General features: G+C 64.5%; 104 protein-coding genes and 6 pseudogenes (1 of these 110 running past the window's edge). 59 read left to right on the plus strand and 51 right to left on the minus strand.

Annotated features, from left to right (window positions below; all coding sequences use genetic code 11):
- Positions 1 to 2,660 (minus strand): hypothetical protein (locus A7A09_RS03170; protein WP_106690063.1); only part of this gene is annotated, 2,660 nt, incomplete at its 3' end.
- Between the two features lie 191 nt (positions 2,661 to 2,851).
- On the opposite strand from A7A09_RS03170, the gene A7A09_RS03175 reads away from it, so the two are divergent.
- Positions 2,852 to 3,748, plus strand: coding sequence for an SIMPL domain-containing protein (locus tag A7A09_RS03175; RefSeq protein WP_106690064.1), 897 nt, complete (start codon positions 2,852 to 2,854; stop codon positions 3,746 to 3,748).
- A gap of 125 nt (positions 3,749 to 3,873) precedes the next feature.
- On the opposite strand, the gene A7A09_RS03180 is transcribed toward A7A09_RS03175, so the two are convergent.
- Positions 3,874 to 4,713 (minus strand): AAA family ATPase, encoded by an 840-nt coding sequence (locus A7A09_RS03180; RefSeq protein WP_106690065.1) that lies wholly within the window; start codon positions 4,711 to 4,713, stop codon positions 3,874 to 3,876.
- 183 nt (positions 4,714 to 4,896) lie between these two features.
- Between A7A09_RS03180 and dksA the strand changes: the two genes are divergently transcribed.
- The 3 genes from dksA to A7A09_RS03195 are packed head-to-tail and all read left to right on the plus strand — an operon-like array spanning position 4,897 to position 7,067.
- Positions 4,897 to 5,319 (plus strand): RNA polymerase-binding protein DksA, encoded by a 423-nt coding sequence (gene dksA / locus A7A09_RS03185; protein WP_106690066.1) that lies wholly within the window; start codon positions 4,897 to 4,899, stop codon positions 5,317 to 5,319.
- A 42-nt stretch (positions 5,320 to 5,361) separates the two neighbouring features.
- Complete coding sequence (locus A7A09_RS03190; RefSeq protein ID WP_106690067.1) at positions 5,362 to 5,940, plus strand: DJ-1/PfpI family protein; 579 nt, start codon at positions 5,362 to 5,364, stop codon at positions 5,938 to 5,940.
- Positions 5,937 to 7,067 carry an FAD-dependent monooxygenase gene (locus A7A09_RS03195; protein ID WP_106690068.1) on the plus strand — a complete coding sequence of 377 codons (1,131 nt, stop codon included), beginning with the start codon at positions 5,937 to 5,939 and terminating at the stop codon, positions 7,065 to 7,067. Before A7A09_RS03190 ends, A7A09_RS03195 begins: the two co-directional genes overlap by 4 nt.
- Before the next feature lie 125 nt (positions 7,068 to 7,192).
- On the opposite strand, the gene glmM is transcribed toward A7A09_RS03195, so the two are convergent.
- The 7 genes and pseudogenes from glmM to A7A09_RS03230 form a co-directional block, all read right to left on the minus strand.
- A complete protein-coding gene (glmM, locus tag A7A09_RS03200) occupies positions 7,193 to 8,536 on the minus strand; it encodes a phosphoglucosamine mutase (protein ID WP_106690069.1) in 1,344 nt (447 codons plus the stop codon).
- Positions 8,533 to 9,527, minus strand: a pseudogene (gene folP, locus A7A09_RS03205) (dihydropteroate synthase). The gene glmM and the pseudogene folP overlap by 4 nt, the downstream one beginning before the upstream one ends.
- Before the next feature lie 10 nt (positions 9,528 to 9,537).
- The gene (locus A7A09_RS03210) at positions 9,538 to 10,335 is read right to left on the minus strand and encodes a dihydroneopterin aldolase (protein WP_106690070.1); all 798 of its coding nucleotides are present in this window, start codon (positions 10,333 to 10,335) and stop codon (positions 9,538 to 9,540) included.
- A 63-nt stretch (positions 10,336 to 10,398) separates the two neighbouring features.
- Positions 10,399 to 11,028, minus strand: a complete 630-nt coding sequence (locus A7A09_RS03215; protein WP_245999113.1) for a cell wall hydrolase — start codon at positions 11,026 to 11,028, stop codon at positions 10,399 to 10,401.
- A gap of 238 nt (positions 11,029 to 11,266) precedes the next feature.
- Positions 11,267 to 13,852: a putative PEP-binding protein gene (locus A7A09_RS03220; protein WP_245999150.1), complete on the minus strand. Its 2,586-nt coding sequence runs from the start codon at positions 13,850 to 13,852 to the stop codon at positions 11,267 to 11,269.
- A gap of 202 nt (positions 13,853 to 14,054) precedes the next feature.
- Entirely contained in the window at positions 14,055 to 14,651 is a 597-nt protein-coding gene (locus A7A09_RS03225; RefSeq protein WP_106690072.1) for a peptidylprolyl isomerase, read from the minus strand.
- Entirely contained in the window at positions 14,644 to 15,150 is a 507-nt protein-coding gene (locus A7A09_RS03230; protein WP_106690073.1) for a peptidylprolyl isomerase, read from the minus strand. The genes A7A09_RS03225 and A7A09_RS03230 overlap by 8 nt, the downstream gene beginning before the upstream one ends.
- 163 nt (positions 15,151 to 15,313) lie before the next feature.
- Between A7A09_RS03230 and A7A09_RS03235 the strand changes: the two genes are divergently transcribed.
- Both A7A09_RS03235 and A7A09_RS03240 read left to right on the plus strand, forming a co-directional pair.
- Positions 15,314 to 16,516: a phosphoglycerate kinase gene (locus A7A09_RS03235; RefSeq protein ID WP_106690074.1), complete on the plus strand. Its 1,203-nt coding sequence runs from the start codon at positions 15,314 to 15,316 to the stop codon at positions 16,514 to 16,516.
- Between the two features lie 266 nt (positions 16,517 to 16,782).
- Positions 16,783 to 17,709, plus strand: a complete 927-nt coding sequence (locus tag A7A09_RS03240; protein WP_106690075.1) for a class I fructose-bisphosphate aldolase — start codon at positions 16,783 to 16,785, stop codon at positions 17,707 to 17,709.
- Between the two features lie 98 nt (positions 17,710 to 17,807).
- Here A7A09_RS03240 and A7A09_RS03245 read toward each other — a convergent pair whose 3' ends face one another.
- From A7A09_RS03245 to mdh, 12 genes and pseudogenes are all read right to left on the minus strand, one after another.
- Positions 17,808 to 18,326, minus strand: coding sequence for a transglycosylase SLT domain-containing protein (locus A7A09_RS03245; protein ID WP_106690076.1), 519 nt, complete (start codon positions 18,324 to 18,326; stop codon positions 17,808 to 17,810).
- Positions 18,319 to 19,713 (minus strand): dihydrolipoyl dehydrogenase, encoded by a 1,395-nt coding sequence (gene lpdA, locus A7A09_RS03250; protein WP_106690077.1) that lies wholly within the window; start codon positions 19,711 to 19,713, stop codon positions 18,319 to 18,321. The genes A7A09_RS03245 and lpdA overlap by 8 nt, the downstream gene beginning before the upstream one ends.
- A gap of 69 nt (positions 19,714 to 19,782) precedes the next feature.
- The gene (locus A7A09_RS03255) at positions 19,783 to 20,172 is read right to left on the minus strand and encodes an MAPEG family protein (RefSeq protein ID WP_106690078.1); all 390 of its coding nucleotides are present in this window, start codon (positions 20,170 to 20,172) and stop codon (positions 19,783 to 19,785) included.
- Position 20,173: 1 nt separating this feature from the next.
- Positions 20,174 to 20,428 carry a hypothetical protein gene (locus tag A7A09_RS03260; RefSeq protein WP_106690079.1) on the minus strand — a complete coding sequence of 85 codons (255 nt, stop codon included), beginning with the start codon at positions 20,426 to 20,428 and terminating at the stop codon, positions 20,174 to 20,176.
- Between the two features lie 3 nt (positions 20,429 to 20,431).
- Positions 20,432 to 20,914, minus strand: coding sequence for an EVE domain-containing protein (locus A7A09_RS03265; protein ID WP_106690080.1), 483 nt, complete (start codon positions 20,912 to 20,914; stop codon positions 20,432 to 20,434).
- Positions 20,915 to 20,967: 53 nt separating this feature from the next.
- A pseudogene (gene odhB / locus A7A09_RS03270) lies at positions 20,968 to 22,484 on the minus strand (2-oxoglutarate dehydrogenase complex dihydrolipoyllysine-residue succinyltransferase).
- Positions 22,485 to 22,488: 4 nt separating this feature from the next.
- The gene (locus A7A09_RS03275) at positions 22,489 to 25,455 is read right to left on the minus strand and encodes a 2-oxoglutarate dehydrogenase E1 component (RefSeq protein ID WP_106690081.1); all 2,967 of its coding nucleotides are present in this window, start codon (positions 25,453 to 25,455) and stop codon (positions 22,489 to 22,491) included.
- 35 nt (positions 25,456 to 25,490) lie between these two features.
- The gene (locus tag A7A09_RS03280; protein WP_106690082.1) at positions 25,491 to 25,847 is read right to left on the minus strand and encodes a hypothetical protein; all 357 of its coding nucleotides are present in this window, start codon (positions 25,845 to 25,847) and stop codon (positions 25,491 to 25,493) included.
- 114 nt (positions 25,848 to 25,961) lie between these two features.
- Positions 25,962 to 26,846: a succinate--CoA ligase subunit alpha gene (gene sucD, locus A7A09_RS03285; RefSeq protein ID WP_106690083.1), complete on the minus strand. Its 885-nt coding sequence runs from the start codon at positions 26,844 to 26,846 to the stop codon at positions 25,962 to 25,964.
- A gap of 54 nt (positions 26,847 to 26,900) precedes the next feature.
- Positions 26,901 to 28,094 (minus strand): ADP-forming succinate--CoA ligase subunit beta, encoded by a 1,194-nt coding sequence (sucC, locus tag A7A09_RS03290; RefSeq protein WP_106690084.1) that lies wholly within the window; start codon positions 28,092 to 28,094, stop codon positions 26,901 to 26,903.
- Between the two features lie 193 nt (positions 28,095 to 28,287).
- The gene (locus tag A7A09_RS03295; RefSeq protein ID WP_123225471.1) at positions 28,288 to 29,466 is read right to left on the minus strand and encodes a hypothetical protein; all 1,179 of its coding nucleotides are present in this window, start codon (positions 29,464 to 29,466) and stop codon (positions 28,288 to 28,290) included.
- Positions 29,467 to 29,539: 73 nt separating this feature from the next.
- On the minus strand, positions 29,540 to 30,502 hold the full coding sequence (gene mdh, locus A7A09_RS03300; protein WP_106690086.1) for a malate dehydrogenase: 963 nt from the start codon (positions 30,500 to 30,502) through the stop codon (positions 29,540 to 29,542).
- A 147-nt stretch (positions 30,503 to 30,649) separates the two neighbouring features.
- On the opposite strand from mdh, the gene A7A09_RS03305 reads away from it, so the two are divergent.
- The 14 genes from A7A09_RS03305 to A7A09_RS03370 all read left to right on the plus strand — a co-directional run bounded on the left by A7A09_RS03305 (position 30,650) and on the right by A7A09_RS03370 (position 40,633).
- Positions 30,650 to 31,399 carry a sulfite exporter TauE/SafE family protein gene (locus A7A09_RS03305; RefSeq protein WP_106690087.1) on the plus strand — a complete coding sequence of 250 codons (750 nt, stop codon included), beginning with the start codon at positions 30,650 to 30,652 and terminating at the stop codon, positions 31,397 to 31,399.
- A gap of 81 nt (positions 31,400 to 31,480) precedes the next feature.
- A complete protein-coding gene (locus tag A7A09_RS03310) occupies positions 31,481 to 32,335 on the plus strand; it encodes an HpcH/HpaI aldolase/citrate lyase family protein (RefSeq protein ID WP_106690088.1) in 855 nt (284 codons plus the stop codon).
- Positions 32,336 to 32,377: 42 nt separating this feature from the next.
- On the plus strand, positions 32,378 to 32,926 hold the full coding sequence (locus A7A09_RS03315) for an NnrU family protein (protein WP_106690089.1): 549 nt from the start codon (positions 32,378 to 32,380) through the stop codon (positions 32,924 to 32,926).
- A gap of 1 nt (position 32,927) precedes the next feature.
- The gene (locus A7A09_RS03320; protein WP_106690090.1) at positions 32,928 to 33,134 is read left to right on the plus strand and encodes a DUF1737 domain-containing protein; all 207 of its coding nucleotides are present in this window, start codon (positions 32,928 to 32,930) and stop codon (positions 33,132 to 33,134) included.
- The gene (locus A7A09_RS03325) at positions 33,131 to 34,165 is read left to right on the plus strand and encodes a MaoC family dehydratase (RefSeq protein ID WP_106690091.1); all 1,035 of its coding nucleotides are present in this window, start codon (positions 33,131 to 33,133) and stop codon (positions 34,163 to 34,165) included. The genes A7A09_RS03320 and A7A09_RS03325 overlap by 4 nt, the downstream gene beginning before the upstream one ends.
- A gap of 258 nt (positions 34,166 to 34,423) precedes the next feature.
- The gene (sdhC, locus tag A7A09_RS03330) at positions 34,424 to 34,816 is read left to right on the plus strand and encodes a succinate dehydrogenase, cytochrome b556 subunit (protein ID WP_106690413.1); all 393 of its coding nucleotides are present in this window, start codon (positions 34,424 to 34,426) and stop codon (positions 34,814 to 34,816) included.
- A 13-nt stretch (positions 34,817 to 34,829) separates the two neighbouring features.
- Complete coding sequence (locus A7A09_RS03335; protein WP_106690092.1) at positions 34,830 to 35,216, plus strand: succinate dehydrogenase, hydrophobic membrane anchor protein; 387 nt, start codon at positions 34,830 to 34,832, stop codon at positions 35,214 to 35,216.
- Positions 35,217 to 35,223: 7 nt separating this feature from the next.
- Entirely contained in the window at positions 35,224 to 37,026 is a 1,803-nt protein-coding gene (sdhA, locus tag A7A09_RS03340) for a succinate dehydrogenase flavoprotein subunit (protein WP_106690093.1), read from the plus strand.
- Positions 37,026 to 37,397: a hypothetical protein gene (locus A7A09_RS03345; protein ID WP_106690094.1), complete on the plus strand. Its 372-nt coding sequence runs from the start codon at positions 37,026 to 37,028 to the stop codon at positions 37,395 to 37,397. Before sdhA ends, A7A09_RS03345 begins: the two co-directional genes overlap by 1 nt.
- On the plus strand, positions 37,364 to 37,717 hold the full coding sequence (locus A7A09_RS03350; protein ID WP_245999114.1) for a hypothetical protein: 354 nt from the start codon (positions 37,364 to 37,366) through the stop codon (positions 37,715 to 37,717). The genes A7A09_RS03345 and A7A09_RS03350 overlap by 34 nt, the downstream gene beginning before the upstream one ends.
- 5 nt (positions 37,718 to 37,722) lie before the next feature.
- On the plus strand, positions 37,723 to 38,580 hold the full coding sequence (locus tag A7A09_RS03355; protein ID WP_106690095.1) for a hypothetical protein: 858 nt from the start codon (positions 37,723 to 37,725) through the stop codon (positions 38,578 to 38,580).
- Between the two features lie 12 nt (positions 38,581 to 38,592).
- Complete coding sequence (locus A7A09_RS03360; RefSeq protein WP_106690096.1) at positions 38,593 to 39,372, plus strand: succinate dehydrogenase iron-sulfur subunit; 780 nt, start codon at positions 38,593 to 38,595, stop codon at positions 39,370 to 39,372.
- 388 nt (positions 39,373 to 39,760) lie between these two features.
- Positions 39,761 to 40,204, plus strand: a complete 444-nt coding sequence (locus A7A09_RS03365) for an SRPBCC family protein (RefSeq protein ID WP_106690415.1) — start codon at positions 39,761 to 39,763, stop codon at positions 40,202 to 40,204.
- Between the two features lie 183 nt (positions 40,205 to 40,387).
- Positions 40,388 to 40,633, plus strand: a complete 246-nt coding sequence (locus A7A09_RS03370; RefSeq protein WP_106690097.1) for a hypothetical protein — start codon at positions 40,388 to 40,390, stop codon at positions 40,631 to 40,633.
- A gap of 137 nt (positions 40,634 to 40,770) precedes the next feature.
- On the opposite strand, the gene A7A09_RS03375 is transcribed toward A7A09_RS03370, so the two are convergent.
- On the minus strand, positions 40,771 to 41,286 hold the full coding sequence (locus tag A7A09_RS03375; protein WP_106690098.1) for an Lrp/AsnC family transcriptional regulator: 516 nt from the start codon (positions 41,284 to 41,286) through the stop codon (positions 40,771 to 40,773).
- A 99-nt stretch (positions 41,287 to 41,385) separates the two neighbouring features.
- Here A7A09_RS03375 and A7A09_RS03380 point away from each other — a divergent pair, with 99 nt between their 5' ends.
- The 5 genes from A7A09_RS03380 to A7A09_RS03400 are packed head-to-tail and all read left to right on the plus strand — an operon-like array spanning position 41,386 to position 45,355.
- Complete coding sequence (locus A7A09_RS03380; RefSeq protein ID WP_106690099.1) at positions 41,386 to 41,718, plus strand: DUF2849 domain-containing protein; 333 nt, start codon at positions 41,386 to 41,388, stop codon at positions 41,716 to 41,718.
- On the plus strand, positions 41,711 to 43,369 hold the full coding sequence (locus tag A7A09_RS03385) for a nitrite/sulfite reductase (protein WP_106690100.1): 1,659 nt from the start codon (positions 41,711 to 41,713) through the stop codon (positions 43,367 to 43,369). The genes A7A09_RS03380 and A7A09_RS03385 overlap by 8 nt, the downstream gene beginning before the upstream one ends.
- Positions 43,362 to 44,093 (plus strand): phosphoadenylyl-sulfate reductase, encoded by a 732-nt coding sequence (locus tag A7A09_RS03390; RefSeq protein ID WP_106690101.1) that lies wholly within the window; start codon positions 43,362 to 43,364, stop codon positions 44,091 to 44,093. Before A7A09_RS03385 ends, A7A09_RS03390 begins: the two co-directional genes overlap by 8 nt.
- Positions 44,090 to 44,461, plus strand: coding sequence for a DUF934 domain-containing protein (locus tag A7A09_RS03395; RefSeq protein WP_106690102.1), 372 nt, complete (start codon positions 44,090 to 44,092; stop codon positions 44,459 to 44,461). The genes A7A09_RS03390 and A7A09_RS03395 overlap by 4 nt, the downstream gene beginning before the upstream one ends.
- A gap of 51 nt (positions 44,462 to 44,512) precedes the next feature.
- Positions 44,513 to 45,355: a ferredoxin--NADP reductase gene (locus A7A09_RS03400; protein ID WP_106690103.1), complete on the plus strand. Its 843-nt coding sequence runs from the start codon at positions 44,513 to 44,515 to the stop codon at positions 45,353 to 45,355.
- A 52-nt stretch (positions 45,356 to 45,407) separates the two neighbouring features.
- Here the strand turns inward: A7A09_RS03400 and A7A09_RS03405 are convergent, their stop codons facing one another.
- From A7A09_RS03405 to A7A09_RS03430, 6 genes and pseudogenes are all read right to left on the minus strand, one after another.
- Positions 45,408 to 46,352, minus strand: coding sequence for an AEC family transporter (locus A7A09_RS03405; protein WP_106690104.1), 945 nt, complete (start codon positions 46,350 to 46,352; stop codon positions 45,408 to 45,410).
- Positions 46,349 to 47,026 carry an MBL fold metallo-hydrolase gene (locus tag A7A09_RS03410; RefSeq protein ID WP_170167005.1) on the minus strand — a complete coding sequence of 226 codons (678 nt, stop codon included), beginning with the start codon at positions 47,024 to 47,026 and terminating at the stop codon, positions 46,349 to 46,351. Before A7A09_RS03410 ends, A7A09_RS03405 begins: the two co-directional genes overlap by 4 nt.
- Before the next feature lie 148 nt (positions 47,027 to 47,174).
- Positions 47,175 to 47,984, minus strand: a complete 810-nt coding sequence (locus A7A09_RS03415) for a TatD family hydrolase (protein WP_106690106.1) — start codon at positions 47,982 to 47,984, stop codon at positions 47,175 to 47,177.
- A gap of 4 nt (positions 47,985 to 47,988) precedes the next feature.
- Positions 47,989 to 49,036 (minus strand): annotated as a pseudogene (locus A7A09_RS03420) (DNA polymerase III subunit delta').
- Between the two features lie 59 nt (positions 49,037 to 49,095).
- Positions 49,096 to 49,692, minus strand: a complete 597-nt coding sequence (gene tmk, locus A7A09_RS03425; protein ID WP_106690107.1) for a dTMP kinase — start codon at positions 49,690 to 49,692, stop codon at positions 49,096 to 49,098.
- Positions 49,692 to 50,837, minus strand: coding sequence for a D-alanyl-D-alanine carboxypeptidase family protein (locus A7A09_RS03430; protein WP_106690108.1), 1,146 nt, complete (start codon positions 50,835 to 50,837; stop codon positions 49,692 to 49,694). Before A7A09_RS03430 ends, tmk begins: the two co-directional genes overlap by 1 nt.
- A gap of 114 nt (positions 50,838 to 50,951) precedes the next feature.
- Between A7A09_RS03430 and A7A09_RS03435 the strand changes: the two genes are divergently transcribed.
- Positions 50,952 to 51,410, plus strand: coding sequence for an SRPBCC domain-containing protein (locus A7A09_RS03435; RefSeq protein WP_211341027.1), 459 nt, complete (start codon positions 50,952 to 50,954; stop codon positions 51,408 to 51,410).
- A gap of 273 nt (positions 51,411 to 51,683) precedes the next feature.
- Here the strand turns inward: A7A09_RS03435 and A7A09_RS03440 are convergent, their stop codons facing one another.
- The 7 genes from A7A09_RS03440 to A7A09_RS03470 form a co-directional block, all read right to left on the minus strand.
- On the minus strand, positions 51,684 to 53,153 hold the full coding sequence (locus tag A7A09_RS03440) for a mannitol dehydrogenase family protein (protein ID WP_106690417.1): 1,470 nt from the start codon (positions 53,151 to 53,153) through the stop codon (positions 51,684 to 51,686).
- Between the two features lie 88 nt (positions 53,154 to 53,241).
- Positions 53,242 to 54,243, minus strand: coding sequence for an ABC transporter ATP-binding protein (locus A7A09_RS03445; RefSeq protein ID WP_106690109.1), 1,002 nt, complete (start codon positions 54,241 to 54,243; stop codon positions 53,242 to 53,244).
- 12 nt (positions 54,244 to 54,255) lie between these two features.
- The gene (locus A7A09_RS03450) at positions 54,256 to 55,086 is read right to left on the minus strand and encodes a carbohydrate ABC transporter permease (RefSeq protein ID WP_106690110.1); all 831 of its coding nucleotides are present in this window, start codon (positions 55,084 to 55,086) and stop codon (positions 54,256 to 54,258) included.
- 1 nt (position 55,087) lies between these two features.
- Positions 55,088 to 55,957: a carbohydrate ABC transporter permease gene (locus A7A09_RS03455; RefSeq protein WP_106690111.1), complete on the minus strand. Its 870-nt coding sequence runs from the start codon at positions 55,955 to 55,957 to the stop codon at positions 55,088 to 55,090.
- Between the two features lie 205 nt (positions 55,958 to 56,162).
- A complete protein-coding gene (locus tag A7A09_RS03460) occupies positions 56,163 to 57,479 on the minus strand; it encodes an ABC transporter substrate-binding protein (RefSeq protein ID WP_106690112.1) in 1,317 nt (438 codons plus the stop codon).
- A gap of 155 nt (positions 57,480 to 57,634) precedes the next feature.
- A complete protein-coding gene (locus A7A09_RS03465; protein ID WP_106690113.1) occupies positions 57,635 to 58,591 on the minus strand; it encodes a sugar-binding transcriptional regulator in 957 nt (318 codons plus the stop codon).
- Positions 58,588 to 59,259, minus strand: coding sequence for an HAD family hydrolase (locus A7A09_RS03470; RefSeq protein ID WP_245999115.1), 672 nt, complete (start codon positions 59,257 to 59,259; stop codon positions 58,588 to 58,590). The genes A7A09_RS03465 and A7A09_RS03470 overlap by 4 nt, the downstream gene beginning before the upstream one ends.
- A 226-nt stretch (positions 59,260 to 59,485) precedes the next feature.
- Here A7A09_RS03470 and A7A09_RS03475 point away from each other — a divergent pair, with 226 nt between their 5' ends.
- Positions 59,486 to 61,054, plus strand: a complete 1,569-nt coding sequence (locus A7A09_RS03475) for a helicase HerA-like domain-containing protein (RefSeq protein ID WP_106690419.1) — start codon at positions 59,486 to 59,488, stop codon at positions 61,052 to 61,054.
- On the opposite strand, the gene A7A09_RS03480 is transcribed toward A7A09_RS03475, so the two are convergent.
- Positions 61,017 to 61,361 (minus strand): DUF6477 family protein, encoded by a 345-nt coding sequence (locus A7A09_RS03480; protein WP_106690114.1) that lies wholly within the window; start codon positions 61,359 to 61,361, stop codon positions 61,017 to 61,019. The genes A7A09_RS03475 and A7A09_RS03480 overlap by 38 nt on opposite strands.
- Positions 61,362 to 61,619: 258 nt before the next feature.
- Here A7A09_RS03480 and A7A09_RS03485 point away from each other — a divergent pair, with 258 nt between their 5' ends.
- Together A7A09_RS03485 and A7A09_RS03490 are read left to right on the plus strand one after the other, a co-directional pair.
- Positions 61,620 to 62,603 (plus strand): DUF6456 domain-containing protein, encoded by a 984-nt coding sequence (locus A7A09_RS03485; RefSeq protein ID WP_170167023.1) that lies wholly within the window; start codon positions 61,620 to 61,622, stop codon positions 62,601 to 62,603.
- A 108-nt stretch (positions 62,604 to 62,711) separates the two neighbouring features.
- Entirely contained in the window at positions 62,712 to 63,644 is a 933-nt protein-coding gene (locus A7A09_RS03490) for a hydrogen peroxide-inducible genes activator (RefSeq protein ID WP_106690116.1), read from the plus strand.
- A 7-nt stretch (positions 63,645 to 63,651) separates the two neighbouring features.
- Here the strand turns inward: A7A09_RS03490 and A7A09_RS03495 are convergent, their stop codons facing one another.
- Positions 63,652 to 64,545: a LysR family transcriptional regulator gene (locus tag A7A09_RS03495; protein ID WP_106690420.1), complete on the minus strand. Its 894-nt coding sequence runs from the start codon at positions 64,543 to 64,545 to the stop codon at positions 63,652 to 63,654.
- 111 nt (positions 64,546 to 64,656) lie between these two features.
- On the opposite strand from A7A09_RS03495, the gene xdhA reads away from it, so the two are divergent.
- From xdhA to A7A09_RS03530, 7 genes and pseudogenes are all read left to right on the plus strand, one after another.
- Positions 64,657 to 66,108, plus strand: coding sequence for a xanthine dehydrogenase small subunit (xdhA, locus tag A7A09_RS03500; RefSeq protein ID WP_211341028.1), 1,452 nt, complete (start codon positions 64,657 to 64,659; stop codon positions 66,106 to 66,108).
- 2 nt (positions 66,109 to 66,110) lie between these two features.
- Positions 66,111 to 68,417, plus strand: coding sequence for a xanthine dehydrogenase molybdopterin binding subunit (xdhB, locus tag A7A09_RS03505; RefSeq protein WP_106690117.1), 2,307 nt, complete (start codon positions 66,111 to 66,113; stop codon positions 68,415 to 68,417).
- Entirely contained in the window at positions 68,414 to 69,154 is a 741-nt protein-coding gene (xdhC, locus tag A7A09_RS03510; RefSeq protein ID WP_106690118.1) for a xanthine dehydrogenase accessory protein XdhC, read from the plus strand. Before xdhB ends, xdhC begins: the two co-directional genes overlap by 4 nt.
- Positions 69,142 to 70,437, plus strand: coding sequence for a guanine deaminase (guaD, locus tag A7A09_RS03515; RefSeq protein ID WP_106690119.1), 1,296 nt, complete (start codon positions 69,142 to 69,144; stop codon positions 70,435 to 70,437). Before xdhC ends, guaD begins: the two co-directional genes overlap by 13 nt.
- 81 nt (positions 70,438 to 70,518) lie before the next feature.
- Positions 70,519 to 72,000: a mannose-1-phosphate guanylyltransferase/mannose-6-phosphate isomerase gene (locus A7A09_RS03520; RefSeq protein ID WP_245999118.1), complete on the plus strand. Its 1,482-nt coding sequence runs from the start codon at positions 70,519 to 70,521 to the stop codon at positions 71,998 to 72,000.
- A 239-nt stretch (positions 72,001 to 72,239) separates the two neighbouring features.
- Positions 72,240 to 73,471: pseudogene (locus A7A09_RS03525) on the plus strand (aromatic ring-hydroxylating oxygenase subunit alpha).
- A gap of 3 nt (positions 73,472 to 73,474) precedes the next feature.
- Entirely contained in the window at positions 73,475 to 74,551 is a 1,077-nt protein-coding gene (locus A7A09_RS03530; protein WP_106690120.1) for an FAD-binding oxidoreductase, read from the plus strand.
- Positions 74,552 to 74,671: 120 nt separating this feature from the next.
- Here the strand turns inward: A7A09_RS03530 and metH are convergent.
- Together metH and A7A09_RS03545 are read right to left on the minus strand one after the other, a co-directional pair.
- Positions 74,672 to 78,415 (minus strand): annotated as a pseudogene (metH, locus tag A7A09_RS03535) (methionine synthase).
- A gap of 129 nt (positions 78,416 to 78,544) precedes the next feature.
- Positions 78,545 to 79,729 carry a deoxyguanosinetriphosphate triphosphohydrolase gene (locus A7A09_RS03545; RefSeq protein ID WP_106690423.1) on the minus strand — a complete coding sequence of 395 codons (1,185 nt, stop codon included), beginning with the start codon at positions 79,727 to 79,729 and terminating at the stop codon, positions 78,545 to 78,547.
- Between the two features lie 69 nt (positions 79,730 to 79,798).
- Between A7A09_RS03545 and A7A09_RS03550 the strand changes: the two genes are divergently transcribed.
- Positions 79,799 to 80,122 carry a HesB/IscA family protein gene (locus tag A7A09_RS03550; protein WP_106690121.1) on the plus strand — a complete coding sequence of 108 codons (324 nt, stop codon included), beginning with the start codon at positions 79,799 to 79,801 and terminating at the stop codon, positions 80,120 to 80,122.
- Positions 80,123 to 80,221: 99 nt separating this feature from the next.
- Here the strand turns inward: A7A09_RS03550 and miaB are convergent, their stop codons facing one another.
- Positions 80,222 to 81,562, minus strand: coding sequence for a tRNA (N6-isopentenyl adenosine(37)-C2)-methylthiotransferase MiaB (gene miaB / locus A7A09_RS03555; protein WP_106690122.1), 1,341 nt, complete (start codon positions 81,560 to 81,562; stop codon positions 80,222 to 80,224).
- A 65-nt stretch (positions 81,563 to 81,627) separates the two neighbouring features.
- On the opposite strand from miaB, the gene A7A09_RS03560 reads away from it, so the two are divergent.
- The 6 genes from A7A09_RS03560 to A7A09_RS03585 all read left to right on the plus strand — a co-directional run bounded on the left by A7A09_RS03560 (position 81,628) and on the right by A7A09_RS03585 (position 84,747).
- Positions 81,628 to 81,972: a TfoX/Sxy family protein gene (locus A7A09_RS03560; RefSeq protein WP_106690123.1), complete on the plus strand. Its 345-nt coding sequence runs from the start codon at positions 81,628 to 81,630 to the stop codon at positions 81,970 to 81,972.
- Positions 81,969 to 82,685 carry a hypothetical protein gene (locus tag A7A09_RS03565; protein WP_106690124.1) on the plus strand — a complete coding sequence of 239 codons (717 nt, stop codon included), beginning with the start codon at positions 81,969 to 81,971 and terminating at the stop codon, positions 82,683 to 82,685. The genes A7A09_RS03560 and A7A09_RS03565 overlap by 4 nt, the downstream gene beginning before the upstream one ends.
- Positions 82,686 to 82,765: 80 nt before the next feature.
- The gene (locus A7A09_RS03570) at positions 82,766 to 83,404 is read left to right on the plus strand and encodes a TetR/AcrR family transcriptional regulator (RefSeq protein ID WP_106690125.1); all 639 of its coding nucleotides are present in this window, start codon (positions 82,766 to 82,768) and stop codon (positions 83,402 to 83,404) included.
- Positions 83,401 to 83,865: an SRPBCC family protein gene (locus tag A7A09_RS03575; RefSeq protein WP_106690126.1), complete on the plus strand. Its 465-nt coding sequence runs from the start codon at positions 83,401 to 83,403 to the stop codon at positions 83,863 to 83,865. Before A7A09_RS03570 ends, A7A09_RS03575 begins: the two co-directional genes overlap by 4 nt.
- Before the next feature lie 11 nt (positions 83,866 to 83,876).
- Complete coding sequence (locus A7A09_RS03580) at positions 83,877 to 84,302, plus strand: VOC family protein (protein ID WP_106690127.1); 426 nt, start codon at positions 83,877 to 83,879, stop codon at positions 84,300 to 84,302.
- The gene (locus A7A09_RS03585) at positions 84,295 to 84,747 is read left to right on the plus strand and encodes a VOC family protein (RefSeq protein ID WP_106690128.1); all 453 of its coding nucleotides are present in this window, start codon (positions 84,295 to 84,297) and stop codon (positions 84,745 to 84,747) included. Before A7A09_RS03580 ends, A7A09_RS03585 begins: the two co-directional genes overlap by 8 nt.
- Here A7A09_RS03585 and A7A09_RS03590 read toward each other — a convergent pair.
- A complete protein-coding gene (locus A7A09_RS03590; RefSeq protein WP_211341029.1) occupies positions 84,744 to 85,202 on the minus strand; it encodes a DUF2380 domain-containing protein in 459 nt (152 codons plus the stop codon). The two genes, A7A09_RS03585 and A7A09_RS03590, sit on opposite strands and share 4 nt — an antisense overlap.
- A 189-nt stretch (positions 85,203 to 85,391) precedes the next feature.
- Here A7A09_RS03590 and A7A09_RS03595 point away from each other — a divergent pair, with 189 nt between their 5' ends.
- Together A7A09_RS03595 and A7A09_RS03600 are read left to right on the plus strand one after the other, a co-directional pair.
- Positions 85,392 to 86,756, plus strand: a complete 1,365-nt coding sequence (locus A7A09_RS03595; RefSeq protein WP_106690425.1) for an aminotransferase — start codon at positions 85,392 to 85,394, stop codon at positions 86,754 to 86,756.
- 52 nt (positions 86,757 to 86,808) lie between these two features.
- Complete coding sequence (locus A7A09_RS03600; protein ID WP_148043606.1) at positions 86,809 to 87,351, plus strand: class I SAM-dependent methyltransferase; 543 nt, start codon at positions 86,809 to 86,811, stop codon at positions 87,349 to 87,351.
- 4 nt (positions 87,352 to 87,355) lie between these two features.
- Here the strand turns inward: A7A09_RS03600 and A7A09_RS03605 are convergent, their stop codons facing one another.
- On the minus strand, positions 87,356 to 88,789 hold the full coding sequence (locus A7A09_RS03605) for a ComEC/Rec2 family competence protein (protein WP_211341030.1): 1,434 nt from the start codon (positions 88,787 to 88,789) through the stop codon (positions 87,356 to 87,358).
- A complete protein-coding gene (locus A7A09_RS20730) occupies positions 88,723 to 89,184 on the minus strand; it encodes a DUF4131 domain-containing protein (protein ID WP_170167007.1) in 462 nt (153 codons plus the stop codon). The genes A7A09_RS03605 and A7A09_RS20730 overlap by 67 nt, the downstream gene beginning before the upstream one ends.
- 102 nt (positions 89,185 to 89,286) lie before the next feature.
- Between A7A09_RS20730 and A7A09_RS20985 the strand changes: the two genes are divergently transcribed.
- From A7A09_RS20985 to A7A09_RS03625, 4 genes are all read left to right on the plus strand, one after another.
- Positions 89,287 to 89,451: a hypothetical protein gene (locus A7A09_RS20985; protein WP_211341031.1), complete on the plus strand. Its 165-nt coding sequence runs from the start codon at positions 89,287 to 89,289 to the stop codon at positions 89,449 to 89,451.
- A 224-nt stretch (positions 89,452 to 89,675) separates the two neighbouring features.
- Positions 89,676 to 91,073, plus strand: a complete 1,398-nt coding sequence (gltX, locus tag A7A09_RS03615) for a glutamate--tRNA ligase (protein ID WP_106690132.1) — start codon at positions 89,676 to 89,678, stop codon at positions 91,071 to 91,073.
- A 74-nt stretch (positions 91,074 to 91,147) separates the two neighbouring features.
- Positions 91,148 to 92,440, plus strand: coding sequence for a citrate synthase (locus A7A09_RS03620; RefSeq protein ID WP_106690133.1), 1,293 nt, complete (start codon positions 91,148 to 91,150; stop codon positions 92,438 to 92,440).
- A 90-nt stretch (positions 92,441 to 92,530) separates the two neighbouring features.
- Positions 92,531 to 93,196, plus strand: a complete 666-nt coding sequence (locus tag A7A09_RS03625; RefSeq protein WP_106690426.1) for an SDR family NAD(P)-dependent oxidoreductase — start codon at positions 92,531 to 92,533, stop codon at positions 93,194 to 93,196.
- Between the two features lie 91 nt (positions 93,197 to 93,287).
- Here the strand turns inward: A7A09_RS03625 and A7A09_RS03630 are convergent, their stop codons facing one another.
- The 5 genes from A7A09_RS03630 to A7A09_RS03650 all read right to left on the minus strand — a co-directional run bounded on the left by A7A09_RS03630 (position 93,288) and on the right by A7A09_RS03650 (position 98,955).
- Positions 93,288 to 95,090 carry an aminopeptidase P family protein gene (locus tag A7A09_RS03630; RefSeq protein WP_281277367.1) on the minus strand — a complete coding sequence of 601 codons (1,803 nt, stop codon included), beginning with the start codon at positions 95,088 to 95,090 and terminating at the stop codon, positions 93,288 to 93,290.
- Positions 95,087 to 95,779 (minus strand): metal-dependent hydrolase, encoded by a 693-nt coding sequence (locus tag A7A09_RS03635; RefSeq protein ID WP_106690134.1) that lies wholly within the window; start codon positions 95,777 to 95,779, stop codon positions 95,087 to 95,089. Before A7A09_RS03635 ends, A7A09_RS03630 begins: the two co-directional genes overlap by 4 nt.
- 65 nt (positions 95,780 to 95,844) lie before the next feature.
- Complete coding sequence (gene recJ, locus A7A09_RS03640; RefSeq protein ID WP_106690135.1) at positions 95,845 to 97,581, minus strand: single-stranded-DNA-specific exonuclease RecJ; 1,737 nt, start codon at positions 97,579 to 97,581, stop codon at positions 95,845 to 95,847.
- A 76-nt stretch (positions 97,582 to 97,657) separates the two neighbouring features.
- Positions 97,658 to 98,623: a class II fructose-bisphosphatase gene (gene glpX, locus A7A09_RS03645; protein WP_106690136.1), complete on the minus strand. Its 966-nt coding sequence runs from the start codon at positions 98,621 to 98,623 to the stop codon at positions 97,658 to 97,660.
- A gap of 80 nt (positions 98,624 to 98,703) precedes the next feature.
- Complete coding sequence (locus A7A09_RS03650) at positions 98,704 to 98,955, minus strand: BolA family protein (RefSeq protein ID WP_106690428.1); 252 nt, start codon at positions 98,953 to 98,955, stop codon at positions 98,704 to 98,706.
- 82 nt (positions 98,956 to 99,037) lie between these two features.
- On the opposite strand from A7A09_RS03650, the gene A7A09_RS03655 reads away from it, so the two are divergent.
- Positions 99,038 to 99,661 carry a J domain-containing protein gene (locus A7A09_RS03655; RefSeq protein ID WP_106690137.1) on the plus strand — a complete coding sequence of 208 codons (624 nt, stop codon included), beginning with the start codon at positions 99,038 to 99,040 and terminating at the stop codon, positions 99,659 to 99,661.
- Between the two features lie 302 nt (positions 99,662 to 99,963).
- On the opposite strand, the gene A7A09_RS21280 is transcribed toward A7A09_RS03655, so the two are convergent.
- The 3 genes and pseudogenes from A7A09_RS21280 to A7A09_RS03665 all read right to left on the minus strand — a co-directional run.
- Entirely contained in the window at positions 99,964 to 100,221 is a 258-nt protein-coding gene (locus A7A09_RS21280; protein ID WP_245999119.1) for a hypothetical protein, read from the minus strand.
- Positions 100,218 to 101,549 carry an apolipoprotein N-acyltransferase gene (gene lnt / locus A7A09_RS03660; RefSeq protein ID WP_245999120.1) on the minus strand — a complete coding sequence of 444 codons (1,332 nt, stop codon included), beginning with the start codon at positions 101,547 to 101,549 and terminating at the stop codon, positions 100,218 to 100,220. Before lnt ends, A7A09_RS21280 begins: the two co-directional genes overlap by 4 nt.
- Positions 101,550 to 102,158: 609 nt before the next feature.
- Positions 102,159 to 103,696 (minus strand): annotated as a pseudogene (locus tag A7A09_RS03665) (DEAD/DEAH box helicase); the annotation flags it as partial.
- A 260-nt stretch (positions 103,697 to 103,956) separates the two neighbouring features.
- Here A7A09_RS03665 and A7A09_RS21975 point away from each other — a divergent pair.
- From A7A09_RS21975 to A7A09_RS03705, 9 genes are all read left to right on the plus strand, one after another.
- Positions 103,957 to 105,072 (plus strand): cation:proton antiporter, encoded by a 1,116-nt coding sequence (locus A7A09_RS21975; protein ID WP_366465380.1) that lies wholly within the window; start codon positions 103,957 to 103,959, stop codon positions 105,070 to 105,072.
- Positions 105,003 to 105,872: an NAD-binding protein gene (locus A7A09_RS21980; protein ID WP_366465382.1), complete on the plus strand. Its 870-nt coding sequence runs from the start codon at positions 105,003 to 105,005 to the stop codon at positions 105,870 to 105,872. Before A7A09_RS21975 ends, A7A09_RS21980 begins: the two co-directional genes overlap by 70 nt.
- Positions 105,873 to 106,137: 265 nt before the next feature.
- Entirely contained in the window at positions 106,138 to 107,880 is a 1,743-nt protein-coding gene (gene argS, locus A7A09_RS03675) for an arginine--tRNA ligase (protein ID WP_106690138.1), read from the plus strand.
- 74 nt (positions 107,881 to 107,954) lie between these two features.
- Positions 107,955 to 109,139: an SPOR domain-containing protein gene (locus A7A09_RS03680; protein ID WP_106690139.1), complete on the plus strand. Its 1,185-nt coding sequence runs from the start codon at positions 107,955 to 107,957 to the stop codon at positions 109,137 to 109,139.
- Positions 109,136 to 110,131 carry a glycoside hydrolase family 3 N-terminal domain-containing protein gene (locus tag A7A09_RS03685; RefSeq protein WP_106690140.1) on the plus strand — a complete coding sequence of 332 codons (996 nt, stop codon included), beginning with the start codon at positions 109,136 to 109,138 and terminating at the stop codon, positions 110,129 to 110,131. The genes A7A09_RS03680 and A7A09_RS03685 overlap by 4 nt, the downstream gene beginning before the upstream one ends.
- Before the next feature lie 53 nt (positions 110,132 to 110,184).
- Positions 110,185 to 111,027, plus strand: a complete 843-nt coding sequence (locus tag A7A09_RS03690) for a segregation and condensation protein A (protein WP_106690141.1) — start codon at positions 110,185 to 110,187, stop codon at positions 111,025 to 111,027.
- A gap of 77 nt (positions 111,028 to 111,104) precedes the next feature.
- Entirely contained in the window at positions 111,105 to 111,722 is a 618-nt protein-coding gene (gene scpB / locus A7A09_RS03695) for an SMC-Scp complex subunit ScpB (protein ID WP_106690429.1), read from the plus strand.
- Between the two features lie 69 nt (positions 111,723 to 111,791).
- The gene (locus tag A7A09_RS03700; RefSeq protein WP_106690430.1) at positions 111,792 to 111,992 is read left to right on the plus strand and encodes a hypothetical protein; all 201 of its coding nucleotides are present in this window, start codon (positions 111,792 to 111,794) and stop codon (positions 111,990 to 111,992) included.
- A gap of 40 nt (positions 111,993 to 112,032) precedes the next feature.
- Positions 112,033 to 113,039, plus strand: the 5' portion of a protein-coding gene (locus A7A09_RS03705; protein ID WP_106690142.1) for a THUMP domain-containing class I SAM-dependent RNA methyltransferase. The gene runs 100 nt beyond the window's last position; 1,007 of the gene's 1,107 nt are visible here — the first part of the coding sequence; its start codon is at positions 112,033 to 112,035; the stop codon falls past the right edge of the window.

The following is a 113,039-nucleotide window of genomic DNA, read 5'->3' on the forward strand; positions in this document are numbered from 1 at the left end:
CACGGGGCGCGGGCCTCGGCGGCGGCACGGGCCTGCGCCTCGGCCTGCGCATCGGCGGCGGCGCGTTCGCGGGCGCGGGCCTCTGCCTGGGCCTGCAATTCGGCATCCTGACGGCGCTGCTCGGCAAGGGCGGCCTCGCGCGCCGCTTCGGTCTCCTGCTGCTTCGCGGCGGAACGCAGATCATCGGCGGTCGGAGCGGAGGGGGCGGCATCGCCGCGCCGTGGCGGGATCGCAGATGAAGTAAGCGCCGTCAAAGCGACGGCGCCTGGTGAAGCTGTGCTGTTTTCGACGGCGGATGCGATCGCATTCTCGACCGCGGATCTCGACAGGCTCGAATTGCCGGGGTCGGAACCGCTTTCGGCCCGGGCGGCGAGTGATCCGGGCCGCTCTGCGGGCCGGCTGGAGTGGTCGAGGCCGGCGAGGCTGGCCCCGCCGCCACTGCTCCCTCCGCCACCGCCATCGTCGCTATCGGCGCGGGATACCGGACGTTCGGAACTGGTGAGCGCTTCGGCAACGGCGCTGCGGACCGCGTCCTGCGAAGGGCCCGCCACGGCCAGGGGCTTGCGCTGCGGCCGCGCCTGCGCAAGCCGAATGACCGCGCCACGCTCAGCTTTGGAAAGCCCCGCCGAACCGGCCTCTGCCCGTCGCAGATCACGCAGCAATCCTTCGAGGAAAAGCTGCTCTGACCGGGTCAACCTGGTATCGGCCCCATCATCCGGGACGCTGCCCTCTTCCAGCAATGTCAGGTCATCCGGGCGAGCGGGTGGGCGCGCGGATGGCCGGGGCGATGCCGCACTATCGGAGGCCGTTCCCGACGCGGGCCGGGATGTTGTTTCCGCATTCGCAGCCGCCGGAGTCGGGGCCGGAGCGGCGGTACCCGTGGCCGCGGCGGGACGAGAGGGGGGGCGCTGGCCGGTCAGTCGCTGAGGCGCGGGCTCGGTCCTCTGCTCATAGGGTTGCGGATTGGCGGGAACCACCGGGCGCGAGTCACTCGGGGCCGGAGCCTGCGCCTGCTGCGGGGCTGCGCGCGGTGGACGGGCCGAACTGCTCAATCGCCGCGAGGCAGGAGTGGATGCGGCAGGTTCAGCAGGCTCGACAGGGGATGATGAGGTCTCGCTGGAGGTTTCTTCGGCGGGGGCTGCGGCAGATGTCGCGGCGACCGCCCGTTCGACGGCCTGCCCGCTTGCGATCCGTGCGGCCTCACCTTGCAGGATCTGCGGTTGCGACCGGGATGAATCTGCCGTTTCGGCCTCCGAGGAACCGGTCTCGTCCGCCTCTGTTTCCGCCCCGGAAGGACCCGCAGGCTCAGTGATCCGTTCTGCGGCGGTCGTGTCCTGCAGCGCCTCGGTCAGCGCGGCGGTCAGGGCATCCTGCGGAGCGGCCTCGGGGTCGGACGGATCGGCATTGCCGGAATTCGCGGCCGCGCCATCCCGTGCCGTTGCGTCTTCCGGCAGTATTTCGGGATCTGCCGCGGCTTGTCCCGTTTCGTTCCGCTCGGCCGTGTCGATTTGCGATCCCGCGTTGGCCTCTGTGTCCGATGCGACGGGGGCGGGTTCATCCGATGCCGTGCCGTCAGCGCCTGCCGCCGCGCCGGTTTCGGCTTGGGAGGCGGGTGTTTCGGCAAGTTCCGGGCCGCTATCGGGCGATCCCCCCAGGAACAGCAATGCCACCAGCATGACGGCGACAAGCAAGCCGACCATGATGCTCAAGGTGCTGGGCGGGGAGTCCCGCCACCGCTGAACGATCCCACCGGCTTTCGCAGCATCAGAGGCGTCTGCGTCGCCACGGCGGCTGCGCGCTTCGGCCGCCTTGGCATGGATCGCCCTCGCACGCGGGGACAAGCCCGCCGGAGCGGCATCGGGGCGCCGGTCCCCGTGACGGATGACCGCCGGAGCGGCATTCCGTGGATTGCCGTCCCCGGTCTCCGCCTCTTCTGTGGGAGTCACATCCTCTTGCGGGAGAGGCATATCGACGCCGATCGCCGCCTCGGCAGGGGCGGGTTCTGCCATGGCGGCCGCAACGGGTTCCGGCATGACGTAATGCGGCGTGATGCGGGTAATCGCCGGTTGCTCGTCCTCGGGTTCCGCGATCTCGATCCGGTCCGAGGTAATTCCGGCTTGCCGCAGGTCGGGCTTGCTGAAGGGCGGTGCGCTGCGCTCTTGCCGGGCCAGTTCCGAGGCGCCGAAATCCGGTTGGCCATCGAATCGCTCGTCTTCGGGGCGGGCGATGAAACCGGAGGGGCGAAAGCCTTGCAGCCGGGCGAAATCCTCGGCCTCTTCCAGCGTCTTGCGGGAGACGGCGGCGACGCGCAGGCTGTCGATCCTGCCATCCTCGTCGGGGCACCAGTCGAAGGCGAGTTCCTCTGCCTTGTACGGGGTCATCCCCTCCAGGGCGCGGCCGATCGCGGTCGGCACATCCGCGCCGGGCGATGCCGTCAGCCGCGTATAGAGGATCTGGTCGTCCGGGATGACCAGCACCGTATCCAGATCTGAACTGCCGTGGCCGTGATCCTCGCGCAATGCGTTGAGCTTGGCAGCGACATTGCCTTCGGAGAACGGGGCCTGTCCCAAGGGCTGCCAGCCCAGCCCCTCCCGCCGCTCCAGCAGCACGGCATCCTGGGTAAAGCTCATTGCGAATTCGGGGGCGGCGTGCTTATTCATATTTCGGTTTCGTCGCTCAAATTTGTTCGCGGCGTCCCTTTGCCGCGATTTGGTGGAGTCTATCATGAACTACCCCAATTTGTAGTGTGAGAAAAGCGAAACTGGCGCATCTGTGATCGCTTTTCGATGAACGAAATCACCTTGATCGGCGTTACCCCGCCGACTGGTACCCGAAGTAGAAGGAAAATCGGATGACGCAGTATTCTCCCCGTTTCGGTCGCGCCCTGATGGCCGTCACGACCGGCCTTGCCCTGACATTCGCGACCGCCGCCCTCGCCTCTCCCGGCAGCGGTCATGCGGAAGGCATGAAGGCCGGACATCACGGTTGCGGTGCGCGGGGCGGCATGATGATGTCGCGCCTGACAGTGACGGGGCAGGGCGATGCGAGGGTCGCGCCCGATCTTGCGGAAATCCGGCTTGGCGTGACCTCGCAGGCCGACAGCGCCGCCGCGGCGATGGAGCAGAATGCCGAGCAGCAAACCGCCGTGATAGAGGCGCTGAAAGGCGCGGGGATCGCTGCGGCGAATATCCAGACTTCGGGGCTGAACCTGCAGCCGAGGATGGAATATCCCGAGAACGGCGCTCCGACCATCAAGGGCTATGAGGCGACCAACATGGTCTCGGTACGCGTCACCGAGGTGGCGAAGCTGGGCGAGGTGCTGGATGCCATCGTCGCGGCGGGGGCGAACCAGATCAACGGCATCGATTTCCAGCGCGAGGATGCCGGGGAAACCGAGGATCAGGCCCGTCGCGCCGCGGTCGAGGATGCGCGCCACAAGGCCGAGATCCTGGCGGAAGCCGCGGGGCTCGCCCTCGGCCCGGTCATCGTGATACGCGATGCGCCGGTTGCGGATGGACCGCGTCCGATGATGATGCGCGCCGAAGCGGCCAGGGATAGTTCGACGCCGATCGAGGCCGGGGAACTGTCGGTCTCCGCGCAGGTGCAGGTCGAATATGCGCTGCACGGCCAGAAGGGCGGTGACGCATGCGGCCCGCATGACGACAAGCGGGGCGGAGATGACGCGCAACAGGATGACGGCGAGGCCGAAGATCAGGCCGCGCCGGGCGAACCTCCTGCGTCGAACTGATCGAAACCGCGATCGCAAAAGGGAAGGGGGCGATCTCGCCCCCTTTTCTCATTTCCGGTCCGAGCGCGAAAGCCTTGCAAGATCGATGACATTCGACCATCGCGACCCGCGTTGATCGCATCGGATCATCTTTGCCGCCGCGCCATGAAGGCCAGCTTCTCGAACAATGCCACGTCCTGCTCATTCTTCAGCAGGGCACCATGCAGCCTGGGCAGTATCGCACCGGCATCACGCTTCAGATCCTCGGGGGACAGGTCCTCGGCCAGGATCAGCTTGAGCCAATCCAGAAGCTCGCTGGTCGAGGGCTTCTTCTTCAGCCCCGGCGCCTCGCGCAGTTCGAAGAACTGGCTCAGCGCCTCGTCCAGCAGGCGCGGCTTCAATCCCGGATAATGCACATCGACGATGGCGCGCAGCGTGTCCGCATCGGGGAACCGGATATAGTGAAAGAAGCAACGGCGCAGAAAGGCATCGGGCAGTTCCTTCTCGTTGTTGGAGGTGATGATGACGACGGGACGGTGCCTGGCGCGGATCGTCTGGCCGGTCTCGTAGACATGGAACTCCATCCGGTCGAGTTCCTGCAGCAGGTCGTTCGGAAACTCGATATCGGCCTTGTCGATCTCGTCGATCAGCAGCACGGTTTTCTGTTCCGCCTCGAATGCCTGCCACAGCTTGCCCCGGCGGATGTAATTGGCGACGTCATGGACCCGCTCATCCCCAAGCTGGCTGTCGCGCAACCGGCTGACCGCATCGTATTCATACAGGCCTTGCTGGGCCTTTGTCGTCGATTTCACGTGCCATTCGATGATTGGAAGGCCCAGGCTTTCGGCCACCTGCCGGGCCAGTTCGGTCTTGCCGGTGCCGGGTTCGCCCTTGACCAGCAGCGGTCGTTCCAGCGTGACAGCGGCGTTGACGGCAATCGCGAGCTCGGGCGGGGCGACATAGCGCTCGGTCCCGGTGAATTGCATGGCGGTTTCTCCTTTTCAGCGAAAACCTTGTCCGATTTCCCGTTATTGGTGTGTAGACCCGTGTTTCGATTTGTTCATTCGGTCAAATACCGGATATTGAGCTAGTGACAAGCTCCGCACCATCCGGTAATGGGGCGCCCAAGGTGCCGGATTTCTGTTCCGCCCGGCGCCGCCGGAGGACCTATGAAAGCCCAGACATTCCTTCCCCAGGATTATCACCCCGCTGAAGACGAAGCATTCATGAATGACCGGCAGCTTGAATATTTCCGCCGGAAACTGGAGACTTGGAAGCAAGAATTGCTGGACCAGTCGGCCGAAACGCTGGAGGGGCTGCAATACAGTGCCCGCAGCGTGCCGGATCTGGCGGATCGTGCCAGCGAGGAAACCGATCGCGCGCTGGAGCTTCGCACCCGCGACCGTCAGCGCAAGCTGGTCAGCAAGATTGATGCCGCGCTGCGCCGGATCGAGACGGGCGAATACGGTTATTGCGAGATAACCGGCGAGCCGATCAGCCTGAAACGCCTTGATGCCCGCCCGATCGCCACCATGACGCTGGAGGCGCAAGAGCGTCACGAGCGGCGCGAACGCGTGCATCGCGACGACTGACGGGGCATAAAACTGCCCCTGTCATTGCTAAGGAGGGTGCAGATGGAGGCGGCCGCATTGAAACCCGTTCTGATCGTGCTGATCGATGGGTTCGCCGATTGGGAAACCCCGCTAATCTCGGGAATCGGCGGGGATTTTTATGGCCTGCGAACCCGCCACGCGACGCCCGGCGGCGGGGCGGTGACGTCGATGGGCGGCCTGAACGTGACCGGCCTGCCTGATATCGAATTACAGGGCGACGAGGTGATCGTGCTTCGCGGCAGCGATGGCTGGACCGGTGGGGATGCACCGGATCTGGGTGATATGCTGCGTGAGGCGCATGGCCGGGGCCAGACTGTCGCGGCGATCTGCGGGGCGACATTGGCATTGGCGCGGGCGGGGCTGCTGGATGGACGGCGGCATACATCGAACGGGCTGGACTTCCTGCGTCACTGGCTGCCCGATTACGCGGCGGCGGATGATTACCAGGATGCCGCGCATGCCATCGCCGATGACGGGATCATCACCGCCTCCGGCACCGCCCCGGGGACCTTCGCCGCCGAGGTGCTGCGCGCCGCAGGTCTGCCCGATGATGCGCTCAGCCAGTTCCGCCGGATTACCGCGGCCGAACATTCGGCATGAGCAGTGCGTTGAAGGGCCGTTCCGTCACCATCACCGGTGCGGGTGTCGCCGGCCTGACCGCCGCCATCGCCCTGGCTCAAAGATCTGCGCGGGTCACGGTTCTGGAACGCGCGACGGCCATTCGCGAGGTCGGGGCAGGGCTGCAATTGTCGCCCAATGCGATACGGGTGATCGATGCCCTGGGATTGGGCGCGGAATTGCGCCGGATCTCCCTGCGCAGCCGTGCCGTGCGCCTGCGAGATGCATCTGGAAGGCCGGTCGCCACGCTCGACCTGCTTCGCCACCGGCCCAATGATGATTTCCGGCTGATCCACCGGGCGCGACTGATCGAACTGCTTGCCAAAGCAGCCAGAGCCGCCGGAGCGGAGATCCGGCTGAACCAGATGGTCGAGACACCGCCCGAGGATGCGCTGGTCATCGGCGCGGACGGGTTGCGCAGTGTGATCCGGACCGCGCTGAACGGCCGTGAAGTGCCCTTTTTCACGCATCAGACGGCATGGCGCGCGGTGATCCCGGACCATGCCGATTCCAGGCCCGAGGCGCAGGTTTTCATGGGCCCGGGCCGTCATCTCGTCAGCTATCCGCTGGCCGGGGGGCTGCGCAATCTGGTGGCCGTGCAGGAGCGCCATGAATGGCAGCAGGAAGGCTGGTCGCAGCCGGACGATCCGGCGAATCTCCGCTCGGCCTTTGCCGGGTTCGGCGGACCGGTTCCGGAATGGCTGGATGCCGTCACGGAAACCCATATCTGGGGACTATTCCGCCATGAGGTGGCCGGGTGCTGGCAGGATGGCCGCATGGTCCTGATCGGAGACGCCGCCCATCCGACCTTGCCCTTCATGGCCCAGGGCGCGGCGATGGCGATCGAGGATGCCTGGATCCTGGCGGCGTGCCTCGACAGCATGCCCGATCAGACCTCCGCACTGGCCCGTTTCGAGACTCTCCGCCGGTCAAGGGCCGCGCGCATCGTGGCCGCCGCCAACGCGAATGCCCGCAATTATCACCTGACAGGTCCGCTCCGTCTTGCGGCACATACGGCGCTGCGCCTTGCCAGCCGCTTCGCTCCCGGGCGCCTGCTTGGCCGGTTCGACTGGCTCTACGATTACGACCCGGTCGCGGTGACGCCGTAGCGTTTTTCTTCTTCATCCAAATATCCCACGGGGTCGCCGGCCGGTCGCGCCACTGGTTCGAGAACCAGCCGGTGACGGGGGGGGAAACCCCAGCCATCGCGGGACGCAAAAGCGCGAATCCCGGATCACGCCGCCTTTTCGACCGCGGCAACGATCCCGTCCACGACCTCGTGCAACACCGCTTCGTCCTGCGCCTCGGCCATGACCCGGATCAATGGCTCGGTCCCGGATTTGCGGATCAGCACCCGGCCCGAGCCGGCCAGGCGGGCTTCGGCGGCGGTGATGACCGATTGCACCTCGGCGAGTGCCAGCGGGTCGCTGCCCGCCGTATAGCGCACATTCTTCAGCAATTGCGGCACCGGTTCGAATTGCGACACCAGCCGGCTGGCCGGATCGCCGCTATCGGCCATCGCCGCCAGGAATTGCAGCCCCGCGATCAGCCCGTCCCCGGTGGTCGCGTAATCGGTCATCACGATATGGCCCGATTGCTCGCCGCCAAGGTTATAGCCTGCCTCGCGCATCCGCTCGACGACATAGCGGTCGCCGACCCGGGTGCGTTCCAGCCGCAGCCCGTGACCTTCAAGGAAATGTTCCAGCCCCAGGTTGGACATCACCGTGGCAACCAGCGCATCGCCCCGCAACCGTCCCTGCGCCGCCCAACGCGAGGCCAGCAGCGCCATGATCTGGTCGCCATCGGCAAGCTTGCCATTTTCGTCGATGATCTGGACGCGGTCGGCATCACCATCCAGCGTGATCCCCAGATGCGCACCATGCCGGATCACGGCCTCGGCGCAGGCCTCGGGATGGGTGCTGCCGACGCCGTCATTGATGTTGAAACCATTGGGCTCGACGCCAAGCGGGATCACGTCGGCGCCCAATTCCCACAGCACTTCTGGGGCGGCACGATAGGCCGCGCCATGCGCGCAATCGATCACCACCTTGAACCCGTTCAGACGCTGGCCGCCCGGAAATGTCGTCTTGGCATATTCCACGTAACGCCCGCGCCCGTCATCGATGCGCTTGGCGCGGCCGATATTATGCGGCTGCGCGGGGGCGATCTCGCCCGCCACGATCTTCTCGATCTCGGCCTCGGCCTCGTCGGACAGCTTGAAGCCGTCCGGCCCGAAGAACTTGATGCCGTTATCCTGCGCCGGGTTGTGGCTGGCCGAGATCATGATCCCCAGATCGGCCCGCATCGAACGGGTCAGGTACCCCACTGCCGGCGTCGGCACCGGCCCCAGCAACAGCACGTTCATGCCGGTCGAGGTCAGCCCGGCGGTCAGGGCGTTTTCCAGCATGTAGCCCGAAAGCCGCGTGTCCTTGCCGATCACCACGCGATGTCCGTTACGCTTGTCGCGGCGAAAGAACCGCCCCGCCGCAGCACCAAGCCGCAGCGCCATCTCGGCGGTCATCGGGTAGGTATTGGCGCATCCGCGCACGCCATCGGTTCCGAAAAGCTTTCCGCTCATGTTCCTGCCTCATTCTCATATGCGAGTGCCTGCCACAGCCGGATGCCCTGCGCGATTTCCGCGACATCATGAACACGGTGAAGCTGAACCCCCTGCGCCAGCGCCGCCAATGTCAGGGCCAGCGTGCCGGGCATGCGGTCCGCCGGGCGTTCCGCGCCGCCGATCGTGCCGATGAAGCGCTTGCGCGACAGTCCCAGCAGGATCGGGCAGCCCAAGCCGTGATACAGGGAAATCCGCTTCAGCAAGGCCAGGTTGTGATCCTGCGTCTTGCCGAATCCGATCCCCGGATCGATGAAGATGCGCGCGCGCGGAATACCTGCCGCCTCGGCCCTTGCCACCCGCGCCTCGAGCGCGTCATAGACGTCCAGCAGCACATCGTCATAGCGGGGATCGTCCTGCATGGTTTCGGGCTTGCCCTGCGCATGCATCAGGCAGACGGGCACCGAGGCATCGGCGACGGTTTGCGGCAGTTCCGGGTCGAAATCGAACCCCGAGACGTCATTGACCATCGCCGCCCCCGCCCTGAGCGCCGCCCGGGCGACGGCGGCCTTGCGGGTATCGACCGACAGCGGGATACGTTCCGCCAACGCCCGGATGCCGGGGTCGATGCGGGCGATTTCCTCGCTACCGGGATTTCCCTTGCGCCGGGACGGGTCGATTCCCCGCCGATATCGAGGATATCCGCCCCCGCCGCGATCAACGCCTCGCCCTGCCGAAGCGGGTCATAGCTGCCGCCATCCGAGAAACTGTCGGGTGTGGCGTTGATGATCCCCATCAGGCGCGGGCGATCCAGCGAAAGTCTCAGCATGTCCGGTCGTGCCGTGGTCAGGCGCTGCAGGATCTCTGGCGGAACCCGGTCGCAGATGCGTGGAGACCGGCCGCGCGCAAGGATCTCGACTTGCGAGAACCCGACCCAACCGCCGGCCAGCCGCCAGCGGCCCCCTGACGGCAGGGGGATGGGGCGATAGTATTGGCGATGCGGCTCTTCCATGTGGGCAGCTTCAGGTCTTCGGTTTCGCCGCGTGGGCGATCCTGGCGCGGCAGCCCTTGGGTGCCTTCGGCAGGGCAGCGCCGTCGGGCAGCGCCATCTCGATTTCTTCCGCGCCGATGCGATCGGCAAGCCAGGCCGCCAATGCCAGGGGATCGGCCCCGATACCGTCGATATCTACGGCCAGCCGTGCCGGTGCCCAGATCACGGGGTGGGCGGCGCGAACCGCGGCATCCAGCTCGGTCCGGCTTTCGGCCACCTCAAGGCCCAGCTTGCCCGCCAGGGCCCATGCCGCCTGATCCAGTGCCAGAAGCGCGATCCTCAGGGTATCGCCCCCATCGGGAAGGGGAAGGCCCGGCCGGTCGGGAATGACGATGACGGCCCCATCCGGCAAGGCGGCCGGAGCGGTCCACAGCAGTACCTTTGCGGGAAGGTCGATCTTTTCGGCGGGAACCTGGCTCTGATCGCGGCTGATCGTGATTCCCAATGCGCCCGGACCACGGTCCAGCTTCTCGACGCAAACCTCGATCCGCAGGGCGGCGGGATGGGCGAGGACTTCGGCGGCGATCCTTTCCGCCAGGGTCTCGACCAGGTTGTAGCGCTGATCGGCCAGGGCAACGGCGACCGCTTGGGTCAGCACATCATAGGACAGGACGCTGTCGACCTGATCGTCCTGGCTGGCAGACAGGTCTCGCAGCTCGACCGTCAGGTTGAAGCGCAGCCGCTGAGGATTACCCCGCTCGGACTGAAAGGCGCCGATATCGGCGGCGACCACATGGTCGCGCAAGTGGATGCGGTCACGGATTTCCATAACCGCCATTCATCGCAAATCGCGCCTTGACGCAAGTTAATCCTGAACGCGCCGAAGCGGAACTCAGTTCGACGCGATCCGCTGTTGTCCGCGATAGAAGATATGCTGGCCGATCCGCGCGGTGCGCTGAAAGCGATAGGACCATGCGGGGCGGACCGAGGGCGTGTGGAAATAGGTGGCCCCGTTGGTCAGCACGCGGGGCGCGCCCTTCAGCGCTTCCTTGGCCACCGCGAGAACACGCTGGTAGGCCGTCTTGTTGCGGATCGTCTTGCGCCCGCCGATCGTATAGCTGAACTGCATGGGCTGGTTCACCACCGCGCAGACCGTGGACGGAAAGGCGCGGCTTTCAACCCGGTTCAGGATCACCTCGGCCACGGCGGCCTGACCCTGGCGGCTTTCGCCCCTCGATTCGAAATAGAGCGCCTCGGCAAGGCATTGCAATTCGGTGGCGGAGTAGCGCGGTGTCGAATGGGCAAGATACAGCTCTTCCGGACCACCTTCGATCGAGGCGGGGCCGATACCTACATAAAGCAGCGGCTTGGAACGCGGCATCTCCATGGGCAGCGCAATGCTCCCATAGGGTTCCATATCGGGGGTGAAGGATTTGCCGCTTCCATCGGAAGCAGCGATCGGGGCGGCAGGCAGCGCGACAGCAACGCATACCTGCATCAGCCGGTAAAGCAGCTTAGGCATAGGCAGTCCTAGTATTTATTTTACCCGGTGAGCGGGCGACGGGTGAGGCGACCGCGAGCAGATGGTCACCAAATTCGAATGATGCTTAGTATTTTGGCTCTTGACAGTTCCACATCACATCAGCGTTAACGTGAAATATGTCATGCTGCACTGCAGAATGGGCGATATTTCGCCTGTCCATTCATGCCCTGACGGCGGGATTCGGCAAAAACGCCGTCAAGATATGACCGATTCGGAACTATTCCGGGGTCAGATGACGCGAATGAGGCGGCGCTGCGAACGAATCGGTGCCGCCATCTTCGTCCAGGAGCGAGCGAATCGATGCCTGCGCTGCCGCCAATCGCGCGATGGGCACGCGGAATGGTGAGCAGGAGATATAGTCGAAGCCCGCCGCGTGGCAAAAGGCGATGGATTCGGGGTTGCCGCCATGTTCTCCGCAGACCGCGATGGTGATCTCGGGGCGTTGGGCACGGGCGCGCTCGGCACCGATCAGCAGCAATTCCCCGACCCCGTCCTGATCGAGAATATGGAAGGGGTCCTCCGCATAGACGCCCTGCTGGACATAGGTTCCCATGAACCGGCCCGCGTCGTCGCGCGACAGGCCATAGGTCATCTGGGTCAGGTCATTGGTGCCGAATGACAGAAAGGCGGAATGCGCGGCGATGTCACCGGCCCGGAGCGCCGCGCGAGGGGTTTCGACCATGACGCCGAGCCGATAGGTGAAATCCATCTGGCGATCGTTGCGCACGGCGGCGGCCACCGCATCGACGCGGTTCTGCACCAGTTCCACCTCGCGCATGGCCGAAACCAGCGGGATCATGATCTCGGGAACCACCGGCTTGCCCTTGCGGCTGGATTCGACCGTCGCCTCGAAAATCGCGCGCGCCTGCATTTCGTAGATTTCGGGAATCGCGATCCCGAGGCGCACGCCGCGCATGCCCAGCATCGGGTTGAATTCCGTCAATGCATCGACCCGCCGCGTGACATCCGAAAGCGGCAGGTCCAGGGATTCGGCCAATTCGCGCAGCCCGGCGCGATCATGCGGCAGAAATTCATGCAATGGCGGATCGAACAGGCGGATCGTGACCGGCAGCCCGGCCATGATCTCGAACAGGTCGATGAAATCCTTGCGCTGCATCGGAAGGATCCGCTCCAGCGCCAGTTTGCGGTCCTCCGGGCTGGTGGCAAAGATCATCTCGCGCATGGCCGGCAGGCTGTCGGCTTCGAAGAACATGTGCTCGGTCCGGCACAACCCGATGCCCCGCGCGTTGAACTTGCGGGCGGTGCGGGCTTCTTCCGGCGTGTCGGCATTGGCGCGCACCACCATCCGGCTGGCGTCATCGGCCCAGTCCAGCAACTGGTTGAACGCGTCGTCCAGGGCCGGTTCCAGCATGGCGGCGGCGCCTGCCAGCACATCGCCGGTGGTGCCGTCTATGGTGATCTCGTCGCCTTCCCTGAGGCTGCGTTTTCCGGCAAGCAGGGTCCTGCTGCGCAGATCGATGCTGATATTCGAGGCTCCGACAATGCAGGGCAGGCCCAGCCCGCGCGCGATCACCGCCGCATGGCTGCTCATCCCGCCACGTCCCGTCAGCACGCCGACCGAGGCATGCATGCCGCGAATATCGTCTGGCAGGGTCTCGCGCCGGACGAGGATGCAGGCTTCGCCACGGGCCGCCGAGGCCTGGGCGGCGGCGGCCGAAAACACGATCTTTCCCGTTGCGGCACCCGGGCTGGCATTGATGCCGCTGGTGATGACGTCGCGGGCGCCGCGCGGATCGACCTGGTGGTGCAAAAGATCGATCAAGGCGCGCGGCTCGACCCGCATCACCGCTTCTTGGGGCGGGATGATGCCGTCGCGGGCCAGCGCCACCGCGATCCGGACACCGGCACGGGAACTGCGCTGCACCTTGGTGGCGTCGATGACCGAGATGTCGCCATCGGTCACCATGAATTCGATCTGCATCTCCTCGCGCAGCCTTTCGCGCGCGGCAACGCCGAAGCGGACCAGATCGGCGAATATCTCGGGGGCGACATCCTCCAGCGAGGAGCCCCGCTTGTCGCGGGTCAGGAAAAGCGTCTCGGCGCCCGTGCCCTCCGTCTCGCCATGCCGTTGGCCACGGAACCGGCCGGTGACGCGGGGCTGCCCGGTGATCGGGTCGATGAACTGGATCGTGCCCGAGCCGCAGAGACCGGGCCCGAGGGCCAGCCGCATCTGCTGGACCACGAGGCCCAGGGGCGCGTCGGCCGGCGCCCCCTTGGCCTGCCGCAACAGGCGCGCGGTCGGTCCTTCCCATGCCCGCGCCATCGAGCGCAGGACCCCGGCCAGTTGCCGCTCGGGATCCTGGGGGAAGGGCTCGTCCATCTCGTCGCGATAGGCGCACAGGGCGTCGGCCAGCGCGTCCTTGCCATCCTGGGCGAACATATCGGGATCCAGGCGGGCGATATGGATGGCGTAGCTCTGGACAAAGGACAGGTAGATCGCGTCGGCATTCTCGCGTCCGATCCGGTCGGACAGGCGGGCGTGGCTGGCATCGTTGATGCCGACATTCAGAACCGTTCCCGGCCCGCCCCATTCCGGGTTCATGGCCGAGGGACGGACGCTGACCAGTCCGTCGCCCAAAGAGAACAGCCCGTTCAGCGGCCGCAGATCGATATCCTGTCCCGCGGCGATCACTTGAACCGTCATGGCGGGAAGCGCAAAGCTGTCCGGAACCGGCAAGGCCATTCGAACCAGCCGTTGCAGGCATTTCGCACGCCAGCCATGCGTGGCGCGATCGATCTTGGCCGATGGCGCGATTTGGGTCAGGAGAGTGGCGTTCTGCATGTCCATGGAGGCAGAGGATAGGCGTGCGGGTCGTCATGCCGCAAGTGCGAAAAGGGGGGACATGCCCCCCTTCGCGTCATTTTCGTGAATTTGAGGCATTTCCGGCGGCATTGGAACCCGGGATCACTGCCGGAAATGCGTCTGAACAACGAGTTACGGCATATCGAGCTTTCTGGGACATGTCGGAATGCCGTCGGCCCGCCTATTTCTCGATGGTGACCTCGGCCATGTAATCGGGCTCTTCGACGGCGCCATTGGCGTCGGAATCACCCTTCTTCACGCTGTTCAGAACATCCCAGCCATCGACCAGCTGCCCGACGACGGTATATTCCCCATCGAGGAAGGTCGCCGGGGCCAGATCGATGAAGAACTGGCTGTTGGCGCTGTTCGGGTCCTGCGAGCGCGCCATGCCGACCGTGCCCTGCTGGAACGAGACATCGTTGAACTCCGCCTCCAGGTCGGGCAGGTCCGAGCCGCCCATGCCGGCCCGCGAGGTGTCGCCGTCCTGCTTGCCATGCTCGACATCGCCGGTCTGCGCCATGAAGCCGTCGATGACCCGGTGGAACACGACGCCGTCATAGGCGCCGGATTCGGCCAGTTCGACCAGCCGTGCGACATGGCTGGGCGCCTTGTCCTCATAGAGATCCAGCGTGATCGTGCCCTTTTGGGTGCCATCGGCCGAGGCGACCTCGATCACCATGTTGGGGCCGGGGCCGTCGCTGACGCCAGGCAATCCTTCGGCCAGCGTGGCACCTGCGGCACATGTCAGGGCAGTGGAAAGCAGAGCAATCTTACGCATCGGCGGCCACCTTGACCGAGATCATCCGGTCGGGCTGCGCAGGCGGCTCGCCACGGGTGATCTTGTCGACATGCTCCATCCCCGAGACGACGCGGCCATAGACGGTATATTGGCCGTTCAGGAAATGATTGTCGCTGAAATTGATGAAGAACTGGCTGTTGGCGCTGTTGGGATTGGCCGAGCGCGCCGCTCCGAGCGTGCCACGGTCATGCGGCAGTTTCGAGAATTCCGCCGGCAGGTCGGGCAGGTCCGAGCCGCCGGTACCCGCGCGCCCGGGATTCCAGCCGCTTTCCATATTCGCATGGGCCACGTCGCCGGTCTGCGCCATGAAACCGTCGATCACGCGGTGGAAAGCCACGTTGTCGTATTTGCCCGCCCGCGCAAGCTCCTTCATGCGCTCGGCATGTTTCGGCGCGACATCGGGAAGAAGCTCGACCACGACGGGGCCGTCCTTCAATTCGATGATGATGGTGTTCTCGGGATCCTTGATATCGGCCATGCGGCCCTCCTTTGCCTGTCTGTCCCAAGGTCTAGGCGGATGTCGCGCCAAGGGCAACGCGGCAATCGCTGACAATCCCGTCAGGCTTCGTGGCAGTTGACGCCACCGCCATCATGCGGGACAAGCCCTGTGACGCCTCACTGCCTGCGAAAAGGGACGCGATATGGCCGATTTCAAAACCATCGACGACATGGACCTGGACGGGAAGGCCGTGCTTATCCGTGTGGATCTGAACGTGCCGGTCGATCAGGGCCGGGTTACCGACACCACCCGCATCGACAAGATCGTGCCCACCGTAAAGGATGTGCAGGCCAAGGGCGGTATCCCGGTATTGCTGGCCCATTTCGACCGCCCCAAGGGCAAGCGCGTCGACAGCATGAGCCTCAAGCAGGTCGTGCCGGCGCTAGAGGCGGCACTGGGCCAGAAGGTGGCTTTCGCCGATGACTGCATCGGTGGCCCGGCCAAGCGCGTGGTCGCGGCACTGGAACCAGGCGATGTCGCCTTGCTGGAAAACACCCGCTTCCACGAGGGGGAAGAGAAGAACGACCAGATCTTTGCCGCCTCGCTGGCCGCGTTGGGCGGGGCCTATATCAACGATGCCTTCTCGGCTGCGCATCGTGCCCATGCCTCGACCGAGGGGATCGCGCGGCTGCTGGATGCCGGGGCAGGGCGGTTGATGGAGGCCGAACTGAAGGCGCTGGACGCGGCGCTTGGCAATCCGCAACGCCCGGTTGCGGCGGTGGTCGGCGGGGCCAAGGTCTCGACCAAGCTGGACCTGCTGACGAACCTGATCGAGAAGGTGGATCACCTGATCATCGGCGGCGGGATGGCGAATACCTTCCTGGTCGCCAAGGGTGTCGAGGTCGGAAAATCGCTGGCCGAGCGCGACATGGCCGATACCGCCCGCGCGATCATCGAAAAGGCCGAGGCGGGCGGCTGCACCATTCATCTGCCGGTGGATATCGTCGTGGCACGGGAATTCAAGGCGGGGGCCGAGAGCGAGATCCTGCCGGTCGATCAATGCCCGGCGGATGCGATGATCCTCGATGCCGGGCCTGATACGGTCACCGCGATCCGCGAGGTTTTCGCGAATTGCCGGACCCTGATCTGGAACGGCCCGCTCGGCGCCTTCGAGATCGAGCCCTTCGACCAAGCGACCAACGCGGCGGCACAGGCTGCCGCAGAGGCCACGCGCGAAGGCAGGCTGATCTCGGTTGCGGGCGGTGGCGATACCGTGGCGGCGCTGAACAAGGCCGGGGTGGCGGGGGATTTCACCTTCATCTCGACTGCCGGGGGGGCATTCCTCGAATGGATGGAAGGCAAGGACCTGCCGGGCGTCGCGGCGCTTGAGGCCGCAGCTTCCTGAAGCCACGGGGATAAATTCCATGCGAAGGGGCGGCCGGGCCGCCCTTTTTCATGCGGCTCCTTGCCTGTCCTCGATGGATGATGCCGGGAGTTGGCGGCATTTTCCTGTCGGAACGAGGCGAGCCGGAGGGCGGCAGTTTCCCCTATGGCAGAAAGCCGCCACGTTATCGGCGAATCCGCGCGTTATCGGAAAAGTGTTAGCGAAAACAAGATTGTCTGTCCGGGCTCGCATGCTATGCAGCGCGCAATCATGACAGGAGCATTTTTATGATGATGACCGATACGGTGCGCCGCATTCTTGCCAATTACGAAGGGGAAACGCCGGGTGTTAAGGCACAGCTTGCGCGTATGCTTATGACGGGCAAGCTGGCTGGCACCGGGAAGATGATCATCCTGCCGGTCGACCAGGGCTTCGAGCATGGCCCCGCGCGCTCTTTCGCACCCAACCCGGCGGGATATGATCCGCATTACCATTACCAGCTTGCCATCGATGCCGGGCTGAACGCCTTTGCCGCCCCCTTGGGCATGATCGAGGCCGGAGCCGACAGTTTCGCGGGCCAGATCCCCACGATCCTCAAGGTGAACAGTGCCAACAGCCTGATGTCGGGAACGGCGGGCAAGAACCAGGCGCTGACCGGCAGCGTCGATGACGCGCTGCGGTTGGGTTGCGCGGCCATCGGTTTCACCATCTATCCGGGCTCGGACATGGCGCTGGACATGTTCGAGGAGATCAAGGAAATGCGCCGCGAAGCCGCCGCCAAGGGCGTCGCCACGGTGATCTGGTCCTATCCGCGCGGCGAGGCGATCTCGAAGGATGGCGAGACGGCTATCGACATCGCCGCCTATGCCGCCCAGATGGCGGCGCTGCTGGGCGCACATATCATCAAGATCAAGCTGTCCACCGATCACCTGGAACTCGGCGAGGCCAAGAAGGTCTACGAGGCGCAGAAGATCGACATCTCGACCCAGGCCAGGCGGGTGGAGCATTGCATGCAATCGGCATTCGCCGGGCGCCGGATCGTGGTCTTCTCGGGCGGTGCGGCGAAGGGCGCGGATGCGGTCTATGACGATGCGCGCGCGATCCGCGATGGCGGCGGCAACGGCTCGATCATCGGGCGCAACAGTTTCCAGCGGTCGCGCGAGGATGCGCTGGACATGCTGCAAAAGCTCGTCGATATCTACAAGGGTGCCTGACGGTGCGGAAAGGAGGGGGCGCTCGCGCCCCCTCTTGCACCTGCGGTGCAATTCACCCCCCGAGGATATTTCAGTGAAGAAGAAGCAGTCTGTCCGCTTCAGCCGCGCAGGCCAGTTTCTTCCAGAAGGCCCTTGCGCTTGGCCTCGTAATAATAACCCCGCGCATACCACATGACCGCCTTGTCATGATTGCCATTCGCGACCAGATAGGCGCCGCGCAGGTATTTTACCCCGTATTTCAGGTTGGTATCGGCATCGAGCAGTCCGCTGGCGGGACCGCGATAGCCCATTGTCCGGGCCGTTTGCGGCAGGATCTGCATCAGCCCGTAATAGGGGCCGTTGCGTGCGCCGGGCCGGTGGGTGGATTCGCGGATCACGATCCGCTGGACCAGCGATGCCGGGACGCGGTAATGCGCCGCCCAGTAATTGATGCGCGAACGCAGATAGGGGGTCTCGTTGGGATGGAGGCCGGTCCTGTTGCCCGCTTTCCCGCGCGGCTCCTGCGATTTCCGACCGCAGGCTGCCAATACGAGGCCACCCAATAGCAATCCGCGCCGCGCAATCCTCCCGCCCGGAGCAATCCGGGCAGGGGGCAGGGAGGGCGCCCTGTCAGACATGAATCGCCCCGTCGCCACAGGCGAGGGCCGCTTCGCGAACGGCCTCTGAGGTGGTCGGGTGGGCGTGGCAGGTCAGCGCCAGATCCTCGGCGGAAGCGCCGAATTCCATGGCCACGCAGACCTCGTGGATCATCTCTCCGGCATTGGGGCCGATGATGTGGCAGCCAAGGATGCGGTCGGTCTCGGCATCGGCGATCAGCTTGACGAAACCATCCGGCTGCATCATCGCCTTGGCGCGGGCATTGCCCATGAAGGGGAACTTGCCGATCTTGACCTTGCGGCCGTTTTCCTTCGCAGCCTCTTCGGTCAGGCCGACATTCGCCACCTCGGGAGTGGTGTAGATCACGCCGGGGATGACGTCGTAATTCACATGACCATGCTTGCCGGCGATGATTTCGGCCACCGCCATGCCCTCGTCTTCTGCCTTGTGGGCCAGCATCGGGCCGGGGACGCAATCGCCGATGGCATAGATCCCGGGCACATTCGTGGCCCAATGCCCATCGATCTTGACGAAGCCGCGATCGGTCATCCCGACGCCGATCTTGTCCAGCCTCAGCCCTTCGACCTGCGGGCGGCGGCCAGTGGCGACCAGCACGCAATCGGTCTCCAGCACATGTTCGCTGTCATCCTTTTTCAGCGCATAGGTGAGTTTCGCCTTGCCCTTGGCGACCTCCGCTCCCTTGACCGCCGCGCCGAGGACGAATTTGAGGCCCTGCCTGGTCAGGGTCTTCTGAAGCTGCTTCTGCACCTCGCCATCCATGCCTGGGGTGATAACGTCGAGATATTCGACCACCGTCACCTGCGCGCCGAGGCGGGCATAGACCGAGCCGAGTTCCAGCCCGATGACACCGGCGCCGATCACCACCATGGATTTCGGGATCTTCGGCAGCGACAGCGCACCGGTCGAGTCGACGACCACGCCGGCATCGTTGTCGACCTCGACCCCCTTCAGCGCGGAGGGAACCGAGCCGGTCGCGATGACGATATTCTTCGTCTCGTGCAGGGTATCGCCGATCTTGACCTTGCCGGGGCCCTCGATGCTTGCCCAGCCCTTCAGCCAGTCGATCTTGTTCTTCTTGAACAGGAACTCGATGCCCTTGGTATTGCCCGACACGGTCTCTGCCTTGTAGCCCTGCATCTTGGTCCAGTCGGTCTTGACCTTGCCGCCGGTCAGGCCCATGCGCTCGAAATTCTCATGGGCTTCATGCAGCATGTGGCTGGCATGCAAGAGCGCCTTGGACGGGATGCAGCCGACATTCAGGCAGGTGCCGCCAAGTGTTTCGCGCCCCTCGACGCAGGCAACCTTGAGGCCAAGCTGGGCTGCGCGGATGGCACAGACATAGCCGCCGGGACCGGCGCCGATCACGATCAGATCATAGGTGGACATCACACACTCCTTCTGCCCTTCGGACCATGCGGCCTGTCGACCGCGGTTATATCGTTTTGCCGCGCCGCGTCAGAACAGCGCCGCGAGGATCATCAGCATCGTGGCCGCGAAGCCGACCGCCCAGATGGCCGAGCGCCACGGCACCCAGCCCAAAAGGTAGGCGGGCACATAGAGGATCCGTGCAAGCAGGTAGATCCATGCGCAGGCCGAGGTGAGGGCCGATTCCTGCTGCCCCGCCGTCACCACGACCGTGGCGAGGGTGAACAGGATCAGCCCTTCGAAATGATTGTTCAGCGCCCGGTGCAACCGGCCCGCCGCGCCCGTCAGGGCGGGGCAGTCATCGCGGGGACCCATGGCGGCTTGCGGGCCGATCTGCCGGTTGGCGGCGATCGAGAAGCCCACGAATTGCAGGCCCTGCAACAATCCGGCAAGTGCCAATACCGTCAATTCCACGCCCATGTCAGACGGTCTCGACGAAATGGAAGCTGGTGGCGGTCACCCCCGCTTGCGAATTGAACACGCCCGCCGCACCGTCGAGATAATCCTTTGCCGACTTGGCATTCGTGACATTGAACAGGGCCCAGATATTCGAGCCGTCCTCGCGCCATAATTGCAGCAGCGACAGGCCGTTATTGCCGCGATCCTCGGCATCTGCATCGAAGGCGGATTTGAATGTGGCATAATCGCCGATCCGGTAATGCGCGAGCAGTTGCATGGGTCATCCCCCCGTCATGGCGGCGCGGATGACCCGCCGATCCGCATCGGTGATTTCGAACAATCCGCGCCGGGCCAGCATCCCCCAGCTTCCCCGCGTGAAATCCAGCTTCTGCGTCAGATCGGCAAGCTGTATCTCGGTTGCCGAGAGCCAGTTGATATCGCGGCGAAAGCCCATGGCGCCGCCATCCATCCTGATCTGGTAGGGTTCGGCATCCCTGACGGTGCCGATGGCGGTGAAGGCTTTCAGCACCTCGCCCCCGCTTTGCAAGCTGCGAGGCGAGTAATAGATCAGCCAATCGCCCGGTGTCAGGCGTAAAAGCGGCCCCAGCTTGCCATGTTCCAGCATCGCGAAATCGCCCCCGATATTTTCAAGGGCGTGGTCGCGAGGGACGACGGCGATCCAGTTGCGGGTTTCCGCCTGTGCCTGCGCCGGCACAGGTTGCTCTGCGACCGTATCGGAGCTGGATTGCGTCTTGGCGGACATGGATACCTCATTGGCGGGACGGGGCGCAGGCCCCGACCCGGCCGGCAGTTGAATTACAGATCCATCAGCAGGCGGCGCGGATCCTCCAGCGCCTCCTTGACGCGGACAAGGAAGGTCACGGCGCCCTTGCCGTCGACGATGCGGTGGTCATAGGACAGCGCCAGATACATCATCGGGCGGATGACGATCTGACCGCCCACGACCATCGGACGCTCCTGGATCTTGTGCATGCCCAGGATACCCGATTGCGGCGGGTTCAGGATCGGCGAGGACATCAGCGAGCCGTAGACCCCGCCATTCGAGATGGTAAAGGTGCCGCCCTGCATCTCGGCCATGCTCAGCTTGCCGTCGCGGCCCTTGGCGCCAAGCTCGCCGATCTCCTTCTCGATCTCGGCAAAGCTCTTGCGGTCGGCATCGCGGACGACGGGGACGACGAGGCCCGAAGGCGTGCCGACGGCCACGCCCATATTGACGTAATTCTTGTAGACCACATCGGTGCCGTCGATCTCGGCATTGACCTCGGGCACCTCTTTCAGCGCATGGCAGCAGGCTTTCGCGAAGAAGGACATGAAGCCCAGCTTGACCTTGTGCTTCTTTTCGAAGGCCTCCTTGTATTCGTTGCGAAGCTGCATGATGCCGGACATGTCGGCCTCGTTATAGGTCGTCAGCATCGCGGCGGTGTTCTGCGCGTCCTTGAGGCGGCGGGCGATGGTCTGGCGCAGCCGGGTCATCTTGACCCGCTCCTCGCGCGCGGCATCCTGCGCGGGCGATGGTGCGCGCGCCGCGGCGGGTACGGCGTTCGGCGCGGCGGCACCGGCCACATCCTCTTTCATGATCCGTCCATCGCGGCCCGAACCCTGCAACTGATCGCGGCTGATGCCCTTTTCCGCCATCGCCTTCTTGGCGGCGGGCGCGTCCTCGACATCCTTGCCGGAGGCGGGGCGCTGGTCGTGGCGCTGCCCTGCTGGGCTGCCGGGGCGGGGCTGGCCGCCGCAGTGCCAGCGGCGCCTTCGGCGATCACCGCCAGTTTCGCCTTGGCATCCACGGTGGAGCCCTCTGGCGCGAGGATCTCGGCCAATACGCCGGCGGCGGGGGCGGGCACTTCGACCGAGACCTTGTCGGTTTCCAACTCGCACAGCATCTCGTCGGCGGCGACGCTGTCGCCGACCTGCTTGAACCAGGTGGCGACGGTCGCCTCGGTGACGCTTTCGCCAAGCGCCGGCACCATCACATCGACCGAGGCTCCGCCCTTGGCGGGCGCGGGAGCAGCGGCGGATTTGCCGTCTGCCGCCTGAGCCTTGGGGGCTTCGGTTTTCGCCGCGCCATCGGATGCGCCTTCGGCGATCTGCGCCAGCAAGGCTGCGGGGCCGACGGTCTCGCCCTCGGCGGCCACGATCTCGGCCAGGACACCGGCGGCGGGGCTGGGAACCTCGACGGTCACCTTGTCGGTTTCCAGTTCGCACAGCATTTCATCGACGGCGACAGCATCGCCGGGTTTCTTGAACCAGGTGGCGATGGTCGCCTCGGTGACGGATTCGCCCAGGGCAGGAACACGAACTTCGGTGGTCATCGGATCATCCTTCGATAGTGAGCGCTTCGTTCACCAGCGCTTCTTGTTCAGACTTGTGACGCGAGGCGAGGCCGGTCGCGGGCGAGGCGGCGGCGTTGCGCCCGACATAGCGGGCGCGGGCGTGTTTGGCACCCAAACGCTCCAGCACCCATTCGATATAGGGTTCGACAAAGGTCCAGCCGCCCTGGTTCTTGGGCTCTTCCTGGCACCAGACGATCTCTGCCTGCTTGAAGCGGCCCAATTCCTTGACCATCGCCTGTGCGGGGAAGGGGTAAAGCTGCTCCAGGCGCAGCAGGTAGACATCGGTGAGACCCGCTTCGTCCCGCGCCTTGAGCAGGTCGAAATAGACCTTGCCCGAGCAGATGACGACGCGGCGGATCTTGTCATCCGCAACCAGCTTGATGTCGGAATTGCCACGCTCGGCATCGTCCCACAAGACGCGGTGGAAGGTCGAGCCGGTCTGGAAATCCTCGGCCGTGCTGACCGCCAGCGGATGGCGCAGCAGCGATTTCGGGGTCATCAGGACCAGCGGTTTGCGGAAGTCGCGATGGATCTGGCGGCGCAGGATGTGGAAGTAATTCGCCGGAGTCGTGCAATTGGCGACGATCCAGTTATCCTCCGCGCTCATCTGCAGGAAGCGTTCGAGCCGGGCCGAGCTGTGTTCGGGACCCTGGCCCTCGAAGCCGTGGGGCAGCAGCATGACCAGACCGGACATGCGCAGCCATTTCTTTTCGCCCGAGGAAATGAACTGGTCGAACATGATCTGGGCGCCATTGGCGAAATCGCCGAACTGCGCCTCCCACATGACCAGTGAATTGGGCTCGGCCAGCGTATAGCCATACTCGAAGCCCAGAACCGCATATTCCGACAGCATCGAGTCGATGACCTCGAAACGGGCCTGATCCTGCGAGATATTGTTCAGCGGATAATACCGCTCTTCGTTCTTCTGATCGATGATGGCAGAGTGACGTTGACTGAAGGTTCCGCGCGCGCTGTCCTGTCCGGCCAGACGCACGCCATGGCCCTCGACCAGCAGCGAGCCAAAGGCAAGTGCCTCGCCCGTGGCCCAATCGAAGCCCGTGCCGGTCTCGAACATCTTCCTTTTCGCCTGCAACAGGCGATCCACGGTCTTGTGCAGGTTCACCCCATCGGGAACCGTGGTCAATGCGCGGCCGATCTGTGTCATCATCTCGGGCGGGATACCGGTTTGTCCCGGAACATATTCCGCGCCTTCCCGCTCGAACCCGGACCATTTTCCATCCAGCCAGTCGGCCTTGTTCGGCTTGTAGTTCTTGCCGATCTCGAATTCCTCGTTGAGATGCGCCTGGAAGGCGGCCTTCATGTCGTCGATCTCGCCCTCGGGGATCAGCCCGTCGGCGACCAGCCGGTCGGTGTAGACCTGCAGCGTCGTCTTGTGCGACTTGATCTTGGTATACATGGCCGGGTTGGTGAACATCGGCTCATCGCCTTCGTTGTGACCGAAGCGGCGGTAGCAGATGATGTCCAGCACCACGTCCTTGTGGAATTTCTGCCGGAACTCGGTGGCGACGCGGGCGGCATGGACGACAGCCTCGGGATCGTCGCCATTGACGTGGAAGATCGGTGCCTCGACCATCATCGCGATATCGGTGGGATAGGGCGATGTGCGGCTGAAATGCGGGGCGGTGGTGAAGCCGATCTGGTTGTTCACGACGATATGCATCGTGCCGCCCGTGCGATGGCCGCGAATGCCCGAGAGCTGCAGACATTCGGCGACGACGCCCTGACCGGCGAAAGCCGCGTCGCCATGCAGCAGGATCGGCAGCACCGCAGTCCGTTCCGCCGTATCCTTGAGCTGATCGCCCTTGGCCCGCGCCTTGCCCAGCACCACCGGGTTCACCGCCTCGAGATGGCTGGGATTGGCGGTCAGCGACAGGTGAACCATGTTGCCGTCGAATTCGCGATCCGAAGAGGCGCCCAGATGGTATTTCACGTCGCCGGAGCCATCCACGTCCTCGGGCTTGAAGCTGCCGCCCTGGAATTCGTGGAAGATCGCGCGATAGGGTTTCGACAGCACATTGGCCAAGACCGACAGGCGGCCGCGATGGGGCATGCCGATAACGATCTCTTGCACGCCAAGCGCGCCACCGCGCTTGATGATCTGCTCCATCGCGGGGATCAGCGCTTCGCCGCCGTCAAGGCCGAAACGCTTGGTGCCCATATACTTGACATGCAGGAACTTCTCGAAACCCTCGGCCTCGACCAGCTTGTTGAGGATGGCGCGGCGGCCATTCTTGGTGAACTGGATCTCCTTGCCGTAGCCTTCGATCCGCTCCTTCAGCCAGGCGGCTTCCTCGGGATTCGAGATATGCATGTATTGCAGCGCGAAAGTGCCGCAATAAGTGCGTTTCATCAGCTCGGCGATCTGGCGGATCGTGGCGACCTCCAGGCCAAGCACATTGTCGATGAAGATCGGGCGGTCCAGGTCATCGGGGCCGAACCCGTAGGTCGCGGCCTTCAGCTCGCCATGATCGGGCACGCTGCGCAGCCCGAGCGGGTCCAGGTCGGCATGCAGGTGGCCGCGGATCCGATAGGCGCGGATCAGCATCAGGGCGCGGATCGAATCGAGCACTGCCTGGCGCATCTGCCCTTCGGTCAGGTCTATGCCCTTTTCGGCGGCCTTGGCGGCGATCTTCTTCATCGCCGCATCCGCCTCGGGTTTGGGGGCCATCGGCCATTCCCCGGTCAAGGCGGCGGTGTTGTCATCGCTCGGCACCGGCGGCCAGTCGCTGCGCGCCCATGACGGCCCCTGGGCTTCGCGCACCGCGTCCCCCTCGGCATCGCCAAGGGTGCGGAAGAAGGCGTCCCAGGCCTGATCGACGGCGGCCGGATCCTTGGCCCATTGACCGTAAAGCTGCTCTACATAGGCCGCGTTATGGCCCTGGAGAAACGAGGAATCGTGGAAATCAGAGTTGTTTGGCTGGTCGTTCATGGCTCATCCCCGGTTCAGGGCAGAAGAAAAAGTTGTCAGGCACAGTAGATATCGATCATGGCGGCGCCAGGATCGGCATAGGGATCGATGCGGGGTACATGTTCGATGCGGGCGACCCTGCGGCTTTCGAGCCCGCAAAGCGCCCGCGCCGCGCCCTGATCGGCAGAGGCCGGGGCGCGGGCAGGATGGTAGATCAGCCGCCAGCCGTAATCGCGGCGGGCAACGGTGCGGACTGAATCGGGTGGAAGAGAGCTGGCCTCGTGCAGATCGGTCCGGGCGGGAATGCCCCCGGGCAGGACCAGATCGGTGGGCTTGCCGCCGCAAGCGGTCAGCGCCAGCATCGCGGCGAATGACAGCGGAGCGACGGAACGGGAATGCCATGCCGAACGCATTTCTGCGGGCTCCGCTTGCTGGGCCTCTGGTCCCTGTTCGTCCACGTCATGCCTCGCGCGGTGGTTGCCCCCGTGCCCCCCATAGTTAAATGGGGGGCACGGGCTGTCAATTCATCAGCTTCCGATGGCCTTCAGAACGGCTTCGCCCAAGCCCGCAGGGCTGTCGGCGACGACGATCCCGGCGCTTTTCATTGCCTCGATCTTGGATTCGGCGTCGCCCTTGCCGCCCGAGACGATCGCGCCGGCATGTCCCATGCGGCGGCCCGGAGGCGCGGTGCGGCCGGCGATGAAACCGGCGGTGGGCTTCCATTTGCCCTTCTTCTTCTGCTCGGCCAGGAATTCGGCGGCCTCTTCCTCGGCGCTGCCGCCGATTTCGCCGATCATGATGATCGATTCGGTCTCGTCATCGTCGAGGAACATTTGCAGCACGTCGATATGCTCCATCCCCTTGATCGGGTCGCCGCCGATGCCCACGGCGCTGGACTGGCCAAGGCCGACATCCGAGGTCTGCTTGACCGCCTCGTAGGTCAGCGTGCCCGAGCGCGAGACCACGCCGACCGAGCCGCGCTTGAAGATGCTGCCGGGCATGATGCCGATCTTGCATTCGTCCGGCGTCATGATGCCGGGGCAGTTCGGGCCGATCAGCTTCGAGGCGCTGCCTTCGAGCGCGCGCTTGACCCGCATCATGTCCAGCACCGGGATGCCCTCGGTGATCGCGACGATCAGCGGGATCTCGGCATCGATCGCCTCAAGGATCGAGTCGGCGGCGAAGGGCGGCGGCACATAGATGGCCGTCGCGGTCGCACCGGTTTTCGCCACCGCCTCATGCACGGAGTTGAAGACCGGCAGGTCCAGATGCTCGGTCCCGCCCTTGCCGGGGGTCACGCCGCCGACCATCTGCGTGCCATAGGCGATCGCCTGTTCGGTGTGGAAGGTGCCCTGGGAGCCGGTGATCCCCTGGCAGATGACTTTGGTGTTCTTGTCTACGAGAATGGCCATTTCGTGGCGTCTCCGAATTTGCGAGAGTTTCGTTGAGTTCGTGGATCCGGGGAGTTACCCCTTCACTGCCTTCACGATCTTCTCGGCCCCGTCCTTGAGATCATCGGCGGCGATCACGTTCAGACCGCTTTCATTGATGATCTGCTTGCCCTTTTCGACATTGGTGCCTTCCAGACGCACGACCAGCGGCACCTGCAGTCCGACCTCCTTCACGGCGGTCACGATACCCTCGGCGATGATGTCGCAGCGCATGATGCCGCCAAAGATATTGACGAGGATGCCTTTGACATTCTGGTCGGAGGTGATGATCTTGAACGCCTCGGTCACCTTCTCGGTGGTGGCGCCGCCGCCGACATCGAGGAAGTTGGCGGGCTCGGCCCCGAACAGCTTGATGATGTCCATCGTCGCCATCGCAAGGCCGGCGCCGTTCACCATGCAGCCGATCTCGCCATCCAGCGCGATATAGTTCAGGTCGAATTTCGAGGCCGCCAGTTCCTTGGGGTCCTCCTCGGTCTCGTCGCGCAGCGCGATAATGTCCGAGTGGCGGTAAAGCGCGTTATTGTCGAAGCCCATCTTGGCGTCGAGGCATTTCAGGTTGCCGTCCTTGGTCACGATCAGCGGGTTGATCTCCAGCATCTCCATGTCCTTCTCGATGAACATGCGATACAGGTTGCGGATCAGCGCCACGCATTGCTTGACCTGCGGGCCTTGCAGCCCGAGGGCGAAGGCCACGCGGCGGCCATGGAAATCCGACAGGCCCGAGGCGGGATCGACGCTGAAGCTGACGATCTTGTCGGGGGTGCTTGCCGCCACCTCCTCGATATCCATGCCGCCCTCGGTCGAGGCGACGAAGCTGACGCGTGAGGTGCCGCGATCAACCAGCAGGGCGAGATACAGTTCACGCTCGATATCCGAGCCGTCCTCGATATAGATGCGGTTGACCTGTTTGCCCGCGGGGCCGGTCTGATGGGTGACCAGCGTGCGGCCCAGCATCTGGCGGGTCAGCTCCTCGGCCTCGGCGACGGATTTGGCCAGCCGCACGCCGCCCTTGTCGCCCGCCGCCGCTTCCTTGAACGAACCCTTGCCGCGGCCGCCGGCATGGATCTGCGCCTTGACCACCCAAAGCGGGCCGTCCAGCTCGCCCGCGGCGGATTTGGCCTCGTCGGCCTTCATCACCACGCGGCCGTCACTGACCGGCGCGCCAAATTCGCGCAGCAGCGCCTTGGCCTGATATTCATGAATATTCATCGCGACCCCCTCGTCGGTTCAGCAGATTTGTCCAAAGTCTTGGCACAGCTTTCTGCAGGTATGAACCGTTTTTCTGGGAAAATGGGTAAAATTGCACGGAATGCTACCTTTGTGATCACGGCAATTCGGCATGTGATCACAAAGATGGGCGGGAGGCGATTCCCGCAGCGCTAACATCGGGCGGCGACCGCTTTCAGTTGAACAGGACCATGTAGAGACCCGCGCGTCCGCCGAAGATCCCGGTAAAATCCCGCCAGGCATCGCGGCTGACTGTCTTGCCCATTCGGGCATGGGGCAGGGCGGCGCTACCCTGGGTCCAGCCGACCAGGTCGACGGGCTGCGGATCGTCAAGCCAGTGTTTCAGGTCAATCCCGTGGCCGGGCGCGAAACGCCAATAGGGGATCAGGCGCTCGCCGTCCAGAACCTGTTCGGCATCCTCCAGCACGGCCAGCCATGTCCTGCCGGCCCCTTTCGGGATATCGAAACCAAGTGCCGCCTTCTGGTTGTCGCCGGGGATCCATTCGCGGTCGTCGTCGGTTTCCGCGGCGATCATGGCCCAGAAACTCCGGTTGGCGTCGATCATGGCGTGAGCATGCTCGACGGCTTCGGCGATCCTGTCCTTGTCGGGCTGGTGCCGCAATGTCTGAATGACCACCGCGACGCGATCGATCACGGGGCCGAAATACCGCGCCTCGGAATCGAAGGCCGGATCGGGTTGCGGATCGTCGGGCATCGTTGCGAATTGTTCGCGCAGGGTCTCGTCCAACTCGATCTTTCCTGCCAGCGCCGGTTCGGGATCGAAGGCGAGGATCAGTGCGGTCGCCACCTCGATAAGATGCGTATAGGCGCGCAACCACTCGGCATCGGCAGTATCGAAACGGATTTCGCCGTCAACACCCTCGGGAAGCGGCATCAGGGTGAGATCCAGCAATCCTTCGGACGGGCCGCGCTGGCCGTCCGCATCGACATCGAGCCACAAATCCGGCAGGCGCAGGACCAGGGCGGCCTCGTCATCCCGCAGGATCTCACGGGTCGATTGCATGGAAGCCGACAGATCGGCGGCAAGCCCGTTGAGGAAATCCGCGCGCATCGGTTCGGGTGCGGGATTGCCGGGCAGCGATGTGCCCAGGATCGGAGCGGGGATGAGCGGTTCTGTCGCGCCGATCCGCCAGCGGGCCTGATAGGCGGCCTCGATACCGGACAGGAACCGCACCGCCGCCAGCGCCATGTCGCGGTCGGGCGAGGCCGGAGATGCCTCAAGCTCCGCCCCGGCGGCACTTAGCCCTTTCTCGGCGATCAAGGCCGAGGTGGTCGTGTCATCCGCCATGGCGGGCGCGGTGCTCAGCAACAGAGCGGCGAGGAAATGGCGCATGAAATGGTCCTGCAAATGAAAAACGGCACGCCGATGGTGGCGCGCCGTTCCATTATTCGCAAGAGCCGGGTTTTCAGGCCAGCGAGCTGTCGATGCCCTTGCAAGCGTCGACCAGACCCTTCACGGCATCGACGGATTTGTCGAACATCGCCTGTTCGTCCTTGTCCATCTTGATGTCGATGACCTTCTCGACCCCATTCGCGCCGATCACGGTGGGCACGCCGACATAAAGACCCTTCAGCCCATAGGCGCCGTCCACATATGCCGCGCAGGGCAGGACGCGCTTCTGGTCCTTGAGATAGGCCTCGGCCATCTCGATGGCGCTGGTGGCGGGAGCGTAGAAGGCGCTGCCGGTTTTCAGCAAGCCGACGATCTCGGCACCGCCGTCGCGGGTGCGCTGCACGATGGCGTCGAGTTTCTCCTGGGTGGTCCAGCCCATCTTGACCAGGTCGGGCAGGGGAATGCCGGCAACGGTCGAGTAACGGGTCAGCGGCACCATGGTGTCGCCATGGCCGCCCAGCACGAAGGCCGACACGTCTTTCATCGAGACGCCGAATTCCAGCGACAGGAAATGCCGGAAGCGGGCCGAGTCGAGCACGCCGGCCATGCCGCAGACCTTGTTGCGGGGCAGGCCGCTGAACTGGCGCAGCGCCCAGACCATCGCGTCCAGCGGGTTGGTGATGCAGATGACGAAGGCGTCGGGCGCGTGGGTCTTGATGCCCTCGCCGACCGCTTTCATGACTTTCAGGTTGATGCCCAGCAGGTCGTCGCGGCTCATCCCCGGCTTGCGGGGAACACCCGCCGTCACGATGCAGACATCGGCGCCCGCGATGTCGGCATAGTCATTGGTGCCCTTCAGGCTGGCGTCAAAGCCCTCGGCCGGGCCGGATTCGGCGATGTCCAGCGCCTTGCCCTGGGGAATGCCCTCGGCGATATCGAACAGAACGACGTCGCCCAGTTCCTTCATCGCAGCCAGATGTGCCAGCGTGCCGCCGATCTGCCCCGCACCGATGAGTGCGATTTTAGGTCGGGCCATGAGTAACCTCCGATATGGTGGGTGTTTGCTGCGGGGTGGTTAGAACGTTGCCGTGCGAATCGCAAGCCTAAGCCGCAGTCATGCTTGACCACAGGTTGCGCCGCGACTACCGCCAGCCGCGATAGAACAGCCTGGAGGAGAGGGGAGATGCTACAGTTGTCTACCGAGGGTTGGCTGCTGGCCATCCTGGCCTCGATGGCGATTGGGCTGGCCAAGGGCGGGCTGGCCATGGTCGCGATCCTGGCCGTGCCGATCCTGTCACTGGTGATGTCCCCGGTGCAGGCGGCGGGGTTGATGCTGCCGGTCTATATCGCGTCCGATGTCGGTGGATTGCTGGCCTTCCGGCGTGATTTCGACCGGCGCGTCCTGCTGACCTCGCTGCCCGGAGCGGTTCTCGGCATCGGCTTCGGATGGGCCACGGCGCATGTCGTGCCCGACCGGGGCGTGACCATGATCGTGGGGTTGATCGGCCTTGCCTTCGCGCTGAACGCCCTGGTCCGGCCCGATCTGTCGGCCGAGCCGCGGCAACCATCGTCCAGGCGAGGCAGTCTCTGGGGGGCGCTGGCCGGCTATACCAGCTTTGTCAGCCATTCCGGCGGGCCGCCCTATCAGGTCTATGTGCAGCCGCTTCGCCTGCCCACGGTGATCTTCGCGGGAACCACGACATGGTTCTTTGCCGTCGTGAATTGGGTCAAGCTGATTCCCTATGCCGCCCTTGGCCAATTGTCGCTTGCCAATCTGAAGGTGGCGGCGATCCTCACGCCTGTCGCGCTGGTCTCGGTCTGGATCGGCTTGCGGCTGGTGCGGATCATCCCGCAGGCGCTGTTCTACAGGCTGATCACATGGGGGCTGCTCGCGGTGTCGCTGCGGCTGATCTGGCAGGCCCTGACCGGGTGATGCCGCAGCGCAGCAAATTTCTTCTTGCCATTTCTGGCGCCTCAAGGCAGTTTCGCGCAAGAAAGTTGCCCGGAGGATTTCATGGCCCGCCCTTACCGTTCCGTTCTCTACATCCCCACGGCCAATACGCGCGCGATGGAAAAGGCGCAGAACCTGGCCGCGGATGCGATCATTTTCGACATGGAGGACGCGGTCACCCCCGGCGAGAAGGCACTCGCGCGGGAATATCTGGCAGAGGCGTTGACCAGCCATGATTACGGCGCGCGAGCCCGAATCGTACGGATCAACGGGCTGGCAACGGAATGGGGCGAGGATGATGCGCGGAACTGTGCCACCGCGCTGAAAGACAGGATCGATGCCGTGCTGGTTCCCAAGGTGGATTGCGCCGCCGATCTGGACAGGGTGGCGGCGCTGGTCCCCGATACCCCGCTCTGGGCGATGATGGAGACGCCCCTGGGCATGCTGAATGCCGCCGAAATCGCGGCGCATCCCCGGCTGGAAGGGATGGTCATGGGTACGAATGACCTGGCCAAGGAGCTGAACAGCCGCTTTCGCCCGGACCGCCTGCCGATGCAGGCGGGGCTGGGGCTGTGCCTGCTGGCCGCCAAGGCGCAGGGCAAGCTGATCGTCGATGGTGTCTATAACGCCTTCAAGGATGATGACGGGCTGCGGGCCGAATGCGAGCAGGGCCGCGACATGGGGTTCGACGGCAAGACCCTGATCCATCCGGCGCAACTGGCCGTCACCAACGAGGTCTTTGCGCCGACCGAGGCCGAGATCGAGCTTGCGCGCCGCCAGATCGAGGCATTCGAGGCCGTCACCGCCCAGGGCAAGGGCGTGGCCGTGGTCGATGGCAGTATCGTCGAGAACCTGCATGTCGATACCGCCCGCAAGACGCTCGACCGCGCCGAGGCGATTGCAGCCATGGCCGGATGATGCCAAAGTGAATGGGATTCACATCCAGCGAAAGGAAGCAAGATGCTGATCCTGATTCTTGGCGTGGCCCTGTGGTGGGGCGCGCATCTTTTCAAACGCCTGGCCCCCGAACGTCGCGAGGCGATGGGCGATCGCGGCAGGGGCCTGGTGGCCGGGCTGCTGCTCTTGTCGGTGATCCTGATGATCTGGGGCTACAGGATTTCGGACGGACCTTATTGGTGGGGGCGCAGCGGGGCCCTGGTCGGTATGAACAACCTGCTGGTATTGATCGCGTTCTATCTTTTCGCGGCAGCCGGCATGAAGACCCGCGTGACCGCTTACCTGCGCCATCCGCAACTGGTCGGCTTCTCGCTCTGGGCGGTGGCGCATCTGCTGGTCAATGGCGACCTGCCTTCCTTCATCCTGTTCGGCGGATTGCTGGTCTGGGCGCTGGCCGAGATCGTCGTCATCAACCGCGACAGCGCATGGACACCGCCGACTGGCCCTTTCCCGGCCCGCAAGGAAGTCATGGCGGTTGTCGGGGCCATCGTGGTCATGGCCGTCGTCGCAATCTTGCACGGTTGGGTCGGACCCCAGCCATATGGAGCCTGACATGAGCACGATCTACCGCCTGCTGACCGAGGACGACACCTCTGCCTTCTGTCACAAGGTCAGCGACGCATTGGCAAAGGGCTGGCAATTGCATGGCAGCCCCTCGATCTCCTTCGATGCGGCGCGGGGCGTGATGCGCTGCGCGCAGGCCGTCACCAAGGAGGTCGAGGCCGATTACCACCCCGAGATGAAACTGGGACAGCAATGACGAAAACCAATCCGGGCCGTTTCTTCGAAGATTATCAAACTGGTCAGGTGATCCGCCACGCGGTTCCCCGCACCGTTTCGGGCGGCGAGAGGGCCTTGTATCACGCGCTGTATCCGGCGCGTCACGCCCTGGCCTCGTCGGATGAATTCGCGCGGGCCTGCGGGCTGAAGGCCGCGCCACTGGATGACCTGATCGCCTTTCACATCGTCTTCGGCAAGACGGTCCCGGATGTCAGCCTGAACGCCGTTGCCAATCTCGGTTACGCCGAGGGGCGCTGGCTCAGGCCGGTCTGGCCGGGGGATACGATCCGTTCGGAATCCGAGGTGATCGGGCTCAAGCAGAACTCGAACGGCAAGACCGGCGTGGTCTGGGTGCGCACGCGCGGCCTGAACCAGTCGGGCGAGTCGGTCATGGAATATGTCCGTTGGGTGATGGTGCGCAAGCGCGACCCGGAGGCCCCGGCGCCCGAGACGGTCGTCCCCGAGCTTGCAGAGGTGGTCGATGCCAGCGGTCTCGTTATTCCAAGCGAGTTGAATTTTTCCGCATATGATTTTGAACTTGCGGGTGAAAATCACAGGTGGGGTGACTACGAAATCGGCGAGAGGATCGATCATGTCGATGGCGTCACCATCGAGGAGGCCGAGCATATGCTGGCCACGCGCCTGTGGCAGAACACCGCCAAGGTGCATTTCGACGCCACCAATCGCGAGGATGGCAAGCGGCTGATCTATGGCGGCCATGTCATCAGCATGGCGCGCGCGCTCAGTTTCAACGGGCTCGCCAACGCGCAGATGGTCGTGGCTCTGAACGCGGGCGCCCATGCCAATCCCTGTTTCGCGGGCGATACGGTGCGGGCCTGGTCCGAGGTGCTGGACAAGGCCGAGACTGCCGCACCGGGCGTGGGAGCAATCCGCTTGCGGCTGGTGGCGACCAAGGGCGACAGCGGCGATTTCGTGCTGAAGGGCGAGGACGGCAAATACGCGCCAGAGGTTCTGCTGGATCTGGATTACTGGGCGTTGATGCCGGTTTGAATCGGATGGCCGGTTCTGCGATCACTCGCTTCGGGGTGAAGAGCCTGACGGATTTTCTTGGTTTGCCGTTTCATGTGATCACACATGCGGCATGCGTGATCACAATTCCGGAAATCCGCTAAAATTGCGCCCAAGGACTGGCATAAGCTGGTGACAGATGGCAAGAATGCGGCCAGACACACTGCCAAACGCCAGCCCGAGCGGCCAGCCAAGCGCCTGCGACGGGATCAGTTCGAACCGACAGAGGAGGCCCGTATCATGGCCGATGTGAACCGGGGTAACCGGCCGCTATCCCCCCATCTTCAGGTTTACAAGCTGCCGATCGCGGCAGTCACGTCGATCCTGACCCGGGCGACCGGCCACGCGCTTGTCGCCGGCATCCTGCTGCTGGTCTGGTGGCTGGTCGCAGCGGTCAGCGGGCCGGGCGCCTTCGCCGCCGCCGATTGGGTGATGCGGTCCTGGCTGGGCTTTCTGATCCTGACCGGCTCTGCCTGGGCGCTGTGGTATCACCTGCTCGCGGGCATCCGCCACCTGTTCTACGACGCCGGTTACATGCTGGAAATCGAGCAGGCGGAAAAATCCTCCTGGGCGATCATTATCGGCTCGGTCGTGCTGACCCTGCTGACCCTGATCCTGTTCTTCATTTTCTGAGGCGAGGGAAAAGATGCGTTACATAACCCCCCGCAAGGCCGCCACCGGACTTGGTTCGACCCGCTCCGGCACCGCCGATCACTGGGCCATGACCGTCAGCGCATGGGCGCTGCTGATCCTGACCCCGTTCTTCATGATCACTGTTGGCGGCGCCATCGGCCTGCCCCGCGAAGAGCTGATCGCCCATTTCGGACGCCCATGGCCGGGGATCGTCACCGCGCTTTTCGTGATCGTGGGCATGGTCCATTTCATGAAGGGCACCCGGATCATGATCGACGATTATTTCCAGCATAGTGCACGCAAGGCGGCGATCATCGTCTCGGTGATCTTTGGCTGGGCCGTCATCGCGGCGGCGGTCTTCGCTCTGGCGAAGATGGCACTTTTCACCATTGCGATCTGAGGACATCATGGCTGCATACGAAACCCAAACGCATGAATATGATGTGGTCGTGGTGGGCGCGGGCGGCGCCGGTCTGCGGGCCACCCTCGGCATGGCCGAGCAGGGGCTGCGCACGGCCTGCGTGACCAAGGTCTTCCCGACCCGCTCGCATACGGTGGCCGCGCAGGGCGGCATCGCCGCCTCGCTGTCCAACATGGGCCCCGACAACTGGCAGTGGCACATGTATGACACGGTCAAGGGCTCGGACTGGCTGGGCGATACCGACGCGATGGAATACCTGGCGCGCGAGGCGCCCAAGGCCGTATATGAGCTGGATCATTACGGCGTGCCTTTCAGCCGGACCGAGGACGGCACGATCTATCAGCGCCCCTTTGGCGGTCACACCACCGAATTCGGCGAAGGTCCCCCGGTGCAGCGCACCTGCGCCGCCGCCGACCGGACCGGCCACGCGATCCTGCACACGCTTTACGGCCAGTCGCTCAAGAACAACGCGGAATTCTTCATCGAATATTTCGCGCTGGACCTGATCATCACGGACGGGCGCTGCACCGGCGTGGTCTGCTGGCGGCTGGACGATGGCACGATCCATGTCTTCAACGCCAAGATGGTGGTGCTGGCCACCGGCGGCTATGGCCGTGCCTATTTCAGCGCGACCAGCGCCCATACCTGCACCGGCGACGGTGGCGGCATGGTGGCGCGCGCGGGGCTGCCGCTGCAGGACATGGAATTCGTCCAGTTCCATCCGACCGGCATCTATGGCTCGGGCTGCCTTATTACCGAAGGTGCGCGGGGCGAGGGCGGCTACCTGACCAATTCGGAAGGCGAGCGCTTCATGGAGCGTTATGCGCCGACCTACAAGGATCTGGCCAGCCGCGACGTGGTCAGCCGCTGCATGACCATGGAGATCCGCGAGGGCCGTGGCGTGGGCGAGCACAAGGACCATATCTTCCTGAACCTGATGCACCTGCCGCCCGAAACGCTGGCCGAACGCCTGCCGGGGATCAGCGAATCCGCCAAGATCTTCGCCGGGGTCGATGTGACCCGTGCACCGATCCCGGTGCTGCCGACGGTGCATTACAACATGGGCGGCATCCCCACGAATTACTGGGGCGAGGTGCTGAACCCGACCGAGGGTGATCCCGATGCTACCTTCCCCGGCCTGATGGCCGTGGGAGAGGCGGGCTGCGCCTCGGTCCACGGCGCCAACCGGCTTGGTTCGAACAGCCTGATCGACCTGGTGGTCTTCGGCCGGGCCGCCGCGATCCGGGCCGGGCAGGTGGTCGACCGCGCATCGAGCATACCTTCGACCAACCCGGAACAGGTGGACAAGGCGCTTGATCGGTTCGATGCGATCCGCAACGCCAGTGGCAGCACGTCGACCGCCGCCCTGCGTGACGAGATGCAGCGCACCATGCAGGCCGATGCCGCCGTGTTCCGGACCGACAAGACGCTGGCCGAGGGCGTCGGCAAGATGGAGGCCATCGCCGCCAAGCTGGACGATCTGCAGGTCACCGACCGCGGGCTGATCTGGAATACCGACCTGATGGAAACGCTGGAACTGACCAACCTGATGCCCAACGCGCTGGCCACCATCACCGCCGCCGAGGCGCGCAAGGAAAGCCGCGGCGCCCATGCGCATGAGGATTACCCCGAGCGGGATGATGCCAACTGGCGCAAGCATTCGCTTGCAAGGGTCGAGGGGAACAAGGTTAAACTGGATTATCGCCCCGTGCATCTGGAGCCGCTGACAAAGGCCGAGGATGGTGGGATCGACCTGAAGAAGATTGCTCCTAAGAAGAGGGTTTACTGATGCGTTTCAAATCTTTCGCCGGAATTTCCGTCGTCGCGCTTGCGCTTGCGGGTTGTGCGGTCAACACACCGCTCCCCGGCACGGGGCCAACCGCGCCCACCACGGCTCCTGCCGCGCCGACCACGCTCGATGCCGCCTCGCGGCAGGTCGCGCGCAATGTCATCAATTCAGAGATGGAGAAACGGCTGCCGGGGGCCAATGTCGCTCCCTATACCGATTGCGTGGTGAATAACGCGACCACCGCCGAACTGATCGACATCGCCCAGGCTGCCCGTTCCGGGGTGTCGGGAACCGCCGACAGCGTCGCCAGCATCGTGTCGCGCCCGGCGACCACGCAATGCATTTCCGCCGCCGCGAATACGACAGCCTGATGCAGGCAAGGCATCGCGCATTCGGCTTGTTGCTGCTTCTTGGGGGGCTGGCCGCCTGCGGCCCGATCCCCGTTGACCGGGCGGAACGAAGCTGCCTGCGCGATGCCGAACTGGCTGGCCGCCCGCGCGGCGAGGTGGCCATCGGCGCGATCGGTGGCGGCAGCGGGGGAACCCGTGCCGCCGGCCGTGTCGAGCTCGAGATTTCTTCCGACTATATCCTTGGACGGGATCCGTCGGATGTGTTCAACCGCTGTGTGCTGCGCAAATCGGGACAGATGCCGACGCGGGTTCTGGCCGATCAGCCCGGCTGGCGTGGATAGGTGACATGGTTTCGAAGGGTGAACAACAGCAGGGCCGGACAGGCAAGCGCCGCCTGATCGTGCATGTCGGCGTTCAGAAAACCGGCAGCACCTCGATCCAGCGGCACCTGGGACGCAATGCGAAAGCGCTGTCGGATCGCCTTGTCGTCCGCACGCCTGACGAGGGCACCCCGATGCGCCCCCTGGGCCGTGCCGCGGTCAATTTCAGTCTCAGAAGCGAATCCGGCGATGCGGAAGCCGCGCTGAAGATCGCGCTGGACGATGTGCTGGATACATTGCCCGCCAATGATCTGCCGGTGCTGCTGAGCCATGAGAACCTGGCCGGGGCGATGCCCGGCAATGGCGGCGAAACCCGTCTTTACCCGGCCTTGCCGCAAATCGTCTCGCTCATTCGGGGCCATGCGAAAGATTTCGATACCGATTTCGTCTATTACAGCCGCAGGATGAATGCGTGGAAATCCAGTGTCTGGGCTCAGGCGGTCCGCACCGATGGCTATACGCGCCGGGAAGAGGAATTCATGCTTGAGACCGCGGAACTGCCCGGATGGGGCGATCTGCACCGGCGGCTGGTCGAGGCGGTGGGGGGCAAGCGCGTGACCCGTTTCAAGCTGGAGGATGAACCCGAAGCCGAAAGGCCCGGCCGGCAGTTGCTTCTCCATGCGGGGCTGAGCGATGCCGAGATCGATGCGCTGCAGCCGCTCGAAGGGCCATCGATGTCGCGGCTGAACGATGCGTCGACGGAATTCCTGCGGCATCTCAACAGCCTGAATATCAACCCGCATGCGCGCGGCAAGGTGGCCGACCTGGTCGTCCGCACGCAATCCCTGTTCAATGCCGACCACCGGCCCGAAGGCACTCTTTGAAAGGAGCAACCCATGGTCCAGTTTACCCTGCCCAAAAACAGCCAGATCCGAGTCGGCAAGACCTGGCCCAGGCCCGAGGGTGCCACCAATGTCAAGAAATTCCAGATCTATCGTTGGGAGCCGGAGACGGGTGAAAACCCGCGGCTGGACACCTATTTCGTCGATCTGGACAAATGCGGACCGATGGTCCTGGACGCCCTGATCAAGATCAAGAACGAGATCGACCCGACGCTGTCCTTCCGCCGCTCCTGCCGCGAGGGGATCTGCGGTTCCTGCGCGATGAATATTGGCGGCGGCAACCATCTGGCCTGTATCTACGGCATCGACGAGATCGGCGGGGATATCGCCATCTATCCGCTGCCGCATATGCCGGTGGTCAAGGATCTGATCCCCGACCTGACGCATTTCTATGCCCAGCATGCCAGCGTGAACCCCTATCTGATCACCAAATCCCCCACGCCGGGGAAAGAGTGGAAGCAGTCGATCGAGGATCGCAAGAAGCTGGACGGGTTGTATGAATGTATCCTTTGCGCCTCCTGTTCGACGGCATGCCCGAGCTATTGGTGGAATGGCGACCGCTACCTGGGGCCGGCCGCGCTGCTTCACGCCTATCGCTGGATCATCGATTCCCGCGACGAGGCGACCGGGGAACGGCTGGACGAGCTTGAGGATCCCTTCAAGCTGTATCGTTGCCATACGATCATGAACTGCACGAATACCTGTCCGAAAGGGCTGAACCCGGCCAAGGCCATCGCCTCGATCAAGCATATGATGGTTGATCGGATGGTTTGACCCGGTCCTTCGGGGCTGTTCGGCCCCGGGAACCAGGGGAAGATCGGCGCATTCCCGTGAGCCGGATGTTTTTCCGGTGCAATTTGCTTTCGCGCGGCGGATCTCGTGATCCCCGCGCCTGGTGTTTATGCGCGGGCCGGGACAGGGCCGCTATTCCCTTTTGACACCGCTGCCACAGCTTGCGAAGGGGGAGGCAAATTTCAGGTTGATTAAATACCGACTGGTTGGTATTGTTTTCTGCAGGGAGATGCGAAACGCTCCGGGATTCGATCCCATTAACCGGGCCGAACCCACCGAGCCTTCAGCCGTCTTCATCGATACCGGGCAGAGCCTTTCGATCGGAAGGCGAGTGCTCGGCTCAAGTGAAACCAGACCCGAGGGGGATATCATGCCCAGCACCATCCAATTGCACCGCGTCATCGCGGCCAAACCCGAAAAGATCTATCGTGCGTTCCTGGAACCGGACGCGGTTGCAAGCTGGCTGCCGCCATTCGGCTTTCTCTGCACGGTGCATGAGCTGGAACCGAAGGTGGGCGGCGGTCACCGGATGTCATTTCGCAATTTCACCACCGGGCAAGGTCACTCTTTCGGTGGCACCTATCTGGAACTCGTGCCGGGGGAGCGTCTTGTCTATACCGACAGTTTCGACGACCCCAACCTGCCGGGCGAGATGAAGGTCACCGTCACATTGACGGCCGTCTCGGTCGGCACCGAGATCGAGATCCGGCAGGAAGGCGTGCCGGACGTGATCCCCCGCGAGGCCTGCTATCTCGGCTGGCAGGAAAGCCTGCGCAAGCTTGCAAGGCTCGTCGAGCCGGAAATCAACCAATAGGCGCGAAGGGGAAGGGAAACGTCTCGGCCGCCGTTCATCCCTTGTCTGAAAGGGGAGAGTAGGCGGATCATCTCCGGGGCATTCCCGCCGTCCTGTGTCGCATTCATGCGACAGTCCCGGCGCCATTGATCGCGGGAAGGCAACCATTGCTTGCATAATCGCGTTTGAAGGCGGGAGGATGAAATGGAGGAGGAACTGAAAATGCGAGAGATCGGACGCATCAATTGCGAGGATATTGACCACAATCCCTACATGGTTGTCAAGCTTCGGGAGGCTGTCTCCCTCACGCCGATGGGCGGAAGGCGGCAACAGATGGACGGGGGCTATGAATACAGGCTTTCCAATGGAAGTCCGGCCACGCCCGTTGGTCCAGGCGATAAATGCTTCAAGGTCGCCGGAAGCGGAACGATCATCCAGCGGAAAGGCTGATGGCCACGCGCTGCAGCCCCCCATACCGACCCGTGCCGGGCGGATTTGTCTGACGGCGAACAGACCATTGCCCGGCTGCCCGCCGCCCGGACCGGTCGGCTGCGGCCCCCCGGGTTCGACCAAAGCTCTCCGCCGGATCAGCGCCCGGTTTCCGGGATCGGCAATGCGCTGGTCGATTTGATCTCCTCCATCGACAGCAGGGCGGTGACATTGTGGATTTTCACCTCGCCGATCAGTGATTGGTAGAACCGGTCATAGGCCCGCGCGTTCCTGACCTGCACTTTCAGAATGTAATCGATATCGCCGGCCAGCCGATGCGCCTCGATCACCTCGGGCCGTTCGCGCAGCGCCTGCAGGAACCGCGCCGCCCAGTCCTTGTCATGCTCGCTGGTGCGGATCAGCACGAAGAAGCAGGCCTCCAGCCCCAATGCCTGCGGGTCCAGTATCGCCACCTGCCGGCGGATCACCCCGGCCTCGCGCAGCTTGCGGATACGGTTCCAGACCGGGGTCTTCGAGGCGCCCACCCGGTCGGCTATCTGGTCCAGCGACAGGCTGGCATCCTTCTGCAGCAGGGACAGGATTTTGCGATCCACCTCGTCGAGGCGGACGGTTGTTTGTGCTGTGCCTGTGTCTTGCGACGTTTTTTCCGCCATGATCTGTCCTCCGAACCGTTCATCCTTATTTTTCCGACCCTATCGCAAAGATCCAGAACAAAATTCTATATTGAGGGTACCAACGGAAAGGTCCGAAAGATGAGCAAAGCCTTCACCCCGACGGCAGCAAAGCCCGGCGTCATCACCGCGAACGATCTGCGCGAAGGCCATAACGTCTGGATGTGCGAGGATGGCTGGACCGCCGATCCCGCGCAGGCGACCCTGTTCGAGGACGAGGCCATCGCCGAACTGGCGCTGTTGAAGGCCATCGGGCAGTCCGATCTCGTGGTCGGCCCCTACATGGTCGAGGCCCGGCGCGGCCCGAACGGCCCCGAGCCCACCCATTTCCGCGAGGCCTTCCGCCAGACCGGCCCTTCCAACTATTTCCACGGCATTCAGGCCAGCAAGCAATGCGAGGCAGCCAATGTTTGATGCACGTCCCGTCGATACCGACTATGTTCGCCACCGTGCGGCCCAGTTCCGCGCCCAGGTTGCTCGCCGCCTGGATGGTAGCCTGACGGAAGAGGAATTCCGCCCGCTGCGCCTGATGAACGGCGTTTATCTGCAACTGCATGCCTATATGCTGCGGATCGCCATTCCCTATGGCACGATCAGCCCCGACCAGATGCGGATGCTGGCCCATCTGGCCGCGCATTACGACAAGGGCTATGGCCACTGGACCACCCGCCAGAACATCCAGTTCAACTGGCCCAAGCTGGTGGAAATCCCGGATATGCTGGATCACCTCGCCTCTGTCGGGCTGCATGCGATCCAGACCTCGGGCAACACGATCCGCAATACCACCACCGACGCTTTCGCCGGTGCCGCCAAGGACGAGATCGCCGATCCGCGCCCCTATGCCGAACTGATCCGCAGCTGGTCCACTGATCATGCCGAGTTCCAGTTCCTGCCGCGCAAGTTCAAGATCGCCATCTCCGGCGGCGCGCGCGACCGTGCCCTGGTTTCCGCCCATGATATCGGGTTGCGCATCGTCGAGCGGGACGGTCAGCGGGGTTTCGAGGTCTGGGTGGGGGGCGGTCTTGGCCGCACGCCGATGCTGGGCAAGGTGATCCGTGACTTCCTGCCGGAAGGCGATCTGTTGCCTTATCTGGAATCGATCATCGCGACCTATAACCTGAGTGGCCGCCGCGACAACAAGTACAAGGCGCGGATCAAGATCACCGTCGCCGAGCGCGGCTTGGACGTGTTCAAGGCCGAAGTCGAGCAAGAGTTCGAGTTTCGCCGGGCCGATTTCCGCGGTATTGACCAAGAGGCGCTGGCCGGTTTCCGCGAACGCTTCGCTCCGCCCTCGTTCCGCAACGCGCCGGTGGACGGGTTCGAGGCCGAGCGCAAGGCGAATCCCGCTTTCCGCAGCTGGACCGATACCAACCTGCATAGCCACCGGATCGAGGGCTATGCCAGCGTCATCGTGACCTTCAAGGCGCCGGGGGCGACTCCGGGCGATGCCTCGGCCGAACAGATGCGGCTGCTGGCCGATCTGGCCGAGCGTTACGGCCACGCCGATATCCGCATCAGCCACGATCAGAACGTGGTGCTGCCGCATGTCCATAAATCCGACCTGCCGGCGCTTTACCTCGCGCTACGCGAAGTTGGGCTGGCCACGGCCAATGCCGGGCTGACCAGCGATATCATCGCTTGCCCCGGCATGGATTACTGCACGCTGGCCACCGCCCGCTCGATCCCCATCGCGCAGGAGATCGCCGAGCATTTCCGTGCCGAAGGGCTGGAAGAAGAGATCGGCAAGCTGAATATCCGCATCTCGGGCTGCATCAATGCCTGCGGTCATCACCATCTGGGTCATATCGGCATTCTCGGCCTGGACCGGGCAGGGGTCGAGAATTACCAGATCACCCTTGGCGGCGACGGCTACGATATCCCGGCTATCGGCCAGCGCGCCGGTGCGGGCTTCCCCGCCGAAGAGGTGGTTCCGGCCATCGACCGCTTGCTGCGCGCCTATCTGGAACTGCGCGAGGATGCGGGTGAGCCCTTCATCGACGCCTATCGCCGTCTTGGTCCCGCGCCTTTCAAGGCAGCCCTCTATCCGGAGACGGTAGATGCTTGATCAATCGCTCGATATCCGGGCCGAGCGGCTCAACGAGCGATACCGGCACCACGCAGCGACCGAAGTCCTGCGCCGTGCCGTCACCGATCCCGATCTGGGCAAGGTGGCACTGGTATCGTCATTCGGGGCCGAGTCGGTCGTGCTGCTGCACATGGTCTCGGTCGTGGCGCCGGGATTGCCGGTGCTGTTCATCGACACCCAGATGCTGTTCCCCGAGACGCTGGAATATCAGCGCGAGGTCTCGGCCAAGCTGGGGCTGACCGATGTGCGGGTGATCCGGGCGAACGAAACCGAGGTTTCGCGCCTCGATCCCGACGGCACCCTGCACCAGTTCAACCAGGATGCCTGCTGCGACCTGCGCAAGACCGTGCCGCTGGAAACAGCGCTCTCGGGCTTTGATGCATGGATCACGGGGCGCAAGCGTTTCCAGGGCGGACAACGGACCGATCTGGAATTCTTCGAGCCCGAGCCGCCCCTGCGCCTGCGCGTTAATCCGCTGGCCCATTGGCGCATGGAGGACGTGCAGACCTACATGATCGAGAACAACCTGCCGCGCCATCCGCTGGTCGCGAAAGGCTATCCCTCGATCGGCTGCGCGCCTTGCACCTCGCCCGTGAAGCAGGGCGAAGATCCCCGCGCAGGCCGTTGGCGTGGCAGCGAGAAAACCGAATGCGGCATTCACTTCATTGGCGGACGCATGGTCCGCGGAAAGGTTCCGGCATGAGCGAACAGATCATCGTCCGCGACGACGGTTTCCACCCGCTGAGCGATGCGGCAGAGGTCACGCTGGCGCCCGAGACCGCTCCCGAGGAACTGGTCGATCACCTGCATCGCGCGGTGATCGCCATCGATTTCCCGGCAACCGGCGACGGGCGCGGCTTTTCCCTGGCCCGCAGGCTGCGCGCTTTGGGCTTCGAGGGCCGTCTGCGCGCCACCGGCAAGCTGATCGCCGATCAATATGCCATGGCCCGCCGCGTGGGCTTCGACGAGGTCGAGATCACCCCCGAGCTTGCCGAGCGTCAGCCGCAGGAACAATGGCTGGCGCGGGCCGATTGGCGTGATTGGGACCATCGTGCGCAGCTTGCCGGCTGAGGGGCCTTTCGCCCGCCCGAAAGAAACACTAGAACACTCAGGAATTCACAGATGACGCTGGATATGCCCGTGACCGAGGCCGCTCAGACGACCGCCAAGAAGACCCTGCCCGACGCACAGACCGTGACCGCGGTCAAGCATTGGAACGATCACCTGTTCTCGTTCCGGGTGACGCGGCCTGCCTCGCTGCGTTTCCGCTCGGGCGAATTCGTGATGATCGGGCTGCTGGGCGACAATGGCAAGCCGCTCCTGCGCGCCTATTCCATTGCCTCGCCCAACTGGGACGATGAGCTGGAATTCTATTCGATCAAGGTGCAGGACGGGCCGCTGACCTCGAAGCTGCGGCATATCAAGGAAGGCGACGAGATCATCCTGCGTCCCAAGCCGGTCGGCACGCTGGTGCTGGACGCGCTTCTGCCGGGCAAGCGGCTGTGGTTCCTGGCCACCGGCACCGGCATCGCGCCTTTCGCCAGCCTGATGCGCGACCCCGAGACCTATGAGCGCTACGAGCAGGTCATCATGATGCATACCTGCCGCACCGCCGACGAGCTGAACTATGGCCGCGAACTGGTCGAGAACCTGCGCCATGATCCCTTGCTGGGCGAGCTTTACGGCGAGGATTTCGCCAATCGGTTGCTTTATTATCCGACCACCACGCGCGAGGAATCGCCGCAGATGGGCCGGATCACCGACAATCTCAGCTCGGGCAAGGTGCTGGACGATCTGGGCCTGCCCCCGGTGAGCCCCGAGACCGACCGTGCGATGATCTGCGGCAGCCTGGCCTTCAACGTGGATGTCAAGGCAGTGCTGGAAGGTTTCGGTATGCGCGAGGGTGCGAATTCCGAACCGAAGGAATTCGTCGTCGAAAAGGCTTTCGTCGGCGAGGGGATCTGAGGGGCGCTGCCGCCTGCCTCCCATGCCTTGGGCGCGGGGCGGCGGGATCATCTCAGGGCAGGATGGCGAGCCACATCCATACGCTGAATATCGAAAGCGCCGTTCCCACGAGTACGGTTGATGCGGCAACGCGGCGTGCGGCGCCGTAGATATTGGCGAAGAGATAGGCATTGACGCCCGGGGCCATCGCCGCCGTCATCACTGCCGAGCGCATTCCCGCGGTATCGAGCCCGACCGTCTTGCCAAGACCGAAGGTGATCGCCGGATGCAGGATCAGCCCGCAGGCGCAGCACATGGCAATCGTCGCCATGTCGCCCTCGGGCCGGTAACGATAGAGGATGCCGCCAAGCCCGAACAGTGCCGCCGGAAGCGCCGCGCGCGAGATCATCTCGACCGCGGCCCAGAAACCCGCCGGCATGACCAGCCCGGCCTGCATCAGCAGGTTCATGGCAAGGCCGCAGATAATGCCGATCACCAATGCCGTGCGCAGAACGCCCGACAATGCCCGCATCGCGACCCGGCCAAGCGACAGGCCGCTGTCGCGGGCTCGGGTGAACTCCATCACGCTGATCCCGAATGTATAGAGCATCGGCGAATGCAGCGCGATGATTGCCCAGTTGCCATGCAGCGCATCCGGGCCATAGGCGCGCTCGGTGATCGGGATCCCCAGCAACAGGCTGTTCGAGAACAGGCAGACAAAGCCGATCGCCACGCAATCCTCGGGCCCGCGCTTGAACAGGTATCTTGCCCCGGCCCATCCGGCGGTGAAACTGGCGAAGGCACCGGCATAGAAGGGGATCAGCAGGCTGGCGCGGAATTCCGATCCAAGATCGAGCCTGGCCATGGAGGCGAAAAGCAGCGTCGGCACCGCGAAATTCTGGGCGAAATTCATCAGACCGTTGACGGCGCTTTCGCCGAACCATCCCCGCCAGCTGACCAGGTAACCGAAACCCACGACCAGGAAGACCGGCAGGATGATGGTGAACAGGGCGCTCACAGCAGGTCCGCCATCATCGGGGGCAGGGTGGGACGTTTTGCCGAAACCTCGATCACCATCCCGTCATGGGCGGGCAGGATATGGTCGGGGGTCTGCGCCATGACCTGATCGTAATCCATGTCGATATGCATGTTGGTCAGCACGCCGCGCGGACATCCGGAACGCTCGATCCAGTCCAGCGCCTGCGCCAGATGGGCATGGCTGGGATGGGGCTCGGGGCGCAGCGCGTCGCAGATGAATGTCTCCGCCCCCTCGATCATGGGCCAGGCGCTTTCGGGGATCTCCGACACGTCAGGCAGATAGACCAGCCCGCCGATCCGGAACCCGAGAGCGGTGATCCCGCCATGCGGAACCCGGAACGGGTGAAAGTTCAGCGCGCCGCCGGGGCCATCGATGGTCACCGGACCGTCCAGCCGGTGCAGATCGGCGATAGGCGGGTAATGACTGCCCTCTGGCGCCTCGAAGATATAGCCGAAACGTTCAACCAGCGCCTCGGTCGTTGGCGTGTCGGCCCAGACAGGCATCCTGCGGCGGGCGTTGTAGACCAGTTGCCGCAGATCGTCGATGCCGTGGATATGGTCGGCATGGGGATGGGAATAGATCACCGCGTCCAGCGTGGCCACGCCCGCATCAAGAAGCTGCGGCACCAGGTCGGGGCCGGTATCGATCAGCACCTGGGTGACGCCTTCGCTCCCCTCCCGCTCGAGCAGAAGCGAGCAGCGGCGGCGGCGGTTCTTCGGATTCCTGGGGTCGCAGGCACCCCACCGATTGCCGATCCGTGGTACCCCGCCGGAAGAGCCGCAGCGAGGATGGTCGCGCGGATCACGCCGCGCCTCCGGCGGCCTTCCAGAACAGGCGGTCGAAATTTGCAGAGGTCCGGCGGGCGAAATCGGGATAATCCATGCCGAAGATCTCGGCCCCGACGGCAGCGGTTTTCGCCACATAGGCCGGTTCGTTACGCTTGCCGCGATGGGGCGGCGGAGCAAGATAGGGACTGTCGGTCTCGACCAGGATGCGGTCCACCGGGGCGGCGGCGAAAATCTCGCGCAGCTCGGTCGAGCGGGGGAAGGCGGCGATGCCCGACATCGACAGGTAGAAACCCAGATCAAGCGCGGCCCGGGCGAGTTCCGCGCCCGAGCTGAAGCAATGCATGACGCAGGAATAGGCCCCGGCGCGATATTCCTCGGTCAGGATGCGGGCCATGTCATCATCGGCATCGCGGGCATGGATGATCAGCGGCAGGCGGGTCCGGCGGGCGGCCTCGATATGCAGACGCAGGCTTTCCTGCTGCGCGCCCGCGCTTTCGGCGGTGTAGTGATAATCGAGCCCGGTCTCGCCGATACCGACGAATTTCGGGTGATCGGCCAGCGCGACCAGTTCCTCGATGGTCGCCATGGGCTCATCCGCGACGCTCATCGGATGGGTGCCGGCGGCGTAGAACACGCCCTCATGCGCCTCGGCCAGCGCGCGGACCTGCGGTTCCAACCGCAGCCGGGTGCAGATCGTGACCATGCGGGTGACGCCGGCCTCGGCCGCGCGGGCAAGCAATGCGTCATGCTCTCCGCCGAAATCGGGGAAGTCCAGATGGCAGTGGCTGTCGACAATCGGCGGGGGAAGGGCCGCTTGGGTCATGGGATCAACTCGTGGCAGGCGGGGCGGATTGTGCGGGCGGCAGATGCGCCAGTTCCGTCAGCATATCCATCACCAGCGCGGCAGGGTCAAGGTTGACCGCCCGGCCGGAGCGCGCGCGCGCCGAAAGCCGCGCCTGTGCCTCGGCCCATGCCCGCGCCGCCCGATCGTCGGGCGACAGCCGCGCCATGAGGGCACCTTCGCCCTTGGCGGCTTGCGGCAGGGGCGCGCCCATCAGCCCGGCACGGGCGGTGCGGGTCAGGAAACGGTCCAGCAGCGTGATGATCAGGTCAAAAGGATCGCCATCCGCATTGGCCCGGCCCGCCGCCGCCTCGGCCAGTTTCGCCGCCGCCAGCCGGTCCAGCCGGGGTAGCGTGGCGAAGAGATCGACGATCTGTTGATAGCGGGCAAGCCCGTCCTGCCCGGCCAGGCGCAGCGCCTCGCCCACCGAACCGTCGGAAAGCGCCGCCAGGGCCTCGGCATCCTCTTCGACGCCCAGTCCCGCAAGCGCCTGCGTCATCAGATCCGGCGTCAGCGGGTTCAGCCGCAGCGTCCGGCAGCGCGAACGGATTGTCGGCAGAAGCCGTGCGGGCTGATGTGCGATCATCAGGATCAAGCCGTTGCCCGGCGGCTCCTCCAGCACTTTCAGCAGGGCGTTGGCGGCGGCGGTGTTCATCTCGTCGGCGGCATCGATGATGGCGACGCGGTGACCGCCCTCGGACGCGGACAGGTGGAAAAAGGACAAAAGCCGCCGGATCTCGTCCACGGTGATCTCGGCACGCAACCGGCCGGCCTTGTCGTCCCATGGGCGGCGGATCAGTTGCAGGCCCGGTTCGGACAGGGCCCTGATGCGGCGCGCGGCGGGATCGTCCCCGGGCACGGAAAGATCGTCACTGCCTGCACCCGAGATCAGCCAGCGGGCGATGGCCCATGCCAGCGTGGCCTTGCCGGTGCCGCGCGGCCCGGTCAGCAACCAGGCGTGATGCAGGCGCGTCCCGGGTGGCTTCGACGAAATCGCGGATGGCGGGTTCCTGGCCGATCACATGCGGGGTCATGCGCGGATGCGGGGCGCCGGGAACCCGGTCGGGCTCGGGGATGTCCTGCGGATCGCGGCTCACAACGCCGCCCGGACGCGAGCAGCCACGTCCTCGATGCTGCCGCCGCCATCGATCAGCCGGACGCGGCCGGGATATTCCCGCGCAAGGGATCGGAACCCCGCCGCCAGGTTTTGCTGGAATTCCAGCCCGAGGCTTTCGAAGCGATCCTCCCTGCCGCCGCGGGCATTGCCGCGGGCCAGCGCCGTCGCCGGGTCGATATCGATCACGAATGTCCGGTCGGGCTCCATCGCGATCGTCAATTCGTGCAGGCGGTCCACCATGCTCCGCAATTCACCCCGCGCCGTGCCCTGGTAGACGCGGGTGGAATCGGCGAAACGGTCGGTGATGACGGTCTTGCCCTCGGCCAGGGCCGGCCGGATCACCCGTTCAAGGTGATCGCGGCGGGCGGCGGTGAAGAGCAGGCATTCGGTCTTGGCCGACCAGCGTTCGCCCGCGCCCTCGACCAGCAGCCGGCGAATCTCCTCGGCTCCCTCGCTGCCACCGGGTTCGCGGGTCAATACGGTCTCGTGCCCCTCAGTCCGCAGGGCCTCGGCCAGAAGCCTTGCCTGGGTAGACTTGCCGCAGCCGTCGATCCCTTCGAAACTCAGGAACATCAGCCGCCCACGGCGTCGATGGCCTTGCTGCCAAGCCGCATCACCGCGCCCTTCATCCGGCCCATGAACCCTGCCTCGGGCACGTCCTGCGCGGCAAGCAGCGGCGTGACCGCATCCTTGGCACCCGGCACGGTCACCACCAGTTGTCCCAATTGATCGCCCTTGGCGATGGGGGCGGGGATGGGCGAGTTATAGACCGCTTCGACCTTGACCTGATCCTGTGCCCCTGCGGGGATCAGCACATTGACACCGTCCTTCGTGGTCAGCCCCACGCGCGATGCGGTGCCCAGCCAGACCGGAACCTCGACCACGGTTTCACCGCCCGGCACCAGCGTTTCCATGGTGAACTGGCGAAAGGCCCAGTTCACGATCCGCTCGGCCTCCTCGGCGCGGGCGGTGTCGGTTGGCAATCCGGTAATGACGAAGATCACCCGGCGGCCATCCTGCACCGCCGAGCCGACCAGCCCGTAACCGGCCTCTTGGGTATGGCCCGTCTTCAGCCCATCCGCGCCGATCCCCAGCTTCAGCAGCGGGTTGCGGTTGAAACGGTTCGCCGGGGCGCGGTTGTCAAAGGGAAACTCGGTCAGGGCGAAATTCTTGTACAGGTCGGGGAAATCGCGGATCAGGTGCGTGGCCAGGATGCCCAGGTCATGGGCGGTCATCCGGTGGCGGGGCTGGGGCCAGCCGGAAGCATTGGCAAAGACCGAATTGGTCAGTCCCAGTTCCTTGCCCTTTTCCGTCATCTGCCGGGCGAACGCCTCTTCGGTGCCGGCCAGCCCCTCGGCCACGACGACACAGGCGTCATTGCCCGACAGCACGATAATGCCCTTGATCAGCTCTTCCACGGTGGGGCGGTCCTGCTCGTTCAGGAACATCGTCGAGCCACCCATCTGCCGCGCCTTGGTCGAGACCGGCAGACGCGTGTCCAACTGCACGCGCCCTTCCTGCAGTGCCTCGAACAGCATGTAGACCGTCATCAGCTTGGACATCGAGGCCGGAGGAACCGGCTGGTCGGCATTCTTTTCCATCAGCACGGTACTGGTCGCCATGTCATAGACCCAGGCCGTTCCGGCATTCGTATCGAATGCCTGTGCCGGTGCGGCCAGGGTCAGCAGGGCGATGAGCCTCAGCAGGAAAGCGCGCATGAGATGTCCTTTGCCTGTTTGCCCATGATGATTACTATAAGGGCGCTGCTGCCGCAACGCGGCTCGGCATGGCGACAGGTGAATTTGAATGCAATTTTATCGATGGGAGGTCACATGACCCTGTCTGACAAGGATATGGATTTCACTGTCTGGGCGATCATGGACGTGCCGCCCGGGCGCGCCTATGAGGCTGTCGCCGATCCCGACCAGCTCGGCCGGCATTTCACCATGGGTGGTGCCAAAGGGCGGATGGAGTCCGGCGCGACCGTCACATGGGAATTCGCCGATTTCCCGGGGCCTTTCGATGTGCAGGTGGTCGAGGCCGATGCACCGCGCCTGATCGCGTTCGACTGGCCGCATCCGACAGGCAAGGGCAGCAATCGCGTGACCTTCCGCTTCGAGCCGCTGGACGGAAACCGCTGCAAGGTCAGCGTTACCGAAACGGGCTGGAGCGCCGATCCGGCGGGGCTGGGCGCGGCCTATGGGAACTGCATGGGCTGGTCCCACATGCTGGCGGCGATGAAGGCATGGCTGGATCACGGCATCCAGCTCCGTCCGGGGATGTTCCGCTAGGGCAACGAGACCGGCCACGGCACCCCGAATTCGACATCTCCGAAAACTCTGCGCCCCTTCTTCATGTAAATATCCCACGGGGGCGCCGGCCGGTCGCGCCACTGGTTCGAGAGACCTGCCGGCGACGGGGTGTGAAACCCCCAGCCATCGCCGGAGGCGGCTCCACCCGTTTCGGTTCAGACCCAAAAGCCGCCAAAAAACGCGCGGGCGGCAGGAGGAGCACCGCCCGCGCCTCGCCGGGTGATCGTTTGCTGTTCGGCGCAGATTGCGCCTCTACCCGCCGAGATAGCTTTCGATCGCGGCGCGGGTGCCGTTCTCGTGAAGCGATGTCAACCTGCGCGCGAAAGCCTCCTGAAAACGCCTGTCATCGGCCAGCGGACCGAAGACGGTGCGGTTTTCAAGGAATGCCAGAGGGTTTTCGCGTGCGGCGAGGGCGCGTTCGCGCAGGGCTTCGTGATTGTCGTCATTTGGTGCGATCTCACCGCCCGCCTCGTCGCGGCGTTCGCAATAGCGGCACCAGAAGGCGACCTCCTGGGCCAGCCCTTCGATGGCGTGCCCATCGCGCAGTGCATCGCCGATGGTGGGCAGGATGAATTTCGGCTGCCGGTTCGAGCCGTCGAGGCAAAGGCGCGCCACGGTGTCGCCGATCTCGGGATTGGCGAAGCGGTTCACGATCAGTTCCAGGTAATCGCCGTAATCCACGCCGTCGATGGGGGCGAGCGTGGGGATGATCTCGCGGGTTTCCAGCGCCCGCAGCCATGCCTCGATCTGCGGGTCGGCCATGGCTTCGTGGACGAAATGGTGCCCCAGCAGCGCGGCGGGATAGGCGATGGCCGCATGCCCGCCATTGAGGATGCGCAGTTTCATCAATTCGTGGCGGCTGACATCGGCGACGAATTCCGCACCGGCCTTTTCCAGCGGCGGGCGGCCTTGCGGAAAATTGTCTTCGAGCACCCATTGCCGGAAGGGTTCGCAGACCACCGGGGCCGCGTCGCTGATGCCGAAGCGGTCGCGGACCAGCGCCCGTTCGCGGTCCGAGGTGGCGGGGGTGATGCAATCGACCATGGAATTCGGGAAGGCGACGTTTTCCCGCACCCAGTTGCCGAATCCGGGATCGGAAAGCTGCGCGAGGCCGGTCACGGTGCGGGCGCAGACATGGCCGTTCTCCGGCAGGTTGTCGCAGGACATGACGGTGAAGGGCGGGATGCCCGCCGCCTCGCGGCGGCGCAGGGCGGCAAGGATCATGCCGAACACGCTTTGCGGGGCCTCGGGATTGGCGGCGTCATGGGCCATGTCGGGATGGGCGGCGTCGAAACCGCCGGTCTGCGCGTCCACGTAATAGCCGCCCTCGGTGATCGTCAGCGAGACGATACGGATCGCCGGGTCGGACATGGCGGCGATGACGGGTTCCGGCTTGACCTCGACGAAATCCACCATCGAGCCGATGATCCGGGCGTTCAGCCCCTTTGGGTCAAGTTCGACCAGCGTGGTCAGCCAGTCCTGCGCCTGCAGGTTTTCGCGCATGGCGGCGTCGCCGGGGCGCACGCCCGCGCCGACCAGCGCCCAGTCATGGCCCTCGCCCTGTTCGAACAGGCGGTCGAGATACCAGGCCATATGCGCGCGGTGGAAATTGCCGACGCCGACATGCAGGATGCCGGGCCGCAGGGCCGCGCGGTCATAGCCGGGGCGGCTGACGTCGGCCGCCAGATCGTTGAGTGTGGATTGCGACAGGGCAATAGCCATTGCGGAGCCTTTCGTCAGGGTGCCTTGGGAAAAGGCATGTTCGGTCATCTCGGAACAAGGCGGCGGCGTGACCGCCGCCATGTCCCGATTACATGCGGTCGCCGTTCTTGTCGAAACGGTGTATCTTGTCCTCGGCGGGGCTCAACCAGATCTCGTCGCCATGGCGGAATGCCACCTCGCCATCGGCACGGACGGTGACGGCATCCGCCAGCCCGGTATCCTCGACGTAGAAGAAGCTGTCCGAGCCCAGATGTTCGGACACGCCGATCCGCCCTTTCCATTTGCCGCCATCGGCAGAGACCGAGATATGTTCGGGCCGCACACCGATGGTCTCGGCGCCGTATTCCGCCGCTGCCGCGCCCGTGAACAGGTTCATCCTCGGGCTGCCGATGAAGCCTGCGACAAAGACATTGCGGGGACTGCGATAGAGTTCCAACGGGCTGCCGACCTGCTCGATCCGGCCCGCCTGCAGGACGACGATCTTGTCGGCCATGGTCATCGCCTCGACCTGGTCATGGGTCACGTAGATCATCGTGGTCTTCAGGCGGTTATGCAGCTCGCTGATCTCCAGCCGCATGCCGACCCGCAGGGCCGCATCCAGGTTGGACAGCGGTTCGTCGAACAGGAAGGCCGAGGGTTCGCGCACGATGGCCCGGCCGATGGCGACGCGCTGGCGCTGACCGCCCGAAAGCTGGCCCGGGCGGCGGTCCAGGTAGTCGGTCAGGTTCAGTGCCTTTGCCGCCGAATCGATCCGGCGTTTCTGCTCGGCCTCGTCGATGCCCGCCATCTTCATCGGGAAGGCGATATTCTTGCGCACCGACATATGCGGGTAAAGCGCATATGACTGGAACACCATGGCCAATCCGCGTTTGGCCGGGGAGGCCTGGGTGGCATCCGATCCATCGATCACGATCTTGCCGCCCGTGACGTCCTCCAGCCCCGCGATCAGGCGCAGGAGCGTGGATTTTCCGCAGCCCGAGGGACCGACGAAGACGACGAATTCGCCATCCTCGATGGTCAGGTCCAGCGGCGGGATGACCTCGACTTCGCCGAAGCTCTTGGCGACATTTTCAAGGGTGATTTGTCCCATTGTTCTTCTCCGTTACTTCACGGCGCCGAAGGTCAGGCCGCGGACGAGTTGCTTCTGGCTGAACCAGCCGAGGATCAGGATCGGGGCGATGGCCATGGTCGAGGCCGCGCTGAGTTTCGCGTAGAACAGGCCCTGCGGCGACGAGAAGCTGGCGATGAAGGCCGTCAATGGCGCGGCATTCGTGGTCGTCAGGTTCAGCGTCCAGAAGGCCTCGTTCCATGCGAGGATCACGTTGAGCAGCAATGTCGAGGCGATGCCCGGCACGGCCATCGGCGTCAGCACATGGATGATCTCGTTGCGCAGATTGGCGCCGTCCATCCGCGCGGCCTCCAGGATCTCCCCGGGGATCTCGCGGAAATAGGTGAACAGCATCCAGACGATGATCGGCAGGTTCATCAGCATCATGATGATGACCAGCGCGGTGCGCGTATCCAGAAGCCCCATGCTGCGCAGCCCCAGGTAAACCGGCACCAGGACGCCCACCGCTGGCATCATCTTGGTGGACAGCATCCACATCAGCACGTTCTTGGTGTTCTTCGTGGGCTGGAAGGCCATCGACCAGGCGGCGGGAATGGCCACGGCCAGCCCCAGAAGTGTCGAGCCGATCGAGATCACCACCGAGTTCATGAAATAGCGGGCGTAATCCGAGCGGGTATTGACGTCGATATAGTTCTGCAGCGTCCAGTCGAAATTGAACCAGACCGGGGGCGAGGCGATGGCCGTGGCCTCGGTCTTGAAGGATGTCAGCACGGTCCAGATGATCGGGAAGGAGATCAGGATCCCGATACCCCATGCGGCGACGGTGACGAGGGCGCGCTGGCCCGTTGTGGTTTGTCTCGCCATGTCAGAGCTCCAGGTTCTTGCCGACCGCGCGCATCAGGAAGAAGGCGACGATATTGGCGATGATGACGGCGATCACCCCTCCGGCCGCGCCCATGCCAGCGTCGAATTGCTTGAGCGAGACGTTGTAGATCATGAAGGGGATATTGGTGGAGGCATAGCCCGGACCGCCTGCCGTGGTGACGTAGATCTCGGCGAAGACCGCCAGAAGGAAGATCGTCTGGATCAGCACGACCACGGTGATCGAGCGGGTCAGATGCGGCAGGGTCAGGTAGATGAACCGGCTGAGCCAGCCCGCGCCGTCCATCTCGGCGGCTTCCATCTGTTCGCTGTCGAGCGATTGCAGCGCCGTCAGCAGGATCAGCGTGGCAAAGGGCAGCCATGCCCACGCGACCATGATGGTGATGGACAGAAGCGGCAGGGTGGAGAGGAAATCCACCGGCTGCAGGCCGAATGCGCGGAAGAGATGCGCAAACAGCCCGTTGACCGGGTTCATGAACATGTTCTTCCACACCAGCGCCGAGACCGTCGGCATGACGAAGAAGGGCGAGATCACCAGGATGCGGACAATGCCCTGGCCCCAGAACTCCATGTTCAGCAGAAGCGCAAGCAGGATGCCGCCGATGGTTGTGATCGCCAGCACGCCCAGCACCAGCACCAGCGTGTTGACCAGCGCCGGGATGAAGGCCGGGTCGGTCAGGAAATAGTAGTAATTCTCGAACCCGGTCCAGGAAGCGGGTGGGGTCAGGATATTGTAGCGGAGGAACGAGAAATAGATCGTCGTCCCGAGCGGAATGATCATCCACGCCAGAAGCAGGATCACGGATGGCGAGATCATCAGCCGCGCCGCCTTATGCGCACGTTGCGTGGCCATGGGGCAATTCCTTCAGGTTGTGCCGGGCCGGGTCCGGGGCTTGTTGCGTCCCGCGATGGCCGGGGGGCTGTCTGCCCCCCGCGCCCCCCGAGGATATTTGCCTGAAGAAGAAGGGGGCGGGACGGGACGCCGTTTGGTGGAGCCGGCATGAAAGCGGGGTTGGGCCGACCGGGATCGAGCGAGCCGTTCCGGTCGGCCGGGCTGCTTACTTGGGATAGCCTGCGCGGCGCATTTCTCGCGTGGCGGTGGCTTGCGCGGCGGTCAGAGCCTCTTCGACGCTGGTCTGGCCGGTGACGGCGGCCGAGAAGAGCTGGCCGATGGTGGTGGCGATGCCCTGGAATTCCGGGATCGCGACATATTGCGCGCCGACATAGGGCACTTCGTCCACGGTCGGGCTGCCCGGATTGGCCGAGTTGATCGCCGCCAGGGTCATCTCGGCGAAGGGTGCGACCTCGGTATATTCCGGGTTCTCGTAAAGGGACGTGCGGGTGCCGGGAGGCACGGCGAGCCAACCCTCCTTCTCGGCCACCAGTTCGGTATAACCCTTGGAGGTCGCCCATTCGATGAAGGTCTGCGCGGCCTCTGGATTTTCCGAGCTGGCCGGGATTGCCAGCGACCAGGCCCAGAGCCAGTTGGCCTTTTGCCCGCCCTCGGCGCTTGGGGCCTGGGCGAAGCCGACCTTGTCGGCGACGGTCGAATCGTCGGGATCGGTCACGAAACCCGCTGCGACCGTGGCATCGTACCACATGCCGCATTTGCCGGTCTGGAACAGCGCGAGATTCTCGTTGAAGCCGTTGGTGGAGGCGCCGGGAGGGCCGTAATTGCCCATCACATCGACGTAATAGCTCATCGCGGCGTTCCAGGCCGGTTGATCGAATTGCGGAACCCATTCCGCATCGAACCATTTGCCGCCGAAGGAATTCGCCATCGAGGTCAGAAGCGCCATGTTCTCGCCCCAACCGGCCTTGCCACGCAGGCAGATGCCATAGACGCCGTTATCGGGATCATGCATCGCCTCGGCGGCCTGGCGGATGAAATCCCATGTCGGCTCTTCGGGCATCTCCAGCCCGGCGGCCTCCATCAGGTCGGTGCGATACATCACCATGGCGCTTTCGCCATAGAAGGGGGCGGCGTAAAGCGTGCCGTCGACGCTCAGCGCTTCGCGGATCGCGGGCAGCAGGTCATCGACATCGTATTCGGCGCTCATCTCGAGCGGCTTGAGCCAGTCCTGCCCGCCCCAGATCGGAACCTCGTAGGTGCCGATGGTCATCACGTCATACTGGCCGCCATTGGTGGCGATGTCGGTGGTGACCTTCTCGCGCAGGACGTTTTCCTCCAGCGTCACCCATTCGATCTTGATGCCGGGATGGGCCGCTTCGAATTCGCCGGTCAGGCCCTGCATGCGGATCATGTCGCCATTGTTCACGGTGGCGACGGTCAGCGTCACGTCCTGTGCTGCCGCGAGACCGGCCGAGGTGCAAAGCGCGGTTGCACCCATCAGGATGCGGAAAGTCGTGGTCATGATATCCTCCCTTACGGTTTGAGCAAATGCCAATCCGATGGGCAAATACTCGCAGAAAGTCAAATCCCTGTCAATCGGGAGTTCCAAACAGCTACAGGCGAAGCCCGAAGACTCGCCTGTAAGATAATGAAACTGCTTGATTTGGTTCGGTTTGGTCAGGCCAGGAGACGTTCTGCCGTGGCCTCCGAGGTCACCAGCCCGTTGATCAGACGCCCGATCAATGCCGCGCGAATCGCGGGCAGCTTGGCGGCACCCGATGCGATAGCGATCAGCGGATGCTCGCAGCCGCGCGGCAGCGGCGCAGAGGCGACGCGGCGGTTGAAGGCGCAATCGATGATATTGCCTTCGCGGTCATAGACCCAGCTCGTGATCTCTCCCGTGGCGCCGGCGCGGGCCAGTTCGGCCATCTCTGCGGCAGAGACGAAACCATCGACATGGAGAGGTGCGCTTTCGTCCATCTGGCCCACGCCGACCACCGACAGATCGGCGTTGCGGCACAGTTCCAGCGTATTCCGCGCCGCTTCCTGTTCCTGCATCTGCGCCAGTTCACCGGGATGGCTGACCAGCACCGGCAAGGGATTGGGGTAATGCGGCGCGCCGATCCGCTCGGCCAGGTGAATGGTGGCGTTATAGGGAGAGGCAGCCCCGTCCGACATCATGTTGCCAAGCCGCGACGCGACCACGTGATGCGGGCAGGACATGCGCGGCAATTGCTCGACCATGGCTTTCACCGCCCGGCCGGTGCCAAGGCTGATGACCCGGCGCTCGGGCGATTTCAGCGTCTTTTCCATCTCGGCCGCGGCGGCGATGGCGATGCCGGTCAGCAGGTCGGGCGCGCCGGGATCGGAGGGCACGACCTCGCAGCTGTTCAGGTCGTAGCGGTCGGTCAATGCGCGGGCGAGATCCATGCAGCGGGCGATGGGATGATCGAGCCGGACCTTGATCAGCTTTTCGCTGACCGCCATCGCCACCAGCCGCTGCGCGCTTTGCCGCGAGACGCCCAGCTTGCGGGCGATTTCGTCCTGCGTGTTGCCCGCGACGTAATAGAGCCATCCGGCGCGGGCGGCATCGTCCAGCCGCGTGGTGTCGGGCGTGAAACGTCCTGTGCTCACCGGATCTCCCCAAGCGTTTCGATCTGCTTCAAGAGGTGGGGGAAAACGTTCCAGTTGTCAAAGCTTGGCACATCGGCGGGCGTCATGGCGGGATGGCCGCGCAGATGCGAGGCGCCGCGATAGGCCAGCACCCTCATGCCGGCGGCGCGGGCGGCCTCGATCCCCGGCAGGCTGTCCTCGATCACCAGTGTGGCGGTGGGATCCACGCCCATCTGTTCTGCGGCGAACAGGAACAGGTCGGGGGCGGGTTTGCCATGCGCCACCTGGCTGGCGGTGAAAACGCGGGGCCCGAAAAAATCGGACAGGCCAAGGAGTTGCAATGTCCGCTCGACCCTCGGGCGGCTGGAAGAAGTGGCCACGCAGCAGGGATGGCGCAACCCGTTCAGCATCTCTGGAAAGCCGGGTGTCGGGGCAAGCTCTTCCACGAAACGCAAGAGCAGGCGGCGGCGGTATTCGGCCTCGAAATCCGCAGGCAGCTCGCGGTTGAAACGCTCGCGGATGACCTTGGCCACGGTTGGAAAGCTGCGGCCGAGAAAATCGCGGCGGATATCCTCGGGACCGATCGAGAGACCCATTTCCGCCAATTGCGCGATCATGACATCGGCAGAGAGAAGCTCGCTATCGGCGATGACGCCGTCGCAGTCAAAGATCACCAGTTCGATCCGCATCCCGTTTCCCTGCACGGCCATTGGGGGCAGCCGGACAAGGCCGGATGCGCGCGATGCTGTCAACGGGAAACCTGTCGAAAATGCCGCGCCCGAAGGCGCGGCATCCCAGCAGGGAGGAACGTTCGAGACCGTGAACCGGCCATCGAACGAGACCATGCTGGCACAAGCGGATTAACATTGTATTGTCTGATGGCGATAAAACGGCTTGGGGAAGAAAGAGGTCAGGATGGCGCAAATTCTGGATAGTGAGGCGGGCACGGTCTTTGTCGGCGGGGGCGGAAAGGATTACGGCACGCCGCAATCGCTGTTGCTGAAATACGCCAATCGCCACGGCATGATCGCGGGGGCGACCGGGACCGGCAAGACGGTGACCTTGCAGACATTGGCCGAAAGCCTGTCGCTGGCCGGTGTGCCGGTGTTCCTGGCCGATGTGAAGGGCGACCTGGCCGGGCTCGCACGGTCGGGCAGCGCCGAGGCCAAGCTGCATGAAGCGTTTCAGAAGCGTGCGGACACGATCGGGCTGGAATTGGATTACCAGGATTTTCCGGTCACTTTCTGGGATGTCTGGGGTGAAAAGGGTCATCCGGTCCGCACCACGCCAGCCGAGATGGGGCCGCTTCTGCTGTCGCGCCTGCTGGATCTGACCGAGGCGCAGGAAGGGGTGATGAATATCGCCTTCCGCGTCGCCGACGAGCAGGGGCTGGCGCTGGCGGATCTGAAGGATCTGCAGGCGATGCTGGTCTGGGTCGGGCAGAACGCGGATGAATTGTCGCTGCAATACGGAAATGTCAGCCCGGCCAGCGTGGGGGCGATCCAGCGCGCGCTTCTGGTGCTGGAAAACCAGGGCGGCGACAAGCTGTTCGGCGAGCCGGCGCTGGAACTGGCCGATATCATGCGGCAGGGCGAGGGCGGCAAGGGGATGATCAATATCCTCGCCGCCGATCAGTTGATGAACTCGCCGCGCCTCTACGCGACATTCCTGCTGTGGCTGCTGTCGGAACTGTTCGAGCAATTGCCCGAGGTGGGCGATCCCGACCGCCCCAAGATCGCCTTTTTCTTCGACGAGGCGCATCTGCTCTTCGATGACGCGCCCAAGGCGCTGATCGAGAAGGTCGAGCGGGTGGCCCGGCTGATCCGGTCGAAAGGCGTCAGCGTCTGGTTCATCAGCCAGAGCCCGACCGATATCCCCGAGGATATTCTGGGCCAGCTTGGCAACCGCGTGCAGCATGCCTTGCGCGCCTTTACTGCCAAGGATCAGAAGGCATTGCGGCTCGCGGCCGAGAATTACCGCGCCAATCCCGATTTCGACATTGCCGAGGCGATCCAGAATGTCGGCACGGGCGAGGCGGTGACCTCGCTGCTGGAGGCCAAGGGCGTGCCGGGAATCGCGCAGCGCACGCTGATCCGCCCGCCCTTCAGCCAGCTTGGCCCGATCTCGGATGCCGAGCGGGCCGAGGTGATGAAAGCCTCGCCCATGGCCGAGAAATACGACAAGACGGTCGACCGGGAATCCGCGCAGGAGATGCTTGCGAAACGGGCCGAAGAGGCCGGTGCCGAGGCGGAGGAGAAAGCCTCCGCCAAATCGGATGACGACCTGTTCGACATGGGCAACGAGGAATACAAGCAGGGCCGGCGCTACGAGCCGCCCGAGCCCGCCAGGCGCAAATCATCGCGTTCCTCACGCTCCGACAGCATCGCGGAAACCTTCGGCAAGAGCCTCGCCCGGCAATTGGGCACCCGCGCCGGCAGGGAACTGGTCAGGGGCGTGCTGGGCTCGCTTTTCCGCGGGAAGTGACCGGGGGGCGATCTGCCGCGGCCATCTCGGCCAGGAGGGCGATCATCACCAGCACATGCCGCTGCATGTCATAGCTGGGTGCGCGCTCCAGCCGGGCCTCGTTGAGCCTTTCCTCCTCCGCTCTCAGGCGCGGCAGGGCGCTGCCTGCCGGAGGACAAGCCGGGCTGCGTAAAAGCCGTGGCAGGTCGCGGCTGCGATGCCATCCGGCCTGACCGGCCCATCCCGCCCGGACCAGGCTGCGCGGACGGTGAAGCGGCTTGATCGCCTTGGCGGGATGAAAGGCCGTGATGTCGGTGAATGCGGTCATGGGGCTCTCTGTCGCTTTCGTGATGCCGCCATCATCCCATGAGCGGGTCCCTGTTGCGGAATTGAGCGACGCAGCGCACGTAAGGGAAAGAAATATTTAGGATTTGTTAGGGAATGTTGCGCCTCTGCCCACGAGTTGCCGAGCAATTCACCGGGCGATTTCCAGCGCGGGACAAAGGTTCGCCTTGCCCCGCGAGCAAGAGGCAAGAGAATGATCCAGAGACAGAATTTCCCGGTGGCCGGAAAATCGCGCCGGCAGATGTCCAGGCCCGATATCGACAGGCTCGATGATGTGGAGCTTTACCTTCGTCATGTCAGGGATGGGGTTCCTATCCGGGCATTGGCGCGGGAACTGGGCTGTCATGCCTCGACCGTGCTGCGCCGCATCCGCCGTTTCGAGGAGCGCCGCGACGATCCATTGGTCGATGCCGCACTGTCGGCCCGCGCCGAAGCGCCTGCGGAGGAGGCGGACGAGCGGCAGTTCCGGCAGATCCTGCGCAGGCTGGCCGAGCCGGGGGCGGTGATGGTCACCGCCAAGGGCATGGAAAAGGCCATCGTGACCCGCGACGAGATCCGCACCGCGGTCCTGGATCGCGGCATGGCCGAGGCCATGGCCCTGCGCGGATGGGTGGCGCAATCGGGGCAGGGCGGCCGTATCCAGCGCTATGTCCTGGTGCCGCCGGGGCGCGAGGCGCTGCGGCGGATGCTGAAAGCCGGGGGGCGGGACGCGGAGGACCATGCCGAAAAGCACCGGGTCTGGGATGAACATGTCGTCGAGGATCCCGAGGATGGCCGCCGCCGCCGCACCCGGATCAATCTTGCCGAGAGCCCGCTGCTGGTCCTGGCGCGACGCCGCAATGCGAATGGCCAGCCCTTTCTGACCCCCGGCATGGTTGCCGCCGGAGAACGGCTGCGCGAGGATTTCGAACTGGCCCAGATGGGGCCTCGCGTCACCCAGAACTGGGAAGGCTTCCTGACCGCGGGCATCGATGCCGCTTGCCGGGCTTTCGGCGGCGGATCGACCGGTGCGCGCGAACGGGTGATGGCGGCGCTGCACGATCTCGGACCGGGGCTCGGCGATGTCGCACTGCGCATCTGCTGCTTTCTCGAAGGAATGGAGATGACCGAACGGCGCCTCGGCTGGACGGCGCGCTCGGGCAAGATCGTGCTGGGCCTGGCCCTGATGCGGCTCGAACGGCATTACGAGGAGCGCTATGGCAAGAACGCGCCGCCAATCGGTTGAGAACCGATCCCGCATAATCGCCCCTTGCCAGTGCTACCGGATTGATAAGACCTCTGGTGCCGAATAAGCTGAACGGCAGGATTTCGAATAATTCGATCAGTGAAGCTTATGAATATCACCTTCCGCCAGCTGCGATACTTCCTGGCCCTGGCCGAGCAGAGGCATTTCACCCGCGCGGCCGAGACGATCCACGTGACCCAACCCGCCCTGTCGATGCAGATCCGCGCGCTAGAGGAGATGGCGGGCGGGCAGCTGGTCGAACGGACTCCGACCGGGATCGTGCTGACACCGCGCGGACGGGCGCTGGCCGATCATGCCCGAAAGGTGCTGGCAACCATGTCGGGGCTGGAGCAGGCCTTGCGGCAACCGGGGCAGGGCGGGCGGCTGCGGCTCGGGATGATCCCGACCGTCGCGCCCTATCTGCTGCCCGAGGCGCTGCCGGAATTGCGGGCCAGCGATATCGGGCGGGATCTGCATCTGCGCGAGGCGATGACCGAGCGGCTTCTGAACGAATTGGAATCCGGTCGCCTCGATGCCGCCGTGGTGGCCACCCCGCCCGAGGATGACGGCATGGTCGCGGTGCCCCTGTTCACCGATCGTTTCCTGTTGGCAGGGAGTTCCGGGCGGATTGCCGGCTTTTCCGACCGCGCCGACAGCCTGCGTCCGCAATCGCTGGATCCGGCGCAGCTTCTGTTGCTGGACGAGGGGCATTGCCTGGGCGATCAGGCGCTGGAGGTCTGCGGGCTGTCCCGCCGGGGTGGGCGGCTGGATCTTGGCGCCGCGTCGCTTTCCACGCTGTGTCGATTGGCGGCGCAGGGGATGGGCCTGACCTTCCTGCCCGAGATCGCCCGGAGGCAGGAAATGGCGGCGGCGCCGGGACTCGCCGCGATTCGTTTCCCTGATCCGCAGCCCGCGCGGCAGGTGCTCTTGATGCGCCGCGCCTCCACCCCGGCGGATGGCTGGTTCGACGAGCTGGCCGATACATTACGGCAGGCCGGGCAGGGATTGCTTGCCGATGACGGGGTTTCGCAGTTTCGCTGAAACTTCCCTAGAAGACCTTCTTCAATTCCCGCACCGCGTAATCGGCGAACATGCGGACCTTTGGGTCCTGCAGGCGGCGATGCGGGGTCAGGCTGCCGAACTGGGCGGGCATGGGCGGGGCTTCGGGGAGCACGGTGACCAGCCGCCCGGCCCTGATGTCGTCGATCACCTCGTATTGCGGGCGATTCGCGATTCCCTCTCCGCCAAGCGCCCACGAGGTCAGCACATCCCCGTCATCGGTGTCGAAACGTCCCGACACCATCATCTTTTTCGGGCCTTCCCCGGTCTGGAGCACCCAGAAATATTCCGGGCTGCGCGGGTATCGCAGCAAAAGGCAATTGTGATCGGCCAGATCCTCGGGGCGTTCGGGTGTGCCATGCGCGGCAAGATATTCGGGCGAGGCGACCAGCATCCGCGGACAATCCGCGATCTTTCGCCATTTCAGTGTCGAATCGGCAGGCTCCCCCAGAAAGAAAGCCAGATCAATGGCATCCTCGACGATATTCACGTTGCGGTCGGACAGGCGCAGGCGGAACTCCACCCCCGGGTTCTCGTGGCAGAAGGGCGGGATCAATGGCGCGATCAATCGTCGGCCCAATCCCAGGGGCGCGGTCAGCCGGATCACCCCTTGCGGCTTGCCCGAGAAGCTGCTGACCATCGCCTCGGCCTCGTCCAGCGTGTCGATGACGCGGCGGGCATGGTCATAGAAGGCGCGCCCGATCTCGGTCGGGGTCAGCTTGCGGGTCGTGCGGTTCAGAAGCCGCACACCAAAGCGATTTTCAAGATCCTTGATACGATTCGAGGCGACGGCGGGCGACAGCCGCAAGTCCCTGCCACCGGCGGTGATCGAGCCCAGTTCGATCACGCGGACGAAGACTCTCAGACTTTCAAGATAGGACATCGGGTTAGGCCGCTTTCAAGGAATCGTGTAAAGTCTTCCGCGTCGGGACCGATTTCGCAACGATTCTTTCCGGCTTACGCTTCGGACGGTTTCACAGCCAGGAGGATTGCCATGAAGCCCGAGCTGCGCTTTCTGCTGAACGATCAGGAGATCAGGCTGACCGAGGTCGGTACCTCGGATACATTGCTGGATCATCTGCGCATCGCCCGCCGCCTGACCGGCACCAAGGAGGGCTGCGCCGAGGGCGATTGCGGTGCCTGCACGGTGCTGCTGGGCCGGTTGACCGGGGATGGGCTGGTCTATGAGCCGATCAATGCCTGCATCCGGTTCCTGGCATCCTGCCATGCCTGCCATGTCGTTACGGTCGAGCATCTGCGCGGCCCGGATGGCGGGCTGCATCCGATCCAGAAGGCGATGGTCGAACATCACGGCAGCCAATGCGGCTTCTGCACGCCGGGGATCGTCATGTCGCTTTACGGCTTGTGGATGAGCGATCCGCAGGCGGGCGTGACGCAGATCGAAGAGGCGCTGCAGGGCAATCTCTGCCGCTGCACCGGCTATGAGCCGATCGTGAAGGCCGCCCTGGCGGCCGGGCAGCTGGGCGGTCAGGCGATGGATGCGCTGACGGTCGAGCGCGACGCGGTGGCGGCACGGCTGCGCGCGATGCGCGAGGGCCGGGTCGAGCTGTCCAAGGGTGACGAACGTGCGATCATTCCCGCTGATGTGGATGATTTTGCGACAGTTTTGGCAGAGAACCCCAAGGCAACCATTGTGGCGGGTGCGACCGATGTCGGGCTGTGGGTGACGAAATTCCTGCGCGACATCTCCCCCGCCGTCTTCATTGGCCACCTGATGAAGGGCATCGAGGTGAAGGGCGATGAGCTCCGCCTTGGCGCGGGCGTGACCTATAGCGAGGCCGCCCCGCTGATTGCCAAGCATATCCCTGCCGCGCATGATTACTGGCTGCGCATCGGCGGCTGGCAGGTCCGCAACATGGGCACTGTCGGCGCGAATATCGCCAATGGCTCGCCCATCGGTGACACGCCGCCCCTGCTGATCGCGCTCGGCGCGCGGATCGTGCTGCGCAAGGGTGCGGCCCGGCGCGAGGTGGCGCTGGAGGATTTCTTCATCGATTACGGCAAGCAGGACCGTGCTCCCGGTGAATTCGTCGAAGAGGTCATCATCCCGACGCACCGCCAGGCGAAATTGGCCGCCTACAAGATCTCGAAGCGCCGCGACAGCGATATCACCGCCGTCGCCGCCGGTTTTTGCCTGAGCGTTGAAAATGGTATCATCACGCAGGCGAAGGTCGCATTCGGCGGCATGGCCGCGATTCCCAAGCGTGCCGCGCAGGCCGAGGCGGCGCTGACCGGGCAGCCCTTTGCCGCCGACAGCTTCGACGCCGCCGCCCGTGCCGTGGCAGGGGATTTCCAGCCCCTGACCGATTGGCGGGCGAGCGCCGAATACCGTCAGGCCATCGCCGCCAACCTGTTCCGCCGCTTCTGGCTGGAGCAATCCGAACCCGATCTGCCCGTGCGGCTGCAATACGCGGTGGGAGAATGAGCATGAAAGACGATACCCTCATCAAGGGTCTGGCCCATAGCGAGACGATCCACGATTCGGCCATCAAGCATGTGACCGGCCGGGCCGAATATACCGACGATCTGGCCGAGCCTCATGGCCTGCTCCACGCCTATCTGGGCCTGTCGCAATGCGCCCATGGCCGCATCACCGGGATGGATTTCACCGATACGCTGGCCGCGCCCGGGGTTATCGGGGTGCTGACCGCCAAGGATGTTCCGGGCGTCAACGATGTCGCGCCGAATGACAAGCATGACGATCCGGTCTTTGCCGAAGATGAGGTGAAGTTCTGGGGTCAGCCCGTCTTTGCGGTCATCGCCGAAACCCGTGATCAGGCCCGCCGTGCCGCCCACAAGGCCAGGATCGACTATGAAGAGCTGCCCTTCGCGCTTGACCCCGTTGCTGCGCGCGATGCCGGGATGGATTACGTCACCGAGCCGCTAACGCTGAAACGTGGCGATGCCGGGGCCGGGATGGCCGCCGCTCCACGCCGCATCAAGGGACGGTTCGGGATCGGCGGGCAGGATCACTTCTATCTCGAGGGCCAGATCGCCATGGCGGTGCCGGGCGAGGACGAGGATGTCGCAGTCAATGTCTCGACCCAGCATCCAAGCGAGGTGCAGCATATGGTCGCCCATGTGCTGGACGTGCCATCGCATTCGGTCGTCGTGAATGTGCGCCGCATGGGCGGGGGATTCGGCGGCAAGGAGACGCAGATGAACCTGTTCGCCTGCGTCGCCGCCATGGCCGCGAAGAAATGGAACCGCGCGGTGAAGATCCGCCCCGACCGCGACGACGACATGACGGCGACCGGCAAACGCCATGATTTCGTGGTCGATTACGAGGTCGGCTTCGATGACGAGGGCCATATCCTGGCCGTCGAGGGCGATTGGTATGCGCGCTGCGGTTTCTCGGCCGATCTGTCGGGGCCGGTGACCGACCGGGCGCTGTTCCACGCCGATAACGCCTATTACTACCCCGATGTGCTTCTGCGCAGCCATCCGATGCGGACCAACACCGTCAGCAACACCGCGTTCCGGGGCTTTGGCGGACCGCAAGGCGTCATCGTGGCCGAGCGGATGATCGAAGAGATCGCCTATGCGCTTGGCCGCGACCCCTACGAGATCCGGCAGAAGAACCTCTACAAGAACGGGCAGTTGACCCCCTATCACCAGGAGGTCAGCGACCAGATCCTGCCGCGCATCTTCGAGGAACTCGAGGCTGACAGCGATTACCAGGCCCGCCGTCAGGCTGTGCTGGACTGGAACTCGAAGGGAGGCGTGATCCGCAAGGGCATCGCCCTGACCCCGGTGAAATTCGGCATCAGCTTTACCGCGACATGGTTCAACCAGGCCGGTTCGCTGATCCATGTCTATTCCGACGGCTCCATCGCGCTGAACCATGGCGGAACCGAGATGGGGCAGGGCCTGAACACCAAGGTCGCGCAGGTCGTGGCCGAGGCCTTTCAATGCGACATCTCGCGCATCAAGATCACCCGGACGACGACCGAGAAGGTGCCGAATACGTCGGCCACCGCGGCCTCGTCGGGCACCGACCTGAACGGTATGGCGGCGCTGGACGCGGCCGAGCAGATCAAGGCCCGGCTGGTCGATTTCGTCGCCGAGCGCTGGCAGGCCCCGCGCGAGGATGTGCGTTTCGTGCCCGGCCATGTCATGGCGGGCGAGACGGCGATCCCCTGGGACGAGGTGATCAAGGCCGCTTATATGGCCCGCATCCACCTGTCGGCGGCGGGCTTCTACAAGACGCCCAAGATCCATTGGGACCGCGCGACGGGGCAGGGGCGGCCCTTCTATTACTTCGCCTATGGCGCGGCGGTGTCCGAGGTTTCCGTCGATACGCTGACCGGTGAATACGTGATCGATCGCGCCGATGTGATCCACGATGTCGGCCGCAGCCTGAACCCGGCCATCGACAAGGGCCAGGTCGAGGGCGCCTTCGTGCAGGGCACCGGCTGGCTGACCTGCGAGGAGCTCTGGTGGGATGACAAGGGCCAGTTGCGCACGCAAGCGCCCTCGACCTACAAGATCCCGCTTGCCTCGGACCGCCCGCGCATCTTCAACGTGAAGCTGGCCGACTGGTCGGAAAACAGCGAGCGCACGATCAAGCGGTCCAAGGCCGTGGGCGAGCCTCCCTTCATGCTGGGCATCAGCGTGTTCGAGGCGATCAACATGGCCGTCGCCTCGGTGGGCGATTACCGCGAACCTGCCCGCCTCGATGCCCCCGCCACGCCCGAGCGCGTGCTGATGGCCGTGAACCGGCTGAAGGGATGATCCGGGTCCGCGTCATATCGGCCAAGGGCTCGACCCCGCGCGACGAGGGGGCCGAGATGTTCGTCGGCCCCGATTCTGTCGAAGGCACGATCGGCGGCGGGCAACTGGAATACATGGCCATCGACCGCGCCCGGCGGATGCTGGAAACCGGCGAGGCGCAGGCCGAGATGGATATCCCGCTTGGCCCAGAGATCGGGCAATGCTGCGGTGGCCGTGTCCGGCTCAGCCTCGACCGAGGGGGCGCGGTGCCGCAGGATCATCCCGATGTGCTGATCTTCGGCGCGGGCCATGTCGGCCGGGCGCTGGCGCTGGCGCTGCAGCCGCTGCCGGTCAATGCCGCGCTGATCGACCAGCGCCCCGAGGAACTGGCGCTCGCTGCGCCCGGTATCGAGACCCGTCTCACTCCACTGCCCGAGGCCGAGATCCGCGCCGCCCGCCCCGGTTCCGCCATCGTCATCCTGACCCATGACCATGCGCTGGATTTCATGCTGGTCGCCGAGGCGCTGTCGCGCAACGACCTCGCCTATATCGGCATGATCGGCAGCGCCACGAAACGCGCGCAGTTCAACCGCTTTGCCCGCGACCGTGGCATCGACCCGGCGCCGCTGACCTCTCCCATCGGCGCGGGGTTCTCGTCCGACAAGCGCCCGGGGGTAATCGCCGCCTTTACCGCCGCCGAGTTGATGACCCGGCTGACCGCAACTTCTTCTTCAGAAAAATATCCATGCAACAGCTGATCCGTGGCCGAGTGCTCGGCTTTCACGCCGATCCCTCTGAGACTGACGACAACCACCGCTATATCGAGGATGGGGCGATCCTGATCGAGGATGGCCGCATCCTTGCCGTGGATGAATATGCCGCGCTCGCCCGTCCGGGCGTGACCGAGATCGACCACCGCCCGCATCTGATCATGCCGGGCTTCATCGATCCGCATATCCATTTTCCGCAGGTGCAGGTGATCGCAAGCTGGGGCGCGCAGCTTCTGGACTGGCTGAACACCTATACCTTCCCCGAAGAGGCGCGTTTCGCCGATCCCGATCACGCCGCCCGCATGGCGGGGCTGTTCCTTGATCATCTGACCGCGCATGGCACGACGACGGGCGTCGCCTTCTGCTCGGTCCATGCCACCAGCGCCGAGGCGCTGTTCGCCGCCGCCGAGGCGCGCGACATGGCAATGGTCGCGGGCAAGGTGATGATGGACCGCAACGCGCCCGATTCCGTGCTGGACACGCCGCAGCAGGGCTATGACGACAGCAAGCGCCTGCTGGAGAAATGGCATGGCAGGGGGCGGCAGCGCTATGCGATCACACCGCGTTTCGCCATCACCTCGACGCCCGAGCAGATGGAGGCCACGGGCGCGCTGGCCCGCGAATGTCCCGATTGCCATGTCCAGACCCATCTGAGCGAGAATATCGAAGAGATCGAATTTACTCTAAGTCTTTATCCCAAGGCTCGGGATTATCTGGATATATACGAAAAATACGGTTTGCTGTCCGACAGGCTCCTGCTGGGCCATTCGATCCATCTGCGTGAGCGCGAGATCGCCCGGATGGCGGAAACCGGCAGCCGCGCGGTGTTCTGCCCGACCTCGAACCTGTTCCTCGGCTCGGGCCTGTTCGACGAGGCAGGGCTGCGTGCGGCGGGAATCGTCAGCGGTATCGCCACGGATGTCGGTGGCGGCACCAGCTATTCGATGTTGCAGACGCTGAACGAGGGCTACAAGATCCTGCAGTTGCGGGGCCAGAAACTGCATCCGCTGCAGGCCTTCCACTGGGCGACGCGCGGCAATGCGCTGGCCCTGGGGATGCAGGACCGGATCGGCACGCTGGAGCCCGGATCGGATGCCGACCTGGTGGTGCTGGACGCGCGGGCGACCGAGGCGATGGCCCTGCGGATGGAACGGGCAGAGGCGTTGTCGGAAGAGCTGTTCATCCTGCAGATCATGGGGGATGACCGGTCGGTCGCGCAGGTCTACGTGGCCGGGAAACCGCGGAAGGCCGTCACCGGATCCATGGCGTAATATCGACAAGTTTATCCATCTACTTCCCCGGGCATATCCTTGTCGCCTATCGTTTCAGAACGGGTGGCAGCCCTGGCCGCCATGCGCAAGAAACGGAAGCGGCGGGTATATTGGCGGATGGGCGGTCACGCGACGGGAAAGATTACGCCGGTGCTGATGGCGGGCGGTTCCGGAACCCGGCTCTGGCCGGTCTCGCGGAAAAGCTTTCCCAAGCAATTCACCGCGCTCCTGGGCGATGAATCCCTGTTCCAGGCATCGGCCCGGCGGTTATGCGGGCTGGATCATGCCGGGCTGATGGTGATGACCAATGCCGATTTCCGCTTCATCGTGGCGGAACAGCTGGAACAGATCGGCCTGGGTCCAGCCGCCGTGATGATCGAACCGGTCAGCCGCAACACCGCGCCCGCGATACTCGCCGCCGCCCTGGCGGTCGCGGATCACGACCCCGAGAGGCTTCTGCTCGTCGCGCCCTCCGATCATCTGCTTTCCGATCCGGGGGCCTTCACCCGCATGGTCGAAAAGGGGGCAAAGCTCGCGCGCGCGGGGAGGATCGTCCTGTTCGGCATCCCGCCCGACCGGCCCGAAACCGGCTATGGCTATCTCGAACTGGCCGGGGCGGGCGAGGATCCGCAAGCCTTGCGGCGTTTCCTCGAAAAGCCTGCGCCCGAACAGGCGGCACGGATGTGCGCCGATGGCCGGCATCTTTGGAACTCGGGGATTTTCCTCTTTCGGGCCAAGGACATGATCGAGGCGTTTCGCATCCACGCGCCGGAATATTTGCTGCCCGTTCAGGCATCGCTGGATCATGCGCAGACCGATCTGGGCTTCCTGCGGCTCGCATATGCGCCGTGGGAGGGGATGGCCGCGCAGTCGATCGATTGCGCCATCATGGAAAAGGCCCGCAACCTGTCCGTTCTGCGCCTTGAGGGGCATTGGGCCGATCTTGGCGGTTGGGACGCGGTCTGGCGCGAGACGCTGCGGCTGGCACCGGACGATGACGCTGTGGCGGCAGATTCGAACTCGACCGCGATCGATTGCCGGAACGTGCTGCTGCGCTCGGATGACGAGATCCAGGTCGTCGGAATCGGGTTGCAGGACATGATGGTGGTGGCGACGGGCGATGCGGTGCTCGTGGCGGGGATGGACCGGGCGCAGGATGTGCGGCGCGCAGTCGCTGTGCTGCGTGCCGAAAACCGGAAACAGGCAGAGGCCTTTCCCCGCGATCACCGCCCCTGGGGCTGGTTCGAGACGCTGGCGCTCGCCGACCGCTTCCGGGTCAAGCGGATCGTGGTCAAACCCGGCGCCTCGCTGTCGCTGCAACGGCATATGCATCGTTCGGAACATTGGATCGTCGTGTCGGGCACGGCGAGGGTGACGATAGACGGAATCCGGACATTGGTGAGCGAGAACCAGTCGATCTACGTGCCCCTCGGCGCCGCTCACCGGCTGGAGAATCCGGGCAAGCTGCCGGTCATCCTGGTCGAGGTGCAGACCGGCTCTTATCTTTGTGAGGACGATATCACCCGTTATGCGGATCTCTATGCCCGCGAATGCCGGGCGTGAGGCAAATACTTCCTTCGGAACAGCGGGCTAGGGATGGCCGTTCCCGTTGCGGCAGAGGCCGTCAACAGAGCGTGATTAACCCTGAGTGTCTCAATCCGTCTTTGTTGTGTCGCAAATTGTCCGCACGGAATCGCCGCCAAGGGTAGTTTAAGGGGGCAGACGCCCATCTCGCAGTGATCGGACGGCCTGCGCCATGTCAAGCAGCGCTGAAAGCGCAAGATGGAAACCACAGGTGCGCGATGACCACAGCCCCCTCCACTGCCGAACTGATCGCGGCACGTCAGCCCGGCTTTTCCCTGCCGCGCGACCTCTATTGCGGTCAGCAGGCGTTCCAGGACGATCTGGAGCAGATCTGGTATCGTGAATGGCTGTTCGCCGTCCCGACCTGCGAGATCCCCAAGACCGGAAATTTCGCCACGCTGAATGTCGGGCAATATCCGGTGATCGTCATCCGCGGGGCAGATGGCCGGATCCGTGCATTCCACAATGTCTGCCGCCATCGCGGCCAGCGGCTGTGTCCCAAGACCTCGGGGAGCAATCCCAAGCTGGTTTGTCCCTATCACCAATGGACTTACGACCTGGACGGCAAACTCCTTTATGCCCGCGATATGGGCGATGGTTTCGATGCCTCGAAATACGGGCTGAAACCGGTCCATTGCGTCGATATCGGGGGCATGGTGTTCGTTTGCATCGCCAAGGTTCCCCCGGCGATCAATGATCTCGCCAGGAACCTGATGACCTATCTTGCCCCCAGTGCCCTCACGGACGCGAAAGTCGCCTTCAGCTCGACCATCGTCGAGAAGGGCAACTGGAAGCTGGTGATGGAAAACAACCGCGAATGCTATCATTGCGGCGGCTCTCACCCTTCGCTGTGCCGGACCTATTCCGACGATCCCGAGATGACCGTGATGGAGGGGCCGAACTCGGCCAGTGCAGAGATCCTGGAGCATTGGGACCGCTGCGATGCCGCGGGTCTGCCCGCCCGTTTCGTGAACGCCCCCGACATGCAGTGGCGCCTGGCGCGGGTGCCGCTGATGGATCATGCAGAAAGCTTTACCATGTCCGGCAAGGCGGCCGTGTCGCGGCGCATGGGCACGATTCCGTGGAATGATGCCGGGGCGATGATGTTCTATCACTTCCCAACGAGCTGGAACCATTTCCTGCCCGATCACGCCATCGTCTTCCGCATCCTGCCGATCAGCCCGACCGAGACCGAGGTGACGACGAAATGGCTGGTCCACAAGGACGCGGTCGAGGGCAAGGATTACGACCTGGCCAAGCTGACCGAGGTCTGGCTGGCCACCAATGACGAGGATCGCCGCGTGGTCGAGGAAAACCAGGCCGCATTCTCAGCCCCGCCTATGAGCCCGGCCCCTATTCGCCCCGGCAGGAGATGGGCGTGCTGCATCTGGTCGATTGGTATTGCGGCCTGATGTCCAGCCGTTTGGGATTACAGGCGGCGGCGGAGTAAGCCATGGGCAAGCAGCGTATCAACTGGTCGGGAGAGCCCTGGGACGATTCCGAGATGCTGGAATTCACCCAGATGATCCCCGAGACGGCGGACACCACCACCTTCACCTTCCGTGCGCCATCCGGGGCCTGGTTCGACTATGAACCCGGCCAGTTCGTCACGCTGGATCTGCCGGTGCCGGGCGGGAATGTGCAGCGCACCTATACGCTGTCATCCTCGCCCTCGCGGCCGATGCATGTCTCGATCACCGCCAAGGCGCAGCCCGACTCGATCGGGACCCGCTGGATGATGGACAATCTGAAGCCGGGGATGAAGCTGAAGGCCTGGGGGCCGTCGGGGATCTTCAGCCTGCAGCGGCATTCGGCGAAGAAATACCTGTTCATCTCGGCCGGATCGGGCATCACCCCGATGATGTCCATGACCACTTGGCTGTGGGATAGCGGGCTGAAGCCCGATGTGGTTTTCGTCCATGCCGCGCGCCGCCCCTCGGACGTGCTGTTCAGCGAGCAGTTGCACCACATGGCCAACCGGGAATCGGGGCTGCAACTGCATATCACCGTCGAGGAGCATGACGAGTTCCGGTCATGGCATGGCTATCGCGGCCGGATCAGCCAGTTGATGCTGGGCCTGATGGCCCCCGACTATCTCGAGCGCGAGGTGTTCTGCTGCGGTCCCGAACCCTTCATGCAGGCGGTGCGGGATATCCTGATTTCGCTTGGCTACGACATGGACCGCTACCACCAGGAAAGCTTTGGTGCCCCGGTCAAGACCGAGGCGCAGGCCCCGGAACTGGACGATGTGGTCCCCGACGAGGACGCAAGGGCGGAACTGGTCTTTGCCGCATCGGGTATCAGTGCGCGCTGCCACGAGACCGACACCGTGCTGACCATCGCCAAGGCCAATGGGCTGAACATCCCCTCGGGCTGCACCTTTGGCCTTTGCGGCACCTGCAAGACCCGCAAGCTGGAGGGCGAGGTGCATATGGTCCATAACGGCGGCATCTCGGAGGAGGATATCGAGGAGGGGTACATCCTTGCCTGCTGTTCGAACCCGATCGGCAAGGTGGTGGTCGACGTCTAGGGCGACCGCCAGTCCGGGAAGACCAAGAGTGATTGCGTCCCGCGGTGGCCGGGGGCGCTTCGCCCCCCGGACCCCCAGAGGATATTTTGCATGAAGAAGAAGGACAGGGGCGGAGGCCGGTCAGGCCACCGCGTCCGTCCGCACGTAGTTCAGGATCGGGGCCAGCCAGCGCTCGGTTTCCTCGATGGACATGCCCTTGCGCGCGGCATAATCGCGGACCTGGTCCTCCTCGACCTTGGCGACGCCGAAATAATAGGCCTCGGGATGGCCGATATAGAGACCCGACACCGATGAGCCGGGCCACATGGCCATGCTCTCGGTCAGTTTCACGCCCGTCGCGCCTCGGCATCCAGCAGGTCGAACAATGTCCGCTTCTCGGTATGGTCGGGCTGGGCCGGGTAGCCGGGGGCGGGGCGGATGCCGTTATAGGGTTCGGCGATCAGTTCCTCGGGGGAATAAGCCTCGTTCGGCACATAGCCCCAGAACTCCTTACGGGCGCGTTCATGCAGCATCTCGGCCATGGCCTCGGCGATGCGATCGGCCAGTGCCTTGACCATGATGGCGGAATAATCGTCATTGGCGCGTTCGAAACGGCTGGCGATCTCGGATTCCTCGGGGCCTGCCGTTACCACGAAGCCGCCGACATAGTCCGGCCCCGCGCCTTCGGGGGCGACGAAATCGGACAGCGCCACGTTCGGGCGCCCGCCGCGCTTGGCCATCTGCTGGCGCAGCGTGTGCAGCATGGCCAGGGTCTCGGCCCGGTCCTCGCCGGTATAAAGGCGGATATCGTCGCCCACCGCATTTGCGGGCCAGAAGCCGACCACGGCGCGGGGGTAGAACCATTTGCCCTCGATAATCCGGGTCAGCATCTCCTGCGCCTCAGTATAGAGTGTCCGCGCCGCCTCGCCCTGTTTCTCGTCTTCCAGGATGCGGGGGAACACGCCTTTCAGCTCCCATGTCTGGAAGAAGGGGGTCCAGTCGATATAGCGGGCGATCTCGGACAGGTCCCAATCGTCGATGATGCGCGTGCCGGTGAAGGAGGGGGCGGTGGCCCTGAACCCCGTCCAGTCCAGCTTGAGCGCATTGGCGCGGGCGGAAGACAGGGGCAGGCGCTGCTTGGCGGCCTCGTTGCGTTCGTGACGGTCGGCGACCGCGGCATATTCGCTGCGGATATTGTCCACATAGGCCTGCTGTTGCGCCGGGCTGAGCAGCGAGGACACCACGCCCACCGCGCGGCTGGCATCGGTGACATAGACGGCGGCGCCCTTGTGGTAGCGCGGCGAGATCTTGACGGCGGTATGGATCTTGGAGGTCGTGGCCCCGCCGATCAGCAGGGGAACGTTGAAACCCTCGCGCTCCATTTCCGAGGCGACATGCACCATCTCGTCCAAGGACGGGGTGATCAGGCCGGACAGGCCGATGATATCGACATTCTGTTCCTTCGCCACTTCGAGGATCTTCTGCGAGGGCACCATCACGCCCAGGTCGATCACCTCGTAATTGTTGCAGGCGAGCACGACGCCGACGATATTCTTGCCGATATCATGGACATCGCCCTTCACGGTGGCCATCAGCACCTTGCCGGCGGTTTCGCGCTCGGTGCCGCCATTAAGCCGTTTCTCCTCTTCCATATAGGGCAGCAGCACGGCGACGGCCTGTTTCATCACGCGGGCGGATTTCACCACCTGCGGCAGGAACATCTTGCCGGCGCCGAACAGGTCGCCGACGACATTCATCCCGGCCATCAGCGGCCCCTCGATCACGTCGAGCGGGCGGGCGGCGGATTGCCGCGCCTCTTCGGTGTCGGCCTCGACATATTCGGTGATGCCGTTGACCAGCGCATGTTCCAGCCGCTTCTCGACGGTCCATTCGCGCCAGGTCAGGTCTTTCTCGCGCTTCTCCTTGCCGCCCTCGCCGCGATAGCGTTCGGCGATGTCCAGAAGCCGCTCGGTCGCGTCATCGCGGCGGTTGAGAACCACGTCCTCGCAGGCTTCGCGCAGGTCGGGGTCGATCTGGTCATAGACCGCCAATTGCCCGGCATTGACGATGCCCATATCCATCCCCGCCTGGATGGCGTGATAGAGGAACACGGCATGCATCGCCTCGCGCACGGGCTCGTTGCCACGGAAGCTGAAGGAAAGGTTGGACACCCCGCCCGAGACATGCGCATGCCGCAGGTTCCGGCGGATCCAGCGGGTGGCCTCGATGAAATCGACGCCGTAATTGTTATGCTCCTCGATACCCGTCGCCACGGCGAAGATATTCGGATCGAAGATGATATCCTCGGGCGGAAAGCCCAGCTCTTCGGTCAGGATCTTGTAGGCACGGGCGCAGATCTCGGTCTTGCGCTGCAGGGTGTCGGCCTGGCCTTGCTCGTCAAAGGCCATGACCACGACTGCCGCGCCATAGGCCAGGCACAGGCCCGCATGATGGCGGAACTGTTCCTCGCCCTCCTTGAGGCTGATCGAGTTCACCACCGATTTGCCCTGCACGCATTGCAGCCCGGCCTCGATCACTTCCCATTTGGAACTGTCGATCATGATCGGCACGCGGGCGATATCGGGTTCTGCCGCCAGCAGGTTCAGGAACTCGACCATCGCCGCCTTCGAATCGATCAGCCCCTCATCCATGTTCACATCGATGATCTGGGCGCCGTTCTCGACCTGGTCGCGGGCGACGTCCAGCGCGGTGGCATAGTCGCGATTGGTGATCAGCTTGCGGAACCGGGCCGAGCCGGTGACATTCGTGCGCTCGCCGATATTCACGAAGGGAATATCGGGCGTCAGGACGAAGGGTTCGAGACCGGAGAGGCGAAGCTGGCGGTCAGGCATATTCGGGAACCTTTCGCGGGCTGAATTCGGCCACGGCCTCGGCAATGGCGGTAATATGTTCGGGTGTCGTGCCGCAGCAGCCGCCGACGACATTCACCAGCTTCGCGGGCGAATTCGGCCACCTGTTCGGCGGTGTCCCGCGGGCCTTCGTCATATTGGCCGAAGGCATTCGGCAGTCCGGCATTGGGATAAGCGCAGATCAGCGTGTCGGCCACCCCGGCCATCTCGGCCAGGTGCGGGCGCATGGCGGCGGCGCCAAGCGCGCAGTTCAGCCCCACCGTCCAGGGCCGCGCATGGCTGACGGAATGCCAGAAGGCCGTTGGTGTCTGCCCCGACAGGGTGCGCCCCGAAGCATCGGTGATCGTGCCCGAGATCATCAGCGGCAGCGCCTGCCCATGCGCCTCCATCGCCTGAAGGCAGGCGAAGATGGCGCCTTGGCGTTCAGCGTGTCGAAGATCGTCTCGATCAGCAGGATATCCGCGCCGCCCTCGATCAGCCCGGTGGCCTGTTGCAGATAGGCGGTGCGAAGGTCCTCGAAGGTCACCGCACGAAAGCCCGGATCGTTCACGTCCGGGCTGATCGAGGCGGTCCGGTTGGTCGGCCCGAGTGCCCCGGCGACGAAACGGGGCTTGCCGTCCTCGGCCGTGGCACGGTCCAGCGCCCGGCGCACCACGCGCGCGCCCTCGGCATTCAGGTCATGCACGGCGCCTTGCAGTCCGTAATCGGCCTGCGCGATGGTCGTTGACGAGAATGTGTTCGTCTCGACGATATCGGCACCCGCCTTGGCATAGCGGTAATGGATCTCCTCGACCGCCTCGGGCTGGGTCAGGATCAGCAGGTCGTTATTACCCTTTTGCGGATGCTCGGAATGATGGCGGCAGGCATGGCCCGAGGCGCGCCCGGTATAATCGTCCTCGTCCAGCCCAAGGGCCTGGATCTGCGTGCCCATCGCGCCGTCAAGGATCAGGATACGCTCGGCGGCGGCGCTGTTCAGCGCCTTGAATACGGGGGAGGGGGGCAGTCTGCCGGTCATGGTCGTCACCCTTGGTCAGGAAGCCCGCAACATAGAGAGTGATGCTGCTGTCCGCAAATTCATAATTTTCTACAAGATCATGAATGAGGTTGATAATTAGTTGCGATTTTCCGGTGCTGATCTGGCTTCCTATTCCGGAAACAGCCGCTGATGTTCGGCGATGGCGTAGCGGTCGGTCATGCCCGCCACGTAATCGAGAACGATCCGGGCGCGATCCGTTTCGTCTCCGGCCAGCAGGATGGCGCGCTGCCAGCTTTCGGGCATCTTCGCGGGATCCTTCATGAAGAGCGGGAACATATCGTTGACGATCTTGGTGACGCGGTGGCGTTCATCGACGACCGAAGGGGCGCGATACATGCGCTGGAACAGGAAGGACTTGATGGCCTTGATATTCTGGTAAAGCGGTTTCGAGAAGCGGATGATCGGCCCTTCCATGTCGCGGATTTCCTGCGCCGATTGCGGCTGCAGCCCGGCCAGACGGTTTTCGGCCACCGCGATCACGTCCTCGACCATGACGCCAAAGACCCGCCGCAGCGCCTCGTGCCGCCGCCGCATCCGGTCGAGGCCGGGATGAAGACGGTCAACCTCGGCGAAGGCCGGGCCGATGACCGGCAGTTCCGCCAGTTCCTCCTCGGTGAACAATTCGGCGCGCAGCCCGTCATGCAGGTCGTGGTGATTATAGGCGACATCATCGGCCACCGCCGCCACCTGCGCCTCGGCGCTGGCATTCGTGTGCAGTTCCAGGTCCCAGGCTGCATCGACCTCGGCCAGCGCATAGGGCAGCGGCGCGGGGAGGGGATCGCCCGCGTCATTGCGGTCCAATATGGGACCGTTATGCTTGGCGATCCCCTCCAGCGTTTCCCATGTCAGGTTGAGCCCGTCGAAATCGGCATAATGCCGCTCCAGCCGGGTGACGATGCGCAGCGCCTGCGCGTTGTGATCGAAGCCGCCAAAGGGCTCCATCAGCGCGGCCAGCGCATCCTCGCCGGTATGGCCGAAGGGCGGATGGCCAAGATCATGGGCCAGTGCCACGGCCTCGGCCAGATCGGTATTCAGGTCCAGCGCCCCGGCAATGGTGCGGGCGACCTGCGCGACCTCGATCGTGTGGGTCAGGCGGGTGCGGAAGTAATCGCCGCGATATTCCTTGCCGTCATGCTCGACGAAGACCTGTGTCTTGTGCTTCAGCCGCCGGAAGGCCGAGGAGTGGATGATCCGGTCCCGGTCGCGCTGCCATGGCGAGCGGAAGGTGGACATGCGTTCGGGCCAGAGGCGGCCACGGCTGTCTTGGGGTTGGCAGGCATAGGGCGCAGTCATGGACCATCCTTGCGGGAAATGCAGGTCAAGCCTATATTCCATCCGTGTCTTTGAGAACGGGAACGCCCCATGAACGTGCCTCCGAAAGTGACTGAACGTGCCTTTGCCCAACTGGCCGAGATCAATATCTCGGGCGAAACCCGCCCCCTGCGCGTGGCGGTGTCGGGTGGAGGATGTTCGGGTTTTCAATATGACATCCGGCTGGACAAGGCCGAGGATGATGATCTGGTGCTGGAAGGCGGTGGCCAGAAGGTCGTGGTCGATCCGGTCTCGCTGCCCTACCTGGCCGGTGCGGTGATCGATTTCACCGACGAGCTGATCGGCGCGCGTTTCACCATCGACAACCCGAACGTCACTTCGAGCTGCGGCTGCGGGACGTCATTCTCGCTCTGATCCGCACCTATCGCGGCCAGGCAGGCTGCATCTTCTTCTTCATGAAAATATCCTCGGGCTGGCGGGGGCGGACAGCCCCCGGCCATCGCGGGACGCGGATCACGCCGCCAATTCGCCCCGCAGCGAATTGGGCGCGCTCTCGACGATACGGACCGGCACCAGGTCACCGGCCCGCGCATCCGGGGCATGCACGAAGACCGAATGCAGGTAATCCGATTTGCCGATCATCTGACCGTCGATCCGGCCCGGTTTCTCGAACAGCACGCCGAGGGTCCGCCCGATCATGCTTTCCTGCGCTGCCTTCTGCTGACGGCTCAATAGCGCCTGCAATTCCTGCAGCCGGGCATCCGCGACAGCGCTGTCGATCTCGGCCCGCTCATAGGCCGGGGTGCCGGGGCGGGGGGAATACTTGAAGCTGAACGCGGTGCCGAAGCCGACCTCTTCGATCAGGCGCAGCGTGTCGGCATGATCCTGGTCGGTCTCGCCGGGGAAACCGACGATGAAATCGCTGGTCAGCATGATGTCGGGCCGCGCCTCGCGGATACGGTCGATCAGGTGCAGATATTGCGTGGCCGTGTGCTTGCGGTTCATTGCCTTCAGGATCCTGTCGCTGCCCGACTGCACCGGCAGATGCAGATAGGGCATCAATTGCGGCACGTCGCGATGCGCCGCGATCAGGTCATCGGCCATGTCATTGGGATGGCTGGTTGTGTAGCGGATACGGTCCAGCCCCTCGATTTCACCCAAGGCGCGGATCAGCCGGCCGAAACCCCATTCGCGGCCATCCTCTCCGGCGCCATGCCAGCCATTGACGTTCTGGCCCAGCAGGGTGATCTCGCGCACGCCGCGCTCGACCAGGTCGCGAGCCTCGCGCAGGATACGATCCACCGGGCGGCTGACCTCGGCGCCACGGGTATAGGGGACGACGCAGAAGGCGCAGAACTTGTCGCAGCCCTCCTGCACGGTCAGGAAGGCGGCCGGGGCGCGGCGGGTCGCGCGGCGCTGCGGCAGGTGGTCGAACTTGTCCTCCTCGGGAAACTCGGTGAGGATCTTCGGTGCCTCGCCGCGCAGCATCTCGGGCAGGCGGTGATAGGTCTGCGGCCCCACCACCAGATCGACCAGCGGCATGCGGCGGATGATCTCTTCGCCCTCGGCCTGCGCCACGCAGCCTGCTACACCGATCTTGAGGTCGGGTTTCTCGGCCTTGAACGGCTTGAGCCGGCCCAGGTCGGAATACAGCTTTTCCGCCGCCTTTTCACGGATATGACAGGTATTCAGCAGGACCATGTCGGCCTGGGCCTGATCCTCGGTCAGCTCATAGCCCTCGGCGCTCATGGCCTCGGCCATGCGCTGGCTGTCATAGACATTCATCTGGCAGCCATAGGTCTTGATGAAGAGTTTCTTGGCCGCCGGGGCGGTTTTGCTGGCTTGGTCAGTCATGCTGTATTGTCCTAGGAATCCGGGTGCTGATACAGGAAAGAGCGGCTTTTGGAAAGGTATGAGTGATGAGTGACCTGACGGAGATACCCAATATCGGACCGGCGACGGCGCGGGCGCTGATCGCGGCGGGAATCCCCGATTCGGCGGCGCTGCGCGGGATCGGTGCGCATGAGGCCTATCGCCGTCTGCTGATGGCGGGCGAGAGACCGCATTTCATCGGTTACTACGTGCTGCATATGGGTCTGCAAGGCCGCTCCTGGAACGATTGCAAGGGGGCGGAAAAGGGCGATCTGCGCGCGCGCTTTGATGCGCTTGTGGCCGAGGTCAGGGGGGTTCCGCTATCGGGGATCGAGGCGGAGCTGGACCGGATCGGTCTGGGTAATTCTTCGACATCGCGGAAAAAATCATGATCCGGGCGCATATGGCGACCTTCCCCGTGAGGCGGGAGATCATGATGGCTGTGGTCGAGCGTATCGCGCCGCAGGTCGATAGGATGTTCATCTGCCTGAATGAATATGACGAGATTCCGGCAGAACTTGGCCAATTCGGCAATGTCGAGGCGATGATCCCGGACCGTGATCTGAAGGATCTGGGTAAATTCGCCTTCGAGGCCGGGCCGGACGATATCGTCTTCACGGTCGATGACGATATCCTCTATCCGTCCGATTATGTCGCGAACACCCTGGCTCTGGCGGAACGGGTGGGCTTGACCGGCAATGTCGTCGGCTATCAGGGCAATGCTTGGGTCTACAAGAAACGGCTGAGCGCATATGGCTGGCGCAATTTTCTGTTCTTCAAACCCTGTCCCGAAATCATCGGGGTGACCAATCTTGGCACCGGGACGGCCTGCATGATCGGGCGGCACATGCCGACAATCGCCGATTTGACCGGCAGCGAGGGATTCGTCGATTTCCGTTTCAGCCGGTTGCAGATTGAACGGGGGCGGTCGTTGTGGGTCCTGCCAAGGGGCGACGATTACCTTGAGCGAAACCTGCCCGAGCATCTCAAGGGGTCCTCCCTGTTCGATACCGTTGCCCGTAGCGGCCGCCTGGACGTTCAGCAGGAAACGTGGCGGCTGATGGAGCATGTGCCCCGGAACTCTGGAATGCCGTTTAGGGGTTGAATCGGCCCGAAGGGACGGCGCCCGAGCGGGTGGGCAGATTCCTGTTGACATAAATACCGACTGGTTGGTACTTATAGGGCATGCCAAGACCGACCAAACATGATCCCGAACGTGGCGATGCGCGCACAAGGCTGCTGGAGGCGGCGCGTGATATCGTCCGTGCACAGGGTTTCGCCGCGACCAGCGTCGATCAGCTCTGCCGTGCGGCAGGGGTGACCAAGGGCGCCTTCTTCCACCATTTCGCCAGCAAGGAGGCGTTGGGGGTGGCCGCCGCGGAATACTGGGCGGAAACCACCGGGGCGCTGTTTGCCGCCGCGCCCTATCACGATCATGCGGATCCGCTGGACCGCGTGCTGGGCTATGTCGATTTCCGCCGCGAGATCATCGCCGGGGGAATCGAGGAATTCACCTGCCTCGTCGGCACGATGACGCAGGAGGCCTATGCCTCGCATCCCGCGATCCGCGAAGCCTGCGCGGCGAGCATCTTCGACCATGCCGCCACGTTGGAACCCGATATCGCCGCGGCGATGAAAGCGCGCGGTATCGCGGGTGATTGGACCGCTGCCAGCCTTGCCGCCCATATGCAGGTGGTGCTGCAGGGGGCATTCATCCTGGCCAAGGCGGCGGGCGGTCCGGCCGTTGCCATCGATAGCGTAGATCATCTGAAACGCTACCTGACACTCTTGTTTCAAACACCGTCCAAAGGGAGGACGACATGACCGATACGACCAATGACCTGGTTCTCGATCGCATGATGGAGGCTCCGCGCGCCGCCTTGTGGCGCTGCTGGACCGAGCCGAAGCTATTGGAGGAGTGGTTCTGCCCCAAGCCGTGGTACATTACCGATCCGGTTCTCGACTTGCGGCCTGGGGGCGAGTTCTCTTGCGTGATGAACGGCCCGGAAGGTGAGAAATTCCCCAATCTGGGCGTGTTCCTCGAAATCGTCGATCGGCGCAAGCTGGTCACGACGGATGCCTTCGCACCCGGCTGGCGTCCGCAGGGCCGGCCCTTCATGGCCTCGGAAGTGACCTTGGAGGATGCGGGCGAGGGCCGCACCCATTACGTCGCCCGCGCCATGCATTGGAGCGAGGAGGCCCGCAAGGAACATGAGCAAATGGGGTTCCACGAAGGTTGGGGCAAGGCCGCCGACCAGTTGGAAGCCCTGGCGAAAACACTTTGAGGGAGGATAAGATGCAACCGACTATTTATCTGTTTTTCAAGGGAAACTGCCTTGAGGCGATGAGCCATTACGCGGAAATCCTCGGCGGCGAGATCACCGGCGTTTTCCGTAATGGCGATGCCGAGCCCGACCAGCGCATGCCGGGCGGCGATGACATGGTGATGAACATGGCGATGAAGCTGGGTTCATCCATGGTCATGGCCTCGGACAGCCCGGACCAGATGTATGACCGTCCGCAGGGTTTCTATATCCATATCGAAACGCCGTCGATGGCAGAGTTCGAGCGCGCTTTCACCGCAATGTCGAAGGGGGCCGAGGCCGTGACCATGGAGCCCTCGGAAACCTTCTGGGCCGAGCGTTTCACCATGTTCCGCGACCGTTTCGGAACCCCGTGGATGCTGAGCTTCACCGGATCGAAAGGGCAGGGCGATGGCTAGGCAAAAGGTCGCGACCTGTTTCTGGTATGACGACAAGGCGCAACAGGCGGCAGAATTCTATGTCTCGCTGCTGCCCGGCAGCCGGATCGACAACGTGGTGCACGGGCCTGACGGCAAGGTGCTGGTGGTCGAGTTCACGCTGTCGGGGACGCCCTACCAGGCGCTGAATGGCGGCCCGCATTTCACGCTGTCCGAGGCGGCCTCGATCTCGGTGCTGACCGAGGATCAGGAGGAAACCGACCGGCTTTGGGAAGCCCTGACAAAAGACGGCGGGGCGGAGTCGCAATGCGGCTGGCTGAAGGATCGCTTCGGCCTGTCATGGCAGATCGTTCCGCGCCGGGCGACGCAGCTTCTGGGTGGCCCGGATGCCGCAAAGGTCTTTCCGGCGCTGATGGAGATGCGCAAGATCGATCTCGCCGCGCTGGAGGCTGCCGCCGCAGCCTAATCGGCGGCGCCGCGCAATTGCTTGGCCAGGAACCGGCCCGCGCGGCGCCATGCCTCGTCATTGTCGCCACGGAAATTCAGATCGCGGCTGGCGATCAGCTCGCCCGTTTCCACATTCACCAGGTTGGCGAAGACTTGCAGGATCAGCGTGCTGGTTTTCTGCACCACCACGAAAACCGCCCGCTCCGATCCCGTATCCCGGGCCAGTTCCAGCAGGCAGTCGGTCGTTTCCGGTTCGCAGTCCGAGAGCGTTTCCCCGGTGATTGTCACCGCCCCGTCCAGTTCCGCTTGCAGAACTTCGGAAAGAATGCCCAAGCGGCGTTCATGTTCGGCTGTCTGGTCGCGCGCTTCCTTGGAAGTGTCGAGCAGTTTGACCGGGAATATGGCCACCCCGTCTGCAGTGGCAGCCATGGGCAATATCAGGGCCAGAACGGCGAATATGGTCAGGCGCATCATCTGTCCTCCTGACACAGGTTAGGCGCGGCGCGGAAGTTCCCGCAATCGGCGATTCGTCTTGCATTGCCGCCGCTGCAAACCGGATCGGGTGCGGGGGGCCGGTATTCTATCTGCGCGCTCTCGTGACCATTGAACGCGCCTCACCGCCCGGATAGCCTGACGGCAAATCTGTCCACGGAAGGCATCATCATGAACAAGCCGCAAAGCTGGGAAGCCCGCGCCGACGAATTTTCGCTTTATGGTTTCACCGACCTGCCGAGCGTGCATGAACGCGGCGCGGTCATCGTCACCCATGGCGAGGGCCCCTATGTCCATGATGTGAACGGCAAGCGTTATCTCGATGCCAATTCCGGGCTCTGGAACATGATCGCGGGCTTCGATCACAAGGGATTGGCCGAGGCCGCCAAGGCGCAATATGACCGCTTTCCCGGCTATCACGCCTTTTTCGGGCGGATGTCGGACCAGACGGTGATGCTGTCGGAAAAGCTGGTCGAGGTTTCGCCTTTCCCGCGCGGCAAGGTGTTCTACACCAATTCGGGTTCCGAGGCGAATGATACCATGGTCAAGATGCTGTGGTTCCTGCATGGCAGCGAGGGCAACCCGAAACGCCGCAAGATCCTGACGCGGTTCAATGCCTATCACGGGGTGACGGCGGTTTCGGCCAGCATGACCGGCAAGCCCTATAACGAGGTTTTCGGCCTGCCCATGGACGGCTTCATCCACCTGACCTGCCCGCATTACTGGCGATTCGGCGAAGAGGGCGAGAGCGAGGAACAGTTCACGCAGCGCCTCGCCCGCGAGTTGGAGGAAACGATCCAGCGCGAGGGGGCCGATACCATCGCCGGTTTCTTTGCCGAGCCGGTGATGGGGGCGGGCGGGGTGATCCCGCCATCGAAGGGATATTTCCAGGCGGTGCAGGAGGTCCTGAAGAAATACGACATCCCGCTGATCTCGGACGAGGTGATCTGCGGTTTCGGGCGCACCGGCAACACCTGGGGCTGCGAGACATATGGTTTCATCCCCGACGCGATCATCAGCTCCAAGAACCTGACCGCCGGGCTGTTCCCGATGGGCGCGGTGATCCTTGGCCCCGAGCTGGCCGACCGCGTGCAGGCGGCGGTCGAGAAAATCGAGGAATTCCCGCATGGATTCACCGCTTCGGGCCATCCGGTCGGATGCGCCATCGCGCTCAAGGCCATCGATGTGGTGATGAACGAGGGGCTGGCCGAGAATGTCCGCCGCCTTGCCCCGCGGATGGAGGCCGGCTTGCGAGGTATCATGGAACGCAGCGGCCATATCGGCGAGCTGCGCGGTATCGGCTTCATGTGGGCGCTGGAGGCGGTGAAGGGCAAACCGACCAAGACCCCGTTCGACGCCAGCCTGTCAGTCAGCGAACGCATTGCCAATAGCTGCACCGATCTGGGGCTGATCTGTCGTCCCCTGGGGCAATCCATCGTGCTTTGCCCGCCATTCATCCTGACCGAGGAGCAGATGGACGAGATGTTCGACAAGCTTGAACGGGCGCTGACCAAGGTCTTTGCCGAGGTTGCGTGATGGGTCCCGCATTGCGCCTTTATGCCGAGAACGCGGCGATGCTGGCGGCGCGGTGGGCAAGCTATCCGGTCTCGGAGGTTTTCGCACCGGTCGCGACCTGTTTCCGGCCGAACCTTGCCGGATGGCGGATATCGGCGCGGGGCCGGGACGCGTCGCGGTCTGGCTGGCGGAGCAGGGGCATGATGTCGTCGCCGTCGAGCCGGTGCGGGAGTTCCGCGACATGGCCGGGGCGACCCATCCAAGGGTGACATGGCTTGATGACAGCCTGCCGGATTTGCAGGCACTCAAGGCGGAGCCCGCCTGCGACCTGCTGCTTTTGTCCGGCGTCTGGCACCATGTGCATCCCGACGCCCGTGATCTCGCCATGGCGTCGATGGCCGCCTGCCTGCTGCCCGCTGGCCGAATCATCATGAATCTGCGGCATGGGCGGATCGATCCCGCGCTCGGCCTTTTCGATGCCGATCCCGATGGGACGATTGCGGCGGCGGAACGGGCCGGGCTGTCCGTGCTGGCGTCCCGCAAGGCCGAATCGATCCAGAAGCATAATCGGGATGCCGGGATAAGCTGGACATGGCTGGTCCTGCGGCAGGACTGAGCGGTCAGCCCGGGGAACGGTGCGCCTCTGCCACGGTCCGGATTCGGGGGCCGCTTTCGTCGAAATCGATGGCGACGGCGCCGCTGTAGCGCAGCGTGTAAAGGTCGAATAACAGGCAGTTCTGCGCGCTTTTTGTCAGGCCGGTCCGCTCGGTCGCGATGACGATGCGTCCCGGTTGGCAGGCCATGGCGGCTTTCGCCCCCGCGCCCTTGCCGGTGAAATGCCAGACCTGCCAACCGCCGGGCAAATCGGCGTGACGTTGCCCTTTATCTCCCGACCAGCCGGGCCGTTCGGCGGATAGCTGCTGCGTGGCGGGATCGCCATCCTCCCTGAGCCATGTCCGGACAGTAAAGCTGCCGCCTGCGGGTTTCGACATGGCCCGGCCCTGCGGGGTCATCAGCCCCGCCGCCTCGCCTTGCGGTGCGATCAGCAGCAGGGGCCGCCCGGTATTCAGCCAGAGCGTGGCCGCGATGGCCAGCATCGCCGCACCAGCGGAGAAACCCGCCAGCAACAAGGGTGAGCGGCGCAGGCCACCCCCGGGGCGCCAGCACAGCACCGCCAGCACGGCGCCGAAGCCCATCAGCGGCACCACCGGCCCGGGCGGCAGGATGATCGGGGTCACCGCCCCGCCCAATCCCGCGATGAACCCAGCCACATGCAGCATCCATGCCGTACCCTGTCCCATCACCCATAATGCCGGTCCGGCAAGCCCGAAGGGGGCCAGCAGCGCGGCGGTGACTCCGGCGGGCATGACCAGCATGCCCATCACCGGCACCACCAGCAGATTGGCGAGCAGCCCGTAATGGGCCATCTGGTTGAAATGCGCCGCCGCGATCGGCGATGTCGCCAGCCCCGCGACCAGCGATGTCGTCAGCAGCATCACGGCCGGGCGCAGCCAGATGGGCAGGCGCGGCGAGACGCGCGACCATGGGTTGTGTACGAGGATCAGCGCGATGGTCGCGGCAAAGCTCATCTGGAAACCGGGAGAGGTCAGCGCCTCGGGGCTGTAGACCAGGATGATCGTCGCGGCCAATGCGACAGTGCGCAGCGAGATCGCCCGGCGATCCGCCAGAATCGCGCCCAGCATGACCGCGACCATGACGAAAGCGCGCTCGGTCGCCACCCCTCCGCCCGACAGCCACAGATAGATCGCCGCCGCCAGCATGGCGAGAAGGGCGGCGATCTTGTGGGCGGGCAGGCCCAGGCCATGCCCCGTTGCCTGCACTCCGATCACCACGTAGCGCATGGCGGCATAGACGAAACCGGCCAGCATCCCCATATGCAGACCCGAGATCGAGATGATGTGGTAAAGGTTCGACGCCCGCATGATCTTGTTGGTGGCCTCGAAGATGCCCGATCGGTCGCCGGTCATCAGCGCCGCCGCGACCGCGCCTTCCTGCCCGCCGATCCGCTGCCGGATCTGTTCGCTGATGGCCATGCGGGCGCGATGCATCTTCCAACTGCCGCCTCGGGCGGGGCAAGGCTGGTGGCCGGCAGGCGCGAATAGCCGACGGCGCCGATCCCGGAAAACCACGCATGCCAGCGGAAATCGAAACTGCCGGGGGAGGCGGGACCGGGCGGCGGGCCCAGATGGCCGGTCAACATGATCCGCTGGCCAAGTTCGGGCAGGCTCCCTGCTGCTTCCTCCATCAGCGAGATGCGCACCCGGCGAGGGATGCGGTCAGCGGAAATGTCCTGCAGCACGACCCGATCCAGCGTCAGCCGAATCCGGTCGCGGGCGGAGCGGTCGATTTGCACCAATTGCCCCTCGACCGGGCCGTAATAGCGCCATTTCAGGATCGGGGCGGCGACATGGGCCGAGCGCAGCCCCATCAGGCAACTTCCTGCCACCATCAGGCGAGAGCCAATCCACCGAGATGCAGCGCATCCGCGAGGCGCCAGCCGATCCTGCCGCACTCGGCGAGGGGGGCGGCGATGCAGGATGTCACGGCCGCCACGGACCCTGTTGTCATCAGTATCAGCCATAGCCACCAGTTCGGCGGCTCGGGCAGGGCAAACCACGCCGAGATCCCCAGTGCGAGGCACACCGGCACCCAGGGAGATAATCCCGCCCGGCTCGCTGCTGCCGGGCGGGATTGACGCGCAGCCGGATGCCGGATCATCCTTGTCCGGGAAGGAGCAAAACCCGGAGGCGGAACCGGCGCGGCTGGCGCCGAGGGAACCGGCCTGATACCGGCAGGGGCAGTCATTCTTGTCCTTTCCGGGGCGGTTCTCTATCTCTGCATCCAAATGTGGCATGGCCGGATTACCAAATCCTTAACGCGGCCCTGCCGGTCCCGAAAATTCATCACCAGGAACTCCCGATGTCCGACACCGCCCAGATCGTTACCCGATTTGCCCCGTCCCCGACCGGCTATCTGCATATCGGCGGGGCGCGAACGGCCCTGTTCAACTGGCTTTACGCCCGTGGCCGGGGCGGGAAATTCCTGCTGCGCATCGAGGATACCGACCGCGCCCGCTCGACACCCGAAGCGACCGCGGCGATTCTGAAGGGGCTGGAATGGCTGGGGCTGGACTGGGACGATGAGCCCATCAGCCAGTTCGCCCGCAAGGACCGCCATGCCGAGGTGGCCCGCGAAATGCTGGAAAAGGGCAGGGCGTACAAGTGTTTCTCCACGACCGAGGAAATCGCCGCATGGCGTGAAGCGAATCCCCGCCAACCCTTTCAAAGCCCCTGGCGGGACGCCACCGATCTGCCGGATGCGCCCTATGCGATCCGCTTGAAGGCGCCCCGGACCGGAGAGACGGTCATCGCCGACTCGGTGCAGGGCGAGGTGCGGGTCGCGAATGACCAGTTGGACGACATGGTGCTGCTGCGCAGCGACGGTACGCCGACCTATATGCTGGCCGTCGTGGTGGACGATCACGACATGGGCGTGACCCATGTGATCCGGGGCGACGATCACCTGACCAACACCGCCCGCCAGATCCAGATCTACGACGCGATGGGCTGGCCGCGTCCGGTTTTCGCCCATATTCCGCTGATCCATGGCGAGGATGGCAAGAAGCTGTCCAAGCGCCACGGTGCTGTGGGACTGCATGAATTCGCGGCCCTGGGCTATCCTGCCGGCGCGATGCGGAACTACCTGGCGCGGCTTGGCTGGAGCCATGGCGATGACGAGCTGTTCGACGACGGACAGGCCCGTGAATGGTTCGATCTGTCGGGAATCGGCCGCGCGCCGGCCCGGCTGGATTTCAAGAAGCTCGAACATGTCAGCGGCCATCATATCGGCGCAATGGAAGACACCTCGCTGCTCTCTGCGCTTGAGGATTTCCTGGCCGAGACCGGGGGCGAGCCGTTGACGCCGCGTCAGAAGGAGCGGCTGTGTCCGGCCTTAACCGTTCTGAAACAAAAGGCCCGTACATTGCCCCAACTGCTTGACCAGGCTAGGTTCGCGTTAATCGAAAGGCCCGTTGACATCGATGAAAAGGCGGCAAAGGCGTTGGATCCGGTATCCCGTGGTATGCTGAAATCATTGACTGCCGCGGTGCAGCATGCTAGCTGGACGCGAGACGCGCTGGAGCAGGCCGCCAAGGCCGTCGCCGAGGAATACGGCGTCGGATTGGGCAAGCTCGCAGGGCCCTTGCGGGCCGCTCTGGCCGGACGAACCGCCACCCCAAGCGTGTTCGACATGATGACGGCGCTAGGCCGCGAAGAATCGCTGGCCCGGTTGCATGACCAGACGGAATTGGCAGGCTGATTGCCTGCCCTCACTTGCCGGGGCCTGTCGCGCATTTTCGCGCCCGGCCCGGCTTAGCCGGAAAGGACGTTTTGATGGCCGATTCAAAGACTGCCACACTGCGACTTAATGACGCCGAATATGAATTGCCGGTACTCAACCCGACACAGGGTCCGAACGTGCTGGATATCCGCAAGCTATACGGGCAGGCGGATGTGTTCACCTATGATCCGGGCTTCACATCGACCGCAAGCTGCGATTCCACCATCACCTATATCGACGGCGACAAGGGTGAATTGTGGTATCGCGGCTATCCGATCGAGCAACTGGCCGAGAAATCGAACTATCTCGAGGTCTGCTACCTGCTGCTTTACGGTGAATTGCCGACCGCCGAGCAAATGAGTGATTTCGAGAATCGCGTCACGCGCCACACCATGGTGCATGAGCAGATGCATAATTTCTTCCGTGGCTTCCGCCGCGACAGCCACCCGATGGCGACGATGGTGGGCGTGGTTGGCGCGATGTCGGCCTTCTATCACGATTCGACGGATATCGGCGATGAATGGCAGCGCGAAGTGGCGGCGATCCGGCTGATCGCCAAGCTGCCGACCATTGCGGCGATGGCCTATAAATACTCGATCGGCCAGCCCTTCGTATATCCCGATAACGAGCTGGATTACGCCTCGAATTTCCTGAACATGTGCTTCTCGGTTCCGGCCGAGAAATACCAGATCGACCCGGCGCTGTCGAAGGCGATGGACCGCATCTTCACCCTGCATGCCGATCACGAACAGAACGCCTCGACCTCGACGGTGCGTCTGGCCGGGTCCTCGGGCGCCAACCCCTTCGCCTGCATCGCGGCGGGCATCGCCTGCCTGTGGGGGCCGGCCCATGGCGGCGCGAACCAGGCCTGCCTGGAAATGCTGCGCGAGATCGGCAGCGTGGAGCGTATTCCGGAATTCATCGAACGGGCGAAGGACAAGGACGATCCGTTCCGCCTTATGGGCTTCGGCCACCGGGTCTACAAGAATTTCGACCCGCGCGCCAAGGTCATGAAGGAATCCGCCGATGAGGTGCTGGACCTTCTGGGTATCCACAACAACCCGACGCTTCAGGTTGCCAAGGAACTGGAGAAGATCGCGCTGGAGGACGAGTATTTCGTCTCGAAGAAGCTCTATCCGAATGTCGATTTCTATTCCGGCATCATCCTGGAAGCGATGGGTTTCCCGACCTCGATGTTCACGCCGATCTTCGCGCTGTCGCGCACGGTGGGCTGGATCGCCCAGTGGAAAGAGATGATCAGCGATCCGCAGAACAAGATCGGCCGTCCGCGCCAGCTTTATGTCGGCAGCGACAAGCGCGATTACGTGGATCTGACGAAGCGCTGAACTTGAACGACATGCATTCGGGGCCTCTTCGGGGGCCCCTTTTTCATGTTGGTCTTGCGCAGGGGCGGGGAGGGTGGCAATGGGGCATCCATGAGCGATCAGGAACAATCAGGCAGGACCAGGCTGGCGCTGGTCACGGGGGCGTCGCGCGGGCTTGGCGCGGCTTTGGCCGAAGGGCTGGCGGCGCGCGGTTATCACGTCCTGGCGGTGGCCCGCACCGTGGGCGGGCTGGAAGAACTGGATGACCGTATCCGCGCGGCGGGCGGCTCTGCCACTTTGGCTCCGATGGATGTCGCCGAGGCTCCGGCAATGCAGCAACTGGCAGAGGCGATCTCGGGGCGGTGGGGCGGTCTCGACCTGTGGGCGCATTGCGCTGTGCATGCCGCCCCCCTGTCACCCGCGCCGCATATCGACGGCAAGGACTGGTCGAAATCGCTGCTGGTCAATGTCGAGGTCATGCGTGGCCTGATCGTGCTCCTGGAGCCGCTGCTTCGCGCGAAGGGCGGCACGGCGATGTTCTTCGACGATCCCAAGGCGGGCGAGAAATTCTTTGGCGCTTATGGCGCCAGCAAGGCGGCGCAGATCGCATTGGCAAGAAGCTGGCAGGCGGAAACGGTGAAGACCGGCCCCCGCGTGGTGATCGCCCGGCCCGCGCCCATGCCGACCGCTGTCCGGGCGCGATTCTTCCCCGGCGAGGATCGCGCGGCGCTGGCCACCTGCACATCCGAGGCGGAGCGGATTCTGGCAGAATTGTAGAGATCGGTGTTATTGCGTCCCGCGATGGCCGGGGGGCTGCCTGCCCCCCGACACCCCCCGGGGATATTTGCATGAAGAAGAAATGAGCCCGTTACGAAATCGGAACGGTGACTCGATGAAGCCAGTCGCGGGTGTCCTTGTCCAGAAGCGGTGAAAGCTCGCGGCGGACCCGTGCGTGATACCGATCGAGCCAATCCGTCTCGTCGCGTGACAGGGCGGCACGGTCGATGGGCCTTGTATCTATGGGGCAGAGGGTCAGGGTCTCGAAACCCAGCATCTCGCGGCCCGGCTCGGCCTCGGTTTCGGTCACGGCAACCAGGTTCTCGATGCGGATGCCGAAGGCGCCTTCGCGGTAATAGCCGGGCTCGTTGGACAGGATCATGCCGGATTCGAGCGGCAGGTCGCTAACGCGGCTGATCCGCACGGGTCCCTCATGCACGCAAAGCGCGGCGCCGACGCCATGGCCGGTGCCATGATCGTAATCGAGCCCCTCCGCCCAGAGGAATTGCCGCGCCAGCGCATCGATATGCGCGCCCGCGACGCCACTGGGGAAACGCGTCCGGCTGATGGCGATCATGCCGCGCAGCACCGCAGTATAGGGGGCGATTGCCTCCTGCGGAGGCTCCCCGAGCGGGATGGTCCGGGTGATGTCGGTCGTGCCGTCCTCATATTGGCCACCCGAATCGATCAACAGCAACTCACCGGCGGCGAGACGGCGATTGGTGGATTCGGTCACGCGGTAATGCACGATGGCACCATTCGGCCCGGCGCCGGAAATGGTGTCGAAGCTGATATCGATGATGCCTTCCTCGCGCCGCAGAGCCTCCAGCTTCCTGACCACGTCGATCTCGGTCAGGCTGGCCGGATCCTGTCCGTCCAGCCATGCGAGCAGCCGGGTCATTGCCACCCCGTCACGCAGATGGGCCGCGCGCATGCCCTTCAATTCGGCCGGGTTCTTCCGCGCCTTGGGCAGGATGGCAGGGTCCGGGGCAGGGATGGTCCGGGTGCCTGCCTTTTCCAGCAGTCGAAAGGCAGCCTCGGGAGCCGTGGCCGGGTCGATGCGGACCGTTCCGCTCAGGCTTTGCAGGGCATCGGCAAGCTCACGGGGATGGAGGATCGTGACCTCGTTTCCAAGTTGCGCCCGGAGCCCGTCATCGAACTTCCCCGGATCCGAGAAAAGCGTGACATGGCCATCATCGGACAGGATCGCGAATCCCTGGACGATCGGGTTTTTCGGCACATCCGTGCCGCGGATATTCAGCAGCCATGATATGGAATCAGGCAGGGACAGGAAGGCAGCGGTCTGGCCGTTCTCACGCAGTTCCCCGGCCAAGCGCTGGCGTTTCCGTTCCGAACTCTCACCCGCCAATGCGTCGTCATGTACCCGCGCGCGGCCGACCGGCGGAGCGGGGCGATCTGGCCAGATCGCATCGACCGGGTTCGCATCAAGGGCGATCAACTCGATCCCGCTATCGGCAAGACCCTTTCCCATCGCCTCGATTTCCTTGCGGGTGTGCAGCCAGGGATCGAAACCCGCCTTGCCGCCCGAGGGCAGGGCGTCGCGCAGCCAGTCCGAGGGTTTCGTCTCTGGCCAGGGCACCGGGGTGAAATGCGAAAGATCGATCTGCGATTTCACCTGCACGCGATAGCGCCCGTCGATGAACACCCCTGCCTGGTCGGCAGTGACGATGGCAAAACCCGCGCTGCCGGTGAAACCGGTCAACCAGGCCAGCCTTGCATCGGCCTCGGCGACATATTCGCCCTGATGGGCATCTGCGCGGGGTACGATAAAGGCGTCAAGCCCGTCCGCCGCCATCCGCACACGCAAGGCGGAGAGGCGGGCGGGATGATCACCGCCACCCGCCGGATCGTCGAAACTCTGGAACCCGCTCACAATTCGATCGCCTTCAGGATCTCGGGCTCGATCACCTCGACGCCGGGAAGACCCTCCTTCAGTGCCTCGGCGGATTGCTCGAGCAAGGGGAAGGTCTTGTAATGGCAGGGAATGACGGTCTTGAAGTCGAAATATTTCTTCGCGGCAAAAGCGGCGCGTTTCATGTCCATGGTGAAATGCCCGCCCGCGCAGAGGATGCCGATATCTGGCTGATGCAACTCACCCATCCATTCCATGTCGGCCATGATATCGGTGTCGCCGCTGACATAGATCACGTGACCCTCACCGGCGATCATGTAGCCTGATTCATGTCCCGCATAGATCGGCCCGTCGGCCCCATCCAGCGAACTGGAATGGCTGGCATTGACCATGGTCACCCTGGCGCCGTCCAGATCGATCGTGCCGCCCTTGTTAAAGCCGATGCCGTCGATTCCCTGGTGATTGTTCCAGCTATTGATCAGGTCATAGATGCCCGCGACCGGAATATTCAGCTCCTTGGCGATCGACAGCGTATCGCCCGAATGATCGCCATGGCCATGGGTCAGCAGGATATGGGTCGCGCCCGAGATGGCCTCTTGCCGCCTGTCCTCGGGGAAGAGCGGATTGCCGGTCAGCCATGGGTCGATCAGGATGACTGCCTTCTCGATCTCAAGACGAAAGCCGGAATGCCCAAGCCAGGTCAATTTCATTGCTGCCTCCTTCTGGATATTGCCTGCAGGTTAGCGGGACGGCCTGGCGCTGGCCAGCCGCAGATTCACGCTGGTGCGGCATCATCGAGTCGCAGCCGCACGCGCTCGCGCCCGCCCCAAGTGGAGAGATCCAGCTTGCCGGCAAGGTGAAAGCACCGGCCCTTGGCGCCAATCAATGCGGGGCCGAGCGGGCCGTTCATCGCGCCCCATGCCACGGCCTCCAACGCCGGGCCGCCGGGGCTGCGAAAGCGCAGCCGCAGGTGGCTGTCGCCCATGGTCGAAGCGCTGTCGATCAACTGGTTGGCAAAGGCGAAACGCGGCGCGGGAGAGGCCTGCCCGAAAGGCCCCGCATCCTCTAGCTGGCGGAACAGTTGCGGCGTGGCCCCGGCGGTTTCCAGCAGGCCCGAGATGCGCAGATCGCGGCTGCCGCTGCGGGCGGCCAGGTCACGGGCGATCAGTTCGGCCAGCCGCGCCATGGCCGGGGCGATACGATCCTCGGCGACGGTCAGCCCCGCCGCCATCTCGTGTCCGCCGCCCTTGAGCAGCAGCCCCTCCTGCGCGAGCCGCTGGACCGCCCGGCCCAGGTCAACGCCGGGAACGGAGCGGGCCGAGCCCTTGCCGATCCCGCCTTCGATACCGATCACCACCGAGGGCAGGTCGGTCGCCTCCTTGATCCGGGCGGCGACGATGCCGACGACGCCGGGATGCCAGCCCTGGCCTGCCGCCCAGGACAGGGCGGTCTCGCCACGCGCCTCGACCTGCGCCAGTGCCTCGTCGCGCACGGCGGCTTCGATGGCGCGGCGGTCACGGTTCAGCGCGTCCAGTTCCGCCGCGAGACGGGCCGCCTCTGCCGGATCTCGCGATGACAGGCACAAAGCCCCCAGATCGGCGCGCCCGACCCGGCCTCCGGCATTGATGCGCGGTCCTAGCAAGAAGCCCAGGTGAAACGCGTTGGGCGGCCCGTCCAGCCGCGCCACATCCGCAAGCGCCACCAGCCCCGGCCGCTGCCTGCGCGCCATGACGGCCAGTCCTTGCCGCACGAAGGCGCGGTTCACCCCGACCAGCGGAGCGACATCCGCGACCGTGGCCAGCCCGACAAGGTCCAGCATCGCCATCAGGTCCGGCTCGGTCCGGCCTTGTGCGCGCAGCACCCTCCCGGCCTGCACCAGCGTCAGGAACACCACTCCGGCCGCGCAAAGATGCCCCAGGGCGCCATCCTCGTCGGCGCGGTTGGGATTGACCACGGCCAGCGCGGGGGGAAGCGTCTCGCCCCCCAGATGGTGATCGAGAACGATGACATCGCAGCCATCCGCCGCCGCCAGGGCATCATGACTCAGGGTGCCGCAATCGACGCAGATGATCAGGTCATGCGCCCCCGCCAGTTCCGCCATGGCCGGGGCATTCGGCCCGTAGCCTTCGTCGATCCGATCCGGGATATACAAGGTCGCATCGCGGCCCTGCTGGCGCAGCCAGTCCAGCAGCAGGGCCGCCGAAGTCCCCCCGTCAACATCGTAATCGGCAAAGATGGCGATGCGCTCTCCCGCGAGCGCTGCGGTAACCAATCGCCCGGCGGCGGGTTCCATGTCCCGCAGCACCAGCGGATCGGGCAGCAAGTCACGCAGGCGCGGCGTCAGGAAGGGCTCTGCCGCATCGGCCTCCACCCCCCGCTCGGCCAGCACACGTGCGACCGGCAAGGGCAGGGAACATTGCTGCGCCAGCCCTTCGGCCAGCCGCTCAAGCGCAGCCTCCGGGCCGATCCAACGCCGCCCGGCCAGTGACTGCTCTATCCCCAGAAACGCCACATCGCCCCTTCTTCTTTGTCAAAATACCTACGGGGGAGTCCCGAAGGGACGGGGGGCGGCGCCCCCCTTCAGCGCGTCACCGGATCGGGTTGCGATAGATCATCCGCCGGACCGAGCCGGTCTTGGACCGCATCAGGATGGTTTCGGTCTGCAGGTAATGCGGCTCGCGCTTGACGCCTGCCACGATCGAGCCGTTGGTCACGCCGGTCGCGGCAAAGATGACGTCATCGGTCACCAGTTCGTCGCGCGAATAGATCCGGTTCAGATCGGTGATCCCGGCCTTGGCGGCGCGGCCTCTCTCGTCATCATTGCGGAACAGCAACCGGCCCCACATCTGGCCGCCCATGCATTTCAGCGCCGATGCCGCCAGCACGCCCTCGGGCGCGCCGCCACTGCCCATATACATGTCGATCCCGGTCATCTCGGCCTCGGCGGTGTGGATCACCCCGGCCACGTCGCCATCGGTGATCAGCCGGATCGCGGCGCCGGTCTCGCGGACCGCGGCGATCATGTCTTCGTGCCGGGGACGCTCCAGGATGCAGACGGTGATGTCGCTGTCCTGGCAGCCACGCGCCTTTGCAAGCGCGCGCACCCGCTCGGCCGGGCTCATGTCGAGGCTCACCACGTCCACCGGATAGCCCGGCCCGATGGCCAGCTTGTCCATATAGACATCCGGCGCATGCAGCAGCGTGCCGCGCGGTGCCATGGCGATCACCGTCAATGCGTTCGGCATGTCCTTGGCAGTCAGCGTCGTGCCTTCCAGCGGGTCCAGCGCGATATCCACCTCGGGACCGTTCCCGGTGCCGACCTCTTCGCCGATGAACAGCATCGGCGCCTCGTCGCGCTCGCCCTCGCCGATGACGACGACGCCCTTGATATCCAGCATGTTCAACTGGTCGCGCATGGCGTTCACGGCGGCCTGGTCGGCGGCTTTCTCGTCCCCGCGCCCGATCAGCCGGGCCGAGGCATGAGCCGCCGCCTCGCTGACGCGCGCTAGCCCCAGTGACAACAGCCTGTCGTTGAAATCCTTGCGCATGCTCATGGTCCGCACCTCGTTACATCGGTTCGCCCGGCTTCTACGCGGCGCCCGTGACCGGGGCAAGCCTGACGGCGCTAACGGCCTCAGCTTTCCGCGAGTTCCAGCGCAAGGGCGTGGATGCGCGGCACGATATCGCCCAGGGTCTCGTGCACGAGGCGATGCCGCTGAAGCCTGCTCAACCCGCCGAAAGAGGCGCTGGTGATGCGGATGCGGAAATGGCTCTGCCCGCCCTCGCGAAACCCGGCATGGCCGCGATGGCTTTCGCTTTCGTCTATTATCTCCAGCCGCGACGGGTTCAGCACCGCCAGCCTCTCGCGCATTTCATCCGCAATCATCCGCATATTCTCCGTCAAGATCTTCCATGTCTCGTGAAATAGCCTAAACTGCTGCCTCCGAGTCGCAAAGGTGTCCCAGACCATGAGCAGTAACGACCCGTTCGGTTTCGACATTTCCGCCGCCAAGGACAAGAAGCGCCGGGCCAAGGGCCGGCGTGGCATGTCCGGCGCGTTCGAGACTTCGACCCGCATCTGCGAAAAGCAGGGATGCAATGAGCCGGGACAGTATCGCGCGCCGAAAAACCCGAGGAACCTGGATGACTATTTCTGGTTCTGCAAGGAGCATGTACGCGAGTACAACCAGAACTGGAACTATTTCCAGGGCCAGAGCGAAGAGGAGTTCCAGCAATTCCTGGATAATGCGACAGTGTGGGAACGGCCCACCAAGCCTTTCGGGCGCGCGCAGGAACAGGCCTGGGCGCGTCACGGCGTCAGCGATCCGCTCGAGATCCTGGGCGCGAACGGCACCTCGCCCGAGGCGCGGGCGAAGATCAGCCGAAAGCTGCCGCCTACCGAACGCAAGGCGCTGGAGATACTGGAGGCTAAGGATAATTGGACCAAGCCGGAAATCCGCAAGCAATACAAATCGTTGGTAAAGGATCTGCATCCTGACATGAATGGCGGAGACCGCTCGGACGAAGACCGTCTGGCCGAGGTTGTCTGGGCATGGGATCAAGTCAAGGACAGCCGCAATTTCCGCGACTAGATCGCTTGGCCGGACGGGTATGGCCCGGACAATCCCTGGTTCTTCTTCATGAAAATATCCCCGGGGGTGCCGGGGGTAGGCGGCCCCCGGCCATCGCGGGACGCAAGGACCGGGCAGGCCATTGCCGCATATTCTGCGGTGGTGTGTATTGCAGGGAGGGCGAGGTTATCTGTGAGGGAACGGTAAGACCTTGCTTTCATGAAGATCAGGGCAAGGAGGACAAGCGGCGCTGATCGCCATGAGGCGGGCCGGTTTCGCAGCCCCGGGCCATATCCGTGAAACCGCCGCGGATGCCGCCCCGATCATCGGGTCTCGCCGGTCTCCCTTCCCCTGCCGCCGATACCGCCCGAACGCAGCCGCCCCGACATGGAAGCGGCAAACAGGATCGCCAGCGCCAGCAGCACCACTGGCACCGGTCCCCAACCCAGCCATGGTGTCGGAGGCAGTGCGCCGGGCAGTTCCGCGTCGATCTTGCCCGCTTCGCCCAGGGGCAGGCTCTGGCGGATATCGCCATGCGCGTCGATCACCGCGCTGACGCCGGTATTGGCGGCGCGGATCAACGGCAGGCCGGTCTCGATGGCGCGCAGGCGGCTTGCGCCAGGTGCTGATAAGGGCCGGAGAACCTGCCGAACCAGCCGTCATTGGTGATCTGCAACAACCATCCGGGGCGGCTGTCGAGACCGCGCAGATGCTGCGGGAAGATCGCCTCATAGCAGATCAGGGGCTGGAAACCGGGCAGGCCGGGAATGTCCACAAGTTCGGGGCCGGGACCGGCAGAATAGCCATTGCCCTGCTGGGCCGCGAAGGCGCCGATGCCGAGGCGGGCCAACTCGTCCCCCCATGGGATATATTCCCCGAAGGGGACGAGGTGGAACTTGTCATAGATCGAGCTCACCTCTCCGCCGGGGGCGATGGCGGCGAGACTGTTGTAATAGCGGCTGTCCTCGCGCCGCTGGATACCCATGACCAGTGGCGCACCGGCTGCCCGGGACATGGCCGGCAGGATATCGCCCGCGTCGTTCAGAAGGAAATTCACCGCCGTTTCGGGCCAGATGACAAGGTCGCGGGGGCCGGGCTCGGCGGACAGGTCGAGAAGGCGCTGGAAGAACACGCCCGACCATTCCGGATCCCATTTCAGGCGCTGCTCGGCATTGGGCTGAATGATGCGCAGGCGCAACCCGGTGTCAGCGGGCAGGGGCTGGGCATGGCGCGAAAGGCCCGCGGCCCAGCTTGCCCCGACAAGCAGGATCGACAGCACTACCCCCGGCAGGGCGCTGGTGATCCGGTTGCCGGTATCGCGCCAGAGCAGGGCAGGCAGGGCGGCGGCGGTCAGGGTCAGGGCGCTGAGTCCGATGGCGCCGGTCCAGGCTGCGGTCTGGGCGATGGGCGTGTCGATCCAGACATGTCCGGTCAGCGCCCATGGCAGGCCGGTGAATATCCAGCCGCGCAGCCAGTCCGACAGGATCAGCGCCGCGACGATTCCCGCCGCCCGCGCATGGGGGCCGGGACAGAGCCGCGATGCGATCCAGACCGGCAGCGCCCAGAACAACCCGCCGCCCAGGGCCATCAGGATCAGCGCGAATGGTGCCATCCAGCCATAGATCTCGGGCTCGACCAGGAAAGGCTCGACGATCCAGACAAGGGCGAGAGCGAACCAGCCGACCCCGCCCGCAAGCGCGTGCCGGAAGCTGGCCCCTGCCGTGCCCGCGCGCGAGATGCGCCAGATCAGCAGGGCGAGCGCCACCAGCGTCACCCCCCAGATGCCGAAAGGGGCGAGGCCGAGCGCGGCCACCGCCCCCAATAGCAGGTCGGGCAGAAGATGGATCAGGGAGCGGCGGCGACGCGCCTCTGCCTGCGCAAGCCTATGGGCGCGACGGATCGCGGGCATGCCGGATCACGAGTCGGAACTGTCGGCGGTTTCGGACGGCACCGGCTGCGGATCGCTGCCGCTGTCAGCCGCGGGCTCGTCGGTCTTCTTGCGCCGGCTGCGAGTCGTCCTGGGCTTGGGCGCGGGGGCTTCTGCCTTGCTGTCGGCCTCGGCTTCCGGGGCGTCGTCCGTTTTCTTGCGACGCGTGCTGCGCTTGGGCTTCGGCGCCTCTTCGGCGGTCTCGGCCGGTTTCGCCTCGGTCTTGGCCTTGCTGCTGCGCGAGCGGGTCTTGCGCGGCTTGGGTTCTTCGGCGGCGGGAGCAGCCTCGGATGTCTCGGGAGTTTCGGATGCCTCGGCAGCTGCGGGCGCGTCGGCGGTTTCCGTCGTCTCGGATTTCTTGCGGCGTGTGCGCTTGGGTTTCGCGGGGGCGGATTCCACGGCGTCTTGTGCCGCCTGATCCTCGGCCGAGGGCGCGTTGGAGGCCGGTTCCCCGCCTGCCGCTTCAGTGGCTGCCGTTTCCTGTGGCACCGGCATTTCCCCGGGTTTCTGTTCCGTCTTCGCCTGATCGGCCGATTTCGAGGATTTGCGGCGTGTGCGTTTCGGCTTCGCGGGCGCTTCCGCCGGTTTTTCGGCAGCTTGCTGTTCGACCGTTTCGGGCGCATCGTCACGATCGGACGCTGCGCTGTCGGTGGCCAAGCGCAGGCTGACCAGCATGAACTCGGGGATATGGTTCCCCATGCCAATCACCGCCGGACCACGATCCTCTCCGCGTCCGCGACGGCGGTCGTCGCGCCGCTGGCTGCCGCGCTCCGGTCTCGGCGCCTCGGCTTCGGCGGAAGCGCGGCGGTCGCCTGACACGCGGCTATCCGGCTTGTCCTTTTGGCGATCCCGTTCCTGCGAACGATCCTTGTCATGCGAAACACGGTCATCGTCACGGCGGCTGCCACGGCGGCGCGAACTGCCGCGGCTGTCCTTGCGGTCGTCGCGGGGGGCGGAACGCGACTCTTCGGAAGGGGAGAATCCTTCGGGGAGCGGGGCGCGCGGCAGGCTCTGCTTCAGCAGGGTCTCGATGGCCGAGAGATACTTGTCATCCGCTGGCGTGCCGATGCTGATCGCGGTGCCCTTGCGGCCCGCGCGTCCGGTGCGGCCGATACGGTGGACGTAATCCTCGGCATGGCTGGGCAGGTCGAAATTGATGACATGGCTGACGGCGGGAATGTCCAGCCCCCGAGCGGCGACATCCGAGGCGACCAACAGCTTCAGGCTGCCGTCCCTGAAACCGTCCAGCGTCCGGGTCCGGTGGCTCTGATCCAGGTCGCCATGGATCGGTGAGGCGTCATAGCCGTATTTCTTCAGCGATTTGGCGACGATATCCACATCCGTCTTGCGGTTGCAGAAGATGATCGCATTGGTCAGCGCCTCGCCCTCGGCGTCGATCAGCGCGCGCAACAATTCGCGCTTCTGCTTGACGGCCTGGTCGCGGCGGGCGGGGGTGATCTCGACCAGCCGCTGCGTGATGGTCTCGCTGGCGGTGGCCTGCCGCGCGACCTCGATCCGCTCGGGAGCGTGCAGGAAGGTATTGGTGATCCGCTCGATCTCGGACGCATGGTGGCGCTGAAGAACAGCGTCTGGCGGGTGAAGGGGGTCAGCTGGAAGATCCGCTCGATATCGGGGATGAAGCCCATGTCCAGCATCCGGTCGGCCTCGTCCACGACCATGATCTGCACGCCGGTGAGCAGCAGCTTGCCGCGCTCGAAATGGTCCAGCAGGCGGCCGGGCGTGGCGATCAGCACATCAACGCCGCGATCGATCAGCTTGTCCTGTTCCCCGAACGAGACGCCGCCGATCAGCAGCGCCTTGGTCAGCCTTGTGTGCTTGGCGTAGATGTCGAAATTCTCGGCCACCTGCGCCGCCAGTTCCCGCGTCGGGCAGAGCACGAGGCTGCGCGGCATCCGCGCCCGCGCGCGCCCGCGACCCAGCAGGGTGATCATCGGCAGGGTGAAGCTGGCGGTCTTGCCGGTGCCGGTCTGGGCGATCCCCAGCACGTCGCGTCCTTCCAGCGCTGGCGGGATCGCGCCCTGCTGGATCGGGGTCGGGTTCTCGTAGCCCGCCTCGGTAATCGCTTTCAGAACCTTGGGGTCCAGCTTCAGGTCGGAGAATTTCGTCATCAGGGACTTTCTGCAAGATGTCGCGCGAAACCCGCGCGATGCGTTCCATGCCGCGCACCCGGATGGCGCTTGACGGCTGTCATGGGACGCATATCCGCACGCCCCTTCGGTCGGCCCGCCGGATGCGGGCAGGCACTCGCTAGACCAAACCGGCTGCAACGTCAATCTTTGACGCGGAAAACGCCTGTCATCCGACATGGTTGCGGAACTGCGCCCGGGAATGCAGGTTCAACCATGAGGGCAGCCGGAAGGGGACAGGGATGGCAACCGAGATGACGGGCGGGATCAGCCCGGTGCAGGCTTTCGCCATGGTCGGTGTCGCAGGCGTCGCCGCGCAATGGCTGGCATGGCGCTTCAGGCTTCCGGCCATCGTGCTGATGCTGGCGGCGGGGCTGATGCTCGGCCCGGTCACGGGGATTTTCGTTCCGGTGCGTGACCTGGGCACGATCATCCAGCCGATGATCGCGCTGGCCGTGGCCGTGATCCTGTTCGAGGGCGGGCTGACGCTCAGCTTCAAGAAGCTGGCCGATGCGCGCCCCGCCGTACGGCGGCTGGTCTATATCGGTGCGCCGCTTGGCTGGATCACCTCGTCGCTGGCGCTGGTCTTTGGCGCGGGACTGGGATGGGAGGCTGCCATCGTCTTCGGCGGCATCATGATCGTCACCGGCCCGACCGTCATCGCCCCCCTGCTGCGGCAGGCCAAGCTGACATCGCGCCCGGCGCAGGTGCTGCAATGGGAAGGCATCGTCAACGACCCCATCGGCGCGCTGGTCGCGGTGCTGGCGCTCGAGATCGTGCTGATCCGCAATACCGGCCTTGGATGGGGTGCAGCCCTGGGGCAACTTGTCGTCGGCATCGGCTTTGCGGTGCTGATCGGCGGGTTGGCCGGATACGCGGTCGTGCAGGCTTTCCGCCGGGGCTGGGTGCCGGAATACATGAAGGTGCCGCTTTTGTTCGTGGCGGTGCTGGCGGTCTTCGCGGCATCCGACAGCCTGCTGCATGAAAGCGGCCTGCTGGCGGTGACGGTGATGGGGCTGGTGATCGCCAATGCCGATCTGCCCAGCTATCACGAGCTTTACCGTTTCAAGGAACATGCGACGATCCTGCTGGTTTCGGGCGTGTTCATCCTGATGGGGGCGGGGATCCAGTTCGAGACGCTGGCGCAACTGAACTGGTGGCGGGCGGGGCTGTTCGTCGCACTGGTGGTGCTGGTGGCGCGCCCGCTGACGGTGCTGGTCTCTCTGATCGGGACCAACCTGCCGATGAAGGAGCGGATGCTGATCGCCTTTACCGGCCGCGCGGGGTGGTGCTGGTCGCCGTTTCGGGCGTCTTCGCCGAGAGGCTGGTGGCCGAGGGCGTCGTCGACGGCGCGTTGATCGCTCCGCTGGCCTTCGTGCTGGTCCTGACCACGGTGGTGCTGCACGGCTTCACGCTGGCGCCATTCGCGAGACGGCTGGACCTGTCCTCGGGCGAGAAACCGGGATTGCTGATCGTCGGCGGCTCGCAATTCGCCACCGGGCTGGCCACGGCGCTGCAAAAGGCCGAGGTCGAGGTGCTGATCACCGATCCGAACCGCGATCACCTGCGCAGCGCCCGCAGCGCCGGACTGCCGGTCTTCTACGGCGACATCCTGGGCGAGGCGGCCGAGCATAGTGTCGAGTTCATTGCCTATGGCGGCATTCTCGCGGCCTCGGACAACGACGCCTACAACACGCTGGTCGCCACCGATCTGGGCCCGGAATTCGGGCGCGAGTCGATCTGGCAGCTTGCCCGCCACAAGGAAGAGCGCGCGCGCCATGCCCTGCCCAGCCAGCTTGGCGGGAAGGCGGTCAACGGCAATCGCACATTGGCGGAATACCTGGAATTGCTGGCCGAGGGCTGGATTTTCCGCACCACCCGCCTGACCGATGAATATCGCCTCGATGATTGGCGGCGGGCCCGCGAAACCGCGATTCCGCTGGCCGTGGTCTCGAACCGGCAGCTATGGTTCGTCGGGAGTGACGATGACCTGGTGGACCGCGCCGATGTGCGTATCGTCTCGCTCCTGCCGCCCGAGGCTGCCGAAGAGATCGCCCGCGAGAACGAGGCGCGGGAGGCGGCGAAGCAGCAGGCCAAGGCCGAAGCCGAGGCCGTCAAGCGCGGCGAAGGCAATGGCAGCGTGACGTCAGAAGAGTGAGGACATCCGGCGGATAAACCCATTCCCGGCAAAGGCGGATATCGGTTTCGCACCCCGGAATGGCTTGAAGCGCTGCGGGAAATGCCGATTCTTCTTCATGCAAATATCCCGCAGGGGTCGCCGGTTGGGGGGGCGCTGGTTCGAGAGACCGTCCGGCGACGGGATGCGAAATCCTCCTGCCGTCGCGGAACGCGGTCCGGTGCTGCATGGTTGACCTCCCCCGGTCACAGGCGTTAACCCGCGTTGATCAGTCAGGAAGCCGAAAATGAACCTTTTCACCGATCTTCGCGGCGTGGTCGTCGCGGCGCTGGAGCAGATGGCACAGGCGGGGGAACTGCCCGCCGGCCTGGATTACGCGAATGTGGCGGTCGAGCCTCCGCGCGATCCGGCGCATGGCGACATGGCGACCAATGCCGCGATGGTGCTGGCCAAGCCCGCCGGGATGAAGCCGCGCGACATCGCCGACAGGCTGGCCGCAAGGCTGACCGATCCGCGCATTTCCAGCGCCGAGGTGGCGGGGCCGGGATTCCTGAACCTCCGCCTTGCCCCGGATGTCTGGCATGGAATGCTGCGGACCGCGATCCGCGAGGCCCAGGATTTCGGGCGCTCGCAGATCGGCGAGGGGGCAAAGGTCAATGTCGAATTCGTCAGCGCCAATCCGACCGGCCCGATGCATGTCGGCCATGTCCGGGGTGCGGTATTCGGTGATGCGCTCGCCAATCTGCTGGATTTCTCGGGCCATGACGTGACCCGCGAATATTACGTCAATGACGGCGGCGCGCAGGTCGATGTGCTGGCGCGTTCCGCCTATGAACGTTACCGCGAGGCCAACGGGCTGGAACCCGAGATCAGCGAAGGGCTCTATCCCGGCGATTACCTGATCCCGGTCGGAGAGGCGCTCAAGGCGAAATATGGCGACAGCCTGCTCGACAAGCCGGAATCCGAATGGCTGGCCGAGATCCGCGACTTTGCCACCGAGGCGATGATGGAGATGATCCGCGCGGACCTGGCGGTGCTCGGCGTGCGCATGGATGTCTATTCCAGCGAGAAGGCGCTTTACGGCACCGGCAGGATCGAGGCGGCGATCGAGCGGCTGAAAAGTGCCGGGCTGATCTATCGCGGTGTGCTGGAGCCGCCCAAGGGCAAGCTGCCCGAGGATTGGGAAGCGCGCGAACAGACGTTGTTCCGCTCGACCGCGCATGGCGACGACGTGGACCGGCCGATCCAGAAATCGGACGGCGCCTGGACCTATTTTGCCCCCGATATCGCCTATCACTGGGACAAGATCAGCCGCGGTTTCGACCAGTTGATCGATGTGTTCGGTGCCGATCACGGCGGCTATGTCAAGCGGATGAACGCGGCGGTGAAGGCGCTGTCGAACGGGCGCGTGCCGCTGGACATCAAGCTGATCCAGCTGGTCAAGCTGTTCAAGAACGGCGAGCCGTTCAAGATGTCCAAGCGCGCCGGAACCTTCGTCACCCTGCGCGACGTGGTGGAAGAGGCCGGCGCCGACGTGACCCGCTTCATCATGCTGACGCGCAAGAACGACGCGGCCCTCGATTTCGATTTCGCGCGTGTGCTGGAGCAGTCCAAGGACAACCCCGTCTGGTATGTGCAATATGCCAGCGCCCGGGTCCATTCGGTGCTGCGCCGGGCACGCGAGGCCGGGATCGATGTCTCTGACGAGGCGCTGCTGGCCGCCGATCTTTCGCGGATTTCGCATTCCGCCGAGCTTGACTTGGCCAAAAAAGTTGCCGAATGGCCACGCATTGTCGAGCATGCCGCCCGTGCGCATGAGCCGCATCGCGTCGCATTTTTCCTGTATGAGCTCGCCTCTGACCTGCATTCGCTGTGGAATCGCGGCAATGAAGATACCAGCCTGCGCTTCGTGCAGGATGGCGATTTCGACACGTCGCAGGCAAAAATCGCGCTTGTCCGGGCCGTTGGCGTTGTCATTTCATCCGGGTTGGGTATCTTGGGTGTCACTCCGGCAGAGGAAATGCGCTGATTCATAAGGCGCCCCTGACGGTGTGAAACGAGCAGTTAACGGTTAAGCCGGGACAACCGGCAGGCAGGCAGGCTATGGCAGTGATGGATTTCCGCGAAGGCGGATATGTTTTCTCGCGGCACAAGGTGCGGCGCGAATTCTCGTATGATCAAGGCGGTTGGGACGATGAATCGGCCCATCCGGACGATGTTCGGTTTGCGGCCGATCCCGAGGGCGCCGAAAGTCTCACCACACGTCTCGCAAGACTGACCCATTACCTGGGCGCTCTGGCCTCGGTCGCCCTGATGATCGGGCTGATGGTCTGGGGCTGGCAACTGGTGTCGCGCGATGTCTCGGGCGTGCCGGTCATCCATGCGCTTCAGGGCGCGGCCCGCACCACGCCCGAGGATCCGGGCGGGGAACTGACCAGCTATACCGGCTATGCGGTGAACGATGTCGCCGAAGGCACCGAATCGGCTCCGATCGACCAGGTGGCGATTGCGCCGGCGGTGGCCGGTCTGACCGATGACGATGTCGCGATGGGCGAATTCGGCTTGGCCGCCCGCGAGCCCTCGCAGCAATCCGACGTTCCGCTCAGTTTCGATGGCGAGCCGGTGGCGCCGCTTTCCGATAGTGAACGGCAGGCGCAGGCCGAAGCAGAGGCCGCAGCCGCGGCCGAGCACGCCGCTGCTGAAAATGCGGTCGCGAGCGCCGAGATCGTCGATGCCCCGGCCAGTGAAGGCCCGGTCAACGAGGTGGTGACGGACGAGAATGGTGTGCCTGCGCAGGCTGCGGCGATCACCGCGGCGCTGGCAGAGGCGCAGGCTGTCGCGGATTCCGGCACCCTGGCCAGCTCGTCCCGTCCCGCGCGGCGCCCGCGCACCGTTTCCGCCCCGGCTCCGAGCCCGGCAGCGAGTGAAAGCACCGCGACCGGGCAGGCTGCGTCAACCGCTGTTGCCGATGCCCCCGCCGCGCGTCCGGCTGAAGCCGCTCCGGCAGCTCGGGAGTCCGAGCCGGTGAAAGTCGCCTCGGGCGGCCCCGTGGTCCAGATCGGCGCCTTCGACAGCGACGCCATCGCGAAAAGCGAATGGAACCGCCTTTCGGGCAAGTTCGGCTCGCTCTTCTCGGGCAAGGGGCAGGTGATCCAGCAGCACCAGTCGAATGGCCGCACCTTCTGGCGGCTGCGGGTCGCGGGCTTTGACAGCGGCTCGGATGCCCAGAGCTTCTGCGCCGCGATGAAGGCCGGCGGTACCGATTGTATCGCCCTGGCGACCCAGTGAGCCGCAGCGCAACGATCCTCGGCGGTATCGCCGGGACCCGCCTTGCCCCGGCCGAGCGCGATTTCTTCCGCTCGGCCGATCCATGGGGTTTCATCCTCTTCGCCCGCAATGTCGAGAATCCAGACCAGCTTCGCCGCCTGACCGGCGATCTGCGCGAGGCCGTGGGGCGCGACGCCGTCGTGACCGTCGACCAGGAGGGCGGGCGGGTGCAACGCCTGCGTGCCCCGCATTGGCGCGAATGGCCCGCGCCGCTGGATCAGGCCGAGGCAGGCGCGCGGGCGATGTGGCTGCGCTACCGGCTGATCGGGGCGGAACTGCGCGATGCCGGGATCGATTCCGATTGTGCGCCTGCGCTGGACGTGGCGCAGGCCGACACCCATCCATTCCTGCGCAACCGCTGTTTCGGCTCCGATCCTGCCCGGGTCGCCGAACTGGGGCGGGCAGCGGCCGATGGCTTGCTGGCGGCGGGTGTGCTGCCGATCGTGAAACATATGCCGGGCCATGGCCGCGCCGTGGCCGACAGTCATCACGACCTGCCCACCGTAACCGCCAGCGAAGAGGATCTGGACGCGCTGGATTTCGCGCCGTTCCGGGCGCTGAAGGATCTGCCGATGGGAATGACCGGGCATATCCGCTTTGCCGCGCTGGATGACGCACCGGCAACCGCCTCGGCCCGGATGGTTACGATCATCCGCGAGCGGATCGGCTTCGACGGGCTGCTGGTGACCGATGACATCGGCATGAACGCCCTGTCAGGAACCGAGCCTGAACGCGCCGCCGCCTCGATCGCGGCGGGTTGCGACCTGGTGCTGCATTGCAATGGCGATATCGGCATGATGGAGCCGGTGGTGGCCGCCGCCGGGAGCATGTCCGCTGACGCGCAGCGCCGTGCCGATGCCGCGCTGGCCATGCGTCATCCGCCCGAGCCTGCCGATCTGGACGCGCTGATGGCCGAGTATCGCGCCATGCTGCCCGATAGCGGCGTGGCTTGACTCCGTGCCGTCAAGGGCGGACTCTGTCAGCCTGACCGCAAGCGGGGGCTGAGATGGCCAAGCCTGTAACGACCGTGCCCTATCTGAAGCCCGTTCCCGACGGGCCGCCCGCAGAATCGCCTGCGGATGCCTTCGATGCGGCTGCCGTCGCCGAGCGCCGCGCCGAAGAGGCGCTGATCGTCGATGTCGATGGCTACGAGGGGCCGCTGGACCTGCTGCTGACGCTGGCGCGGACGCAGAAGGTCGATTTGATGAAGATCTCGGTCCTGCACCTGGCCGAGCAATACCTGGTCTTCGTCGAACAGGCCCGCGCCCTGCGGATCGAGCTGGCTGCCGATTACCTGGTCATGGCGGCATGGCTGGCCTTCCTGAAATCGCGCCTGCTGCTGCCCCCCGATCCCGAGGCCGAAGGTCCGAGCGCCGAAGACATGGCCGCGCATCTGGCCTTTCAGCTTGAACGGCTGGATGCCATGCGGCAATCGGCGGCCCGGCTGATGGGGCGCGACCGGCTTGGCATCAGCCGCTTTCAGCGCGGCGCCCCTGAAATGGTGACGCGCAAGCGGCGGACCGAGTGGCAGGCCGGACTGATCGACTTGATGCGCGCCTATGCGCGGCTCAAGACCCGCGACGAGTTCCGCCCCTATGCCTTCGACCGGCAGGACGTCTTCACCATGGAGCAGGCGCTGGAACGCATCCGCCGCATGATCGGCTTTGCCGGTGAATGGACGGAACTGTCGGACTTCCTGCCCGATGGCTGGGAAGGGCACGGCGCGCGCCGCCGCTCTGCCACCGCCGCCACCTTCGCCGCCTCGCTGGAGCTTGCAAGAGAGGGCAAGCTGGAGATACGGCAAAAGGACGCTTTCGCCCCGATCACCATCCGACGCAGGCCGACGTGACCGAATTGACCGACGAAGACCCCAATGCGCCGCCGCCCGCAGAGGCCGCCAATTCGCCCGATTTCCCGCCGCCGCCGATGGAGCAGCAGGAGAGGATGGTCGAGGCGGTGCTGTTCGCCGCCGTGTCCCCCGTCAGCATCCGCGAATTGGGTGATCGATTGCCCATGGGCTGCGATCCGGCCGAGGCCATAGCCACGTTGCGCCGCCGCTACGAGGGGCGGGGCGTGATGCTGGAGCGGATCGGTGACGGCTATGCCTTCCGCACTGCCGCTGATCTCAGCTTCCTGATGCAGGCCGAGACGGTCGAGCAGCGCAAGATGTCGCGCGCCGCCATCGAGACGCTCGCAATCATCGCCTATCACCAGCCCGTCACCCGCGCCGAGATCGAGGAGATCCGGGGCGTGGCGGTCAGCCGTGGCACGCTGGACCAGTTGATCGAGATGGAATGGGTACGCATAGGCCGCCGCCGGATGACGCCGGGCCGGCCCGCAACCTTTGTCGTGACCGAGGCGTTCCTGGATCATTTCGGGCTGGAAACCGCCCGCGACCTGCCGGGACTGTCGGAATTGCGGGCGGCGGGCCTGCTGGAATCGCGCCCACCTGCAGATGTGATGGGTGTCCCCCTTGTCGAGCGGGACGAGGATGACGACATCGGGGACGGCGATCCGGCAGAGGATCTGTTCGAGGATGAGTGACATATTGCCAGCAGAAGCGAATTCCGGTTCTCGGGCCGCAATTGCGCCCGGCCGGTGCAGGAGGCTGAAATGAACGCGAACCAGCTTATCAACATGTTCCTGAGATTGGTGACGCGCCGCCTGATGAACTGGGGTGTCAACAAGGGGATCGGCGCAGTGTCGAAATCCGGCAGGAAGCCTTCCGGGACGCGGGGCCGGGGCAAGGGAGCGGGCATGAACAAGAAGCGAACCAGGCAGGCTATGCGGATGCTTCGCCGGATAGGGCGCTGAACATCTCGCCAATGCGCGCGGCTTGGGTTAGGCCTGCGCGATGAGCGATGATCCTTTCGATATATTCGTGGTCGCCACGCCGGGGCTGGAAGCGCCGCTGGCGGCGGAACTGCGTGCATTGGGCTGGGAGCCCGAGACGCAGCCCGGTGGCCTGACCATCCGTGGCACCTGGCGGGATGTCTGGCGGGCGAACCTGATGCTGCGCGGCGCGACCCGGATCCTGGCGCGTATCGGCAGTTTCCGGGCGCTGCACCTGGCGCAACTGGACAAGCGGGCACGCAAATTCCCATGGGCGCAGGTGTTGCGCCCCGATCTGCCGGTCCGGGTCGAGGCGACCTGCCGCGCCTCGCGGATTTACCATGCGGGCGCGGCGCGTCAGCGGATCGAGCGGGCCCTGCGCGAAGAGCTGGGGGCCGAGATCACGTCGGACGCGGCGATGGTGGTCAAGGTGAGGATCGAGGACGACCTGGTCACGATCAGCCTCGATACGACCGGCGAATCGCTGCACAAGCGCGGCCACAAGGAAGCCGTCGCCAAGGCCCCCATGCGCGAGACCATGGCCGCGATGTTCCTGCGCGAGATGGGCTATGACGGCAGCCAGCCGGTGCTGGACCCGATGTGCGGCTCGGGAACCTTCGTGATCGAGGCGGCGGAGATGGCGGCAGGCATGGCGCCGGGACGCTCGCGCCGTTTCGCCTTCGAGCAACTCGCGAGTTTTGAGCGGGCGGAATGGGACGGGATGCGGAAGGCGGTGAAGCCGCAGCTTCCCGCGCCGCGATTCTTCGGCAGTGACCGGGATGCGGGCGCGGTGCGGATGAGCATCGCCAATGCCGAGCGGGCAGGGGTGGCGGGTTGCATCCGGTTCGAACAATGCCAGATCGGCGATCTGGAGCGCCCCGATTGTCCGCCGGGGATCGTCGTCGTCAATCCGCCCTATGGCGCGCGCATCGGCAACAAGGGGCCGCTTTATGGCCTGCATGCGGCGATGGGAGAGATGTTCCGCGACAGGTTCAGGGGCTGGCGCATCGGGATCGTGACCAGCGATGC

The organism is Paracoccus methylarcula (genome assembly GCF_003007735.2).
Lineage (GTDB): Bacteria > Pseudomonadota > Alphaproteobacteria > Rhodobacterales > Rhodobacteraceae > Paracoccus > Paracoccus methylarcula.

Excerpts from the sequence above, each read along its gene's own strand:
- A7A09_RS03175 (WP_106690064.1), top strand. The coding sequence starts at position 2,852 with ATGACGCAGTATTCTCCCCGTTTCGGTCGCGCCCTGATGGCCGTCACG.
- A7A09_RS03180 (WP_106690065.1), bottom strand. The coding sequence starts at position 4,713 with ATGCAATTCACCGGGACCGAGCGCTATGTCGCCCCGCCCGAGCTCGCG.
- dksA (WP_106690066.1), top strand. The coding sequence starts at position 4,897 with ATGAAAGCCCAGACATTCCTTCCCCAGGATTATCACCCCGCTGAAGAC.
- A7A09_RS03190 (WP_106690067.1), top strand. The coding sequence starts at position 5,362 with ATGGAGGCGGCCGCATTGAAACCCGTTCTGATCGTGCTGATCGATGGG.
- A7A09_RS03195 (WP_106690068.1), top strand. The coding sequence starts at position 5,937 with ATGAGCAGTGCGTTGAAGGGCCGTTCCGTCACCATCACCGGTGCGGGT.
- glmM (WP_106690069.1), bottom strand. The coding sequence starts at position 8,536 with ATGAGCGGAAAGCTTTTCGGAACCGATGGCGTGCGCGGATGCGCCAAT.
- A7A09_RS03210 (WP_106690070.1), bottom strand. The coding sequence starts at position 10,335 with ATGGAAATCCGTGACCGCATCCACTTGCGCGACCATGTGGTCGCCGCC.
- A7A09_RS03215 (WP_245999113.1), bottom strand. The coding sequence starts at position 11,028 with ATGCCTAAGCTGCTTTACCGGCTGATGCAGGTATGCGTTGCTGTCGCG.
- A7A09_RS03220 (WP_245999150.1), bottom strand. The coding sequence starts at position 13,852 with ATGCAGAACGCCACTCTCCTGACCCAAATCGCGCCATCGGCCAAGATC.
- A7A09_RS03225 (WP_106690072.1), bottom strand. The coding sequence starts at position 14,651 with ATGCGTAAGATTGCTCTGCTTTCCACTGCCCTGACATGTGCCGCAGGT.
- A7A09_RS03230 (WP_106690073.1), bottom strand. The coding sequence starts at position 15,150 with ATGGCCGATATCAAGGATCCCGAGAACACCATCATCATCGAATTGAAG.
- A7A09_RS03235 (WP_106690074.1), top strand. The coding sequence starts at position 15,314 with ATGGCCGATTTCAAAACCATCGACGACATGGACCTGGACGGGAAGGCC.
- A7A09_RS03240 (WP_106690075.1), top strand. The coding sequence starts at position 16,783 with ATGATGATGACCGATACGGTGCGCCGCATTCTTGCCAATTACGAAGGG.
- A7A09_RS03245 (WP_106690076.1), bottom strand. The coding sequence starts at position 18,326 with ATGTCTGACAGGGCGCCCTCCCTGCCCCCTGCCCGGATTGCTCCGGGC.
- lpdA (WP_106690077.1), bottom strand. The coding sequence starts at position 19,713 with ATGTCCACCTATGATCTGATCGTGATCGGCGCCGGTCCCGGCGGCTAT.
- A7A09_RS03255 (WP_106690078.1), bottom strand. The coding sequence starts at position 20,172 with ATGGGCGTGGAATTGACGGTATTGGCACTTGCCGGATTGTTGCAGGGC.
- A7A09_RS03260 (WP_106690079.1), bottom strand. The coding sequence starts at position 20,428 with ATGCAACTGCTCGCGCATTACCGGATCGGCGATTATGCCACATTCAAA.
- A7A09_RS03265 (WP_106690080.1), bottom strand. The coding sequence starts at position 20,914 with ATGTCCGCCAAGACGCAATCCAGCTCCGATACGGTCGCAGAGCAACCT.
- A7A09_RS03275 (WP_106690081.1), bottom strand. The coding sequence starts at position 25,455 with ATGAACGACCAGCCAAACAACTCTGATTTCCACGATTCCTCGTTTCTC.
- A7A09_RS03280 (WP_106690082.1), bottom strand. The coding sequence starts at position 25,847 with ATGCGTTCGGCATGGCATTCCCGTTCCGTCGCTCCGCTGTCATTCGCC.
- sucD (WP_106690083.1), bottom strand. The coding sequence starts at position 26,846 with ATGGCCATTCTCGTAGACAAGAACACCAAAGTCATCTGCCAGGGGATC.
- sucC (WP_106690084.1), bottom strand. The coding sequence starts at position 28,094 with ATGAATATTCATGAATATCAGGCCAAGGCGCTGCTGCGCGAATTTGGC.
- A7A09_RS03295 (WP_123225471.1), bottom strand. The coding sequence starts at position 29,466 with ATGCGCCATTTCCTCGCCGCTCTGTTGCTGAGCACCGCGCCCGCCATG.
- mdh (WP_106690086.1), bottom strand. The coding sequence starts at position 30,502 with ATGGCCCGACCTAAAATCGCACTCATCGGTGCGGGGCAGATCGGCGGC.
- A7A09_RS03305 (WP_106690087.1), top strand. The coding sequence starts at position 30,650 with ATGCTACAGTTGTCTACCGAGGGTTGGCTGCTGGCCATCCTGGCCTCG.
- A7A09_RS03310 (WP_106690088.1), top strand. The coding sequence starts at position 31,481 with ATGGCCCGCCCTTACCGTTCCGTTCTCTACATCCCCACGGCCAATACG.
- A7A09_RS03315 (WP_106690089.1), top strand. The coding sequence starts at position 32,378 with ATGCTGATCCTGATTCTTGGCGTGGCCCTGTGGTGGGGCGCGCATCTT.
- A7A09_RS03320 (WP_106690090.1), top strand. The coding sequence starts at position 32,928 with ATGAGCACGATCTACCGCCTGCTGACCGAGGACGACACCTCTGCCTTC.
- A7A09_RS03325 (WP_106690091.1), top strand. The coding sequence starts at position 33,131 with ATGACGAAAACCAATCCGGGCCGTTTCTTCGAAGATTATCAAACTGGT.
- sdhC (WP_106690413.1), top strand. The coding sequence starts at position 34,424 with ATGGCCGATGTGAACCGGGGTAACCGGCCGCTATCCCCCCATCTTCAG.
- A7A09_RS03335 (WP_106690092.1), top strand. The coding sequence starts at position 34,830 with ATGCGTTACATAACCCCCCGCAAGGCCGCCACCGGACTTGGTTCGACC.
- sdhA (WP_106690093.1), top strand. The coding sequence starts at position 35,224 with ATGGCTGCATACGAAACCCAAACGCATGAATATGATGTGGTCGTGGTG.
- A7A09_RS03345 (WP_106690094.1), top strand. The coding sequence starts at position 37,026 with ATGCGTTTCAAATCTTTCGCCGGAATTTCCGTCGTCGCGCTTGCGCTT.
- A7A09_RS03350 (WP_245999114.1), top strand. The coding sequence starts at position 37,364 with ATGCATTTCCGCCGCCGCGAATACGACAGCCTGATGCAGGCAAGGCAT.
- A7A09_RS03355 (WP_106690095.1), top strand. The coding sequence starts at position 37,723 with ATGGTTTCGAAGGGTGAACAACAGCAGGGCCGGACAGGCAAGCGCCGC.
- A7A09_RS03360 (WP_106690096.1), top strand. The coding sequence starts at position 38,593 with ATGGTCCAGTTTACCCTGCCCAAAAACAGCCAGATCCGAGTCGGCAAG.
- A7A09_RS03365 (WP_106690415.1), top strand. The coding sequence starts at position 39,761 with ATGCCCAGCACCATCCAATTGCACCGCGTCATCGCGGCCAAACCCGAA.
- A7A09_RS03370 (WP_106690097.1), top strand. The coding sequence starts at position 40,388 with ATGGAGGAGGAACTGAAAATGCGAGAGATCGGACGCATCAATTGCGAG.
- A7A09_RS03375 (WP_106690098.1), bottom strand. The coding sequence starts at position 41,286 with ATGGCGGAAAAAACGTCGCAAGACACAGGCACAGCACAAACAACCGTC.
- A7A09_RS03380 (WP_106690099.1), top strand. The coding sequence starts at position 41,386 with ATGAGCAAAGCCTTCACCCCGACGGCAGCAAAGCCCGGCGTCATCACC.
- A7A09_RS03385 (WP_106690100.1), top strand. The coding sequence starts at position 41,711 with ATGTTTGATGCACGTCCCGTCGATACCGACTATGTTCGCCACCGTGCG.
- A7A09_RS03390 (WP_106690101.1), top strand. The coding sequence starts at position 43,362 with ATGCTTGATCAATCGCTCGATATCCGGGCCGAGCGGCTCAACGAGCGA.
- A7A09_RS03395 (WP_106690102.1), top strand. The coding sequence starts at position 44,090 with ATGAGCGAACAGATCATCGTCCGCGACGACGGTTTCCACCCGCTGAGC.
- A7A09_RS03400 (WP_106690103.1), top strand. The coding sequence starts at position 44,513 with ATGACGCTGGATATGCCCGTGACCGAGGCCGCTCAGACGACCGCCAAG.
- A7A09_RS03415 (WP_106690106.1), bottom strand. The coding sequence starts at position 47,984 with ATGACCCAAGCGGCCCTTCCCCCGCCGATTGTCGACAGCCACTGCCAT.
- tmk (WP_106690107.1), bottom strand. The coding sequence starts at position 49,692 with ATGTTCCTGAGTTTCGAAGGGATCGACGGCTGCGGCAAGTCTACCCAG.
- A7A09_RS03430 (WP_106690108.1), bottom strand. The coding sequence starts at position 50,837 with ATGCGCGCTTTCCTGCTGAGGCTCATCGCCCTGCTGACCCTGGCCGCA.
- A7A09_RS03435 (WP_211341027.1), top strand. The coding sequence starts at position 50,952 with ATGACCCTGTCTGACAAGGATATGGATTTCACTGTCTGGGCGATCATG.
- A7A09_RS03440 (WP_106690417.1), bottom strand. The coding sequence starts at position 53,153 with ATGGCTATTGCCCTGTCGCAATCCACACTCAACGATCTGGCGGCCGAC.
- A7A09_RS03445 (WP_106690109.1), bottom strand. The coding sequence starts at position 54,243 with ATGGGACAAATCACCCTTGAAAATGTCGCCAAGAGCTTCGGCGAAGTC.
- A7A09_RS03450 (WP_106690110.1), bottom strand. The coding sequence starts at position 55,086 with ATGGCGAGACAAACCACAACGGGCCAGCGCGCCCTCGTCACCGTCGCC.
- A7A09_RS03455 (WP_106690111.1), bottom strand. The coding sequence starts at position 55,957 with ATGGCCACGCAACGTGCGCATAAGGCGGCGCGGCTGATGATCTCGCCA.
- A7A09_RS03460 (WP_106690112.1), bottom strand. The coding sequence starts at position 57,479 with ATGACCACGACTTTCCGCATCCTGATGGGTGCAACCGCGCTTTGCACC.
- A7A09_RS03470 (WP_245999115.1), bottom strand. The coding sequence starts at position 59,259 with ATGCGGATCGAACTGGTGATCTTTGACTGCGACGGCGTCATCGCCGAT.
- A7A09_RS03475 (WP_106690419.1), top strand. The coding sequence starts at position 59,486 with ATGGCGCAAATTCTGGATAGTGAGGCGGGCACGGTCTTTGTCGGCGGG.
- A7A09_RS03480 (WP_106690114.1), bottom strand. The coding sequence starts at position 61,361 with ATGACCGCATTCACCGACATCACGGCCTTTCATCCCGCCAAGGCGATC.
- A7A09_RS03485 (WP_170167023.1), top strand. The coding sequence starts at position 61,620 with ATGTCCAGGCCCGATATCGACAGGCTCGATGATGTGGAGCTTTACCTT.
- A7A09_RS03490 (WP_106690116.1), top strand. The coding sequence starts at position 62,712 with ATGAATATCACCTTCCGCCAGCTGCGATACTTCCTGGCCCTGGCCGAG.
- A7A09_RS03495 (WP_106690420.1), bottom strand. The coding sequence starts at position 64,545 with ATGTCCTATCTTGAAAGTCTGAGAGTCTTCGTCCGCGTGATCGAACTG.
- xdhA (WP_211341028.1), top strand. The coding sequence starts at position 64,657 with ATGAAGCCCGAGCTGCGCTTTCTGCTGAACGATCAGGAGATCAGGCTG.
- xdhB (WP_106690117.1), top strand. The coding sequence starts at position 66,111 with ATGAAAGACGATACCCTCATCAAGGGTCTGGCCCATAGCGAGACGATC.
- xdhC (WP_106690118.1), top strand. The coding sequence starts at position 68,414 with ATGATCCGGGTCCGCGTCATATCGGCCAAGGGCTCGACCCCGCGCGAC.
- guaD (WP_106690119.1), top strand. The coding sequence starts at position 69,142 with ATGCAACAGCTGATCCGTGGCCGAGTGCTCGGCTTTCACGCCGATCCC.
- A7A09_RS03520 (WP_245999118.1), top strand. The coding sequence starts at position 70,519 with ATGCGCAAGAAACGGAAGCGGCGGGTATATTGGCGGATGGGCGGTCAC.
- A7A09_RS03530 (WP_106690120.1), top strand. The coding sequence starts at position 73,475 with ATGGGCAAGCAGCGTATCAACTGGTCGGGAGAGCCCTGGGACGATTCC.
- A7A09_RS03545 (WP_106690423.1), bottom strand. The coding sequence starts at position 79,729 with ATGACTGCGCCCTATGCCTGCCAACCCCAAGACAGCCGTGGCCGCCTC.
- A7A09_RS03550 (WP_106690121.1), top strand. The coding sequence starts at position 79,799 with ATGAACGTGCCTCCGAAAGTGACTGAACGTGCCTTTGCCCAACTGGCC.
- miaB (WP_106690122.1), bottom strand. The coding sequence starts at position 81,562 with ATGACTGACCAAGCCAGCAAAACCGCCCCGGCGGCCAAGAAACTCTTC.
- A7A09_RS03560 (WP_106690123.1), top strand. The coding sequence starts at position 81,628 with ATGAGTGACCTGACGGAGATACCCAATATCGGACCGGCGACGGCGCGG.
- A7A09_RS03565 (WP_106690124.1), top strand. The coding sequence starts at position 81,969 with ATGATCCGGGCGCATATGGCGACCTTCCCCGTGAGGCGGGAGATCATG.
- A7A09_RS03570 (WP_106690125.1), top strand. The coding sequence starts at position 82,766 with ATGCCAAGACCGACCAAACATGATCCCGAACGTGGCGATGCGCGCACA.
- A7A09_RS03575 (WP_106690126.1), top strand. The coding sequence starts at position 83,401 with ATGACCGATACGACCAATGACCTGGTTCTCGATCGCATGATGGAGGCT.
- A7A09_RS03580 (WP_106690127.1), top strand. The coding sequence starts at position 83,877 with ATGCAACCGACTATTTATCTGTTTTTCAAGGGAAACTGCCTTGAGGCG.
- A7A09_RS03585 (WP_106690128.1), top strand. The coding sequence starts at position 84,295 with ATGGCTAGGCAAAAGGTCGCGACCTGTTTCTGGTATGACGACAAGGCG.
- A7A09_RS03590 (WP_211341029.1), bottom strand. The coding sequence starts at position 85,202 with ATGATGCGCCTGACCATATTCGCCGTTCTGGCCCTGATATTGCCCATG.
- A7A09_RS03595 (WP_106690425.1), top strand. The coding sequence starts at position 85,392 with ATGAACAAGCCGCAAAGCTGGGAAGCCCGCGCCGACGAATTTTCGCTT.
- A7A09_RS03605 (WP_211341030.1), bottom strand. The coding sequence starts at position 88,789 with ATGGCCATCAGCGAACAGATCCGGCAGCGGATCGGCGGGCAGGAAGGC.
- A7A09_RS20730 (WP_170167007.1), bottom strand. The coding sequence starts at position 89,184 with ATGGGGCTGCGCTCGGCCCATGTCGCCGCCCCGATCCTGAAATGGCGC.
- A7A09_RS20985 (WP_211341031.1), top strand. The coding sequence starts at position 89,287 with ATGCAGGATGTCACGGCCGCCACGGACCCTGTTGTCATCAGTATCAGC.
- gltX (WP_106690132.1), top strand. The coding sequence starts at position 89,676 with ATGTCCGACACCGCCCAGATCGTTACCCGATTTGCCCCGTCCCCGACC.
- A7A09_RS03620 (WP_106690133.1), top strand. The coding sequence starts at position 91,148 with ATGGCCGATTCAAAGACTGCCACACTGCGACTTAATGACGCCGAATAT.
- A7A09_RS03625 (WP_106690426.1), top strand. The coding sequence starts at position 92,531 with ATGAGCGATCAGGAACAATCAGGCAGGACCAGGCTGGCGCTGGTCACG.
- A7A09_RS03635 (WP_106690134.1), bottom strand. The coding sequence starts at position 95,779 with ATGAAATTGACCTGGCTTGGGCATTCCGGCTTTCGTCTTGAGATCGAG.
- glpX (WP_106690136.1), bottom strand. The coding sequence starts at position 98,623 with ATGAGCATGCGCAAGGATTTCAACGACAGGCTGTTGTCACTGGGGCTA.
- A7A09_RS03650 (WP_106690428.1), bottom strand. The coding sequence starts at position 98,955 with ATGATTGCGGATGAAATGCGCGAGAGGCTGGCGGTGCTGAACCCGTCG.
- A7A09_RS03655 (WP_106690137.1), top strand. The coding sequence starts at position 99,038 with ATGAGCAGTAACGACCCGTTCGGTTTCGACATTTCCGCCGCCAAGGAC.
- lnt (WP_245999120.1), bottom strand. The coding sequence starts at position 101,549 with ATGCCCGCGATCCGTCGCGCCCATAGGCTTGCGCAGGCAGAGGCGCGT.
- A7A09_RS21975 (WP_366465380.1), top strand. The coding sequence starts at position 103,957 with ATGGCAACCGAGATGACGGGCGGGATCAGCCCGGTGCAGGCTTTCGCC.
- argS (WP_106690138.1), top strand. The coding sequence starts at position 106,138 with ATGAACCTTTTCACCGATCTTCGCGGCGTGGTCGTCGCGGCGCTGGAG.
- A7A09_RS03680 (WP_106690139.1), top strand. The coding sequence starts at position 107,955 with ATGGCAGTGATGGATTTCCGCGAAGGCGGATATGTTTTCTCGCGGCAC.
- A7A09_RS03690 (WP_106690141.1), top strand. The coding sequence starts at position 110,185 with ATGGCCAAGCCTGTAACGACCGTGCCCTATCTGAAGCCCGTTCCCGAC.
- scpB (WP_106690429.1), top strand. The coding sequence starts at position 111,105 with ATGGAGCAGCAGGAGAGGATGGTCGAGGCGGTGCTGTTCGCCGCCGTG.
- A7A09_RS03700 (WP_106690430.1), top strand. The coding sequence starts at position 111,792 with ATGAACGCGAACCAGCTTATCAACATGTTCCTGAGATTGGTGACGCGC.